This window comes from Paenibacillus lupini (assembly GCF_011761355.1).
GTDB classification, from domain to species: Bacteria; Bacillota; Bacilli; order Paenibacillales; family Paenibacillaceae; genus Pristimantibacillus; species Pristimantibacillus lupini.
Genome location: NZ_JAASRW010000002.1, coordinates 403,700 through 519,042 on the forward strand (window position 1 = coordinate 403,700; position 115,343 = coordinate 519,042).

Sequence of the window (115,343 nt, forward strand, 5' to 3'; positions counted from 1 at the left end):
CCATCATATCACCGTTTCACAAGATTGGGAAAGAAGTACCAAAACATTCGGCTACGGGATAAGCAGCAGGACCTTTGCGGAAAACTAACGGCCTGAAGTCTGATTGACATAAAATATTATTTTAGTTCATAATAATTCGCACGCAAACTATTTATGGAGGAAGCTGCAGTGGAAGAACAGCGGATCGTGGATATTTTTCAAGCTCATCGCGAAATCAATCAAGTCTTTTTCCAAATCTTGTCCAAGGCGGCGAGCAAGCATAACTTGACTGCCCTTCAGCTTTTGGTGCTGCGCGTACTGCACGAAATTCCCGAAATCCGCTTGTCCGAGCTCGCCGAGAAGCTAAATGTGGGCAACAGCACGATGAGCGGCATCGTGGACCGGATGGTGAAGGCAGGTATCTTGGAGCGCAAACGAACGGAAGCGGATCGCAGGGCGATGACGATGAAGCTGACGGAGAAAGGCAAGGCGCTCTGGTGCGAAACGGATGCGACGCGCATGAATATGATGCGTCCGCTGCTGTCGATGACCGAACAAGATCACCGCGAGCTCAGCCGGCTCCAGAACGAAGTATTGCGTTTATTAAAACAATCCAAGGAGGAAGCTTAAGCCATGACAACAATGGTGTCCAATCACTTGCGCAAAGGGCCGATAATGGCCTCCTTGCTCATCGCTGCGTTCGTGGCGCTGCTGAGCCAAACCGTGCTTAACGTTGCGCTGCCGAAAATGATGGCAGATCTTAACGTCGACGAAAGCACGATCCAATGGCTGTCCAACGGCTACATGCTGGTGAACGGCGTGCTCGTCCCGATCAGTGCTTATCTGATCAACCGATTTACGACCCGGAAATTGTTCTTGGTCGCCTCGTCCCTATTTGCGATCGGTACAATCGTATGTGCCCTATCGGGCGACTTCAGCTCCTTGTTAGCCGGCCGTCTCGTTCAGGCATGCGGCGCCGGTATTCTGATGCCGCTGATGACTATCGTCACCTTGACCATCTTCCCCGTCGAAGAGCGCGGCAAAGCGATGGGATTGATGGGCGTTGCGATGATTTTCGCACCGGCCGTCGGACCGACGCTCTCCGGCTGGGTCGTCGAGCACTATGACTGGCATGTGCTGTTCTATATCGTATTACCGCTTGCGATTCTCGCCGTCGTATTTGGCGCCTTCTCAATGAAGGACGTCATCAAGACGTCCCGGCCGAATCTCGATATTTTGAGCGTCGTGCTGTCCACGCTCGGCTTCGGCGGTCTGTTGTACGGCTTCAGCGAAGCAGGTACGGAAGGCTGGGACTCCACCGAAGTTATCACTTGCCTGGCTGTCGGCGCCATTGCGCTCATTCTGTTTATCGTCCGTTCGATAGTCATGAAGGCTCCTCTGCTTGAGATGCGCGTCTTCAAGTATTGGATGTTCTCGCTTACTGCGTTGATCAACGCCATTATCACAATGGCAATGTTCTCCGGCATGATCCTATTGCCGATCTTCCTGCAGAATATCCGCGGCTTCACGCCGCTCGAATCCGGATTGCTGCTGCTGCCGGGAGCCATCCTGATGGGCATCATGTCGCCAATCACCGGTATGGTGTTCGATAAAATCGGCGCGCGCTGGCTGGCCGTCATCGGCCTTGCCATTACAGCCGTTACGACATACGAATTCAGCCATTTGGAAATCGATTCGTCGTACAATCACATGATGCTCTTCTATACGCTGCGGATGTTCGGCATGTCCATGCTGATGATGCCGATCCAGACCGCCGGACTTAACCAGCTGCCGCGCCGTCTGAATGCGCACGGTTCAGCCATGTCCCAGACGCTTCGGAACGTCTCCGGTGCGCTTGGCACCGCGATCCTCGTCACTATCATGACGAACAAAGCCGCGTCGCATGCGAAGGAGCTGATTATCGCCGGCAACATCGATCCGACCGATAAAGCGGCAATGGGCGGAATCACCGTACAATCGACAATTTATGGCATTAACCAATCGTTCGTCGTCGCTACGTGGTTAACAATCGCTGCGCTCGTACTTGCTTTCTTCATCCGTAAGGTTAAGCCTGCCGAGGACGCAATTCAGGTGGTGGATAAAGCTGCAGTAGTGGAGATGGAGGCGGCGCCTGCTGCGGAGCTGACCGTCAAAGAGAAAGAGGATCGTTCCGATCGGCAAAGTGCAGACGGCGAATTCCGCAACGCTATTCGCGGGTTCCTAGCGCCTGAACCGGTGAAGGATAACGACCAATTTAACGATCAGGAATACCGGAAGGCGATTCTTCGGTTGCAGGGGAAACCAGCTCAGGAAGACCATCAGGAAGAAATGAATGATAAGGCGTACCGGGAGTCGCTTAAGAAGCTCAGCAGACCGCTAAAAGAAAAAGAGTGAGGAATCGCGCTTGATTTTAGAGCTAAGAGAGGAGATTAATCGATGAAAATTTACATTGTTTACGATAGCGAAGCAGGCCACACGGAACAACTTGCCCGCTCCATTGCCAAGGGTGCTGAACGCGTTGAAGGAGCAGAGGTCATCATTAATCATGTCAATAAGGCGAGCGTCAAAGACCTCGAACAGATGGATGCGATCATATGGGGTTGTCCTGGACACTTCGGTACAATCAGTTCCGGAATGAAAGAATGGATCGACAAACTCGGCTATTTATGGGCCAACGGGAAGCTGGTCGATAAAGTCGGAGCCGTCTTCTGCACGACGGCAACCATTCACGGCGGGATTGAAGCTACTTTACTGAACCTGATTACGCCGATGCTGCACCAAGGGATGATGATCGTCGGTTTGCCGGCCAATATTCCCGAAAACGCGCTGTACGGCAGTTATTATGGAATAGGCGTCACATCACCCGTCGAGGATACCCATGACGCGCTGAGCCAATCGCTCTTCGCGAAGGGGCTGCTTCTGGGCGAAGCCCTTGGAACGCGCGTAGCTCATGTGGCGGGTACCTATGCGTTGGGCAAGAAAACGCAGGGGACAGTGTAAGCAAGCAACGCTGGCCGCATAACGAGTTAGCGTAGACCGCATGTATGGGAGCGAAGATGCCCCCGGAAATGGACGGAGTTGCGCGGGTTCAGTTTAAAGCGCAGGCACATGCAAGTAACTAAAAACAGGGTCTAGTCCCGGGCAGCAATTCATGCTGTACCTCAGGCTAGACCCTGTTTGGCTTTAAGTAGACAGTGCTTTTTTCTTGCTGGAGGGTAAGGAGCTGAATAAGGACACTTTGTTTTTGCCGGTTGTTTTCGAATGGTACATGGCTTCGTCGGCCAGCTTGATGAGCTGGATGATTTCGTGGCTGTCTTTGGAGGTGCTGACGCCAACGCTGACCGTTACGATCGTTTCTTTCTCGACGCGGCTTCGAATCGATTCGGCAACTCGCTCGGGTTTAACCCGTTCCATCGATATGCAGGCTAGAAGCTCTTCACCGCCATAACGGCCGGCGGCACCAATACCTGCTGATTCTTCCTTCATAATCTCTGCAACTTGCTTCAGAACACCGTCCGCTTTATGATGACCCTGGGTATCGTTAAGTTTCTTGAAGTTGTCGATATCGCAGAAGATAACGGCTAATCCTTTTTGTCTTCGCATCAGCTGTTCAGCCTTCGTTGTAAAATGACGCCGGTTATAAAGACCTGTTAAACCATCTGTTATTGAAGATTGGTAGGTCATCATCAGCCTTTCGATCACCCACTCAAACAGCAAGAGGAATAGCTGCATGAAATAGACGATAGGCAGGAAGTAGCTGAGCAGCACCAGCCAGTCTACGGAGCCGTGGAACACATAACCGTCTGCTATTCTCGACAGATCAAGAACAAAATAGGTAATAAGGCTGGCGGAAAATTTGCCGTTCATTTCGGCCCCTTTTGTGCCAAGCAGAACGAGGAAGGTTACAATTAAAGAATAGAAATCGAGCGCAAGAAACCGGTATTGTCCACCAGGCAGCACGGTTTCTGAAGAAGGCTCCATGAATAGGGACTGCCCTAAGGCGATAACGAATGTCAGGCCAATCAAAATAAGGAACGGCATAACTTTAATCTGTGCTCCACGATGAGTATATAATTTCATGAACACAAAGTTTATAATGATAAAAGAAACAATCTGCAATACAGTCGAGACGATATGAAGCCATGGAGGAAGCTCCTGCTCTGGATAAGCCAGCATAGCGAGTATCGCGTTCTGAATCATGAACAGCGGGATCGTAAGCGTAAGCAGCCGGTAAATTCGTTTGTTCCGGTAGCTGGTGTATAAACGTGTCGACATAAAAAGCATGAGTACCAGGATAATAATGACACATGCAGAAGAAATAATTTGGCCATTCGGGCCGGTCAGCCAGGTTAGAATTGTCATAATTGAGTATCACCATATCCCGTCGAGTGTTGCTTTACAGAAACATATGTTCTAATATATCATGATTTACAAGATGGTAAAAGCATGATGCAGAACCAATCTGCCTTTATAAAGCGTCATATCTAATAATTAATATCGGTTTTTGCCATGGTAAAATGAAAGATGATGTAAGTAAAAATGATCACTACTAGCCAATAAAAGGCCGGCAGTGTGATAATTTTTTGGTTAATGCTTATGAAGTAAAAAAATTTATGCTTACGAAGCAAGAATCATCAGAAGCGGCCTGCATACGGCCACTTGTGTGATAATTCTTTTTAGGAGGAAGGACATTGAATATACTACAGGCATTGTTTTTTCCGCCGGATCAACCGGGCGGCGTGTCCTCCATGGTGCCTTACATTCAAGAACGGTTTTTGAAACTGGGCTGGCAAATGGAATTATTCTCGCTTCCGAAGCGGGTTAGAGGCAAAGGACAAGAAGATTTTGTATTTGAAACTTTTGATATAACACCGTTCCTCGGCGATCCAATCGTCGATAAATATTTGCAGACGATGCGGGACTATATTTGGTGGACGAAGCTTCGCCTTAAAAAGTCTTATGATATTATTCATGCTCATCATCCCATCGCAGCGCTTGTCATGAAACAGCTGTATCCAGATACACCTGTTATGATGACGATTCACTCCAGCTTCGAGCGGGAGCTTGTCCTGAATGGGAAAATTAAAGAGAACAGCACAGCACATCGGTTCCTGACCTCGATCTATGGGGAGCTGGAAGCGAAGCTCGATCGGCTGCTGACCGTATCAGAATCCTTCCGTACTTATCTGTCTCCATATATGAAGGATACTTCTGTCATTAAAGTTATTCCGAACGGCTTTGACGAGAAGCGGTTCAAGCCGATTGCCCATGAGAATGCCGTACCGCAGTTTATTACAGTATGTCGTCTTGTGCCGGCGAAAGGGCTGGATATTCTGCTTCACGCTTGCGCGGAATTAAAGCGGCGCGGCCATCCGTTTGTTCTTCATATTATCGGGGACGGCCCGATTCGGGAAGAACTGGAGCAGCTTGCGGTACAGCTGGACCTATATGATGACATTATTTTTTACGGATATATGCTGCATCCTGAGGAGTTTATGCCGTTCTTTGACGTCTTTGTGCTGCCATCACGTGCGGAAGCCTTTGGTTCGGTATTCGCAGAAGCAGCTTTATGCTGGCTGGCATTGGTTGGTACAAATGTAGGCGGGATCGCCGAGCAAATCGACGACGGTGTGAACGGACTTCTAGTACCACCTGAAAATGCACCTGCACTGGCAGATGCGCTCGAGAAGCTTGTAACAGACCCAACTTACCGTTATAATCTTGCGCGTTCCGGCTGGGATAAAGCGAAGAAGGTCTATTCGCTCCAGCGTGTCATCTCGCAGATGAAGAAAGTTTATCTATCGTTGAAACCGGAGGAATAAGGGTGACGGTTCCTTTTCGATTTATACACGCAGCAGACCTGCATCTGGATAGTCCTTTTCGCGGGATGAGCAAGGTTCCAAATGAACTGAAGGAGAAGCTGATGGCTTCTACCTTCGGGGCATTACGCCGATTGACGGAGACGGCTATCCAGGAGCAGGTAGATTTTATCGTGCTTTCTGGCGATTTGTACGATGAGGCAGACCGCTCGCTTAAGGCGCAGCTGCTTCTTTTGAAGGAATGGGAACGTCTGCAGAAGCATGGAATAGCCGTGTTTGTTATACACGGTAATCATGACCCGCTTAATGGTGCAAGAGCGGATCTTAAGCTTCCATCCAACGTAACGCAATTTGGTTCGGATCAAATGGAATATCGGCCGGCTTACTGCAGAAACGGTGAGCTGGCTGCTTTTGTTTACGGGATGTCCTATGCGCGGCGTCATGTAACTGAAAATTTGGCAGCAGGTTATTTTCCACAGGCGGATGCTCCATTCCATATCGCAATGCTGCACGGCAATGTGAATGGAGATGAGGCTCATGATCCATATGCGCCTTGTTCTCTGGAGGAGCTGATTGGTAAAGGCTTCGATTATTGGGCACTTGGCCATATACATACGAGGAAGGTACTCCATGAATACCCGCATGTTGTTTATCCCGGCAATATTCAGGGACGTAATCCAAGAGAAACGGGGCCAAGAGGCTGTTATATCGTTGAGGTATCAGCAGCTCGTGCTGTACAAATGACGTTTGTGCCGCTTGATGAGGTCCGATGGCTTGAGGCTGTCCTTTCCATTGCCGGACTGGATTCTGAGCAGGAGCTGTTGATCCGGCTCGAAGAAATGGCAGAGCAGCTTTCATTGGAAGGTAACGGACAAACGATTATGGCGTGTTTACAACTGAAGGGTCAGGGACCACTGCATCATAAACTAATTGAGCCGGTTATTATCCGCACTTTGCTTGAGCAGCTGCAGGATAGTCACTTCTCGCATGGAGTATGGATATATGCGATTGAAGCTGGAACAATGGCCAATATAGAACTATCTGTCCTTCAGGAGGAAGATAGCTTTACAGGTGAACTGTATCGATTAACGAAGCGATTAGAGGCAGACCGGGAAGCGTGGAACAAGGAGGCGGCAGCGGCCGTTGCTCCGCTGGCTGGTCATGCGAAGCTGGGCAGACTGCTGCGTGAGCAGTGGGACGAGCTGCCTGAACGCTGGCTGGAGCAAGCAAGGGAGCTGACGCTTGGGATGCTGGCGGCAGATGACAGAGAAAGGAGGAAGGAAGAGTGAGGCTGCTTGAGGCTCGAATTGACGGCTTTGGCCAGCTGCAGGGCCTGAACTGCCGGTTGGATGCGCCTTCTGTTGTATTATATGGGATGAATGAAGCCGGCAAAAGCACGTTGTTTGGGTTTATTCGGACGATCTTGTACGGTTTTGCAAGGCGAAATCAACCAGCAGAGCGGCAGGAACCTATTCATGGAGGCAATCATGGCGGGCAATTGGTGTTCCAGGATGACGATGGTTATACCTATATCGCTGAGCGGTATGCGAATGAGAATGCTGGCCGTCTGAAGCTTAGACGGATGAGCGACGATCAACTGACTGAAGAAAGCTGGCCAACACAAGAGGAATGGGAACGGCGTTTTTTAGGCGGAGCTAGTGAGAAAATGTTTCGTGAGCTGTACGCCATTACTTTAACCGAGCTGCAGGAAGTTGGGGCTTTGTCGCATGACGAGCTGGGACGATATTTGTATCATGCTGGCTGGGAGAATGGCAAAGCGATTATCGCTGCCGAGAAACGGCTGCAGCAGGAAATGGAACAGCTATTCAAACCACGGGGTACGAATCAGCAGATGAATAAGCAGCTGAAGACGCTGGAGCAAACGGAACAGGAGCTGCGAAAGCAAGCGGATGCGATTCAGCTTTACAATGAGTTAAGTGGTCAGCTTGAACAATTCGCGGTAGAACTTAGTCAGTTGGACGAGGAGCTGCCTCTTCAACAGTCGGCTGCGCAGTTGGCAGGAAAAGCTCATACCATTCGGCCAATCTGGCTGAAGAGTCTTGCGCTTAGCCGCGAACGGGAAGGGATTGCAGAGGCGAAGCGGATCTCAGCAGAAGCAGATCTGGAGTGGAATGAGCTGCAGAAGGAGCGAAGCAGCCGGAGCTATGAGCTTGAGCAGCTTGAACAACAGAAGCAACTGACGCAGCAAAAGCGTGAGACTATTCAGGTAGATCATGAGCTTCTAGCCCGAACAGAAGAAGTAGAATCGCTGCTGCTGGAGAGCGAGAGGATGCAGCTGCTGCGGGAGGAGAGAATTGGTCTTCACGCAGAGCTAGAAGCGGATGAGGAAGCGCTGGTCCGATTAATGCGCCGAATAGCTCCAAATTGGGGAGAACAAGAGCTCTTAGATTTGCAGCTTACGGTCTCGGACCGGGAGTATGTACGAGGGACAAAACAGCTTGAAGCAGAAGCAGGCCGAGGTGCAGAGCGGTTAACTGCTGATCTGCACTCGGCAACGCAGCAGGAGCGCGAAGCCGCACAGCTGCTGGCAGAAGCGGAAACGGAGCTTGCGCGTGCTGAAGCTGCAAGCAGTCGTGCAGCAATTGGCGGGGCAGCGTTCCTGCCGCAGACGAGCGAAGCGATGCGCGCGGCATGGAACAATTGCGATGCGGCGCTGCGCGAGTGGGAGATGGAGCGGCTGCAGGTATCAGCCGCTCCTGTTGAGACGGGCCGGGGCCAAGCCGGCCCGTTATGGATTGGCGCCGCGCTGGCAGGCGGCGCAGCAGTGGCTTTGGCCGCCGCCGAGCTAAGCGGCGGCGCTTTCCCTGGCTCAGCAGGCGCCGCTGCTGCGCTAGGCGCGCTTGCGCTCGCGCTGGCTGCGCTGGCGCGAGGCCGCGGCCGCCGCGCGGCTACTGCGCGCAGGCCGCGGCGCACTCGCGGCCTGGCGCCAGCGCCAGCCGCAGCGCTGCAGCCGCGCGAGCAGCGCGTGCGCGCGGCACTCGCGGCGCTCGTCAGCGCGCCCGCGGAAGCTGCCGCGGCGCTGCTGGCGGAGCCGCCGCACGCTGCTGGCGCCCGCGAGCAGCTGCGCGCCGCAGCCGAGGCGCGCGCGTCTGCGCTGCAGCGCAGCGAGCAGCTCGGCGCTGGCCGCCACGAGCTGGCGCGCCGGCATGCGCGGCTTCGCGCTGCCGCCGGCGAACGCCGCGAGGCAGCAGCCGCCGCGGCCGAAGAGCGTGCAGCCGCTGCCCGGCAATGGCGCGGCTGGCTGGATGCTCTGGCGCTGCCGGACATGTCGCCGGATGCAGCGCTCGAAGTATTCGAGCTCGCCGAGCAAGCTTTGCACCGGCTCCAGCAGCGGGACCGCCGCGCGGCGAAGAAAGCCGCCGCGGACAACCAGCTCGCCGCCTTCGAGGCGAGAGCGGCGGAGCTGTGCGCCGGCTTCCCTGACGCGGCGCAAAGACTGCCAGCCGAGCCGGCGCTTGGGCTGCGGCTCCTGCAGGCAGAGCTGCGCCGGCAAGCAGCGGCTCAGGAAGAAGCCGCTCAACTGGATGAGCGGCTTCAGACCATACATATCGCAATTGCTGCAGCACAAGACAAACAGCAGCAGCTCACTATTTCCATCCAGAAGCTCTACGAAGAGGCAGCATTTACGAATGAAACAGAATTTGCTGCTGTCTTAGCTTATCGGACGCGATTAGAAGCTGTCGATGCGGAGCTAGATAAGCTGCAAATCGAAATGACCGCCGGTTTGTCGAGACAGCGGATTGAGGAGCTTGAACAGCTTCTCGATGCCTATGACGGAGAAGAGCTTGAAAAGCTTCATTCGGAGCTTCAGCTTAAGGTACGGCAGATGGAGAAGAGCAAATCGGAATGGCTTGATCGACGGGGGAGAATGCGGCAGCAGCTGGAGGATTTACTTCAAGAGGACAAGCACCGGGAGCTGCTTGCGGTGAAGGAAATGACCATCGCTCAGCTTTCGCAGGATGCGGAGCGTTATGCCGTGCTTGCTATCAGCGCCTCGCTTATCCGGGCTACAAAAAGGATCTATGAGGAAGAACGGCAGCCTGCGCTGCTGAAGCTGTCGAGCAGCTTTGTCCGTCAACTGACTGAAGGAAGATATATCCGGGTTGTAACAACACCTGATTTGCCATCTATACGTCTTGAAACCTCGGATAATAAGCTGGTGGATTCGGTTATGCTCAGCCGAGGAACAGCGGAGTTAGTCTACTTAGCTATGCGTCTTGCGCTGGCTGTAGAAACAGCAACAGCAGCGAACATGCCGCTGCTGTTAGATGATTTATTTGTTAACTTCGACCGTCAGCGCCTGCATGCAGTTGCTGGTCTGCTATGCGAGCTTTCGGAGAGTAGACAGCTCATCCTGTTCACCTGTCATGAACATATCCGGGATGCACTGCAAAATCATATGCCACATGCTATGCTTGTTCAATTGCCTGGCGCTCGCCGGCAGTTAGTGAGCCATCTTGCGCCTGATCACCAGGAATAACCAGCCTAAGCTGATCAGGCCAAAGATCGGATAAAGCGTTGAGAGCAGTGGACCAAAGCCGATTTGGCTGGCCACGAAGCAGAAGGCGAGCACAATCATCGTCAGCACGGAACGAGACCATTTCAGACGTTCCTGCAGCTGTAGGGTTAAGCCGTAAATATCAGCTATGAGTGTAGTGAAAATTTCAGCAAAGATCAAAAAGATATAAATATACTGCACAACAGAGCCAAGTTGTTTGGCGATCCCGCCCATTGGAATGGCATACTGCTGAATGCCGGGCATATGGACAGATAATGCGATATGTCCGGCAAGCAGCATAAAGCCGATACCGATCCCGCCAACCCATGCGCCAAGTACAATCGTTTTACGGTCTTTAATTTCTGCTCCTAGCGGGACAAGCACCGCTTGTGACATCGAAAGGTTAAAGGCCGTATACAGAAATGGCGCAGCCCATGCTGCCCATATCGAGTGATCTGTGACTATCGTTGTAAATCTGTCGGATTCCGGTGTTTGGAACGTGTCGATCATAATAATAGCGGTGAACAGCAGCATGATGGGGACAACGATCGCATTCACCGTCAAGATTGCCTTCATACCCTTGCGCAATAGGAAGTAACATGCAGCAATCGTGATGAGTAATCCGGATTGATACGAGATATTCCAATTTTCATAAAAGATTGTGCCTGCACCAGCGAGCATGACGGCCGTTACACCAAGCAGGACGACCAGCATGAAATGACTAATCCATTTGCCATATCTGTCGCCAAACAATGCAATATTCAGGTCCTCATAGGATTTCGCCCCGATTTCGCTTGCAATAATCATCATTTTACCGCCAAGCCATATAAAGAGCGCCGTCGCGACAGCGATTGTAAGTGTACCCCAATAGCCGAAGCGGGTAAAAAACTGCAAGATCTCTTGTCCAGTCGCGAAACCGGCGCCCACAATTGTGCCCATATAAGTAGAAGCAATTTGCAGTACCTTACCTGTACGCTTTAACATGGCATGTCCTCCCGAAATAACCTTCTATAGTAAAGGTATGTCCGAAAGAGGACGAGCATGACAGCTTGTTAACAACTTAAGTGGTCACAGCCAATAGTTTGATGGAGACGATCTTGTCATGATCCGGATCCAAATCAATCTTTAAAAGTGAGTCTTTTCCTTCATAAGTAATAATGAAGCTATTTTGCGATGACGGCTTCCCAAGCGCTTTGAGAACAGCATCCGAACGATCTTCTACATGAACGCCACTTAATCCGGTTACGATCGATTTATCATAAACCTCTATATATTGGATGGTATGCTTATCGTTAATACCGACGGCGAAACCTTTATATTCATGTACTTCAATGGATTCCGATTCATCCTCCAAGCTGTAAATATCATCTGCCTTGCCAAATCGTTCTGCTACCAGCTTATTAGAATCTCCGATGGACAGGCCAAGCATGATGGGGTGAGAGGCGTTCCAAGCAGAAGCTTGCTTTGTGCTGCTGCCCCCGGTTGAAGCTGCGCTTGTATCTCCGCCTTCATCAAGCGACATAGGTTCTGATCCAGTTTGTCCTTCTTCTTGCCCCTGAAGATACGTTTTCTGTGGAGTATCACCTGATAAATAAGTGCTTGATTGATCATGTGAAGGTTGTACATAGGACTTAGAATTAGGAACTAATTCATTGGAGCAGCCTGTTGCTGCTATGAGTGTGAGGGCAAGGACAGCTGCCCATTTTGCTACATCATATTTCCGCGTTCTCTTGTTCATGCTCTGCGCTCCTTTTGGGTCGCTATTCCATTTGTCTTATCAATATAAACGTCCATAACTGGGAAAAGTTTCTTCCTTAATATATCACTTCTATATAAAATATTCCGCCTTATCTGCTTGCAAAAAATTGAAAAAGCCGGGTTGCGTTGTTTGCCCATCCTATGGTAAGTTATCGAAAAGAGATTTTGGTGGAGGGAAATAAAGATGGATATTTTAAAAGAACGAATTTTAGAGCAAGCATCGGTGCTGTCAAACGATGTACTGCGGCTGGATTCTATACTTAACCACCAGGTCGATCCTGCTCTTACGATGGAAATGGGACATGAATTCGCAAAACGATTTGCTGACGAGAACATTACGAAAGTTGTTACGATTGAATCTTCGGGTATCCCGGTTGCATACGCAACTGCTTATGTACTAGGTGTACCACTTGTATTCGCACGTCGCAAGAAAACCTTAATCGCGGACCCGGATGCTTATTCGGAACGTGTTCCATCCTTCACAAAAGGTATTGTCACTGATATCATGGTGTCTAAGCAGTTCTTAGCGAAGGAAGATAAAGTATTGTTTATCGACGATATTATCGCTAACGGCGATGCTGCTCGTGGACTTATTAAAATCATTGAAAGATCCGGTGCAAGCTTGGTTGGTATGGGCATCGTGCTGGAGAAATCATTCCAGGCGGGTTCCAAAACACTACGTGAGCAAGGTGTTCGTGTAGAATCACTTGTAAATGTTACTTCTTTGAAAAACGGGCAAATTCAATTCGACTAAGTTATAATGAGAGAGTGAAGGAACCGAGGGGAGGCAGCAGCAATGTTATCTACTGAATTTTTGTCTGCGAAACTGGAGGACGCGAAAGTTCACTTCGAACGCGCGCTGGACTGCAAGCATACGGAATTTGATGATTTGTATCCTTATATGATTGAGCATCCGCAATTTTTCTGGTACAAGCGTTATGTTGCATGGTCAGAACTTCTTACGATTGTTAAGCTTTGTGATGAGCTCGAACAGGAATGGAAAAGTCATTTCACAGAACGTCAGGCTGACTATATTGCAAAACGCGTCATGTCCTCAAGAGTGCTCGATGAATGGTATGAAACAGAAACAAATGATTCGAAAGAGCATGTCGGTTAGTTTGTTCGGAGGTTATAGCGGTGATTAGTGAAGAGCAGTTAGACCAATTCCGTGTGAACGGTGAATTAGTCCGCGTTATACGTGATGAAATGGAAGTAAATGATGTGGTTGGGATTCTCGTGGCCTGGGATGATACGTCGGTTGTGATCCGTCGGGCTAACAGACGGGTCGTTAAGCTCAGCCGCGATTATCGTTTTGAGCTAGCTTCAAGCGAACGTGGTTCCACCATTTAATATGAAAGAACTTTTGAAAGCAGAAGCCCTTTTAGTAAAGGGTTTCTGCTTTTTTATTTTAATGAGTAACCTTTTATCTAAAAAGCTCGTCTTCTAGGTTAAACGGTATTTGGGAGGAAACAATGAAACCAATCATTTTACTTACCGTCTTTACTTTATTAATTGCAGGCTGTTCAAATCAAAATGGTCATTTAAGTGGTGGAAGTAAACCTTATTCCTATGAAGAAGCCATAAGTAAAGGTGATGTTGTCTTTTTTAACGACGTACATAATGTCGAGAAATTTAATCAATTCTTAACGGACCTCGGCAATAAGAAAGTGAGCAGTATCCGAGTGACAGGCTATACCGATGAGGGAGATCCGATCTTTAAGGATTTGAAGTATGATGGGGAAGTGATTCATTACACGTACGATAATTCTAATGATAAATTTGGTGGGACTCAAAAGGGTGTACGGACAGATACATGCTCGAAAGTAACAAGTGAGAAGGTGGAAGGAGAAGTGCAGTATACACTTGATGGGTGCACCAATAATGATACTGAAATGAGTTATTTTCTCCTTCGTACGAAGAAGTAATAATGGCTGCCATATAATCCAGCTAACAAAAAAAGGGCTTTGGTTCGTCTATTGCTAGACTTCCCAAAACCCTTGAGTTATTTAAGTTGGTGCGGTCGAGAGGACTCGAACCTCCACGGCTGTTACACCACTAGAACCTGAATCTAGCGCGTCTGCCAATTCCGCCACGACCGCAAATGTTACTGACGAAGGTTATAATAGCATTTTTTCTTAGTTGTAGTCAAGCGTTTATTGTTCTATTCAGAATTGCCGGACAATAGAGCGCCAAGAAGCCAATACATGCTCGCGGTCTTTCTCTGACGAGATATAACCCTGCAGCTTGCGCAGCGTGTTCGAACGGTTCCATTCTGTTCGTTTATTGAAATATTTGCTTGCTAGTCCGTAGAACAGATGAGGAAACAATAGATCAGCATAGATAATCTGACATTCTTCCTCCGACAAAGAATGGACCTCGCGGTAAGCGCGGAGCATGCTGGCAGCTTTGGAGCTGTTCCAGCCGTATTTTTTCATCACTTTATTAAAGATTTTGCGGATATCTCTAGCCGGCAGATCAAATGTAATGGAATCCATGTCAATAATGACAAGCCCTGAACTCGTCTTGATCAGATTAGCTGCAGCGAAGTCCTGATGACAGAGGTTTTTCTGAACGGCCGCTTTATTGACCCAATTGGCGTAATAAGGGCCTTGCACCAAGGACAAGGCTTCTTTGCCTTGGCTGATATAATGGTCAACATGCTGGACGTACAGCTTCTCGAACTCAGAGCTGCTGCTTTTCATCAGGCTCTTGAAGCGGACGAGTTCTTCGAGATGACGTTCGTAGCTTAGCGCCCAGCGGCCTAGATGAGCACGTTCGTTGGTTGTGCTGTTGGATTGAAAGCCCCGTGAGGCGAGGTGAAATCGTCCTAGCTCCTTCATAATTGCAAGTAGATCCCCGTTCGAATAGGACGGCTGAGTGCCAGAGATCGCATCGGATAAAATATAGCAGCTTCCCTCATTATCCTCGGCGTAATCTTTACCTGCAGATGTTGTAACCATAGCAGGAATAGGGGCGCCGTTGTTCTGCAGATGCTTAATCGCTTGGATGAGGAAGAGCAGGCGTTGTTTGGCTGCGGGGGACTTTTTTAATATCTTTGTTCCTGCACCAGTGGATACTGTCCAGGCGGCTTTTTTACCTTTATCACTAATTAGAGAGACATTTTTTATTCGAAGCGGATATTGGGTTAGTACGGCTTGAACGTTATCCGGCATAATCAGTGCCTGCCTTTTTCCCTTGACGAGAGGCTGCTGCTTTTTGGATTAATACCGTTGGCTTGCTATTATAAGCTTCCATATAAATGCTCTCGAGCCGATTGGCTATTTTCTCGAACGTATGATTCTCCTCAACAAACTTCCTTGCTTTTATAGCCATTTGCTTGGATTCATCGGGGTAACTAAGTACATGGTTGATGGAACTGGCGAAGGAGGAAGAGCTCGTATAATCTTTTACCAGATAGCCGTTTTCTTTATGCTTGACGATTTCGGCATTTCCGCCTCGATTGGTTGTTATAACCGGGATCCCTGCAGCCATTGCTTCATAATGAACACGCGCCAGCGGCTCCTGCCACTGCGAGCTGCAGACGAAGACATCGCCCATTGTGAAATAGTCAGGAATGTCGGAAGCCGATATATAACGAGTGAAAATGACACGGTTGCCATAAGGCTCCGCGAGGTCAAGCAGCTTTTCCCCATAACTATCAACGGTATTATCGCTGAACCATTTGCCTCCTACGATAACAAGTACGGCGTCAGGATGCTCCTTCAACACTTCGGAGAGCGCTTGAATAAGGAGATGAGGACCTTTCTTAACGCTTAATCGTCCAACGAACAGAATTACCTTCTTATTCGACACGCCATAACGGCTCCGAAGACGACTGCGGATTCGGCTGCCTTGCTCTGACCAGATCGGCGAGTAGCGGCTTGGGTCATAGCCCGAATAGATAGCTACTGTTTTACTCTCGGCTTCGGCGACCCGTTTTGTAATCGTATTTTTAATGTACTGACTGACTGTAGTTAATTTATGAACATATCGAACGGTGAGGCTGGCTTCTTTGTCCGTAATTTTGCCGGATGCAAACATCTCATTATGAAGACTAACGACAAACCGGCTGGAAGGCGCCGCTTCTTTGTAGAAGGGAATAAGTGCGGGGCGGTTAAAAACATGAACAACGTCATATTGTTGTTCCCCTAAGGAATCAGCTACATCATCTACATAATGATACCGGGAAAAACGAATATATTGAATTCCGCCGCGTTTCTCCTTGTTAGGCAAGCTTTCATCGGTAATGGAATAAATGGTTACCTCATGTTTTTTGGCAAGGAAGGGGGAGATCCCATCCATCATAATTTGAATCGCTCCGCCTCGAATGGCAGGGGAGGGCAGTTTTTCCGTACAGATTAAGGCAAGTCTCATCACGAGACCTCCTCCCGTCACAATCGAAGTATTGGCTTCATTTTATGTGGTGCTTTCCGGTCGACCAATTCCGGTATATTCAAAACCAAGACTTTGAAGCATTGCCCGATCAAGGCGATTGCGAGCATCCACAATCACAGGGCGCCGCATAGCTTGCTTGACGGTGAGCCAATCAGCCTCCATAAATTCCGGCCAGCAGGTTGCGACAATAAGTGCATCTGATTGCTCCACAGCTTCATAAGCACTTTCGCACCAGATAACTGAAGGAAGTGATGGATGGGCAAGGGGATCATAAGCGTATACATGATACCCGAGCTTTGTCAGCTTTTTCATTAAGGCAATGGCTTGTGAAGCACGAATATCGTCCGTATTCTCCTTGAATGTGGCTCCCCATACTGCAATTCGCTGGTTATGGCTACATTCGCCTAGCTTTGATTTCAGTTTATTCACGTATAGAGACAGTTGTGAGCGGTTGATTTTCTTCGCTGCGTTCAGCATCCTCATCTTCAGTTGCTTACTTTCAGCCGCATGAATAAGTGCGTCCACATCCTTGGGCAGGCAAGAGCCCCCATAGCCAAGGCCGGCCTGCAGAAACTGCGGTCCAATTCGTTTGTCGAGACCAATCCCTTCTGCTACTCGGGTAATATCTGCATTAAAGGCTTCACAAACCTTCGAGATCTCATTAATAAACGATACTTTGACAGCGAGAAAGGCATTAGACGCATATTTAATCAATTCAGCTTCCCGATTAGTAGTCAGCAGGAAGGTGGTAGTAATGGTCTTATATAGCTCTTTCACTTGTAGGGCAGCTGATTGTTCGACAGCTCCAATTACAATACGATCGGGATGCAGCGTATCGTAGATAGCGGTTCCTTCCCGCAGAAACTCAGGATTGGAGACGATATGGAATAGGTCCGGACTCACTGAATGCGCGAGGAGCCATTGCTTGATTTGGTCTGCTGTTCCCGGAGGAACCGTACTTTTTATAACTATCGTTTTAGGTGAACGAATCATGTCTGCTATATTCCTTATTACACTGTAAATAGCGCTTAGATCGGCACTTCCATCTTTACTCGGAGGAGTGCCAACTGCAATCATAAGGATTGGACATTGAGAAATATAGGCAGATACACTGGTATCAAAAATAAGCTTTCCCGACTCCATATTACGAAGGAGCATGGCTGATAACCCCGGCTCGTAGACCGGAATGACGCCTTGTTTCAGCTGATCAATCTTCGCTTCATCACGGTCTGTGCAGAAGACTGTATGACCGATGTCTGCCAGAACCGCTGCTGTTGTAAGTCCTACATAACCGGCCCCAATGATACAAATATCCATTCATACACCATCCTCTCGTTAATGTTGCAGTATATGATTTGACTGCAAGGGAAGGTAACGGCGCATGCTCATAATCTAGTAAAGAAAGCGAAATAGAAAAGACTCTCCTCATAAGAAAAGGAGAGTCTTCAAAACGTAAAGATCCTTACTCGACGTCTTCGTCGTCTTGCCAGCGGGAGTCGCCGCAGTGATCTTTATGGTGATCATCTTTGCAGCAAAATTTACGGCGCCATTCTTCATACGCCTCACGATCCCAACGTACATCGTTGTTGGAGAGATTGTCCGAAAAACATTTTGTTTGCACATCTTTTTTCATTCGTATGCCTCCTCACGTATGTGATAGTTCAGCATATGAATATAAGTTTGATAGAGTTATAGATTGTATAGCCGAACAAATAAAAAAGGCTCCAGCTCATGCGCTGAAACCTCTTATGTATGGTGCGGTCGAGAGGACTCGAACCTCCACGGCTGTTACACCACTAGAACCTGAATCTAGCGCGTCTGCCAATTCCGCCACGACCGCATACATGAATATGTCCCTTATGGTAGCATGTTCCCAAATCATTCGTCAACCTATCCAATAAAGTTGCAATATTCAGCATATTTTTCCTCAATTGGACAAACAATGAAGGGGGTAACTGACAGGAGATGCTAAGGGGTGTATATCATGAACAAAAAGATATTAAATATATGGATGTTTGGATTACTGCTCATGCTGCCAATCAGCAGCGGACAAGCGATGGCTGCTGAAGAACCGGATAAGACGGTGAGACAATTTGCGATCGTGATTGATGATTTCGGCAACGGAATGAACGGGACTGCTGAGATGTTGAAGCTGCCCGTCAAGTTTACGGTAGCGGTTATGCCCTTTATGCCAACGACGAAGCAAGATGCGGAAGAAGCACATCGGCTTGGCCATGATGTTATCGTCCATATGCCCATGGAACCCAATAAAGGCCTTAAGAGTTGGCTTGGCCCGGGAGCGATTACGGCTGATCTCAGTGATGCCGAGATTCGAAAGCGGGTAGAGGAAGCAATTGATAATGTGCCTTATGCCGTTGGAATGAATAATCATATGGGCTCCAAAATTACGGCTGATGAGCGGATTATGCGGATCGTATTGACCGTCTGCAAGGAGAGGGGGCTGTTCTTCCTGGACAGCCGTACGACCTTTAAGACCGTTGTTCCTAAGGTGACACAGGAGATTGGTGTACCCGCTTTGGGTAACGACGTATTCCTCGATGATGTATATACGGAGCAGCATGTCGCGAAACAAATGACAATTGCCAGAAAACATCTGGAATCCCATGAAACTTGTATCGTAATTGGTCATGTTGGTCCGTCCGGCTTAAAAACGGCGGCCGTCCTGAAGGCATCGATTCCAACGATGCAATCAGACGGCCAGGTACAATTCGTTAAACTGACTAGTCTGCTGCCTTCTTTATCGGGTGATCCATTTATACTGCCGAATCCCTGAAGCAATTGCGGTTGCAATCTTAAGCTGTTGACGGGGATCAGTGAGCATCGTTCGATCTGCAGAGTTGCTGATAAAACCCATCTCAACAATAACTGCAGGCTGATCGACACGACGAAGCAGATAGAATGGCTTGCCTTCCCTAGGATAAAAAGCGGTCTGCTGCTGCCGATTCAGTGTATCTTGGATGCAAAAAGCGAGTAATGCACTTTCGCCGGAGGATTGATGAAGAACAATTGGACCATGTTTGGAATTGTCCCTCGTCCAGTTCACATGCAAACTGACGAGCATTGTCGTCTCAATCTCCTCCGTTAATTGGCGCCTCTGGGATAAATCACGTTTATGACGGGATCTGCTTAAATGCCATCTGTTATCTTCGCTTAAGGCATAATCTCCCGTACGATTCAGAACGGCAGGGATACCTTGGCTGTTAAGCAGCAGGTACAGCTTCTGGGCAATGGCGAGATTAATGTCCTTCTCCAAGGTGGAACCGGCCGTTGCTCCGCCGTCTATACCTCCGTGTCCAGCATCAATTAAGACAACCGCTGAAGGCATTGTCCAGCCATCTTCGGGAGCCTGTGTGAGCTGCTGCTCGTCCTCGGGTACTGCAGCTGATAATGGTTGTGAACAGCAAATTAATCCGATCAGCAGGACTCGCATTATTTTGAACAACAACTTGATTCCTCCTTCATCATGCCTGGAAGCCGATATCATGCAGCTACCGATAGAGTGGCTTAATGAAGGAAAACTCATGCATGTTTATGATTTGACGAATTCGGGCAAACTTTATGTAACAAATAATTCACCTGAGGTGATCTGTATGGCAAATGGACATGATCTGATTAAATATATGACCGTGGAAATTGTGAACTATATCGATACGCCTAAAGATGAACGTAAGCAAGCCAAAGCGTCAGCCAAGGCAACAAGGGAACATTGGCTGACGCGCTGGTTCGGCTGGGGGCCGACTAGTGTATTGTTATGGTGGAGAGGTCGTTCGGAACGTTAAACGTTAATGGTAAAATGATCCGAGCTCGGCAAGAAGCTTAAGGGGGATATACCTTTTGCTGATGCCGAGCTCGTCTGTTTCCAGCGCGGCGTAGACAGTACCGTTATCATCCCAGCTGTGATAGCCGGTAACGGACCAAACATACAGCATTTCCTTATTGTACCTCTCAGCAACATAACGGAGCGGCTCCTTGGAGCTTAAAGCCTTCAGGACAATACTTATGTTATCCGCCGATGCCACGAGTGGTTTCTCTGTCAGCCATGGCATTCTGCTATAAGGATCAAAGGAACGGCTTCGAACAGCTCTGCCAATGGAATTTCCTTTTTCGTCTTCCAAAGCATACTTGGCGGCAAGTTCTTCTTCTGCATTTGCTGTTTTATTCCACGTTGCTTGCTGAAGCGGCAGCCATTCTCCGCTTGCACCATCCAGATAAGTATCCTCCGCAGCGCCTTTTATATGCCACACAGCAAATAACGGATGGATATACAAAGCTTCATTTGCCTCTGATAAAGAGGAGATAAGTTCAAGCTGCACCAGCGATTGCTGCAGCGTGTTCTGGTCAAACAGATAATCCCCCGTTCCATACTCTCCAAGGGCAAAACCGCCATCTTTTTTCGCTTGAATAACGAGATAACCAAGAGATTTCTCCTTTGATTTCACAATCGCAATCCAGCTATGCGTTCCGGGACCAAGTGGCTGCACGATAAATTCGGCCTTGTCCCAATCATTGAAGTCAGGCTGCTTCGCTAGCTCGTCCATCCAGCCGCGAACAGTGGTTTGGAGCTGTTCTTCCTGAGAGATAGGAGGCGGTAGATCTTCCGCTTGTATAGCTGCAACAGAGAAAAGGAACGTAGACATGATTAAAGCGGCCATAGTTGTATTTCGAATCCACTTACGCATAAGGCACACCCTTTCCTTGAATCTACATAAATTACGTTCTGAATGACATGATCCAATTATATTGGACAAGCCCGCAGAAGGCTGTTGGAACCTGTCGCGGGCATCATCTTATATTACGTTCTAATTTTGGCGTAAACCTGCGAATGCCGTCTGAATGACTCTATTCAATACCTTCCAGGTGGAAAATACCGCAGTTAATGGCGGAAGCCGTCACCCGCGGTTCATATTGCCATTTGATCTCCGTCTGGCGTTGATTGAATTGTTCTTCTACCTTTGCCTTAGTCTCGTCATCAGCTGCATGCTGAACCAAGGGATCATAATAATGGCGAATGCGATCCAGCTCTTCCTCCAGCCTTGCAGCTGCATCAACCGCCCAATTGTAATCATATCCCTTCAGTTTACGTTCGAGGGAAGTCTCGACGATTCCTAATGCTTTGGCATATGACAGTCCGTTCCTTGTTAAATGAACATTGGAAGGGAGCCTTGGTGTCAGCTTCAGGTTTTTCAAACGGTCATAGAAATTCTCGACAACCATGCCTGTTGCGAGGGAGACACCATAGCTGTGTATCTCCTCGCGCTTCCGGTCACAGGCGAATTCGACACGCATGTTAACGCCTAACCATGCTGTGTATGGAGTTGATTGAAAAGGAGTATTGGACCGGCGTTCAGGCTCCTGGAATAGATTGACGTAGCTGCCCGATGATTTGGCTGCTCCAAACAGCTGCTCCAGCTTGCGAGAGCCAAAGTATAGATCTTCTCTTGGCGTGCGTGCACCGCTGGCCAGATTGTTATTAACGAACCCAAAAGAACGGTTTAACGCAGCATCAACCGCAGAGCTGGCCTGCGTTGGCGCCGGAGCTGGCGTTGCCAGAATTTCTTCATATTTCTCCTTATCGGTTACGAACAAATAGGTCATCGTCTCCGGCTCGGTGTCCGTCCGATCAACAAAGCTCCAATAGAAAGGACGGTTCGTCAGCTCGCGATCAGCAGCAGGGGAGAGCTTAACGGTGAAATGAGCTGGTGACTTCTCAATAATGGAGCATTGCGTTGCCTCTAGGAAACGCTGTACGTATTTATGGACCTGCTTTGAATTCACGGTCTCACCTCAACTTTCTGGCCAAGTGCGGTCATCTGGGCTAGAATCGTTGGTCCCTGTGGCTTCTCAGGCGTGTCGGCTTCTTCGCGAAGTTTGGAAATGGTTGAACCAAGATGGTTAAGTTTCTGCTCCAGGTGGGCAGTATCGCCTCCGGACTCAAGGAGTAATTTCGCCAGCTGCTGCTCAATGGAACCTGCATCGGTCTCGATTCGCTCGAGAATATGATCCAATTCTCCAATAACAAGCTCGAACAGATTGATTTTCTCATGCAGCAGGTTCACGATATGTTCTTCGATTGTCCCAAGGGTACACAGATTGTATATCTTCACATCTTCCGTTTGTCCAAGCCGGTGCACCCGGCCGATCCGTTGTTCAACCCGCATTGGGTTCCATGGCAGATCAAAGTTGATCATATGGTGACAGAATTGAAGATTGATTCCTTCACCGCCAGCTTCGGTTGCAATTAAGATTTGGGCACGTCCGCGGAACAAATCCATCATCCAATCCTTCTTGCCTCGGTTCATACCGCCCCGGTATGGTACAGCCAATATATTGTGGGAGCGGAAAAACTGCAGCAAATATTCCTGTGACGCCCGATACTCGGTAAAGATAATCACTTTATCATTAATTTGCTGGACTAGCTCCATCACTTTTTCGGCTTTTGTATTGGCCTTGATCTGTTTGATGAACTCGATCAGCCCCCATATTTTCGGGCGGATGGGAGAATCCTCTGAAGTCTTTTTAAACAAATTAACAAGCGTAATAAACACCGCATCCCGGCTGCTGCACACTTCACGCTGCAGCGTGACGAGCGGAAGCATACTCATCATATCGACGCCATCTTCCTTATAGCGGTCTCTGACGAAGGCTGTGACAGCGTCATATAGAGCTTTTTCATCCGTGGACAGCTCAAGAGGGATATTTTTTACGATACGTTTCGTAAACGAAATACCGCCGTCCCCCCGCCGGTTGCGGATCATAACGGAGGACAAGGCGTCCTGAAGCTGATCCTCGTTCTTCGGAAGCCGCTTGTCGACAACGAAATTCGCGGCGAATTCACTTTGGCCGCCAAGCTGACCGGGCTTCAGCAGCGTAATCAAGTTGTAGAGCTCATCCAGATCGTTCTGAATTGGTGTTGCGGTTAGAAGGAGGCAATATTTTTTACGAAGCTCCAGTGCAAATTGATAGTTTGTTGTCTTCTTGTTTTTCAGCTTATGTGCTTCGTCAATGATGATCAGGTCATAATCCTGGCCGAGAATTATATCGCGATGTGGATCACGCTTGGCCGTATCAATGGAAGCGACTACGACATCATATTGCCACGTATGCTCTTTCTTCTGGGCAACGGCGGAGATGCCAAATTTCGAATTTAGTTCTCTTACCCACTGGAGGACAAGAGAAGCGGGAACAAGAATAAGCGCTCGCCGGACGAGACCGCGTACCATGTATTCTTTTATAACGAGGCCAGCTTCTATGGTTTTGCCTAGGCCAACTTCATCGGCAAGAATCGCCCGCCCGCCCATTTCATGTACGACCTTCCGTGCCGTATCGATCTGATGCGGCATTGGTTCGAAGGAAGGCAATGAACGCAGACATTGCAGCTGCTCGAAGCTTTCGACTCGCTTCGCCTGCTCGGCTTCCATCGATAATTGGTAGAGCGTCCAATCGTCCCAAGGTCCATTTTTGGCAACACGGTTTTGCAGCTCGTCGAACCAGGTACGGTCGCATTGCAGATCAACAAGCGGATGCAGTTTGCGCCTTACTATGGTGTCCTCGGAAGAAGCGGGATTCGCATTTGCCTGATTGTTATTAGTAGAGGTCACGATGGCAGCTCCTTTCGATTTCCAGCAATTAGAGAGAATTGTCACTAGTATGGCCTTTTTCAATCATTCTTAACAAGCAAGTGTCGAACTTTGGAGGAAGCCGCATGCACTTCATGGTGAAATATAAATATTTGATGAAAATGAAGACGTTTCTCTATGCTAAAAAACGAGCTAAATTAGGGAGAAGACAAGCAATAGAAAGAGAATAGGCGATGTAAGCGCAGAATAGCGGTGAAATAGGTGAAAATTGGGGTGTATACCGATATGTAGTATAGTATAATGATCAGTACACACAATATATGGTGCCCGGTTCATACAATAAAAAGGTGTGCAAAGCAGTATAAGGGGACATGGGAGGAAGGACCAATCGTGGTAATGACGCGGAAATTGGAAGGCCTTAGCGAGAAGATATTTTTGGATCGCTATGCTTGGAAAAATGCCGATACAAGTAAAACAGCAGTAGGGGATGTAGTTCTGGTCCTGACGAAGGACGATCCGAAATTTCCGGCCAAAGAGGTTGGAGAAGTGATTGAACGAAATGGATCTGAAGTAACGGTAAAGCTTAGAAGCGGAGATACGATGACAACCAGCGTGGAGAAACTCACGCTTACAATAGAAAAGACACCTGAGGAAATGTGGGACCGTCTCGCAGGTGCGATGTCTGGTGCAGAATCAGGGAAAGAGAAGCAGCAGCTCTGGAAAGAACGCTTCCGTCATATTCTAGATGATTGGAAGCTGGTGCCTGGCGGTCGTATTGCGGCAGGGGCAGGTGCAAGTGAAGAATTGACACTGTTTAACTGCTACGTTATTCCATCGCCAAAGGACAGCCGCGGCGGGATTATGACGACGCTCTCTGAAATGACGGAAATTATGGCTCGTGGAGGCGGGGTTGGCATTAACTTATCTTCGCTTCGTCCTCGCCGCGCAATCGTAGCAGGTGTTAACGGTTCGTCGAGTGGCGCTGTTTCCTGGGGTGGTTTGTTCAGTTATACAACTGGATTGATCGAGCAGGGCGGCAGCCGCAGAGGCGCGTTGATGCTGATGATTAACGACTGGCATCCGGATGTACTTGATTTCATTACAGTGAAACAAACGATGGGTCAAGTGACCAATGCCAACCTGTCGGTCTGTGTCAGCAATGGCTTCATGAAGGCTGTGAAGGAAGATCTGGAGTGGGAGCTTGTGTTCCCAGATACTAAAGATCCTGAATATGATGAGCTTTGGACAGGTGACCTCGACGCATGGAAGAAGCTTGGTAAGCGAGTTGTTCCTTACAAAACAGTTCGTGCACGTGAAGTGTGGCATACGATTATCGAGTCGGCATGGAAATCAGCTGAACCTGGCGTTGTCTTCATGGAATACTACAACCAGATGTCGAACAGCTGGTACTTCAACCCGATTATTTGTACAAATCCATGTGGCGAGCAAGGTCTTCCAGGCTGGGGTGTCTGCAATCTTTCGGCGATTAACTTGTCCAAGTTCTATGATGAAGGCAAGCATGAGGTGGATTGGGATGAGCTGGCGAAGGTTACTCAGTGGTCGGTACGTTTCCTGGATAATGTTATTGATACAACACCTTATCACTTTGAAGAGAACGAGAGGAACCAGAAGCTCGAGCGCCGCGTAGGCCTTGGTTCAATGGGACTTGCTGAGCTGATGATCAAGCTTGGCATCCGTTACGGCAGTCCAGAATCGCTACTGTTCCTCGATAAAATATATGGATTTATGGCACGCGAAGCGTATCTGGCTTCTGCTGAGATTGCAGCAGAGAAAGGTTCGTTCGAAGCCTTTGATGCTGAGAAATTCCTGCAAAGCGGCTTTATGAAAAACATGGTGTCGGAGTTCCCTGAAGTGGGAGAAGCGGTTCTGGCAAAAGGAATCCGTAACGTTACCGTCATCACTCAAGCGCCAACAGGCAGCACGGGTACGATGGTAGGCACTTCTACAGGCATCGAGCCGTACTTCGCTTTCGAATACTTCCGTCAAAGCCGCCTTGGCTTCGACAAGCAGCTCGTGCCAATCGCGCAAGCCTGGAAGGATGCGCATCCGGGTGAGGAGCTGCCGGATTACTTCGTAACGGCAATGGATTTGTCCGCGAAGGATCATATCCGAGCTCAAGCGGCAATTCAGCGCTGGGTAGACAGCTCGATCTCGAAGACGGCGAACTGTCCAAGCGACTTTACGGTCGAAGAAACAAAAGAGCTGTATGAGCTCGCGTTTGATCTTGGCTGTAAAGGTGTAACGATCTACCGAGATGGCAGCCGTGATGTACAGGTGTTGTCGACGAAGAAGGATGACAAGTCGGATGCGTCAGGTGAAGCAGCTGCAGCAGTTGAGACGATAGAGGATCAAGATTCACTCGAGTCTCTTAACACGACTTTGAATGCGAAAGTCACGCCTCAAGCGGAGCAGGACTTTGACAAGCAATACAAACGCCGTCCGCAAATTTTACGCGGCGCAACCTATAAAGTAAATACGCCATTCGGCATGGCTTATATTACGATTAATGATCTGAACGGTATTCCAGGTGAGATCTTCCTGAACGTAGGCAAAGCGGGATCTGACGTGTTTGCGATGGCCGAAGCGCTTGGCCGTGTCTGCTCCTTGTTCCTCCGTTATGGTGATCATGGTAACAAAGTGAAGCTCTTGATCAAGCATCTTAAAGGCATTGGCGGCACAGGCGCTATCGGATTTGGAGCGAATCGTGTTGAATCGATCGCCGACGCGGTTGCGAAGGCACTTGAGATTCATATCGAAAGCACAAATGAGCAGGCGGCAGCTTATGAGCCAGTGAAAGCTGCACCTGCGTTGGCAGCTGCTCCAGCTCCTGCTGCAGTTGATTCGCATAATCATGGCGAGGTAACCTCGCGTGATCTTTGCCCGTCTTGTGGTTCAGCTTCCTTGCTGAACGTAGAGGGATGTAAACAATGCAGCAACTGTGGGTATAGTAAGTGTAACTAGTAATTTGTAAGCTCAAAGGCTTCTGATTCGGTGAAATAATAGTTTAAAAAAGGCCGCAGTCATGCGGCTTTTTTGCTGCGTATTTGTTCGCGGTTGCAGGATAGAGGCAAACAAAAAGCCTGCGTCAATCAGCCGCAGGCAGGAATAGAGAATATAAATAAAGTTTTTATTATCTTATATGTGGGAGTTCCCTCAATTGAGTAGCTGTTCTTGATACGATGTTAAGGTATCTATAGCTTGCCAGCAGACGAACGATTTTGTGGCTGGAAGAAGAGTAGTGAAATCGCTAATTAAAAATTCTCTAAAATCGGAGCGGGTCTTTGACCCGCTCTTCTTTCTGTGCGTATACTCGTCAAAATCGAGAGTTTATAGGGTTTATTATAAACCCGCAATTTACATAGATTAAGCGGTTTTCATATAGCAGGCTTTCTAGTTAGACAAAATGTTTGTCTTTATTGCGAACACGGAAGTTGCTGAAGATCAATCAAATGTTTTGTTAAGTTAGGCTGTCGTTTGCTGAGGGAGACGACGATGTATCTTATAACGCGACGCGATAAACAAGTGAATTTAGTTGATTCACGCGTATTTGAGCCTGTTTTAGAGGATGGAGGAAGTGAGTATGCTTGAAAAATTATCATAACAAAATGTTTATTCTAAATAAAAATCATTGCGCTTCATTCGCGATTTGTTATGATAATAATGTAAGCGCATGCATGGGATTGCGGCACACGAAAGCCAATCATCGCCGCAACTGACTTATGGAGGTGGGGAGATGAACGGGATGGAGAATCCCGCATTGACGCTGCTCGAAGCGCGCAGCGTCACACGGGTATTCGGCAAGGGAGACGGCATGGTATATGCGCTCAAAGGCGCGACGCTCAGCGTTGGTCAGGGCCGGTTGATCGCCTTGAAGGGACGCTCCGGATCAGGCAAGACGACACTGCTCAATATTATGGCCGCGCTTGACTCTCCAACCGAAGGCACCGTATTTTACAGCGGCAGAGACGGCAGCCGGATGACCGATCAACAGAAGAATGAGATGCGTAAGCGTGAAATCGGACTTATCTTCCAATCCTTCGCTCTTGTTCCTCATATGACGGCTTACGAGAATGTCGAGTTCAGCCTTCGCATCGCCGGCGTCCCGTCTACCGAGTGGAAAAAGCTGGCCGAACAGGCACTCTCATTCGTCGGGTTGGCCAGCCGCATGCATCATATGCCTCCAGAGCTCTCAGGCGGCGAGCAGCAGCGGACGGCAATTGCCCGCGCAATCGCACACAAGCCACAACTCATTCTGGCCGACGAACCGACGGCAGAATTGGATTCGAGAATGGGCAAACAGGTTATGGAGGTATTCCGCGAGCTTGTCCGGACTCAGGGAATCGCTATTGTCATGACAACGCACGACCCGCACATTATGGAACTGGTCGACGACGTATATGCATTGGAGGATGGTCGAATTGGAACGGAAAGCAGCAAGGAGGTATAACCGCCGCTTAAGTGTGCTCGTCTTGCTGGTCGCAACCGCCGCCGTGTCTAGTGGCTGCAGCCTGCTGCCGCAGGAGCAATCTCCGCTGAAGCCCCCGCTCGTCAAGCCGGCGCAGACCGAAGCCCGGACGGTTGACGCTAAGCTGGGCAGCATCACAAGGCAGGTTACGGGTTCGGGCACGTTCGTGCCGACCAAGGTGGACTATTATCAATTTAAGGATAGCGGCGTAATCGAAAGCGTCAGCGTAAGGGCGGGAACCGCCGTCAAGAAAGGCGACGTTCTCGTGACATTGGAGAATGAGGGCATCGATATTGAGCTGATGCAGAAGGAACTGGAATACGAACGAAAGCTGCTTGCTCTGGAAGAAGCGGTTAGAAGCGGCAACCAGAGGCAAGCCAAGATCGCGCGGCTCGATTATAAGCTGGCAGAGTTAATGTTCGAGAAGACGAAAGAGAAGGCTTCTGCCTCGGTGATCAAGGCGGACGCAGACGGCATCGTCTCCTATTTCACCGACCTGATGCCGGGCGATCGGACGGAGCCAGGCCGCGTGCTGGCGGCGATCGCTGATCCATCGGGCATGCGGCTGGCATTGACGGCGACCAATAACCCTGTGCTGGCAGACATTAAAGTCGGCATGAAGGCTGAAGCGATGTTCCAAGGCCAGGTGTATGCGGGCAAAGTGACACAAACTCCCGCCTCCGCTCCGCAGACGGATGACGACAGGCTGCGCGAGGAATATTCCCGGACGTTATATGTCGAACTGGAAAGCTTGCCTGAAGGCGCAGCGCTGGGCAAGATGGCCGACGTCACAATCGTCGCCGCGCGGCGGGATAACGTGATCGTCGTACCGAAGGCCGGCGTGCGCACCTATTTCGGCCGTACCTTCGTGCAGGTGCTCGACGGTGAACGCCGCAGGGAGCTCGATATCGAGACCGGCCTTGATACCGCGACCGAGGTTGAGATCGTCCAGGGCGTCGAGGATGGCATGAAGATCATTTTGCAGTAAGTTCACGTAAGGAAACGGGGGAGCGTTAGGCCATGTCCGTTCTCATCATGTTGTTCCGCAAGCTGGCAAGAAACCGCTGGCTAGCTGCCAGTCTGCTCGCGGGCATGCTGTGCTGCATCGCGCTGACATCCAGCATGCCGATTTATAAAAACGCCGTGCTCCGTTATATGCTGGTCCAAGATATGGACCACGGCTACGCGGAAACGGGCAATCATCCTGGCGTCGTCTCCATCGACATTACGATGCGCGACGACGATCCTAAAATTCAAGCTGCTATTATGAATCAGCTGGCCTCGTACTGGGCTTCCCACATTAAGGGCGGGGGTTTGAAGCTTCTGCTCGATCAGCGGATCATGGAAACCGTCCGTTTCGCGCTTACGCCGGCCGACCCTTCGCGCATCAACGCGGAGGAGAAGCGTTCGGCCAAATTTGCCGCCCGTACCGGACTCGAAGACAAGGTGCGGGTCGTAGACGGCGTTCTCCCCAAGAAGGAGCCGGTGAACGGCGTATATGAAGTGATGGTTACGGACAACGCGCTCGTCGAGCTGAAGATGCTGCTAGGCCAGGAGTATATCATCGACGATCCGAGGAAGGACCGGAAAGCCATTCGCGTAAAGCCTGTCGCTGTCATCGCGGAGAGCGATTTGAGCGATGTTTATTGGAGCCGCGCAAGCCTCGGTCCCGAGCGCAATACGCTGTTTCTGCCGGAGGAATTGTTCAGCCGCGATTTCGCGCAAGAAGGTCCGTTCGTCCTCTCGAAGATCGGGTCGCTTGCAGCGGCTGATTATACGAGGTTCGATATCCCAACAGCCGAATTTATGATTGATCTTAAATTAAACATGGCTGCCGACATGATGGGGAACTACAGTTTCTCCGTCAGCTCGTCGGTGTGGGTACCCGGCAGTGAAGCGATGACCGCCTATGCCGACCGGGAACAGACGCTTCGCAATTTGCTTTGGTCGCTCAACGTGCCACTTTTTATTCTGATCGGCTTCTACCTCTATATGGTCATGGGAATGCTGATCGAAAGGCAGAAGTCCGAGATCGCCGTGCTCCGCAGCCGCGGAGCGACAAGGCGGCATATCATGTCCATCTACGCGATGGAGCTTGGACTTATCGCTGTATTCGCGCTTGCAGCCGGCCCCGCCTTGGGGGCGGCGTTTACGCGGATGCTCGGTTCGACCAGCACGTTCCTAAGCTTCGTGGACCGTGGCGCGCTGGAGGTACAGATATCCGCCGAAAGCTGGCTGTACGCCGCTGGAGCTGCGATTGTCTCCTGGATTCTAGGCCTGGTCCCTGTCTTCTTGGCGACTGGCGATTCGATTGTCGACCAGAATCGTGCGAAAGCCCGCGAGGGGAAACGTCCGAAATGGCAGACTTTCGGCCTGGACATCGTTCTGTTGTGCCTCTCGTTCTATGGATACTACGTATACAGTCAGCGAATGCGCGATCTGGTTAAGCTTGGACTGGACGGAAAATCACTATCGGCGGATCCGCTGCTCTATACGGTGCCGACACTCTTCATTCTCGGAGCGAGCCTGCTGCTCATTCGCGCATACCCGCTCATCGTATCATTCCTTTATCGGCTCGGCCGAAAGCGATGGTCGCCGCAGCTGTATTCCACGCTGCTGCTGGTCAGCCGGCGCAATCGCCTTTACCATGGACTGATGGTTTTCCTAGTCCTGACGATTGGTACGGGTATTTATAACGCGAACACGGCGCGCACGATTAACGGCAACATGGAGGACCAGATCTGGTATGCGAAGGGCAGCGACATCGTGCTGCGCCAGCATTGGCAAAGCGACGCCCCGCCGCCACCCGCGCCCGGTCAGGCCGGTCAAGAAAATCAACAGGCTGCAAAGGCTGCCCGGATCAACTATTTGGAGCCGCCGTTCGAATTGATTGAACGGCTTCCCGGCGTCGAGCAGGCGGCGAAAGTGTTCGTCAAGGAGGAATCGGAAGCATGGCTCGGCAACAAGAGCGGCAAGGTTCGGCTGATGGGCATCGATACCGACGCATTTGGCAAAGCCGCTTGGATGAAGGAGGGTCTGCTGCCTAATCACTTCTATGCGTATTTGAACCTTATCGCGCCCGACGCAAATGCGGTGCTGATATCAAAAACGGCGGCCGATTATTACGGGGCGCAGGTCGGCGATGTTATGGACATTGGCTGGGAAGGGCTGCGACCGACGCGGTTCATCGTCTACGGAATCATTGACTATTTTCCGACCTTTAATCCGAATCCCGCCTCTGTCGAGGAAACGCAGGATAACCGGAATCCGATGCTGATCATCGGCCATCTCGAGAAGATTCAAAACGAGCTGGCGATGGAACCCTACGATGCATGGATCAAGCTTGCGCCGGGGGCGGACCGCCAGAAACTACTACAAGCGGTCGAAGAAAATGGCATTGCGCTTGAGAAGTTCGAGGACACGATCGGCGAGATAGCTCAGAGCCGCCTCGATCCGTTCCGAATGGCGATTAACGGTGTCATGAGTCTGGGCTTTATCGTATCGCTCGTTATCAGCTTCATCGGCTTCATGCTCTTCTGGCTCTTGTCGCTGCAAGGACGCATGCTGCAGCTTGGTATCTACCGGGCGATGGGCATTTCGTTCCGGCAGCTTCTCGGCATGCTCGTCTTCGAGCAGTTGTTGACGACGGGGGCGGGTTTCCTGATTGCAATCGCAACGGGCCTTGCCGCATGCCGAATCTTCGTGCCGCTCTATCAGCTTTCTTTCGATGTCGGGAAAATCGTGCCGCCGTTTGACGTGATCACAGGAAGTGCCGACATCGTCCGGCTTGCGGCCGCGACGTGCCTGATGCTCGCCGCAGCGCTGGTCATACTCGCCTGGTTGCTGAAGCGAATGAACATCTATCAAGCGGTCAAATTGGGGGATGATTGATAGCGATGATCACATGCGAGAACCTTGTGAAAATTTACAAGACGGCCGATATCGAAGTCATGGCGCTTCAGGGATTGAATCTGCACGTTAAGCAAGGCGAGCTGATGGCGATCATCGGCAATTCCGGCAGCGGCAAGTCGACGCTTCTTAATATGCTGGGGGGACTGGATCGGCCGTCCGCGGGAAGGCTGACGATCGACGGCATCAACATGCAGAAGCTGACGGATAAAGAGCTTTCGCGCTATAAGCGCGAGACGGTCGGCTTTGTCTGGCAGAATAAAGGCCGGAATCTGATTCCTTACTTAACGGCAAGAGAAAATGTCGAAATTCCGATGCTCCTGCATGACCGGAAGCAAAAGCGCAAGCGCTCCGTCGAATTGCTTGAGGCGGTGGGGCTTGGCCACCGCCTCAATAACCGACTCGAGGAGCTGTCCGGAGGCGAGCAGCAGAGGATCGCGATTGCGATAGCGTTAGCGAACCGTCCGAAGCTGCTGCTGGCCGACGAGCCGACCGGCGCTCTCGACACGCGCACGTCGGCTCAGATGATGGAGCTGCTGCGCCGCCTGAATGCCGATTATGGACTTACGATCGTTATCGTCACGCACGATCTCGATCTCGCGAGGCAAGTCGAACGCGTCGTAGCCATCCGCGACGGTCGAACCTCGTCGGAGATGATCCGCCGAGCGGACGAGGCGCAAGGAAGCGAATGGTCAGGCGGGGAAGGCGAATCGGATAACACACATATTGAGTATGCCGTCATGGACCGTACCGGGCGCATCCAGGTTCCGGAACATTACCTAGAGGCTGTCGGAGCGAAAAACGCGGATAAAGTACTACTGCGGCTGGATGAAGACAAGATTGTGCTTCTTCCGGCATCCCGCGAAAGTCATGGGAAAATGTGAGAGACAGCATTTTCTTCGACAAATTTTCTGCTATTATAGGGAAGAGGAGTTGGCAGAACCTACGAAAATTAGTCGGATTGGATGATTGATCATGAGAGGGAAAGTAACGATTCAAGAAATTGCCGACATGGCGGGTGTATCGAAGTTCGCGGTGTCGCGCGCGCTTACTGGAAAAGCAGGCGTCAGCGCGGCAACGCGGGAGATGATATATAAGGTGGCCGGGCAGCTCGGCTATTTCAAGAATAACGAGCCGAAGCGTTTTGCCGGCGAAATGCAAGAGCATGCCGACCGAAAACGGTCGGGAACCATTGTCATTCTATTTCCTAATATACGCTATCAGAACAAGGAATCCGTCTATTGGGGGCCCGTATTCGACGGCATATCGGCAAGGCTTAATCAGCAGGGCATCGATATCATGACATTGACCGAGCCGTCTCACGATCATGTATTTGCGCTCGTCAAGCCGGAAGCGATCCAGGGCGTCATCACGGTCGGGTCGATATCCACGCCGATTTTACTCGATATCGGTCGTTTGAATATACCCGTCGTCATGGTCGATCATATAGATCCCGCATTCCCATGCGATACGGTGTTCACGGATAACTTCAGCTGCATGCAGAATTTGATGACGAAACTTGTCAGCAAGGGTTACCGCAAATTTCAGTTCGTCGGCAATATATCGGATGCCCAAAGTTATTTTGAGAGATGGCTGGCATTCCGGACAACTCTTGAAAGCTACGGGATTGCGTTAAATCAAGACCCGCTATTGATCGGACCGGATGGAAACGACATGTATAAATTGTTCCCGCAGCTTGAACTGAAGGAGTTGCCTGAGGTGTTTGTCTGCTCCAACGACACGACTGCCCAATACCTGGTCGATGAACTCGGCAAGCGGAATATCAGCGTACCGGGTGATTGTGCGGTGACGGGCTTCGACAATACATTCGATACCCATCCGATCCTCGGAACGGTCAACGTCAATAAAGAGCTGCTGGGAATGCGTGCGGTCGACCAGATGCTATGGCGTATTGCGAATCCAGAATCGGCGGCCGAGAAAAAACTCATTCAAGGCGATCCGATTATTCGCGAGCAATATGCTTATACGCGGGATAGCGTAGCGGCATCTGAATGACGCGCCTTTAAGGAATTCGTATACCAATTACCATAACGAATCGATACTCGGCGAGCCGGTGTGTCGATTTTTTTTGTCCAGTTAAAAGGTATCAAAAGGAGTTGCATCAGGGCTAAATTGTTTCTTGGAAAAAATGGTAATGTTGTTTAGACAGCATAACCAAACAAAATAATAACAAATAGAAAACAAAAATAGGAGTTTTCCTGTTATGGTAATTGACGGTAATAGGTGTCGGTGTTATGATTGTTTTGCAAACATCACAAAATTATGGTGGTGATGAAAGCCTGAATCGGCAAATTGTAAACGGTTACTTCGGGGGATTTGGCCGCTGCGTATAGCTGTGTAAGCTGTAATCGGTGCCAAAAGAAACACGATAACTAAAAATGGGAGGCTTGACAATGAAAAAATTGAAAGGGCTTTCAATCTTGTTTATCGCAATGATCTTTGTTATCACTGCTTGCAGTGGTGGCGGCAACAATACGGGTACCAATACACCTACGAACAGTGCAGGAAACGGAGCGGCGACGAATGAGCCAGCTGCAGAAACGGAGCCGCCTAAGGAAGAAACGCCAGCGGCTGTCGATCTTGGCGGGCGAACGATCAAAGTTGCGGCTTGGTGGGACCAGAAGCCTGCGGGCAACACGGCGGGGGAGAAAGCGCGCCTCGATAAGCTGGCCGAGCTCGAGAAGCAGTACAACTTCAAGTTCGAATTCGTCAATGTGCCGTTTGAACAATACATGGATAAGGTTACGACATCAACGCTGGCCGGCGAGCCTTTCGCGGACATTGCGATCATGGAGCTTAAGCGGGCGATTCCGCTTGTGAAGCAAGGGCTCATTCTTCCGGTCAGCGAATTCACGGCGGCTACGGACGACATCAACAACGAACAGAAGCTCATGCAGAAGCTGCCTGCACTCGGGGGCACAGAATACGCCTTCGGGACACCGGGCGTATCGGTAGTCGGCACGTACTACAACCGCGATCTCGTGAAGAAGCTTGGTTTGGAAGACCCTCAGGAGCTGTTCGCCGCCGGTCAGTGGACTTGGGATAAGTTCCTTGAGCTCGCCAAAGCCGCGACGCGCGACACGGATAACGACGGCAAGAACGACACGTTCGGCTACGCCGGATGGCCGGTTGACGCCGCCCGTCACTTTGGCGTAACGAATAATGCGATGTTCGTGAACGAAGACCTTACGATGGGCATGACGGATCCGAAATTTGCCGAAACGCTGGAATTCGTTAACCGTCTGTACAACGTGGAGAACATCGTCAAAGTCAAGTCGGGCAACAAGATGGATTGGAACGAAACGAACACGTTCAAGGACGGCGACGTCCTCATGTCGATTAATTACGACTGGAACGTTGCGGACCTCACATTCGAGGTTGGTGTCGTACCGAACCCGAGCGGCCCTAACAGCGACAGCAAGTATACGTACGCGAATACGGCTCAGAACGGCTGGTTTATGCTGAAAGGCGTGAAGGATGCTCAAACCGTCTATTCGATCTGGGAGCAAAGCTTCGACGTGCCGCCGACCGAAGAATACTTGGGCCAGGACTGGCTGGAATCACGCTTTAAGAATCAAGCCGACATCGACCTCGCTCTCAAGAGCGTAAACGGCACCGGCCGTCTTGCAATCGAAGAAGGAATCCCGGACTTCCCGATCTACGCGGTCATGGACGAAATCATCCTTCAGAACCAATCGGTTTCCGCAACAATCGAGAAGCATAAGGCGGCTGCTGAAGCAGCGCTTCAAAAAGTAAAATAAGATCAAGCCGTTCGCACAGCAGACGGTAAATAAGGGGAAGGGGTGTGCGGGTTACGTAGCGCATCCCTTTTGTTTTGGCATGGCAAGCAAACAAACCCTAATTCGAATGAATCAATTTTGAAGAAAAAATCAACCGAATCCGACAGAAAAGTCACATAACCTAATTAATTATGACAATATTCGATTGAATATTGTATGAAAAACCTCGATTTTATACTAACAAAACAATAACAACATTAGAAAGTTTTGTTGACTATTGTTAGGTTCGGTGATACCATCTTTTTGAAATGTAAGCGGTTACCTGTGTCATATCATTACTCGTCGCTGAGCTTATTAGGGGGGCTTAAATTGAAGGGGATATCACGGCACAAAAAAATAGCTTTGACGGCACTAAGCGCCGTCTTGGCGCTGAGCTTGCTGACGACCGGAAACCGAATCTCGGCAGAAAGCCTAACCGATGAGACAAAGGACGCACAGGAGCAATTGTCCGCGGACGAGCAGCTATTCTCCATGATTCAAGACAAAGGGAGTTATGCGGCTTATGCTGCGAAATATGAAGACGCAGAAAGGCCGGAGCGCGAAGTCGTTATCGAGGCGGCCGCTTATGCCGCGATCGAGGGAGACAGCTTCGAGAAGGTCTACAACTACGAAGGTCAGAGCGGCCCCTCGCTGAAGACCGGTGAGAAGGGACAGGTCGAGTGGGTGGTCGATGTGCCGGAGACGGGACTGTATCACATCTCGATGCTCTATTATCCGATCGAAGGCAAAAGCTCGAGCATCGAACGGTCGTTCCTGATCGACGGCCAAGCGCCATTCGAAGAAACGGCATATCTGCAGTTCGACCGTATCTGGGCCAATGAATTCGAGGATGTGCAGCAGGACAATCGTGGCAACGATTTGCGGCCGCGCCAATCCGAGAAGCCCGAATGGCGGGAGACGCTGTTCAAGGATTATGAGGGTTATTTCGAGCAGCCTTTCCAATTTTATTTGACGGCCGGCAGCCATAAGCTTACCCTCGTATCGCAGCGTGAGCCGATGGTGATCCGCCAATTGAAGCTGTTTCAGTACAAAGTACCGGCGTCCTATCAAGAAACGCTGGCTGCTTACGAACAAGCAGGAATCCAAAAAACACAAGATATCTTGGTGACGGTTCAGGGAGAAGACGCCGCTTTTAAATCGTCGCCTACGCTATATCCGCAAACGGAACGTTCCAGCCCTGCCGTTAACCCTTACAGCCCTTCAAAAGTACGCGTCAATACAATCGGTGGCAACAACTGGCGCATCCCGGGCCAATGGATCGAATGGGAGGTCGAGGTTCCGGAGACGGGACTTTACAAGCTGGGCTTCAAATCGCAGCAAAATTTCGTACGGGGCATTTATTCCACGCGCAGATTGCTTGTCAACGGCGCCATTCCGTTTAGCGAAGCGGAGCGCGTGCCGTTCCGATACAAGAGCGGATACCGCATTGACGTCTTGGGCGGCGACGAACCGTACCTCGTCAAGCTGAACAAGGGCAAGAACGTTATCCGGCTGGAGAATAACCTCGGTGATTTTGCACCCCTTATTCGTTCCATCGAAGAGAGTTTGTTCAACCTGAACACCGTATACCGCAAAATATTGATGATCACCGGCACAGCGCCTGATCAATACCGGGACTATCGGGTCCATGTGAGGATTCCGGATCTGCTCGATACATTCAAGACGGAAAGAGACCGGCTTAAATTCGTGAGCAAGGAGCTTCGCCGCCTGTCGGGCGGAAGCAGCGACTCCGAGGCTCTGCTGAAGACGATGTATGCGCAGCTCGACGAGATGATCGACGAACCGGACACGATTCCGCGCCGTCTCGCCTCCTTTAAGACGAATACGGGAGGGCTGGGCACGTGGCTGCTGCGAACCCGCGAAATGCCGCTCGAGATCGACGAGATGTACGTCGCATCCCCGGAGAAGAAACTCCCGCGTTCGGGTATGGGATTCTTCTCGGAGTTAAAGCATGAAATCCTCACCTTCGGTTATTCGTTCTTAATCGATTACAATTCAATCGGGAATGTCGCCGCTGACGACGATCAGCGTTCCGTCACGGTCTGGATCGGGTCCGGCCGCGACCAGGCGAACACCTTGAAAGCGATGATCGACGAGACGTTTACGCCTAAGACCGGGATTAACGTCAATCTGAAGCTGGTGCAAATGCAGACGCTTCTGCCCGCGACGCTAGCCGGTCAAGGACCTGACGTCGCGATGCAAATCGGCAACGATATCCCGGTGAACTACGCGATGCGGAGCGCAGCCGCGGATTTGACGCAATTCAGCGACTTTGAAACCGTATCAGACCGGTTCCGTCCAAGCGCTCTCGTGCCTTATACGTACGAGAAGGGTGTGTACGCCCTGCCAGAGACGCAGACGTTCAATATGTTGTTCTACCGCAAGGATGTCATGAATGAACTGGGACTTGCAATCCCGCAAACGTGGGAGGATGTCTCCAATTTGCTGGCGATCCTGAACAAGAATCATATGGAGTTTGGTTTGCCGCTCGTGCTGAATCCGACCTACCCGGGAGAGAACTTGCCGCCGAATTCGATCTACGCTGCCTTGCTCATGCAAAATGGCGGCCAATTCTATCGCAACGACGGCAAGGAATCGGATCTGGATTCCCGTACCGGCATCGAGACGTTCAAGATGTGGACGGAGTTCTACACGGATTATAAGCTTGAACGCGAATTCGACTTTGCGAACCGGTTCCGTAACGGGCAGATGCCGATCGGCATTGCCGATTATACGACCTACAATCTTCTCACCGTCTTTGCGCCGGAAATTCGCGGCATGTGGGGCTTCGTGCCGGTACCCGGGACGAAGAAGGCGGATGGCGCCATCGACCGGTCCGTCCCAAGCGCAGGCAGCGGCACGATCATGCTTCAGGGCGCTGCGGACAAGGAGGCCGCATGGGAATTCATGAAATGGTGGACATCCGCTGATACGCAGACGCAATTCGGGCGCGAGATGGAAGGCCTGCTCGGCGCATCGGCCCGTTACCCGACCGCTAACATCGAGTCGCTGGACAGCTTGCCTTGGCCGGTTGCCGAGTACGAGAACCTGAAGGCGCAGTTTGAATACGTCAAAGGCATACCGGAAGTTCCGGGCGGGTATTTTACGGGACGCCACCTGCTTAATGCCTTTTATAAAACCGTGGTCAACGCCAATACGGAACCGCGTGAAGCGATTGTCGATTACGTGCAGTTCATTCAGGATGAAATCAAAGCCAAACGCAAAGAATTCGGCCTGCCGGAGTAAAAGGGGGAACTGACCGTGTCCAATATCACGATTGAGCATACAAAGCAGAAGCCGGCGGGAAGCGGCAAACCGGCACGTTCCCACACATGGTGGGCCGCCCGGACGCGCGAGATCAAAAAAAGGAAGCATTCTTATATTCTGATGGCGCCGTATATGCTTTTGTTCGCGGCCTTTACGATTCTGCCCGTCATCATGTCCATCATTATCAGCTTTTCGTATTTTAACCTGCTTGAATTCCCGCGCTTTATCGGCTGGCAGAACTATTCGAGGCTGTTTCTGGAAGATGACGTGTTCTTGACGGCAATCAAGAACACGCTCCTCTTCGCGGCCATCACCGGGCCTGTCAGCTACATCGCCTGCTTTGTCTTTGCGTGGATTATCAATGAGCTGGGACCGAAGCTCCGCGCGGTCATGACGCTTATCTTCTATGCGCCATCCATCTCCGGAAACGTGTACTTCATCTGGCAAATCATCTTTTCCGGTGATCGTTACGGCATCGCCAACGGGCTTCTCATCAAGCTTGGGTTCATCTTGGAGCCGATACAGTGGCTGAAGACCGAACAATACATTTTGCCCATCCTTATCCTCGTGCAGCTCTGGCTGTCGCTCGGGACCGGTTTTCTTGCCTTCATTGCCGGTTTGCAGACGGTCGATAGGACGCTTTACGAAGCCGGAGCGGTGGACGGGGTCAAAAACCGCTGGCAGGAGCTGTGGTACATTACGCTGCCGTCGATGAAGCCCCAGCTGATGTTCGGCGCAGTCATCCAGTTGACAACATCGCTCGCCGTCGCAGATGTATCGATTAACCTGGCCGGATTTCCAAGCGTCAACTATGCCGCGCAGACGATCGTAACGCACTTGATCGACTTCGGTACGATCCGCTTCGAGATGGGTTATGCCTCCGCGATCGCGACCGTGCTGTTCGTGATTATGCTTGGCACGAACCTGATCATTCAACGACTTCTCAGGAAGGTAGGGGACTAATCGAATGAATACGATCCTTTCGAGACGCAATAAGCGCGTCAACCGTTCCTTTATGGGGAGTATCTCCTTATTTATACTGCTGGCGATTGTCGGCGCTTTCATGGCGCTTCCGCTCGTGTATGCAATCAACGCGGCCTTCAAGCCGCTTGACGAAATTTTCATGTTTCCGCCGACCCTGTTCGTGCGAAACCCTACGCTTACGAACTTCGTTGATCTCATGACGCTGCTCGGCCAATCGTGGGTGCCGTTCTCAAGGTATATTTTTAATACGTTCTTCATTACCGGGATGGGCGTATTCGGGCACGTCATATTGGCTTCGGCTGCTGCTTTTCCGCTTGCGAAGCATGTGTTCCCCGGCAAAGCGGTTACGTTCCAGACGGTCGTGCTGTCGCTCATGTTCACCGGCGCCGTGACGTCGATTCCGAATTATATGATCATGTCCTGGCTTGGCCTCATTGATACTTATTGGGCGGTCATTGTACCGGCATTCGCCTATCCGCTCGGCCTCTATTTAATGAAGCAATTCATGGAGCAAATGCCGGACTCGCTGCTCGAAGCGGCCAAAATCGACGGCGCAAGCGAGTACCGCATCTTCTGGCAAGTCGTCATGCCCAACGTCAAGCCGGCATGGCTTACGCTGGTCATCCTGTTGTTTCAGCTGCTGTGGGGGACGGACGGCAATGGATTCATCTACAGCGAGCAATTGAAAACGCTTCATTATGCTTCGGGACAAATAATCCAAGGCGGTATTGCCCGTGCTGGCGTCGGTGCAGCCGTTGCGTTGATTTTAATGAGTGTGCCGATTACGCTGTTCGTTTTCTCGCAGAGCCGCATTATCGAGACGATGGCGACATCCGGCATGAAAGATTAGGGGGATCGTCCGTGAAATTAACCAAAGCGCTCGTGCTTGCGGCGATCATCTCGATGCTCGCCGCAGCGGCTCCGGCCGCTTCTGCCGCCACTCCGTATGAAGCCTATACTTACAACTTTTATGAAGAATCGGTGCCGCTGCCTGCGCCATATGTGCCGGAGAAAGCTGTCTCGGGTCAAAGTCTTGGCGTCGGCAGCTTTAATCAACCAAACGACATTTTTGTCACGGAAGACGGATTCATCTACATTCTGGACAGCGGTAACGCGCGGGTCATCGTCCTCGATAACCAGTGGCAGGTGCTCCGGACCATCGATGGCTTTGAGATGGATGGGCAGGAGAATAAGTTCGCCAATCCGTCGGGGATTTTCGTATCGGAGAAAAAGGAAATTTACGTCGCCGACACGGATAAGGGAAGAGTCGTCGTTCTGACAAGCGATGGCCAGCTGATTCGAGTCGTAGATAATCCCCAATCGGAAATTTTGCCGCCCGACTTCAAATTCGTCCCGCTTAAAGTGACCGCGGACAGGGCGGGCAGGGTTTTCGTCGTCAGTCGCGGGATGTATGAAGGCATCATGCAGTTTGACGAGAATGGCAAATTTATCGGCTACGTCGGCACGATCAAGGTGACCGTGAGTCCGGCGGACCGGCTGTGGCGGGCCCTTGCGACCGATGCGCAGCAAGCACAGATGCAGCTGTTCATTCCGACGGAATTCGCGAGCGTCGATATCGACCGCAAAGGCTTCGTGTATGCGACGACCGTAGATATCAATTCAACCGAAACGATCAAACGGCTGAACCCTTCCGGACAGGATGTACTGAAACGATTCGGCCATTTTCCGCCGCGAGGCGATATCCGTTACCGGATTCTGGGCAACAACTCGGGCCCGTCCAAGCTTGTGGACATCAAGGTGCTCGGGGGCGGCATGTATGTCGCGCTTGATTCGCTTCGCGCCCGTCTGTTCACGTACAACGACGAGGGAGAACTGCTGTACGCCTTCGGCGGAAGAGGGACGCAGCTTGGCGTCTTCAATACGCCGGTCGCGGTCGAACGGGTTGCGGATAAGCTTGTCGTGCTCGACCGGGGCAAAAATAATATCGTCGTGTTTGCGCCAACACGGTTCGGCAAATTGGTAAGCGCGGCGACGACCGAGCATTACAATGGCAATACCGACCGTTCCGTCGACATTTGGCGGGAAGTGCTCCGCATGAACTCGAACTTTGATATCGCCTACCGGGGTATTGGGCGCTCGCTGCTCATGCAGAAGAAGAACAAGGAAGCGATGGAATATTTTAAGCTCGGCATGGACCGCAAGTATTATTCGACGGCCTTCAAACGATATCGCCGCGAAGTGATGCAGGAGCAGTTCGGTCATTTTATGACGACCTTGATGGTACTTATCGCCGCTTTCGTTGCTTATCGGATCGTAAGGAAAGTCAGGGTGAGAAGGAGTGAGACACGTGAAGCATGATTTCGTGAAGTTTCCCCTCCATGTCATCGTCCACCCGTTCGACGGGTTCTGGGATATGAAGTATGAACAGAAGGGCAAGATCAGGGTCGCGCTGACGATCCTCGCGATTTTCATCCTGACGTTAATTTTGCAGCGGCAGTTTTCGGGTTTTCTCGTCAACTTCAACGATCCGCGATACTTGAACAGTCTGAACGACATCATTTACACCCTGCTGCCGTTTCTCCTGTTCTGCTTCGCGAACTGGTCCATTACCACCTTGATGGAAGGCGAAGGAAAATTCAAGGAAATCGTCATGGCGACAGGCTATGCGATGCTTCCGCTGATTCTGATCAACCTACCCCTGACGTTCATCAGCCGGATCATGGTGCAGGAGGAAACCGCCTTCTATTATTTGCTGAACAGCTTCGCCGGGATCTGGTTCCTTTATTTGTTGTTCGCCGGCATTATGACCGTGCACCAGTATACGGCCTCGAAGACGGTCATCACTATGGTTCTGACTGTTATCGCCATGGGGATCGTCGTCTTTCTGGGGACTCTTGCGCTCAGCCTGGGAGCCCAGATCTGGTATTTCATCTATGATATCTACCGCGAACTCATTTTCCGTACGTAAAGGGGGCAGCACCAGTGAGCAATAGAAAAAAAATTTATGCGGTGCTGGCAAGTATCGCGGTAGTCGGGATCGGTGCTCTGCTCTACGTCATGCTGACGAAAGGAGCGCCGGCCGTCAGTGTTTCCGCTTATGCGGGGACGGGGTCTCAGCCGTCTGCGGCCTCCGAGCCCAAGTTTCTGACTGGCAGCGCCGTTCCTGGCATGAAGCTTGTGGCGGAGACGGATGCCCTGGCCATGTATTTTCACGAAGAAACGACCGAGCTTGCCGTGGTGGACAAAAAGAGCGGGAAAGTATGGCGGACTAATCCCGAGGCGCGAAACGAAGACGCGAAAGCGTCCCCTGTCGAGAAAGAATTACTCTCCTCTCAGGTGACCGTCAATTACCGCGACCGCATTGGGACGCTCAATACGTTTACCAACTATGCGCATTCGATCGCGAATAAGCAGTTCAAGGCCGAGATGATCGAGAATGGGCTTCGCCTGACGTACACGATCGGAGACATGTCGCTTGGCATCGATGCGCTGCCGAAGTATATCAGCAAGCAGCGGATGGAAGAGAAGGTGCTCAGCCAGCTGGACGACCAGACGAAGATTACCATCAACCGTGCGTATCTTCCGTCGGAAACGAAACCGGACGTCCTGGAGCGGCTGGATACGGCGGTTGAACGTCCGCTCGTGCTGCAGCGCGTTCTGGACGCTTTTGCCAAAGCGGGTTATACCGAGGAAGACCTCGCATTCGACAATGAAGAGAACGGAATCGGGGCCGGGGGCGAGGAAAAGCCCAATTTTACGGTCGTCCTCGAATACCGTCTCGACGGAGATAGCTTCCTCGTGAATGTGCCTGCAGGGCAAATTGCGGAAAGCAAAGGTTTCAAAATCCGAAACCTCGAGCTGTTGAACTTCTTCGGCGCTGCGGGGACGGATGAGCAAGGCTATATGCTGGTACCCGACGGATCCGGCGGTCTCATTTATTTGAACAACGGAAAATCGAACGCCGAAGTTTACGCGCAGCGCATTTACGGCGACGATTACAACGACAACAGCGGCCGGCGCGGTCAGGTATCGGAGAGTGCCCGCCTGCCGGTATTCGGCCTCAAATCCGGCGACAATGCTTGGTTCGCGCAAATCGAGCGGGGCGAATCGATTGCGAATGTGACGGCAGACATCGGCGGACGGCAAAATTCGTTCAACCATATCCACGCCAGCTTCGCGCTTCGCGGCGAGGACGAGCTGGAGCTGTATAAGGGCAATGAGGTTGACGAAATCCAGCTCTTGTCCGAAGCGCGTTATACCGGCGACATTCAGGTCCGGTACAACTTCCTTGACGGTTCGGATGCTTCCTATGCAGGCATGGCCGAGATCTACCGCGAGCGGCTTGCTGCGGAAGGCCTTCTGAAGCCGATCGAAGCCGGGGAGGGCCTGCCGTTCTTCGTGGATGTGCTTGGCGCGATCGACAAGCGCAAATCCTTCCTGGGTGTGCCTTACAAAGGGCTTGTGCCGATGACAACGGTGGATCAGGCAGGCAAAATTGCGGATGCGCTGAGGGAAAAAGGCGTTTCCAACGTTCAAATGCGATATCTCGGCTGGTTTAACGGCGGGATGAAGCATTCCGTTCCAGCAAGCGTCGATATGGAAGGGAAGCTAGGCAGCGGTTCGGAACTGCGCCAGTTGGCTGATAAGCTGGAAGCGGCAGGCGGCATGCTGTATCCGGACACGGCTTTCCAGCATGTGCTGCGCGACAGCTTCGCGTTCAGGCCTGCCTCTGACGCGGCCAGGTTCATTACCCGTGAGCAGGCAGCTCGGACGCCGTACAACCGCGCGCTTAATACAATGGATTACGATCTTGGCACCTATTGGCTGCTGTCGCCTGCCAAGCTTCCATACTTCGTCGACCAATTCATGGCCGGTTACGATGACTATAAGATCGATTCCGTCTCGCTGCGCGATCTCGGGGATTTGCTCCATGCGGACTACCGTGCAGACCGCGTCATTTTCCGCGACACGGCCAAGAACATCGTGACGGAGCAGCTCGGCAAGCTGGAGAAGGAGTTCCCGCATTTGCTGCTGACCGGCGGGAATGCCTACGCGCTTCCGTATGCCGATAAGCTTGTTAACGTGCCGATGGGAGACAGCGGCTTCAACATTGTCGATGAAACCGTGCCTTTCTACCAAATGGTCATTCACGGCTATATCGACTATGCGGGCTCGCCGCTCAATCTGGACGATGAGCAGGACCTCCAGCACCAACTGCTTCGTTCGGTCGAATACGGCGCGGCGCCGCACTTCCTGTGGACAGATGCGCCATCCTCCCAGCTGAAATTTACGGCGTACGACTTGTATTTCTCTACCGAATACACAAGCTGGATCGAGGATGCCGCGAATATGTACGCAAAGGCGAATGAGGCGCTTGGCGGACTGCGAACGCAGCCGATATCGGATCGAATCGTTCATCAGGAAGGGGTCGTCGAGGTTCGCTATGGCAATGGCGCCGCAGTGTACGTCAATTATACCGACAAACCGGTGACAGTGGGCGGCATGACGATCGAAGCGGAGAATTTTGCGGTAAGGAGTGAGGTCAATTGATCAAGAGAAGTTTCACACTGTCACAGAAGCGGTCGCTTCTCGGGATCCTCTTTATCCTGCCGTGGCTGCTCGGATTCCTTTTCCTGTTCCTGTCGCCGTTCCTTCAGTCCATCCAATTCAGCTTCAGTGAATTGAAAGTGGCGCCTAACGGCTATGATCTGAGCTTTATCGGTCTAGACAATTATCATCATGCAATCCGGATCGATCCAAACTTTAACCGGATCTTGACGGAGTCCGTAACCGAGATGGTCTACAACGTACCAATGATCCTTTTCTTCAGCCTTTTTGCGGCAACGCTCCTGAATTCGAAGTTCAAGGGCAGGGCGCTGGCGCGGGCGATCTTCTTCCTGCCCGTTATTCTCGCTTCCGGTGCGATCGAGGAGGCGCAATCGGCCGGCTTGATCCAGCTAACCGGCAGCTCCCAGATCGCGCAGGAGCTTGGTGAACAGCAGAATGGTTTCGACCCGATGATTCTGGTTAGTATTCTCGGCAACAGCGGTATTCCGCTAGGGTTCATTGAATATATCGTGACGGCCGTCAACCGGATCTATGAGATTATCCGCAGCTCCGGCGTTCAGATTCTCATTTTTCTAGCCGCTTTGCAATCGGTTCCTTCCACGATGTATGAAGTCGCGAAAATGGAGGGCGCGACCGCGTACGAGTCGTTCTGGAAAATTACGTTTCCCATGGTCAGTCCGCTCATTCTGACGAACGTCATCTATACGATTATCGACTCATTCGCCGATAGCCAAGTGACGCAGTATATCTATGAAACGGCGTTCACTTCCCAGAACTTCGGACTCAGCGCAGCGATGGCTTGGATGTATACGATCGTTGTCAGTATTATTCTGGTGGTGGTTGGCTTCGTTATTTCCAAAAAGGTGTTCTACTATAACTGATCCTCGGAGAGGAGGAAAGACAATGTCGGCCAAAATACCGGAAAACGAAGCGGTCCTATTGCGGTACCAGCGTGCGCGAAACAAAGGCAGCGAGGTGCTGTGGTCAATATTTCGCTACATTCTGATCCTTGGTATATCGTTTGTCATCCTGCTGCCGGTCTTGAAGCAAATCTCGGTCGCGTTCAAAGATCCGCTAGATATTTATGATCCAACGATCTATATGATTCCCGTCAACTATACGATGGAGAACATTCGGCTGGCGATGAACGTTCTGGACTACTGGCCGCTTATTCAGAACACGATGCTGTTCGTCATTTCGACGACGCTGCTTGCCACCGCCTCTTGTGCGCTCGCGGGTTACGGCTTCGCGCGGTTCACCTTTCCGGGCAGCAATGTGTTGTTTGCTCTCGTCATTATGACGATCCTGATTCCGTCCAGCACGCTTATGGTACCGATGTACCTGCATTTCCGGGAGTTTGACGTACTTGGTCTCGTTAAGCTGTTTACGGGCAAGGACGGCGTCAATCTACTGAACACGTATTGGCCTTCGTTAATCACCTCGGGGCTCGCCATCGGCCTCAAGGCAGGTCTGTTCATCTATATCTTCCGGCAGTTCTTCAGGGGACTGCCGAAGGAAATCGAGGAATCGGCTCTCATCGACGGAGCCGGCGGTTTGCGCACGTTCTTCACAATCATGCTGCCGAATGCGATTCCGCCGATCATTACGGTCCTGCTGTTCTCGTTCGTCTGGCAGTATAACGACACGTTCTACACGTCGCTGTTCATGAGTGATAGCAACCTTATGGCGGTCAAGATCGCATCGTTCCCGGCAGACGTTAATCAATTCCTTCCTCGTCTGCTTGGTATCGAGGGAACAGAGGCTCGTGCAGATCCGAACCATGTATCGATGATCGTCGATACCGGCATTCTGCTGGCCATCGCACCGCTCATTATCTTGTACCTGTTCGTCCAACGCAATTTCGTAGAGAGCGTTGAGCGCACCGGCGTCGTCGGTTAACAGCAAGAATCCAATACGGAAGGGAGAACCCGGCAATGAAGGAGCATTTGCAAGGAAGATTGGCGGTCGAGCCAAAACTTATCCATCCGGCGGCAAGCGATAACGCCATACGGTTGATGGCCTATCTGTGCAGCATATACGGCAAACGGACGCTGACCGGACAGCAGTACGGCGTCGTCTCGACGCCCGAGATGGACGTTATTGTTCAGGCAACCGGCAAATACCCGGCGGTCGGCGGTTTCGACTTCATGAACGATTCGCCGTCCCGCGTTGAACGAGGTGCCGTGCCAACCGATACGCCGCTGGCGATCGACTGGTGGAGACGCGGGGGAATCGTAACGTTCTGCTGGCACTGGAATGCGCCTAAAGATCTGATCGATGAGGCGCCGGACAACGGATGGCACCGGGGCTTCTATACGAGTGCAACGACGTTCGATATCGCGGGAGCCATGAACGACGAGTCATCCGAAGACTTTGACTTGTTGATGCGCGATATCGACGCCATTGCCATCCAGTTGAAGATCCTTCAAAGCGTTGGGATCCCCGTGTTATGGCGGCCGCTGCACGAAGCTTCCGGCGGCTGGTTCTGGTGGGGAGCGAAAGGTCCTCAGCCTTGCGTAAAGCTGTGGAAGATGATGTACGATAGGCTGACGAATCTGCACGGGCTTAACAACCTGATCTGGGTGTGGAACGGTCAGCATCGCGATTGGTATCCCGGCGATGAGTATGTCGACATTATCGGAGAGGACATCTATCCGCCGGAGCGGACGTACATCTCGAGCGTGGAGAGATTTCGCCAAGCGCTTGGTTATACCACGGCAAACAAAATGATTGCCCTCTCTGAGAACGGGCCGCTGCCGGATCCTGACAAGATGATAGGCGATGGTGCGCCATGGCTGTGGAACTGTACCTGGTACGGCGGCTTTGTATGCGTTAAAAGTGCAAACGGGGGATGGGGCGTTGGCGAGCAATATACTGAGCGGGAGATGCTGCTGAAGTATTACGGGCACCCGTTCACGTTGACAATGGATGAATTACCCGATTTAACCGCTTTTCCAATTGAAGGATAAAAACATAGCGTTTGCAGGCAATCGCCTCGAGCGCATGGTCCGAGTGCAATAGTAAGGTTCACCGCCACATACAACGCGCAAGGGAGGAAATGAACGATGACCTATAAAGTGCTGACGGAAGAACAGGTTGAACATTTCATTGAGAGAGGCTGGGTAAAGTTGGAGGGCGCTTTCGCCCGTGAAGACGCATTGGAGGCTCAGGATTTTTTGTGGACAGAGGTGGAGAAGCGAAGCGGCGTGCGTAAGGACGACCGTGCAACATGGACGGAGCCCTTGGTCCAGATCAACGAAAATTACCTGACGCCGGCCTTTGCCCGCTGCAACACGAAGCGGCTCGGCGATGCCATCGAGGATCTGATCGGTCATGGACGCTGGGCGAACCGCACTGTGTACGGAGAGACGGAGCGGCTTGGTGGGTTCGGATGGTGGCCCGTCAATTTCTCCCTGAACGCCGACCAGCCCTGGACGGTTCCGATCAACGGCTGGCATTGGGACGGGATCCACTTCAAACATTTCGTCGACAGCCCGGAGCAAGGGTTATTATGCTTATGTCTGTTCTCCGATATCACGCATCAGGGCGGCGGTACGTTTATCGTGGAGGGCTCGCACAAGGTTGTCGCCCGATTCCTGGAAGGTCACCCGGAGGGATTGGAACTCGGGGAAGCGATTGGGAAGTTGAATCGCGAGCATCCCTATCTGCGCGAACTGACTGGCGCGGACAGGGGGAAGGACAGTGAGGCCGGCGATATCTATGCCAACCAGTACGCCGGGGCACCGGATGCAAAATCGGCCGAGGAAATCGCCAAAGCCCGGCTCGACAAGTTCATGAACAATGACTATATCGATGCGGGCGGCGCTACGCTGCGCGTGCTCGAGACGACTGGCGGGCCTGGCGACGCGATTCTCTGTCATCCATTCTTGTACCATTCGTCCTCCCAGAACCTGATTGGCGTTCCTCGGTTTATGTGCAACCGCACGACGCCGTTAACTGAGAGGCTGAACTTGCAAAGGGAGAACGAGGCGAATTATTCGCCGCTTGAGATCAGCATTCGCAAGGCGCTTGGTCGCCAGTAGAGTACGGGGATATCGAATGCTTTAATGGCGGGAGCGAGTTTTAGTAATAAACCGAAACGAGGGACGGCATGGAACGATTGTTCATCAAGGGAATGACATGGGGATGGAGCGCAAAGCGCGGCGACTACCGGACGGAAGAAGCAGCGGACTCCATGCGCAAGCTGAAAGAAACCGGAAGCGAATGGATTGCGCTCTCTTTCTGGACCTGGCAGGACACGGTACATTCGACGCAAATCCCGTTTGATTACGGCTTTACCGTAACCGATCGCGACATTGAAGCTGCCGTGCGCGAAGCTAGACGGAGCGGGCTGAAAATTTGCCTTAAGCCCGTCGTCAATTCGCGGGATGGCCTCTGGCGGGCGCATATCGGATTTCCGGAGGAGGACAATGGCAGTCCCTCTTACTGGGACCGCTGGTTCGAATCGTATACGAATTTTCTGGTTCATTATGCGGAGCTTGCGGAGGATTTGGGCTGTGAAATGTTCTGCGTCGGGTGCGAGATGGTCAAAACCGAGTCGCAGACGGCTAGATGGAAGCAGACGATTGCCCGCGTGAGAGAGGTTTACTCGGGGCCATTAATCTATAACGCCAACCACGGCAGTGAAGACGGCGTGACGTGGTTCGACCAGGTAGATGTCATTGGCACAAGCGCTTATTACCCGGTCGGCAGTGTGCCAGGTGATACGGAAGAGAATATGATCGCCAAATGGCTGCCGATTCGCGACAAGATGGAACGGCTGCACCGGAAGTTTAACAAGCCGGTCGTATTTATGGAGATCGGTTGTCGCAGCGCGCATGGCTGCGCCACGATGCCATGGGATTACTTGCACAAGGACTTGCCGTTTTCCGAAGAGGAGCAGGCGAACTTTTACAGTTCCGTTATCCAGGTATTCTGGGATCAGCCGTGGTTCGGCGGATTCTTCTGGTGGGATTGGAGCGTGAAGCTGTACCCGCTGTCGGAAGCAAAGACGAACCGCGGGTTCGACGTGTACGGCAAGCGCGCAGGCCAAATTTTAACGGAGTGGTATACTGTCCGGTAATGCGGCATCCCACCGATTTATATCCATGATTAAATGCTTGCCATTGGAATGCAATGGTAAGCATTTTTTGTATGAACTTTCTTGTGGGAGTTAGGTGACACAAAAGTGAGTTCATTGTATCGAAACGACACAAAAATCGTAGCATTCAAGCCGTAGCCTAAAAATATCCGAGTTATTAAGCTCTAACGGAGAACGATAGCATTCCTGTAGAGCGTTAATTAACAGCTTTGCAAAAAACAAGCGCCTCTGTACGATGGGAGTACGCAACGGGTCTAGAGGAACTTCGAGTGTTTCTCTCAAATCGGGACTCAGTCGTAACGTGACTCGTAGGTGCGAAGAATCAAATCCATCGTTGGGTTGACGTGGTGTTCCCAGAACTGCGACAAGTCTTTAAAGGCCTTATGTGTAAGGGTTCATTGGCTGCACTCCGTCTTTTCCCGACACCGAAGAACTGGGGGAATTACAGCCTCACGATGTGGTTGCTCAAATGAGGCCCCAAAGGGGTAACATTTTGAAAAATATCGATAAACAAGCTGCCAGAACGAACGTCTTGTGTGCCGATTTGGATGGGATGGGATACAGTACCAACTTACCTCAACGGAATTTTGGTGTTTAGATCACAACAGAGGTTCGTGTGCGAACTTTAACCAATATACATTTCTGTCAATCCACGATACAGAAATAATATAAATTAATGCGGTAGGTGACATTTTGTACATACAAAAAGCCATTTTAAAGTGCTGAATTGATAACATTTCATGTTACAGTGGACAGTATTTGTTCGCGGTTGCAAGGACAGGAGGCAAACAAAAAGCCTGCGTCAATCAGCCGCAGGCAATAATAGAGAATAAATAAACCGATGAAGAAAGGAATCTGAGCCCAGTATTACAGGTAAGGTACAAATGAAACTGATACGTATTCCCATCAACAGTAGTCTGTCTACAGCTCCATCGTGGTCTGGACAAGGGGTTGCTCATCTGCTTGCTGAAATAGGATAAGCGCCAGTAAAAGAAGAAAAAACAATTTTAGGTGTTTCAGTCTCAATAGTCAGTATAGTGAATGATAAATGGCCGGGATCCGGACAGTTTGCAATGCAGGTTTTTTCCTTACTGTTCATTAATAGGGGGCTTGACCAGGATATTTGTAGACGAAGAAATGGAACAGATCAATTAACCATAGGGTGAAAAATTAGCCGCGGAATCGACTCCGCGGCTTTTATCTTGGGTTACATTTGAATGGATCTATACCTTCCTGGAGAAATTCCGGTTTGTTTAGTAAAGGTACGTATAAAATTTGAGTAATTCTTGAATCCAGAAAGGTAACAGGTTTCAGTCACACTTTTGCCCTCGGTTAAATGCTGTTTGGCAAGGGCTATTCTTTTGTCGACCAGATATTGCTGTAGGGTCAGTCCAGTGTATTCTTTGAATTTTCTGCTGATATAGGTTCCATTTAAGAACAATTTTGCGGAGAGGAGCTGAAGGGTGACGGTATCCGATAAGTGGGCTTCAATCAGCTGGGTGATATCTACCAGTAGCTTCGGCATAATATTGAGCGGGCCTTCGGCTTTCTCACTCTGAAAGGCGATGTTGATCATGATTAAGATTTGTGAAAGATATACGTCTACCAGAAGATCGTCTCCATACTTTTTTGAATCGACAACTTCCTGGAGTTTATGGACCAGCCTGGTCAGTTCGCTCATGGTTGGCTCATTCAGCGAAATAATATGTGTTCGCATATTCAGTGTTCCCTCAAAACAACGGTGTAGATCGCTCTGTGGTGTCGACAATCGTTCGATATACGATTGCTTAATATTGATGACTATTCGTTCATAGAGCGAGGAGTCCAGGCAGACCGCTCGGTGAAATTCATCCGGCCGTATGAAGATCAGATCTCCTTTCTTCAGCTTGTAACAAAATTGTTCAAAATAGAAATTGACATTGCCGTGCAAGAATAGGTAGATCTCATAACCGTCATGCCGATGAAAAACACTCGAAAAATTCCTGCCGCTCTTATGCAGAGTCAGCAGATCTTCGGGTAGCGGGTCATACAAATAGTCCTTCACACTTTCCTCCTCCTGTGTACCTTATCTTGTAAAGATCATTTTATGCAATAAATTATGCGTGATGTGCAATGAATTTGCAAGAAATGATCTGTAAACTGATAGATATATGACATACATAAAGGAGATTTTATTTGATGGACAAATATTTGCCAGTTCCTGTTGTGCTATATGACGGTAAAGAAACGGCACCCATCTTGCTGGATGAAGGTTATTTTGGGAATCCGTATAGCAGTCGCAGCTATAGACAAATCGTCCGGGCGGTTGGGGATTTGCGCCAAGACATCGCCATCGTTACTGGGGCAATCAAGGCAGGCACCGTGCAGCAACAAATGGTCGATGACCCACATAGTCAGGCGGTTCGTTTGGCCACGGCGGACCAGAGTAAGGTCCCCACCTTGATTCATACCGTGGAAGGCGGTAAACGGATAGAGACTGCCGTGATCATAGGGTCGATCTCGGACAGTCCGATCATCCGACAACTGATGGCGGACGGCAAGCTGGAGGAAGCTAGACAAATTGAGGGTAAGTGGGAAGCGTACCTCATTGCAGCGGTGGACCATCCGTTCGAGGGCATCGAACGTGCGCTAGTTATTGCTGGAAGCGATGCGCGTGGTACCATCTTCGGCATCTATACGCTATCCGAGTGGCTCGGTGTGTCCCCATGGTACTGGTACAGCGATGTGCCTGTGCTTGTGCAGGAGCACATTGTTCTGAATGTTTTGGTTGGCGAGCCGATTGTGGAGGAAGGGCCCGATGTAAAGTATCGCGGTATCTTTATAAACGACGAAGAACGCACCATCGACTGGGCGAAGGAAAAATTTGTGACAGAGAATGGCACGCCAAATGTGAATTTTTACCGACACGTCTTTGAGCTACTGCTTAGGTTGAAATGCAATGTACTGTGGCCAGCGATGCATGAGGGAACAACAGCTTTTAACAAGGTTACGGACGAGAACGGCTTTCCAGTAAACGCTAAGGAAGCGGCTGAATACGGCGTGATCATGTCGGCGTCCCATTGCGAGATGCTACTGCGCAACAATGTTGATGAGTGGGAGCCCTGGTATGAAGCACATAGGAACGATTATGACTGGAGCGGCGACAACTACAAGGAAGCATTCGATTATACTCTCAATAAGGAGGCCATACTGGCCTATTGGAAAGAACGCTTATCGGCCAACCGAGAGTTTGAGAGCATCCTTGCGCTCGGCATCCGTGGCGTTCATGACGGAAAATATGCATACAAAAATCTTTCCGAAACCTTTGGAACAGAGATTGCCATAATGGCCGATGTCATTCAAGAGCAACGCAAACTCATCGAAGAGGTGTATGGCCGCGCTGATGCGGCACCTCAGGTTTTCATTCCATATAAAGAAATGGGCAATTTGTATAATGAAGGTCTGAAAGCCTTCCTTCCAGACGACATCATGTTGATGTGGGCGGAGGACAATTATGGTTATTTACGCCAGGTTCCAAACTCGGAGGAACGCAGCCGTTTCGCAGGTAGCGGTATCTATTACCATAGCTCATACTGGGGCAGTCCCAAGAGCTACCTTTGGCTCAATTCCATCCAGCTCTCTCTGATGGTCGAGCAGTTCCGCCGTGCCTATGACACTGGAGCGGGCACCTACTGGATTCTTAATGTAGGAGATATAAAGCCTGGCGAGATAGTCCTAGAATGTTTCACTAAGCTCTCGTGGGATGTTACTGGCCAGGATGACAAGAAGCTGGAATCTGAGTTTTTGAAAAGCTATGCTATGCGGAACTATCATTTGTCTGAGGCTGATGCGACTACAGTGGCAAAGGTTATGGATCAATATTTCCGGTTATGCGGCACGAAACGTCCAGAGTTTTTTGGGACAGAAAACCCTTCTAGCGTTCATACGACTGGTTTTCGGGAGGAGCTAGCATTTCCCTTTAGTGTTACGGGAGACGGAGATGAAGGTCAGTTGCTTGTGGAACAGTGCAACTGGATGTTGGAAACCTTGACCACGATCTATGACAAGCTGGATGAGCAGCATCAAGCTGCTTTGTATCAGCAACTGTTGCATCATGTGACTTCGTATCTCGGCGTTGCGGAGGAGTACGTATACTATTGGAAGAACCGGCTTGCCGCGGCTCAGGGAAGATACACAAGCGCTAAGATTTATGCGGAGCTTTCCCGAAAGGGACGCACCCGGATTCAAGCGGCGCAGGACAAGTTCTGGGAATTGAGCGATGGAAAATGGCGCAAAGCCATCGGATACAGCCATCCTATTACGTATTATGGTGGAGTTAATGAAGGCATTGTACTTTTGGGCGATGACCGCTACTCTAACGTATCTAGTCCGGCGTGGGGGGCAGGCGCGGCGGCTGAAGGACAGAAAACTGCGGGCGTCGGCACGTTGCGCTTCCATTCGCGATTGAAGGATGTGCATTACTTCGATGTCTTCTCAAGAGGCAAGGATAAGGCGGAATGGGTCGCCGAAGCGGAGAGGTGGATCGTTCTGTCTGCAAGCGCCGGAAGTACGACTGCCGAAGAACGTGTAAAGGTTACAATCGACTGGTCCAATCTCAGTATCTCGGCATCAGGCTTGATTCAGGTGTTCAACGCAAATAATGGGAAAAAAGCCGGAGAGCCTATTGCGACCTTTGTCGTGACGGCAACCGTTTCGGAAGTTACTTTTGACGGCCCGTCCTTCATCGAGGCCAACGGCTATATTGCCTTAGAGGCGGAACACTATTCCGAGAACCGCAAAGGCAAGGACGGCAGCGAATGGCGACCAATCAAGTCCAATGGATCGCGCGGCGATACCATGAAAGCATTTCCGGACACCGCGGAGCGCGTCGATAATGAATTCGCCAAAACAGCGCAATTGAGATACCGCATTTATTTTTCCAGCACAGGGATGTTCAAAGGGACCTTTTACCGAATCCCTACGCTGAATGAAGGCTTTGATGATTACGGAATTCCGCGCAGCTGCCGCACGGCGATCGGTCTGGACGAAGTCCTGCCGTCCAGGGCGCAACTAGATGGTCAGTCCTCTTGGGGTGGGAGAAGATGGGAAGAAAATATTATGCGGATGGTCGAGTCGCTAGAGTTCAGTCTTACCGTTCAAACACCGGGCTGGCACGATCTCGTGATATATCGTTCCGACGCTTCTATCGTATTTAGTCGTATCGTCATAGAGACGGAACAAGGAGCCGTGGGCGATTCGCTGCTCGGACCTATAGAGAGTCCCAACAATATAGCCGGAGACGACGAGCCAAGAAACAGGGTGGCGGGATTAACAAGAGCAATATGTGAATAGCATAGGTATATAAGGCAAAATAGTAATTTTAACTTGTAGTACAATAGCCCAAGCTAATTCTGCGTGGGCTATTGTTTGTTATATTATGGGTACATTAATAGTTGTTTTTCATTAACGAATATTGTTTTCCTGCTACATAAGGAACTTTGTCTTTTTTATTCGTTATATTGGATCCAAGTTGAATGCCAGTTGCTTCAACAGGTACTAAGGGCCAATACGTGTAACAATCCATCTCGATATAATCTGAACGGCCTACTCCTTCCATTCCGAAAGAGTAGGCCGTTTTCTCTTTGAAATTTTTGATGTCTGATTGGTTTCCCATACGCTCGCTATCCGTGCTGAATGACAGACTGCGGATACCATTCTAATTAGTCGACATAGTGATAGGAAAGTCGGCTAATTCACATTGTAAGCGCTATCACTTAAAAATAGAATTAAAGTAGTCTGGGACAGGAAGGAGGCGGCTATAGCAGTCGAATTGTAAGTCTGATTATTGTATTACGAGGAACTCGAATCAAAAATCAAATTGAAAAGGGTGAATGTAATGACAGTGATTAATTTACGCAATATTAAGCTAATTCTCATGATGTTGATCATGCTGTTGGTATCGATTCAGGTAGGATATCTTTCTCCTAAACCCGCATATGCTGCCAGTAGTTTAATTCAAAACGACGTTTTCTGGAAAGACACTTCTAATAATAATATTTACTCACAAGGCGGAGGTATTCTTAAGATAGGAAGCACTTATTATTGGTACGGCGTAAAATATAATGGGGCTGTCACCTATGCGAATAGCCCAACCGCGAAAAATTCGGATACTAGTTTTAATGCAATAACAATTTACTCGTCTACTGACTTAGCGACATGGACGTTCAGAGGGAATGCGGTTGTAGCAGGTGCTGCAGGTACAACGTTCGAACCTGCATCTTGGGTTGGACGACTTGGCGCCGTATATAATGCCAATACAGGTAAGTATGTGATCATTGGTCAATATGGTGGTCCTGCTGGAGAAGGAGTCATTTTCTTAACGAGTAGTTCTCCAAGCGGTCCATTTACATTCGATCATGTTGAAAGTAATATTCCGAATGTTGTAACAGCGACTACAGGAGATCAGTCCGTTTTTGTGGATGATAATGGGCAAGCATACCTGATTTTTAGCAATTCAAACGGCAGAACCCATCTGTATGTCGCGCCTATCAGAGCATCGGATTCGCTACATATCGAGGCTGCTACTGAAGTGTATACAAGTGCCAACGGCGGTAGAGAAGGCAATGTCATGTTCAAACACAATGGTTACTACTACATGGTTTCATCAGATCTACATGGATGGAATTCATCTCACACCTACTTTATTAAATCCACTAACATTTTGGGGACATATTCTGCGGAATCAGTTATGTCGGGTACAGATGCTGATTTCTCTCACGTAACGCAAACAGGATTAGCAGTTACTGTCACGGGCACGTCTGGATCCTTCGTCGTGTTCGGCGGCGATAGGTGGAGTGATTTTGCAGGAAACGGGATAGGTTACAATCAATGGGTTCCTATTTCATTCAATGGGAGTACGCCTTACTTTAACTCCTTAAGTCAATGGAATATCGACGTGGCAAACGGTACTTGGAGCGTAGGATCGGGGAATAACTACGTGTTAAATCCGGGATATGAAGCTGACCGGGTTTCACAGAACTTATTAGCTGGCTGGACAAATTGGGATAACCTTTCTTCTGCTGAAGCAAACTCAAATGTAACAGGAGGACAGTCCGGAAGATGGGCAATGACACAATCTTATGCATCAGCTTATAATGCTAGCATGTACCAGAACATTACCGTTCCGAATGGAACCTATACGCTCAAAGCATGGGTGAAGAGCAGCGGTGGCCAAACAACGGCTCAAATTTTTGCTAAAAATTTTGGTGGAACCGAGAAAGACTATGCCATTAATAGCAGTATAAGTAGTTGGACACAAGTCACAATTTCTAATATTCAAGTAACAAATGGTTCCATTCAAATTGGTGTCTTCTCAGTTGCCAATGCTGGTAATTGGATAAGAGTAGATAATTTTTCATTAGTTAAAAATTAACAAATTATGTCCTCTGTAAACATTGTGAAAATATAAGTGAATCAAGCGGCCGATATGTGATGAAACTTTGCATGCATCTCGGGTTCGTAAGAAAACAAAAGACGAATCAATCGCTATTATTCAAATAGAGCCTCAAGCCATGGATTCCTACGGAATGCAAGAAATCATGGAGATGCTCAATAAGTTAAATGATCGTGACCTAAAAAAGCGAAAGTAATCCTTTACGATATCTTCTTTTTTGAGAATTAAAAACGAATTACTATGAAAACTATCTCTATTAGGCAATGAGGAAAACACAAAGGCTGCCCTGGAACTGAGGGACGGCCTTTGTGTTTTTAGAAAGATGAAATGGTCATATGGACTTATGTTTAATAAAAAATGTCAACAGAGTGTAAGCGATGTCAAGCTTTTGATATCGCTTTCAAAGCTTAAGGGCATTAATATTAATTTATGCAGAAACATTAACAAATGGGGGGCTTAGATAAGATGAAGAAGGCGTTTTCAATTATTTGTTTATTAGCGTTAGGTACAAGCTTGCTGGCTGGATGTGGTAATAACAACACAGAAGCTAACAAAAGTTCCACAGAGGCAAGTCAGAATACCTCGAATAAGGCAGAGACGGTCGACCCGAATGCAAAGTATGATCCGCAGTTGAACATTTCAATTGATTTTCAAGTTGCTGACGCCATGGCTAAAGACTTCAAAGAAGCAGATTGGCCTAATAACTTATGGAATCAGACGTATCGGGACAAGTATGGTATTAATCTTAATGCTTCTTGGTTCTGTAAAGGGAATGACTTATGCAGTCAAAAGAAAAGCGTTGCGATTGCGTCCGCTAATATTCCAGATATAATGACCGTTAGCATAGATCAATTGGCTGTTCTTTCGAAGACCAATATGATCCGCACTGATCTTAAAGAGGTATACGACTCATATGCATCCGATTTAACGAAAAGCGTAGTAGGTGAAGCGGGAGCAGCGCCATGGGACTCAGCGACATTTGACGGTAAAGTGCTGGCTATCCCTCAAGTAGACTCGTCAATCGATACAGCCTCGTTCCTGTGGATTCGACAAGATTGGCTGGATAAGCTTGGACTGAAAGTTCCAACGAATATGGAAGATCTGTATACCGTTATGAAAGCCTTTAAAGAACAGGATCCAGATGGAAACGGTAAAGCTGACACTTATGGGTTAATGCTGAACAAAGACTTCTTAAACCCAGGTCTTGCAGAGGCACTTGGTATCTTTAATGGATTCCATGCTTCCCCTGATATTTGGGTAAGAGATAGTTCCGGTAAACTCGCCTTTGGCAGCGTGCAGCCGGAAATGAAAGATGCTCTTACCTACTTGAACAAGATGTATAAAGATGGACTGATCGAAACCGACTTTGGAGCAAAGGATTCGGCTAAAGCATCCGAGCTTGCTGCAAGCGGCAAAGTGGGAATTGAATACGGTGCAATGTGGAACGGCATGTATCCACTTCAACAAACGAAAGACAATTTCAAGGATTCAAACTGGATGGCCTTTGCTCTTGCATCCAACGATGATCAGCCTGCTAAACCTCAAATTAAGCTAAACGTGCGTGGTTATTATGTGGTCAAAAAAGATTTCGATCATCCAGAAGCCCTTATCAAAATGCTGAATCTCTTTACAGAAGCGAATCGTGGTCCGGACAAAGAAATGTATGACAAGTTCTTTGGACCTGATGGTCCAGGCCAACATCCGACGGCATTCCAGGAATGGGCAGCCAAGAAAAATTTAACCGCACATTTGAATGTAACAGAAGCACTCAAATCCGGTGATACTTCTAAACTGAACAGTGAAGAACAAGGCTACTACGATAACATCAAGAAATACCAAGCTGGCGATAATACACAAGCTCAGTTTGAAAAGGTATTTGGCGAAACGGGCTCGTTCCGCATTATGAATGAATATGATCAGAATAATCTGTTCCAGCTTGACCAATTCTACGGTGCACCAACCGATACAATGAAAAGCCGTATGGACACCATCAAGAAAACGGAAATCGAATATTTCACTAAAGTGATCATGGGTGCAGATTCGATTGATAACTTTGACAAATTTGTTTCGAACTTGAATGGCATGGGGCTTACTCAAATTACGAATGAAGTCAATGAATGGGATGCTGCAAAGAAATAAGAGATTCATGTAGCGGGAGGGAGCTATCGCTCCTTCCCCTTCTTTCTCAACACAGACAGGAGAGGATTGTATGGAAGCGTTAAAAAGAAAAAAACGCGGGGTATCACAAACCGCTTTTCATATCATGCTATTGCCTGCCGTCATTATCGTGATCATCTATAGTTATGGACCAATTGCGGGACTTGCTATTGCCTTTCAAGATTTTCTTCCTGCTAACGGATGGTTTGGATCGAAATGGATTGGTTTTGGGAACTTTGAATATTTGTGGCATATGCCAGGTGTCCTGCAAGTTCTTAAGAACACGTTTTTGATAGCAATTATGAAGTTGGTCGTCGGGATGGTTTTTCCGATTTTAATGGCATTGCTGCTAAATGAAGTAAAGTCGATGGTATTCAAAAGATCCGTGCAAACGATCGTGTACCTTCCTTATTTTCTTTCCTGGGTTATTTTATCCGGCATTTTGATCGATATTTTATCGCCATCCGGAGGAATAATTAACGTATTTCTCGGCACTCTGCACATAAAACCAATTTATTTCCTTGGGGATGAGCACTGGTTTCGCTTTATCTTAATTGCATCGCATATTTGGAAAGAAGTTGGTTTTGATACGATTGTTTATCTGGCAGCTATTTTAAGTATTGATAAATCGCTTTATGAAGCGGCGGCGCTTGACGGGGCAGGTCATTTGAAAAAAGTATGGCATGTGACTCTTCCAGGCATGCGCCCGATTATCGTATTGCTGAGCGTGCTTGCTCTTGGCAATATCCTTAACGCAGGGTTTGATCAGATTTTCAATTTGTATAGTCCACAGGTTTATAGCAGTTCGGATATTCTGGATACCTTTGTGTATCGGATTGGTATGCAGCAGATGCAGTATGGTGTAGCTACGGCAGTAGGCCTCTTTAAATCGGTTGTATCCTTGATTCTTATATCAGTCTCTTACTTCATGGCTTACAAAATTGCAGATTATCGGATTTTCTAAAGGAGGCTGGCAGCAGTGATTGAAAGACGATCATTCGGGCGAGTATCATTTCTCGCGCTTAACTATATCGTACTTGCCGTATTTGCATTAACGTGTTTATTTCCAATCTTGCATATGCTCGCGATGTCGTTCAGCTCCAACTCGGCTGTTACGGCCGGCTGGGTTACTATATGGCCTCGAGGGTTTAACTTAAGTTCCTATCAGTATATATTGGATAATCCTGCTTTCAAATCGGCATTCCTTGTATCGGTGGAAAGAGTGGTTCTGGGTGTGGCGATAAGTATGCTTCTGACCATACTTGCGGCTTATCCTTTGTCCAAATCAAACAGCCGTTTTCGTTATCGTACCGCTTATTCTTGGTTCTTTGTAGTCACGATGATCTTTAACGGTGGTCTAATCCCTACATTTATGATGGTAAAACAAACAGGTCTAATGGATTCCATCTGGGCTCTAATTATTCCATCGGCCGTCAACGTATTTAATATCATCCTCATGTTGAACTTTTTCCGGACACTTCCACATGAGTTGGATGAGTCGGCTATGATCGATGGAGCTGGGAACTGGAGAACGCTATGGAGTATTTATTTGCCTATTTCCAAGCCATCCATAGCAACGATCTTGCTTTTCTCTGTCATTTTGCATTGGAATTCGTGGTTTGATGGCCTCATTTATATGAATTCACCAAGCCATTATCCTCTTCAAACCTACCTCCAAACGGTTATTGTATCGAAATCACTGGATAGTATGAGTACTAGTGACTTGTCCGTGCTTAACTCGATTTCGGACCGTACAGTTATGGCTGCGCAGTTATTTGTCTCCATACTGCCGATTCTCTGTATTTACCCGTTCCTTCAGCGATATTTCGTACAGGGCTTAACACTCGGAAGTGTGAAAGGATAATGGGCATGAACTATACGAGTATAAAAAAAATTTTCGAACAGCCGGAGATGGAATATCGTAGCGTTCCGTTCTGGTCATGGAACGATGATCTGCAGCAGGAAGAGCTTGACCGTCAAGTGAAAGGCTTCAAGGAACAGGGGATGGGCGGCTTCATGATGCATGTGCGGGAAGGGTTAGAAACCCCTTATCTGCAGGCCGAGTTCATGGAGCGAATTAAGAAAACCGTTGAGACTGCGAAACAAGAAGGAGTATTTGCCTGGCTTTATGACGAAGACCGCTATTCATCTGGTATGGGAGGCGGACAGGTTCCAAAGCTTGGTGGGGATGATGTACGAGCCAAAGCCCTTACGATCGAAGTGACAACTACGGCAACAGTGGATACAAAAGTTCTGGCGGTATATGAAGCAAGCGTTCATGATGATAGGATTCAAAGCTTTCAATTGTTGGAAAAGGATATGATTGATGGAGGAATTCAGACGAAAGACGGAGTTGTCTATCTTGTTTTCCGTCGTGAGGTTGCCCCAGCTAATGACTGGTGTCACGGTGATACGTATACCGATAATCTGAATCCCCGTTCTACAGAATTATTCATTCAGTCCACTTATGAAGCCTACAAGGAAGCGGTAGGTGAAGAATTCGGCAAGACCGTACCCGGTATATTTACAGACGAGCCAAGCATTCGTGGATTTGCTGAAGTTAATCTTACCGATCGAGCCTGGATGTCTTGGACGGATGCCTTCCCCGCCTATTACAAAGAAAAAAACGGATATGAGATTTGGGATGTACTGCCTTACCTATTCTTTATGGGTGATGGGGCAGAAAAAGCGAGATTCGACTATTGGAAGACGATTACCGAATTGTTCTGTGAAGCTTATACGAAACAAATTGGGGATTGGTGCAGCGTAAATGGCCTACAGTTTACCGGCCATTTCCATTCGGAAAGCAGCATGCTCGGTTCCATTCAGACAACGGGTGCGGTAATGCCACACTATCGTTATCTGGATATCCCAGGTATCGATACATTGTGTGAGCAGACGGATGAGAGTTTAACGATCAAGCAGGCAGCAAGCGTTGCGAGGCAATACGGGAAGAAACGGATCATCACCGAGACCTACGGCGTAACGGGATGGGAATTTACTTTTGAAGGACGAAGGTGGCTTGGTGATTGGCAGTTTGTACTTGGCGTCAATTTCTTAACGCATCATCTTGCCCTTTATTCGTTGAAAGGCTGCCGCAAAAGGGATTATCCGCCTTCTTTCAATTACAATACGAACTGGTGGGAGCATAACCATGTGCTTGAGGACTACTATGCACGACTAGGGGCTGTACTTAGTGAAGGTGAGGCTATTCGTGACGTACTCGTGCTCCACCCTGTTACTAGTGCATGGACAATGCTTGGTGTTGACGTGAAGGGTGATTACGCAAATCAAGCTGGCAGAATAAAAGAGGTTCAAGATTATGATGCCTCTTTCAGCCAATTTATTGATTTGTTATTAGCCTCTCATTACGACTACGACTTAGGTGATGAACTGATTTTAGAGGAATGCGGCAGTGCAGAGAAAGGAAAATTGAATGTTAATTTGGCGTCATACTCCGTCGCTGTGATGCCTAACATGAAAAATTTGCTCCGCACTACGTTTGACTTGCTTCAAGCATTCTTGAGATCCGGCGGAAAAGTAATTGCGGTTGGAGAGTTACCTGCTCTTATTAATGGCCTTCCATCTGAAGATATGAGGCGGCTTGCGGATCTAGAAGGATTCATTCAAGTGGAAGATCAAGGTGATGTTCCAGCTGTACTGGAGCGAATTCTTCCTCGTGAGGTCAGCATTAAGAACAGTAATAGACGTGAAGCGGAAGCCTTCCTCTATATGCTGAGAGATCTAGAAGATAGTCGGGTCCTGTTTGTCGTAAATAAGGATCGGAATTCTGCTTACGACGTTGAGCTCGAGCTCAGCGGCTGCGGGAATGTCGAAGAATGGGATGTTCTAAACGGTACCGTTAAGCCAGTGAAGGCTAGTTATAGAGCTGGGAAAATGAGATTCCGTGCTGCGTTTGGTCATGCAGATTCGAAGCTCTACGTCCTTCGTAAGACTGCAGAAGAAGGCATTTTCGTAGAACCGGAAATGGATCATTCGAACAGCAAACAATTTGTAGCAGCATTAGGCCCAGTTGCTCGATTTACTAGAACAGCACCAAATGTACTAACACTCGATAAATGCCGCTATCGGTTATCCGATGGTTGGTGGTCCGAGGTTATGGATGTATGGTTGGCTCAGCGTGATATTCGAGAGAAGCTTAAGATGAGGCAGGTATATGCCAATGGCGGATTACAAAGACATTTGTGGATTCATGAAGCTCATGAATGCGATGGAACGCCCGTATCTCTTGAATTTGTCTTTGACGTTATTGACGTTCCGGATTCAGAGGTGCGAATTGGTATTGAAGAGGCTGAGCGTTTCGATTTAATCCTGAATGGAGATGTTGTACCTAGTAAGCACGAAGGCTGGTATCTCGACCGTAGTATCGGAACGATTCCCCTGCCAAGGCTTGCGCGTGGCAGCAATACACTAATCTTAAACTGCAATTACTCGCATGATATGGAGATTGAGGATTCATTTCTCATTGGCGATTTCGCTGTCATGTCAGACCGAACCATACGCAAGGAACCGGATAAGCTGCGCTTTGGCGACTGGGGGCTTCAAGGATACCTACATTATTGTGGAAGCATGATCTATCACTTGGAGTATGATTATGTACCAGAGGATACGGAAGGTGCAATGATCCTTGAATTAGGGGATTACAAGGCGGTTACAGTGGATATCAAGGTGAATGGCAAGCATGCCGGACATATTCCTTGGTCCGCTGCGAAGCAATTGGATATTAGCGGACTACTCCTGAATGGTGTAAATCATATCGATATTGAAGTCGCAGGAAGCCCTCGCAATGTGTTGGGGCCGCTGCATCAAGCTGGTACCCATTACAATTGGAAAGAATGGTGGGATTATCGTCGCACTGGAGCCGAATATACACCGGATTATGTAACAGTTCCCTATGGATTGTTGAGTCAAATTCATATCTACAAGCGAGCGGCATTATAAACAGCTTTATTAACCGGGTTTTGCGCTAAAGCGCCCGGTTCTTTCTTTTTCATTCTAATTTGAATACCGCTCACTTGGAAGTGTAAGCTAGGAATTGATACGTTATTAGTGTCAAATTGTCTTCACTCCCAGATGGGAGCGGGGGAAATTGGGAGTGAACTTCGTATTCATGCGACTCATAAAAATGCGACCTAGAAGCACATCGATATATACAAAAATGATTATTGCATTCATCATAGCGACGCTGCCAATCTATCTGTTGGCTGCCTTTCTCTATAATTGGAGTACAACAATTATTAAGAAAGACATTACGGATTCAGCACAGATTCAATCGACCAATTATATGAAGGACTTGGATAATGAGATAAAAAGATTAGCGATGATGCAGAATCAACTGTTTAATAATGATTTTCTTGAGGAACTGGTTAACACATCCGACACCGTGCACGGTTACCGTAAAATCGAATTAATTCTTAACATTAGGGCGCAGCTCTTAACGGTGAAAAACAGCAATGACGATATCAGCGATGTTCGCATTTATCTTCCGACGATGAAATCAGAAATTTCCGCTGTAACTGGATACGGCGAATTAAACCCGGATATTATCACACCGGATAAATTAACCTCAAACTATCAACTGCGTGCAAATAATGGTCTGCTGCTCATGGATGCCTATCCCGAATATAGGGTAGTAAACGGGATGCCTGATCTGATTGTTGAAATAGAATTAGCACCTGACGTATTGAAAAAAACGATGGTAAGTTCCATACAGCGTGATTATACGGGAGCGATTCAACTGCGGCTTAATGGTGAGCCGCTGTTCGATGAGACGATCAATGAAGGACAAAAGGATTGGTTCAAGACGGGCAGCGAGAACAAAACGGGTGAGGTTACCCTTCACGGACAAAAGTTTTTGCTCATTCATGCCAAATCAACTGAATTTGATATCATGCTGGATCATTACATCCGTAAGGACCTCATATTTGAGAAAGTAAACCAAATTGTCAAATGGACAGTTGTTTTCTTCATTCTTACTGTACTTGTCATTGCACTATACCTAATCTATATTAATCGAACGATTAGAAGGCCACTAGTAAAGATTGTCCGCGCGTTTCGACACCTGGAAGAAGGAAACTTCGAAATGAACATCCAGCATGACAAAAACGATGAATTTCAGTATATCTATGGACGATTTAATGAAATGCTTGAGAATCTTAAATCGTTGATTGAGCAAGTCTATAAGCAGGAAATATTAATCAAGAGTGCGGAGCTCAAGCAATTGCAGTCGCAGATCAATCCCCATTTTCTATATAACTGTCTATTTAGCGTGATCAGAATGATTAAATTAGAACGGACAGAACAGTCTGTTCATTTTATGGAACATTTGGCACATTATTTTCAATTCATTACCCGGAATGCTAGGGATACGGTAAGAATCGAAGATGAAATTGCCCATGCGCGTAATTACTCTGTGCTTCAATTAGCTCGATTCTCAGATCGTATTTCCGTAGAGTTCAGTGATGTGCCTGACGATATTCGAGGCGTTGAGGTGCCGAGGCTTATTTTGCAGCCGCTTGTGGAAAATGCGTTCCTACACGGGTTGGAAGACAAGCTGGAGGATGGGTTGTTTAGAGTAAGTGTAACGTCTTGGAATGACAGAATCGTTATCGACGTGGAAGATAACGGAGATAACGGGGAGCTTGAAGTTGCGAAAATGAATCTGTTATTGGAAGCGTCGGATGAAGGTCCGGAAGTGACGGCGATCTTGAATGTTCACCGGCGTTTGAAATTTAAATACGGAGAGACAAGTGGACTGGCGGTATCGCGCAGTGAGCTTGGGGGCGTTAAAGTAAGCATGACTATTCAGCGGGAGGTGAGCTTAGATGAACCGAATGCTCATCGTTGATGACGAGAAGTTGATACTTGAAGGATTGGTTCAATTATTTACACAAGAAAGCACTGGGGATTTGGCTGTTTATCAGGCATCCTCGGCTATTGAGGCTTTATCAGTTCTCGCGCGGAAAAAGATAGACATCTTGCTGACGGATATTCGTATGCCATCGATGACAGGCCTTCAGCTCGCTGAGGAAGTAAGAGAACGCTGGCCGGATTGCAGGATTATCTTTCTAACTGGTTATCATGACTTTGACTATATTTATGAAGCAGTGAAGAGAGGCTCAGTCCGTTATGTGCTGAAAAGCGAAGGTGACGCCAGAATTTTTGAAGTTGTTCAAGATACGATTCAGGAGCTCGAAGAAAGTCTGCGCGTGGAGTCGCTCCTACAGCAAGCCATTCAACTCCAGAAGCGGCAGAGCTCGCATTACCGATCGTTGTTTCTTTCGGATTTGGCAGAGGGTCTGTTGAACGAAGAAGAGTTTGAGCATAGTTCCTTTATGGATCTGAATATTTCACTAGAAAAGGAATTGCCAGTGTATTTTGCCGCCGCTCGATTGGATGAAGGCTCCAAAAGATTGAAAGGAACCGAGAAGGATTACATGTTCGCTGCACTAGACGCACTCTGTCAGCGTTATCTCTGCCCTTCTGTCAAGATTACTGGCTATTCGGATTCACATTGTTATTACTATCTGTTCATACAACCTAAAGATGATACCTTGCTTTCGCGAGAGATGATACATGCCTTTCTTATCGGCTCCTTTGAAACCATTCAACGTTCTGCTGAAGTTACATTACAGCTGCCTGTATCGTTTGCTCTCATGGATCAGCCTATGGGATGGATGGAGACTTCCAGGGCTATTCAAGTTATCAAATTACTTTTCTATCCTTACCATGGCGAAGAACGAATTATTCTAACGGAGAAAAGCATGGCTTCGGTCACTCTTTCTGATGAGAACAGTAATTATCAGGAGCTTGCTGCGCTACAGCAGCAAGCGAGCAAAGTAGAGCTGTATTTGGAGAGTGGTCAAAAAGAAGCGTTGTTACAGCTCATTGAAATGCTGCGGGCGGGCTTGCGGCCCTTTATTATGGAGGATCACAAGGTTTTGGCTGCCTACAGCTCCTATTCGCTTCGTTTCTTGATAGGTTTGAATAAATTTGGGCTTTCGGATAAGCCTCAGATCCAGCCGCTATTGAACATGCTGATGAATCCGATCATTCATCGTACATGGGAGCAAGCGATTGATATTTTGATGGAGCTTGCCCTATTATTCTTTGAATTCCAGAGCTCTCAGATGAGCATGGTCAAAAATGATGTTATTGGCAGACTGAAAAAGTACATTCATCAAAATCTCTCGGGTGATTTGTCTTTAACCAACTTATCTGAACAAGTGTATTTGAACCCGGAGTATATGTCCCGGTTGTTCAAACAAGCCGAAGGCGTGACTTTATCCGATTACATTACGGCTCTCAAATTGGATAAAGCGAAGGAGCAGCTGAATCTACCGAATCTGTACATTCAAGATATAGCCAGCAATCTAGGCTTTTCAACTGCGGGGTATTTTACACGATTCTTCAAAAAAGAGACCGGCTTGACGCCGCAGGAGTTCCGTTCTAAGTCATTGTAGGCCATTATATGGAATGCATTAATAATCATAAAGGGAGTGTGCTTCTCATTAGACCGCATCATCTTCATTTGCAAAATTATTATTCATCGCTTGGTATCGATACTTGTAAGCCATCATTTTCCTGGCAGTTAGAAGGAGACGGAAGGGCAGAACAGCAGACGAATTATCGCATCATTGTTGCGCAAAGTGAAGAAGCGCTTGAAATACCGGATAAGGCAGTCTGGGACACCGGCAAGGTTAAGTCTGATGATCAACTTGGTATTTCCTATGAAGGGAGGCCGCTAAGCAGCACAACGGGGTACTTCTGGAAGGTTGCCGTATGGGACCAAGATGATAAGGCTTCATGGAGTGAAACGCAATTCTTTTATACAGGTTACCTACATGGGGAGAGCTGGGGCGCAGCTTGGATAGGTACCGGTAAAAACAAACCGTTCTATGCCCGTAGCGAATTCAGAATAGACAAGCCCGTAAAGCGGGCAATTGCCTTTGTTTCGGGACTGGGTCATTTTAAGCTTTACATGAATGGCAGTAAGATTGGTAATCACGAGATGGACCCCGGATGGACAAATTATCGGGAGTCTATCCAATATGTAGGCTTCGATTGTACGAAGCAGATTCGTGATGGATTGAATGCGATTGGATTATCTGTCGGTAATGGCTTTTATTCTGGGGATGCGGGTGACAGACATTTCTATACGATGGATAAGGGCTACGAAGCATATGGTACCGAGCTCATGGCGATCGGGGAATGGCATATTGAATACGAGGATGGTACGAAAGCCCATATTTGTACCAGCGATGATGAGTGGACCGTCAAGGATAGCGCAACCACTTTGGCGAACGTATATGGCTCCGAAAATTATGACGCGAGGCTGTATCCAGCAGGCTGGAATGACCTTGGGTTTGATGATTCTAGTTGGGAGCAGGGAACTTGTCTAATCCCTCCAACAGGATCGCTGAGCTGTCAGAATCAACCTCCAATTGTTGTGAAGCATATTTATGATACCGTCTTGATTGAAGAACCTCATGAACAAGTCTATGTCTTCGATCTGGGTCAGAACATGTCAGGGATGTTTGAAATTTACGTGAGCGGCTCTGCGGGAAGCAAGGTAACGATAAAGCCGGGGGAACTGCGTAATGAAGATGGTACAGTCGCAACTCCTTGGGACATCGTTACCTATTCGGAATATACGCTTGCGGGTACTGGTGAAGTAGAAGTCTGGAAACCGGATTTTTCTTGCTATGGGGCAAGATGGGTACAGATTGAAGGCTGCACCAGGGAAATGGAGGATAAAAGCAAACCTTTCATTCACGATGTAAGGGGACATTTCGTCACCTCGGCTTCGCAGGATGTTGGCGAATTAGAGACGGATGATCCGCGGATTACAAAGCTGGCGCAAATTATCCTTAAAGCCATCGAAAGCAACCTTCAAAGCGTCCACTCCGATTGCCCAACCATTGAAAAATTAGGCTGGATTGAGACTGCACATTTAATGGGGCCTTCTGTCATGTATGTAAAGCATGTAGATGAACTGTGGCTGAAGATTACCCGTGACATGATAGAGGCGCAGACGGAGGAAGGACTTATACCGGATATCGCTCCTGAATATTCCAAATTTGAAGGTCCATTCAGGGATTCTATCGCTTGGGGGAGTTCGATTGTCATTGTGCCGGAGCTTTTGCTGGAGACCTATGGCAATCGGACGGCTATCATCGAAGCTTACCCGGCGATGAAGCGATACATGAACTATTTGAAATCAATGGAACTACAGGATGGACTCATTGGTCATGGACTTGGGGACTGGGGAATTATCCCGCAAACAGGTGGGGACTATATTGAGAATGTTGAAACTGCGATCTACTGCTATGACTATGTATTGATGGCAAAGTATGCGGAGATGCTTGGATTTCCAGAGGATGCGGTGCATTATAGCCTTGAGGCTGAACGAATCAAATCAAACTATAACCGTCTATTGTTAAAGTCTATCAATGGGGAGCATCGACGATATGCTTATTGTAAACGGGATGGAACCCATCATCCGGCTAACCAAGTCATGCAAGCGATGCCTTTATACTTTGGTCTTGTGCCGGACCGGCATCGGCAGGATGTTGAGGCTGCTTTGTTACAAGCCGCTTCTTCTAATCAATTGCTGTCCGGTGAAATCGGACTACGGTATTTATTCGGTGCCTTGGCGGGCATGAAACAAAATGAGATTGTCTATCAGATGATGATGCAGCCTGAGCACCCCAGCTATATCCGATTCGTAGAGAAAGGCGAGACAGCGCTGCCAGAATTTTGGACAGACGATGCCCGCTCTCGCAATCATGACATGATGGGCCATATCCTGGAGTGGTTATATAAAGATATGCTCGGCATTTCTTCAAGGAAAGATGCTTATAAAGAAATTAACATCGCACCGATGTATTCGACCTCCGTTCGACACATAAGAGGTAGTTACAAATCGGTAAGAGGTCTTATTGAAGTTGATTTCTCGCATAACAGAGACGGCTCGAGCCTGTACGTAAGTATACCGGCAAATACAACGGCATCCATCAAGCTTCCGCTTACCTCCTCGGACGAGGAACTGTTTGAAAATGGACAGAAAACCGATTTCGAGCGAGTCATCGAAGAAGGAATGCATTATGCCTTAACGTCAGTTCAATCCGGGAAATATAGTTTTAAAACAACAGGCAAGCATTAATCTTACTTTACCTTTCATTTGGGACAACTGAGTATTTTCAGCTGTCCCTTTTGTTGGTGTGCCACGCATAGCGATTAACTAGGCGGTGAAAGTCCGATGTGGGGGCTTGTAGTTGCCAACCACTAGCCAAGAGCAAGGGTGTTCATCGTGAGGTGGAATCTGAAGTGACACCGATCTACGAGAAACAATTCTCGGAGAACAGCTTCTACCAAAGCAGAGGGGAAACGAAGGTCAGAGTCCAATACGAGGAATTCATAATGCCTAATAAAAACGCCGTTTATCAAGTTTATTTTGATAGGCGGCATTTTATTTTTTTTAAGATGAAGTTGTTAAGATAAGTAAGTGGGTGATAATAAAGAAACTAATGTTGATTCTTGCTTTCTTACCTATTAAGGTCTGGACACATTTTGTTGACATCTTCTAGACAAGTTGAACACAACTTCTAGACATTCTCATAACAATTGGACGGTACACTTTGAGTTAGTAGAGAAGTTTTATTTCAATAGACGAGTTATGGTATTATCGACTCATTCACGCAAGCGCGATTTGGACTTGTACAGATTGGAGCCTCATAATGGATAGAACGAAAATACTCATCATCGAAGACGAAGAGGCAATCGCTGATCTGCTCGCCTACGGCCTGGGGCGCGAAGGCTTCGAGACCCGTATAGCGGGCAGCGGTGCAGACGGGCTTCGGGAACTGAAGCAATTCCAGCCTAATCTGCTGGTACTGGATTGGATGCTGCCGGACCAAAGCGGCCTCGATATCTGCAGGCAGGTAACTGCCAAATATAATATCCCTATACTCATGCTTACGGCGAGATCGGATATTACGGACAAAATCCTCGGCCTAGAAGTAGGAGCAGATGATTATATTACGAAGCCGTTTGATCTGCGGGAGGTCGTGGCTCGTATCCGTACGATACTCCGCCGGCTGGCACAAGCCCAACAGGCTGTGGAGGAGGCTGCGCCCTCGGTGATCGGCTTCAGGGACATCATCATTTCTCCAGCCGAGCGGCTTGTGACCAAGCATGGCGAGACGGTTGACCTCACGCCGAAAGAGTTCGATCTGCTTATGACGCTGCTTGGTGCCCGGGGCAAAATTTTCACGCGGGCGGAGCTGCTTCAGTTCGTCTGGGGCTACGATTTCCCCGGTGATATGCGGACGGTTGACACCCACATTCAGCGGCTTCGCAAGAAGCTGGACGCAGCGGATCTGATTACAACCGTGTTCGGCATCGGCTACAAGTTCGAGAAAAGGACGGACTGACAGTATGCTGCGCACACTACGGGCAAAATTCGTCATAGGCTTTTTTCTGATCTTTTGCCTGTCGTTCCTTGTTCTGAACGTCACGCTGAAAGAATATATACGATCCAGCAACCGGGACATGATTACCTCAGACCTTGTCGAGCTAAAAAATAACAGCAACGTTTATGTCCTGCAAGCTTTTCTCATTAATCACTTCACGAACAACGACCTCTATTTCGGTCAAATGGCCGAGGAGATGGTTTGGGACCTTCACCGCGCCACTTCTAGTGACGTCAGCGCCTACACGGTCGATGGCATTTTACTGTATTCGACTGACGTGACAATGTTTGCCGGTCGTTCGAACGAAGACCTCAAGCTGGCACTGGGCGGAAAGACCGCTTATACGATTACGTATGAAGGCAGCACCGGCTCCGTGCTCTATTCTTATCCTGTCGTCATCGACGGGGTAAAGGTAGGTATTCTGAGATTTGCTAAAGACTTCTCGTCTCTCTATGAGCAGACGGAACGAATTCTCAACATCCTCTTTTATCTTGCGCTAGCGATTTTCCTAACAGCGTTCCTGTTCTCGTACATGCTGTCCCGGCATATTACGATTCCTCTCGTCAAGATGACTGACGCTTCCACGGAGGTTATAAGGGGCAATCTGAACATCCGCTTGAAGTTTAGGCGTAAGGACGAAATTGGGCGGTTGGCGGAAAACTTCAATGACATGATTGGGCGGATCGATAGCCAGATTGCAATGATTGCTCGCGACCGCGACAGGTTAAAGGCACTTAACGAGCAGGAAAAACGATTTTTTGATAACGTTACGCACGAGCTGAAGACGCCGCTCACGTCCATTCTTGGGTATGCTGAGATTATCCGGGAGAACGGAGAATCGGACCGCGTTTTCTTCGACAAAGGGATGACACATATCGTGGATGAAAGTCGGCGGCTGCATGGAATGGTACTGAACTTGCTTGAAGTGTCGCACCGCAATGCCGTTATGGATGAAGCTACGCTTGTCGATACAGGGACGCTCCTTCGCGACGTCTGTGATTCGATGGAAATTCGCGCCAAGCGTTACAAGAAGCGTATCGTCCTGGAATTGGAGAACGGACTTGTCGCATTCGGTCAAGCGGACAGGCTGCGGCAGTTGTTTATCAATCTGCTCGACAACGCAATCAAGTACAGCGCACCAATGGCGGAAATCTCGGTTATTGGAGATAGAACCACGAAAGCGGAATCTATCCGGTTCACATTCCGTAATCCGGGCGAGACGTTGTCGCCTGAACAGATCGCGAGCGTGTTCGAGCCCTTCTATTCCGGCGACAGGAAGTTTAAGGAAGAAGGGAGCGTTGGCCTTGGTCTCAGTATTGTAAAATCCATTGTTGACGATCACGGCGGGATGATACGTTTAGAAAGCAACGAAGGGTGTACGACCGTTTGCGTTGAGCTTCCCGGTGACGGAAAGAAGGGGGAGATTAACGATGCGTAATAAGATTAAAAAGTGGAAGCGGCTCCGAGCTATTGCTGCTTCGCTCATGGCTGTCCTGCTGCTTCTAATGACAACCGGCTGCATGGGTAATCCCCGTTCCGAGACGATCGTTATTCCGGAGACAGAAAGCGAGAAGCCGGCAAATGAAGCAAGTCTCGGAAAAGAGTTTCAGGTAAAGACGATTTATCCGCTGCCTGTATCCTCTTCATCCGAGCTTCTCGGCTGGACTAACGGGGAAGCCGTCATCGGCTACTTAGAAGATAACGTCCCTCAAATAGCTCCCTCTAACCGCATGCAGATGTTCGTTCCTCCTTATGAACAGTCCAAGCAGCTTGCAGGTACTACGAACATCGATTTGAAGATACTCAGCCTGTCACCAGACGGGAGGAAGATTGCAGGGCTATCGGAATCCGGGAAGGGTACTTCTTTGACCCTCGTGAACTTGGAGGGAGGTCAGGTTAAGCCGATCGCTGATTCTTCTAATGGTATACAGAGGACGCTGCATTCTCGTATCCTGCTTTGGTCGAACAACAGCAGGTTCATCTCTTACCTTGTGACAGGAAATAGCCAGGGACAATTGAACGTTGTCGTTTACGACGTAGTGGAGGGAACGACAAAACAATTCCCTCTGCCGGGCTTTTCCCTTGAGAATCGCAGCGCCTCTGTCATGCTGTCTAACGATGGAAGCAGCGTTCTCATAGAAGACGGGAACCTGGTTACAATGGCAAAGCGGAACGGAGACGGGAGCTTTGTCGTCCAATATGACCATCCATCGGGTAATGGCGGAAGTACATGGATAGACGATGACCGCTTCATGTTTCTTGGCGCGGATGGTACGTTGTTTCAGTACGATCACCGTAACGGCGAACTGTCCGTTCTGCTGGAGAAGGTTGGCAGCTTCAGCGTGTCACCAGACCGGAAGTTGATCGCATATACACGAAATAATGAAGAGGCGGTGTATGCCGGCAAGCTGCAGGGCAACAACGTGCTGTACCAAACGGCTGTTTACCAGGGCATTGTCCCGTATCAAATGCTGTGGAGTCTTAGCGATGGGGCTCTTCTGGTCGACGGGAGTAAATCACAAGCCGCTACGGCACAAGAGATTGCTCCGGCACCAGCGGCGGACCAGGAACGATTGCGGACATTTGTCATCCAGTTTCAATAATAGCTGTGTGATGGCGTTAAGAAATAGCAAGATATCCCTCATAACAGCAGGTTGGACGAATTATCGTCTATCCTGCTGTTTTTTATTTGAATTTTGGAGACATTTTGTTCACATGACGATGAAGGTTTGGATATATCTCTTTTTTATAATGTGACAAGAGCCCGGTGAGGCGGGCAGAAGGATAGAATGCGATAACAAAAGGAGAATAAGGCCATGAAAAAATACGGATCCGGTATCGTGGCGAGCTGTCTGCTCGCCCTAACATTGACTGCTTGTAATGGTGGCGGAGGGAACAATGGGGTTGAAAACCCCGAGAATGATGCTGCAGCTACAGGATCATCTACCACCACTGTAGATGATGGAGGGGCATCGCATGGCAGTGGCAAGAAGACGATCATTTTCTCAAGCTTCTGGCATGATTCCAAATACGAGGCAGCAATTAAGGAGTACGAGTCGCTCCATCCAGATGTCGAGATTAAGCTGGAAAATGTAGATTACACTGACGCAACTTTGGAATCGGACATGGAAAAGTACGTATCGAGCATGAACGCGGCTATGCTGGCTGGTAAAGGACCTGATTTGCTCGCAATGGATATTTTATCATCGGACAGCTACGTGAAGCACGGTCTATTGGCTGATCTGAGTCCGATGATGGAGCAAGATCATCAATTCAAGCAGGGCGATTATTTCGCAAACGTTCTTGACAATGTCCGAATGGGCGATTCGTTGTACTCCATGCCGCTCTCTTTCTTCCTCATGGGCTTTGCCGGAGACGAAGGTGCCATTGCCAAGACAGGTGTCAAATTTGATGACCATTCTTGGTCGTGGAGTGAGTTCACGAAAACGGCAAAGGAGATGACAGCAAGCGGTGGACTTCCATCTGCGTTGTCCTACGAAGGACCTGAGTATTTACTTGGTGAGATTGTCAGCGACAATTACTCCCTGTTCATTAATCCAGACGAACGCAAAGCGCATTTTGATTCGGCATCCTTTACAGGCCTTATGAAGCAGGTAAAGGCGATGTTTGACGAAGGTCTCGTCTCCAAGACTGGCCGCGGGGCGAACGCTTACTTCCGAAGTGTTCAGATCAATTCGCCGAAGGATTATTTGGAAACGATGAAGGTCTCCGGTCTGGAGATGAAGATGTTCGATAAGGAAGAAGGTGATCACATGAAGTTGTATGCGAAGCCGCATGCGCAGGACACGTCAGCAGGAGGTTACTTCAAGACCTATCGGAGTGTTGCAGTCAATGCTAAATCAAAAGTAAAGCCGGAAGCGTGGGAATTCATGAAATTTATGATGTCTGAAGACATACAGTCGCCGTCAACGACAACGGGTTTTCCAATTAATAAGGCAGCGTATGCCAAGCAGATCGATGAGCTGAAGAAGCAAGGGTCATTTAAGTCGGCCCAAGAAGGGCCTCTTCATGGCGCGATGATTGAAGCGGACGGCACGATGCTGAGCGGACTCGATGCCTATGTCAACGGTGCCGTACACCCTTCACAGGATGACGATTCCGATAAGATGCGGGAGTTGATCGTCACCGAATCTAAAGCCTACTTCGCTGGGCAGAAGTCAGCTGAAGCCGTTGCTAGCCTGGTTCAGAATAAAGCGATGACCTACCTTAACGAATAATTAATAGTAAAGGAATGATAGAGATGAAGAATACGGGACTTATTCTACTTTCCGTTGCCCTTATCGTGCTGACGTTGGCAGCTTGCAGTAGCAATAGAAGCACCTCCGGGAACGGCGACACGGCTGAGGGAACAGGGATGGTGAGTGGTCAACCCGGAACAACAGGCGCAAATTCCGATGAAGAAGCTATGTCTTCCAACGGAAAGAAGACAATTGTCTTCTCTTCTTTCTGGCCGAACGAGCAATACGAGCAGGCCGCTAAAGCGTACGAGGAGGCCCATCCGGACATCACGATCAAGCTTCAATACGGGCTGAGCGATGAATATAGCGATGATGGGGGAGGAGAGCAGACGGATGCGGACATTGAGAAGTTTACTACATCCACGAACGCAGCCATGCTGGCGGGTAAAGGGCCTGACCTGCTAGACCTTCGATATTTGGCCGCTGACGATTATGAAAGACATCATTTGCTGGAGGATCTGCAATCAAGAATGGACGGAGACAAAACGTTTAATAAGACGAACTACTTCGCAAACGTGCTGGACGGAGGAAACTCTGAAACAGGCCAATTCAGCCTCCCATTGTCGTTTAGCCTAAGTGGTATGGTTGGCGACAAAGCTGCTATCGCCGCGACCGGCGTGAAGTTTGATGACCGGGCATGGACATGGGATGATTTCATGACGACAGGTAGGGAACTTGTCGCGGCAAAGGGTAAATACGACGCGGTTATCGTTAGCGGTGAAGGATATCAAGTAGGCGGTAAGGATTATTTTGTGCGCAGCATTGTCGCGGACAATTATGGCAGATTTGTGGATGAAACAAGCCGAAAGGCTAGCTTTGATTCACCTGCCTTCGCCAGCTTGCTGAAGCAAATCAAGAGTATGTACGACGATGGCGTCGCTGGTTCTGCCGGCCGTGGTTATTTTATCAATGCTTCGATCTTATCCCCGGAGGACTATTTGACCAGCTTACACGCTTTTGGCGATGAAACTGCCTTTTACGTGAAGCCGCATGCAGACGAAGAGGCTGCCGGCACTTCCTTCGAAACGCGAGCAGACATCGGGATAAATGCCAATTCCAAAGTGAAGGACGCAGCTTGGGATTTCTTGAAATACTTGATGGATCACACGTCAATAGGTCTTCCAATCAACAAGGAACGCTTCCAAGACGCTATTCAAGTGTTGAAGGAGCAGGGTACAATCACACCTCCATCCATTGATTCGCAGTATAGCAAGCCATTCAAAGTGGACAGTGCTCAGCTTGACCAGCTCGAAGGTTTTGCGGACGCCGCCGCCCGCAAGAGGAACGAATCCGGGAAGGTGCTCGACATTGTAGCCGCCAATACGGATGCCTTCTTCACCGGTCAGAAATCTGCGGAGGACGTTGCGAGGTTGATTCAGAACAAAGCAATGACTGTACTGAATGAGTAGCAGGTGGTTACGGCGGCTGCGGGGTGACGGTGTGGCGGTCTGGCTGTTCCTTGGACCAAGCCTGATCGGATTTTCCTTGTTTTATCTCATTCCATTCGTACTTGGCTTCTACGAGTCGTTCACTGACGGCGCGCTCGGGGGACGGTTTGTCGGTTTGAATAATTATACGGATCTACTCCACAGCGCCTCGTTCCGTAAGGCTGCGGGTAATACCATGCTGTTTACGGCAATCGCTGTACCCCTGCTCATCGCGTTGTCGCTGACGCTTGCCGTCCTGTTGAATCGGCCGCTCTTTCTTCGCAGCTGGCTGCGGACGTCGTTTATGCTGCCACTTGTCGTACCTGTCGCTTCCGTAGTAACCGTATGGCAAATTTTCTTCGACTGGAACGGGACTTTGAACGCATGGCTGCACGAGCTGGGTTTTGCCCGCGTGGATTGGATGCAGTCGAATTGGTCCATGACGATCGTCGTTGTGATGTACATTTGGAAAAACATAGGATACGACATGATTCTGCTGTTGGCTGGTCTTCAGTCGATTCCGAAGGATTATTACGAGACGGCTTCACTTGAAGGAGCTGGCCGCTTTCATCAATTCTGGCATATTACGCTCGTCTATTTGACGCCAACCATGTTCTTCGTATTGCTTATCTCCATTATCAACTCGTTCAAGGTATTTCGGGAAACGTACTTGCTGGCCGGAGATTATCCGTATGACCGGCTGTACATGCTTCAGCATTACATGAACAATATGTTCTTCGAGCTGGATGTCCAGAAGTTAACGGCCGCTGCGACACTAATGGTAGGCTGCATCGTGGTTATGACCTCCGGATTGCTCCGCGCTGAACGTAAATTCAGGGAATATACGGAGTGAAGAAAGGAGGGAAATCATGAACAATTATCTACGCTTGTCAGGCCTTGCACTATCGGTACTGTTCAGTATTTTTGCAGCTGCGATGCTGTTCCCGATCGGCCTCACACTTGTTAGCTCCATGATGTCGGAAGCGGAAATCAGCCAGAATTACGACCTGATCGGAAAAATGGTGGACACTGCAAACGGCGGCAAGGATGCGTTCCTCAACCTGAAGCTGCTGCCGGACTGGCTGACGTTCGAGCAATATTTACAAGTACTGATCCTAAGCCCGAAATTTCTGAACATGTTCTGGAATTCGGCCAGCCTTGTCGTTCCGATCGTTATCGGTCAGACGCTCGTCGGTTCACTGGCGGCTTATGCATTCGCCAAGCTGCGGTTTCCCGGACGGGACAAGCTGTTCTTCGTTTATCTAATGACGATGCTCATGCCGTTCCAGGTCACGCTTGTCCCAAACTATCTTGTCATTGATATGCTGGGTCTTATGAACCGCTCATCTGCGATTGTGCTGCCTGGCATTTTCGGCGCCTTCGGTGTTTTCATGATGCGACAGTTCATGGCTCATATTCCATATGCGCTGACCGAAGCTGCCAAAATCGACGGTGCCGGGCAGTTAACGATATTTATACGGGTTGTTCTTCCTCTGGCCAAGCCGGGACTTGCAGCACTGGCTGTACTGCTATTTGTTGATTATTGGAATATGATCGAGCAGCCGCTTATTTTCCTGCAGGATGCAGTCAAGCAACCGCTATCGCTCTATTTGGCGCAAATTAATCAATCGGCACGTGGTGTCGGCTTTGCCGCTTCCACATTGTATATGACCCCCATGGTGTTGTTGTTCCTATACGCGGAGTCCTACTTCGTGGAAGGCATCCAGCACTCGGGCATTAAGGGATAACTCAGGAGTGATTGTAATGGAAGAACGGAAGTCCGGGTTCAGCAAACGGAAGATACGTCTCTTTGCTGCTCTGTTCCTGGCTCTGCTCGCAATATGCACATTAGCGGGTAATACGCTTCGGGGCTTGTCGTTGCCGAAGGTCTACACGCAGCTTGCGGCAAAAGGATCGGTAACGCACGAATATGAAGGTCATGCGACCGTGCAGCCGGGTCAGACGCAGGATATCACAAATCCGGCAGGCTGGAAGGTGAAAAAGGTGCTTGTCAAACAAGGCGACAAGGTATCCATCCGCCAAAAGTTGATCGAATACGACGTTAGCGAGGCGTTGCTGCAGCTTGAAGACATGCATACGAATCTGAAGAAGCAGCAGCTGTCCATGACCCAGCTGCAGACGAATTATATTGCAGCGGTAACTGACGGTGACGAGGGGACATTAGCCGCCGCGAAACTCGCAATTGAATCAGCCAAGCTTGATATTGCTTTACAGGAGCAGCATATTAAGAGTCTTCAGAAGAGTATTGCCGAAGGTCAGTCGGCCATGGCGCCATTCGCCGGTGTCGTGACCCAGGTTAATGCACTAGGTGGTGCCGTGCCGGGAGGATCGCCGGATATTGTGTTAGCCAATTCCGCAAAAGGCTATGAAATCCGGTTGCAGATTCCGGGAGACGTCGCCGGCTTGCTTAAAGTCGGTGAAACGCTGGATCAAATTACGGTTACCGGCAAGGCAAGTCGTCAGATTTCGGGGACACTCGTGACTATTGAAGATGGGGTGCTTGGAGGAGAAGTGCTTCCGCCGACAGGCGATTCGTCTGGTACGAACGAATCTGCTGGTCAGCCGAGCAGTGTGACCGTTTCTCTCAAGGACGATAAGCTGAAAGGTGGCGAGCGTGTACAGGTGAAGATCGCGAAGACCAGCGAGGAACAGACGGTGACCGTGCCAAATGAAGCCGTTCATCATAATGATCTTGGAGCATATGTATTCACGCTGGAGAGTAAGGAAGGCCCGCTCGGAAATGCCTACTATGCCATCGAGACGCAGATCAAAATTACTGACTCCAACGCATATGTTACATCCGTCGCAGGAGGGTTGTTCGAACAGCAGGAAGTAATCGTGAATAGCACTGGCTTCCTGATCGATGGGACGCGTGTGAGGAGATAAATATAATGAAACGGCAGTCAGCAGTGAAGCAACCCTTTAAAGTTATACAAATACTTTATGTGACTGTTGGGCATGAGCTCGGTATTGAACCGGGCTCATGCCTTTTAATTTTTAATTTGATTGTAGTAATCAATGTATCGTGTTAGTTCTTGATTGAAGTGATCTAAACATTCAAACTCATTATGATAAAGAAACTCTATTTTGTTATTGGTACATAACGTTCTGGATAATTTAACATAGATACAAACGAACCATCGAAAGTAAGCGTAGAGTAAAGTGGACTATTTTTATTTAATGTCAATCTCCAGCTAGTTATAGGCCTGTCACGAATCAAAAAGCCACCTTCCATTGGATCGTTGGAAATTTTAGCTCCAAGTTTATGATAAACTTCTTCTACTTCCGTTAACCACTTTTTATTTGTTTCAAGAAGATCATCATTCCAATTAACCGTGGCCATAACAGGATCACCATTAGCGTCAAAGGAATATTCTCCTTCCCCGCGCTTCTTCGTTACCGCTTTCTGGACGTATGCGATATCTTCTTGTTTGAATGTTGCAACAATATAATACAAAGTGTGATATTCAGAAAAATAGAAGGCAACATCAGCCGTTCGATTATATAGCTCCATTTGTTTATGGAAAATAAAGATTTTTTCCCATTTTGTGATGTCTAATTCGGAAATATGGAGAGCTTCCTTAACCTCTTCTTCATTCATGCCCCACGTAAGTTTTTTTATAGGAATAGGAGTGCCATAAGCAGTTGTTTTACTACAACCGACTATTAATAGTCCAAGCAGCGATAAGGTTAATAGGATAAGGATGTACTTTCGAATACAGATATTCCCCATTCATCGAAAACCTCCTCCGAATTATCTATATGATGTCATTTTAACATAGGTGTTACCAAAATATGTATGTAAGCACAAATGAAAGTCCAGTCTTTTTTCCAATCTTTATCTTGGGACAGAGGCTGGGCTCTTTTGTTCTTTTTAACGACAAAAAAGTAGCTATTACTGATAAAAATTTATTGAAAAACGATAAATCACATGTTAATATCAGGTTGGCGCTAAGAACAACTAGCAAGGGGATATTAAATATAAAGGAGTTAATCTATGAGCAGCGAACCGATCATCAGTTTGCAGAATGTAACGAAGCGGGTAGGGCGGAAAACGATTATTGATGACCTTACTTTTGACGTGCCGCAAGGTGAAATCTTTGGTTTCCTAGGGCCAAACGGGGCAGGTAAAACAACCACAATCCGGATGATTGTTGGATTAATGTCCATTACCAAAGGCCAAATTCTGATCAAAGGGAAAAATATTAAAACCGATTTCGAACAAGCCATCCGCCACGTAGGCGCGATTGTGGAAAATCCGGAAATGTACAAGTATCTTAGTGGTTATCATAACCTTGTTCATTATGCCCGTATGGTGCCGGGAGTGACCAAAGAGCGTATAGATGAAGTCGTTTCTCTGGTGAAGCTGGAAAACCGTATTCATGAAAAAGTCCGTAAATACTCGCTTGGTATGCGCCAGCGTCTAGGGGTTGCACAGGCATTACTGCATCGGCCATCCCTGTTAATTCTTGATGAGCCTACCAATGGTCTTGATCCTGAAGGGATTCGCGAGCTGCGTGACTATTTGCGATTTCTGACCCGGACGGAAGGGATTACGGTTGTTGTTTCCAGCCATCTGTTATCCGAGATGGAGCTGATGTGCGACCGAGTTGCTATCATTCAGCGAGGTAAGCTGATTGACTTGAAGCCCGTACAGTATTTTACCCATGGAAGCGACACCTTCCAGACTTATCAATTCGAAGTGCAAATGCCAGAACAAGCTATAGCAATCATAAGGCGGATTGAAGGAATACAGGAACTTAGCATTTCGGAGGATGGCCTCTTAGAGGTTACTACCGAAAGGGAACAAGTCCCGGCCATATTGGAACTACTCGTGCAGAACCAAATTCGCGTCTATGGTGTTCAAAAGGTTCGCCGGTCACTGGAAGATCAGTTCTTGGAATTAACGGGAGGTGGTCAGATTGGTTAATCTGCTACTCAATGAGAATATGAAGATCTACCGAAGGATGCGAACGTGGATCCTGGTTGGACTTATGGCTGCATTTGTAATCCTAGGGAACTTCGTGATGTGGCATGAAAACAAGAGTGCACAAGGCGATGGATGGCGGACGGAATTAATGCAGGAGAAAGAACGATGGACCGAGCAATTGAAGAAATCCAATCTGGATGAAGGGCTCCGGACGTATTACACAGAGCGAATTCCCGTTATTGATTATCATTTGGAGCATAATATCCGCTCGCCGCAAGGTACGATGTGGAATGGAATTAATGAATCCGCCAGCTTGGGGATTTTGATTACTCTACTTACCATTATTATTGCCGGAGACATTATAGCAGCTGAATTTTCAACAGGAACTATCAAGCTTCTGCTCATCCGCCCATCGAGTCGGATCAAGATACTACTATCTAAATATCTCGCTATGCTATTGTTCAGTATGGTCTTGCTGCTTACTCTGTTTGTTATATCCTTCTTGTTAAATGGAATTTTGTTTGGGTTTAAATATATGGACTTGCCTTTGCTCCATTTCACAGGAGGGCAGGTTGTTGAACAAAATATGATCCTTCATTTATGGAAGACGTATTTGCTAAATGGGATATCTACTGTGATGTATATCACGATTGCCTTTATGATCTCGTCTGCTTTCCGCAGCAGTGCGATGGCGATCGGATTTTCCATTGGTATTGTATTTGCAGGCAATATTCTTCTGGAGGCGCTGCAGCGCTACGAATGGAGCAAGTATCTGTTGTTCGCTAATACGGATCTAACTCAGTATATGGAAGGGAGGCCTTTCCACGACGGGATGACGTTATCCTTCTCCATTGGAGTACTTGCGGTCTATTTCCTATTGTTCAATCTGGTTTCCTGGCTTATGTTCACGCGTAGAGACGTGGCGGGATAATATTAATGGCAATAGAACTGGGGATTGTCCCAGGTTCCGTTGCTTTTTTTTGTTTTTATATGGTTGAATATGGAATTTGAGTGAGTTAAACTTATACCTAGATATACGATGCATCGAATAACTAGGGAGGACGATATGGCGATTAACAAGGAGCTAATGAAAGGAAGCACAGTGATTCTCATCTTGAACATACTCGATAAGAAAACGATGTATGGTTACGAGATCACGAAGGAACTCGAGCAAAGCTCGGGTGGACTTTTTCAATTAAAGGAAGGTACGCTTTATCCTATACTCCATACTTTAGAACAGGACAAGCTTGTTGAAGCTTACTGGGATGAACAGACCGGACGCAAGCGGAAGTATTACCGGATTACGGACAAAGGCCGACTTCAAATGCAGGAGAAAAAACGGGAGTGGGTTCTATTCCGTTCGACAGTTGATCTCGTGCTGGGGGAGGGTCAAGTATGAGTACTTCCTATCGTTTGAGAGTAGCGGAATATTTGGATCAGGTATGTTTGCCGGTCAAAGCAAAAGAGATGCATCCAGAGATTAAGCTGGAAATCGAGGCTCATCTGGAGGCGATTATCGAGGATTTACTAGCTGAGGGGTTGTCAGAAGAAGCTGCGGTGGAACAGGCGATCGTCCAGATGGGGGATCCGGATAAGCTAGGGGTTCAATTCCATAACGTACATAAGCCTCAGACAGACTGGAACCTACTTGTATTGGTAGGGCTGCTTCTCGGAACCGGAATGGTTGCCATGTTTGCAATGAGAAAGGCAGTAACGACAATTGCGGTTCATTTTGTAGAAAATACTTTGTTTTATGGAGTATTAGGTTTACTTGTAATGGCAGCCATCTATTTCTGGGACTATCGCAAGTTGAACCGTTGGTCGCTTATTCTTTATATAGCAACAGCATCAGGTTTATTGCTCACTAAGAGATTTGGTTTGCAGGTAGATGGAATTGAAACTTGGATCAGAGTAGCAACGATGACCATTAATGTGTCGATGGTTTCACTTTATGCCTTTATACTCGCTATAGCAGGCATGATGAAACCAGCTCTTGGTAATCACGTGTCATTACTGAAGAGAATTGTGGTCTATATCATTGAATTGTTTCTCTATGTACTGATACCTGCTTGGATTTATTTAACAGTCAGCCATATTTCAATGCTTGTATTGTACATGATTGGCTTATCAGTGCTGCTCTTGTTCTCTAGAAAATGGAAGACTTGGTTGTCGTATATCACAGTAATGACGGCTTTTGGATCTGTCTTGGTACTGCTGGATGACAAGTTCAGCTATACGGTAGAACGTATATTGCGTCAATTCAATTCTGTTGATTCCAACTATATCGCTGCTCGTTCAATGGAAGCCATTCGATCAGCTGGATTAATTGGGAATGGCTTTGGCGTCAGCATGGATCAAATTCCATTTTACTATAGCAACATGATGTTTACTTATCTGATTTATAGTCTTGGTTGGATAACAGGGATGTTAGTAGTTTCGCTCATTGCTGCGCTAATGGTTAGAGTGTGGATTGTAACGAGAGTCGTAGCGGACCCTTATGGAAGGAATGTTATCGCTGGTTTGTTTGGGATTATCGCTGCCCAATATGTAGTGAGTATGCTTATGACTGCAGGTCTGATGCCTATTATGGATATAACTATGCCAATGATCAGTTATGGCGGATTTAACCTTGTCTTGAACTTAGTCGTAATCGGGTTCATTCTCAGTGTATACCGGAGGAAAAATATGATCCCGTCTGTTATTTACTAAACCATCAAAAAATAGACAGGCATCTAAATAGATGCTTGTCTATTTTTAATACTGAGTAAATTTTACCAAACTTGAAATTAAATAATTCCGTCTTTTCTCTCACTTAAGATAGTACAATAGTTGTGTATATCTAATTGGGAGGATTAAAATGTTTAAGAAAATCAAGGAAATGTTTGCGCTAGATAAGACACTAGAGAAGAAAAAGAGTGAGCTAAAAGAACTAGAATCAAAAATAAGTGATATCGATAAAGTGATTGAAGAAAAAGTTGCTCCATTCACGCTTGCCGCTGAGGAAAAGGGGATTCAGCTGATTCGGGAAGCAAACCTAAAGTCAGATGATATTTTAAATGAAGCGATGCAAAAGGCATCTACGATGGTTGAAACTTCTCAAAAGGGAATTGTAGATCTTTTAGCGAAACAGGAGGAACTGACTTTTACTGTCTCTAAACTAGATGAATCGAAACTAAAACTTACTAAAGAATTTACAAAACAAGAAAAAGCAGCACGAAAATTGAAAGCTGAAGTCCTTGGAGTAAGGCAGTTATTAGAACAATTTCCAGAGGCAATTAATTTCTCTCTTATTGAACCCCATATACGTAATCTGGAGTCTGCTATATCGACTGAAGGTGTACTGAATCCTGTGGTGAACTTGAACCTCCATCATATGGACTCGAAGGCATTGAGATCAGAGATGAATGCCAATAACAAGGATATACGTAATCTACTTGAGAGCTACCGCTCACGATATACAACAAAGGCAAACATGACCATTTATGAGCTTATGGTTATTGGATTACAGGCTGAGCTTCAGAATATCCTATATACACTTAGCTATAGTAATCTCGACAAGGCTATTGAAAATTCCAGAACTCTCATAAACAAATATTTGGCAATATCTGCTGGTGGTAATGCAAATATCCTTCCTACTGTGACACGCTTCTTGTCCGAATTAGGTCCTCTCTTTGAAATGGCTATTCGTATTGAATATAAATATTACATTCAAAAAGAACTTGAAAAAGAAGAGCAACGCAAAATTAAAGAGATCATGCGTCAAGAAGCAGAAGAAAAACGTCAATTGGAAGAGGAACGGAAAAAGATTGAGAAAGAAGAGGAGAAGTACCAACAAGAAATTAATAAGAATAAGGAAATGCTTTTAACAGAGATGGATACAGAGAAAATCGCTGCACTTGAATCTAGGTTATTAGAGCTAGAAGCTGGGGTGAAAAATCTAGAAGACCAGAAGGAAGAAATTGTGAAACGGGCAAATGGTAAAGCTGGTTATGTATATGTAATTTCTAACCTCGGCTCGTTTGGCGATCAAATGTATAAGGTTGGTATGACGAGACGCCTTAATCCAATGGATAGAGTTGATGAACTCGGTGACGCATCTGTGCCGTTTAAATTCGATGTTCATGCATTAGTGTTTAGTAATGATGCTGTTGAGTTGGAACAAAAGCTACACTCGGAACTAGAAAAACAGAGGGTAAATAAAATTAACCTTAGAAAAGAATTTTTCTACTGCTCGGTTGAGGGGCTACAATCCATTGTGCAGGACATAGATCCTACTGTGGAATTTATAACGACTATGGCTGCTGCTGAGTACCGTCAAAGTCAGAGTTTAAATGATGAAGAACTAAATATTGCAATATGATCTGTTTAATTTATCGAGTTACAGGTTCCATTCTAAGAAAAGTAAGCCCTCATCATGAGGGCTTTACCTTTTTAGTTATATTTGCATTCAAACTTCGTGAACTCCGCCAAAGAGCCTTCCCCGCAAGCATATAAACCAATCAACACGCCAGTAAAGCCTCCGGCAATCTCAGAAGATAAGTATTTCGTTTGAGCTGTACCAAGTAGGATGTCTTTGCCGTCAACATGAAGGTAGAAGCTGTAGCGTTCAGGGGTTGCACGTACAACCAGAGTGGCATGATTGTTGCTTCCCAGGTCTACTTCATGTTCAACAGATTTGATATCTCCGATATTCAAGCGCTCGATCACCTTATATCCGTTCTCTACTTGGTGAATAGCAAGATCATAATGATGATTTTCATCCATATAGAGCGTGATGCCGGCTTCACCACTATTAAGAGATATATCGCAAGAGATTACGGCATTAAAGTCTCTTTGGCGTATGCCAATGAAGGTCGGGGATGCAGGTACATCAAGAGTAACTTCAGTGCCTCTCAGCTGCAGCTTATCGTGTTCTAACGAATAATTCTCTTCGGCAGGATGACGGAGAGAACACCAGTCGAGGTTCCAATTCGTGTTCTCGAATGTATAGAGCTTTTTCTCCTGCTGAATGACTGTGCTTGGAATTCGATCGGTATCGAAGCTCATAAGCGTGGTGCCTTTATGTCCGGCAGTAAACCAACCATCCTCGCCAAAGGTAATAGGCGTTAGGAAGACTTCGCGGCCTAGATGATGATAGGTAAGCCACTGCCCGATTTGACGGAAGCCGAGATGGAAGAGCCACCAGTTGCCTTCATTGTCTTGAATAAGGTCGCCATGTCCAACCCCTTGCAGCTCGTAACCTCCCATATTGCGGTTGGTCAGTACGGGATTCATTGGATAGGCTTCGAACGGGCCGGAAGGGGAGTCACCCCGCGCATACGTTTCCATATGGCCATATTCGGTTCCGCCTTCTGCTGCGAGCAGGTAATAACGTCCGTTAATTTTATACAGATGAGGGCTTTCCAAATAACGTCCGCCTGTTCCCTGCCATATGGTACGGCTTGGCGATAGCTTATTCCCCGATTCAATATCAATTTGACACTGAACAATTCCGCCGATTCCTTCATCATCCATCCCATTGCTCATAAAGAAGGTTTTCCCATCCTCAAAATACAAATCCGGATCAATTCCCCCTTGATCAACATAGACCTGGTCGGACCATTCTCCATAAATATCGTCGGTCCATACATAGAAGTTTTGACGTGTAGTGTCGTTTGTTGTGGTCATGTAGAACCGTCCGTTGTTGTAACGAATAGTAGGAGCGAATACACCGCCGGAGCTGTTTACGGTTTCCAGCTGAACCTGGCTTTTGCGGGTTAGGCAATGACCGATTTGTTCCCAATTAAGAAGGTCTTTACTTTGGAAAATCGGGACGCCTGGAAAAAATTGAAAGGAACTGCAAACCAGATAATAGGTGTCTTCCACTTTGCATATGCTTGGATCTGGGTAGAAGCCTTTAATGACGGGATTATTGTATCTCATTACTGCACCTCGTATCTTCTAAATTCATGTATATAAGAATCCAATGCTGACAAGTTCATATACGAATTAAACAATACCATTCAATTCGTTGCAATAGGATAGGGTTGATGAATCGGATTAAATCCATTAAATTAATAGTTATATGAATTTAACTGGTGTCAGGAGATATGTGGTTATGATTAAGGCGAATGGGGATTCGAGATTCTTACCGTTATACGAGGCGCTAGCCAGCGAAGTCAGATGGAGAATGATGGACCTCATTGCTGATAGGGAAATGAATGTGAAGGATATTGCGGCAGCGTTAGAGCTAAGTCCTTCAATTGTCACTATGCATTTGCGTAAACTCGAGCAAGCTGAACTTATCGGTAGCCGTAGGGTGCGTCTAAACGGAGGAACGCATAAATTATGTTTTCTCAAGCAAAAGAGCATCGAGATCGAGCTGCCATCCGCAAGCCGGAATGCAAGGGTCAGAGAGCAGATGATTTCTGTGGGGCACTTTACTGCTTTTGATGTTCATCCTACCTGTGGGCTTGGGACACAGGAGAAAGAAATCGGTGTCTGGGATGACCCGCGTTATTTTCTCGATCCTGAGCGGGTCCACGCCGCCATTCTTTGGTTTGGAAGAGGTTATGTAGAGTACAAAACACCTAACTATCTACTTGCTCATCAAAAAGCTGAAGCTATCGAAATTTCGATGGAAATCGCTTCAGAAGCGCCGGGCTTGAACGATTATTGGCCATCAGATATCCAGTTTGCGTTTAACGGTATCTCACTTGGGACTTGGACAAGTCCTGCAGACTTCGGTAGAGCTGCACGCGGCAAATATACGCCAGAGTGGTGGCACCGTAATGTGAACCAGTATGGGTTATTAAAGACGATTCGTATTGATGCCTTCGGTACGTTTATGGATGGAGAGCGGATATCGGATGTGACTGTCGCGGATATCAAGCTGGAGGAACCGTTCTGGACGCTTCGTTTCACGGTGGATGAGGAGGCCGTTAACGTTGGGGGCTTAACGATCTATGGTGCCGGATTCGGCAACCATGACCAGGATATTGTCATTCGTGTACACCTTTAGATGAAACCTACTCACACTTGTACACGTAAAGAAGGCTGGCGCTATATAATCGTTGTAAATTCATATCATGAAACGTTAGGACGTGTCTGCAAAATGAGAAAATCAGCTAAAACGTGGTTTCGATGGATCAGCTATTTGGAAGGGGCTTCATTCCTCTTTTTATTATGTATCGCAATGCCTCTAAAATATATGTTTGATCGTCCGGAGGCCGTAGCGGTTACAGGCGGCATTCATGGTTTCTTATTTTCACTCTACTTAATAGCCATTGTGGTGATGGCTGTTCTATTCAGATGGAAGATTGTGCGTATAGCAGGAGCTGTGTTGGCTGCCTTCCTGCCATTTGGTCCATTTGTTCTGGAACGTAGACTCAAAGCGGAGGGATAGATCCACTTCATTTAAAAGGCCATCGTTTCTGGGAAACCAGGTTTGATGGCCTTTATGTTTATTAACGTCTTAATCCAATCATGATGCCCGAGGCTTTCGCTGTGCGAGATCGATCAAAGTCATTGAACTTGCGATACAAAGCAGTGCAGAGAAAATAACGGTAACACCTATATTTGAATAACCAACAAAGAGACAGCCCCGCGCGCGCAGGGCTGTCTCTTTGTTGTACTACATGCGTTTATTTCACATTTTTTCGATCGATGTAGGTAAGCTTACTGACAATGTCCTGATAGTAGTTGCCGAAGCCGGAGCCGTAGATGGTCAGTCCGCCTATGTTCTTCGCGTCTTCCCTGACCTCCAGCCTGAGGTCCCACTGCAGCCGTCTAATGTCGACGTTGTGTATCGTGTAGTCTGATACCTTTGTTCCTTCGATGAATGTGCCGTCGTTATTGATACGGATATGGACGAGTAAGCCATACTGATTCATCTCGATATTCCACCACTCCGGTGTATACTTGCCGCGCGTGCCGCCGAAGTCGCCGGGGCTTGTCCATTTGCCGATCGGGAAGCCGTTGAAAGTGAAGGAGATGTCGGATGGCCAATGCTCGTTGGACAGCGGGGCCTCTGAAGCAAGCTCCATCGTAAGCTCAAGCTCTTCAGGCTCTTCCTCGGGCATCAGGAAGTTTGGAATTTTATACGAAATAAAGCCTTTCAAGAACCACAAAATCTTCGCGTCGACACGTTCCGGGTCGAGGAAATAACGCGGGTCGTCGAAGCCGTCGCCGATGATTTTGTACTTGGAAGCCAGGCCGCAAGTAGGCTTGACATCGAAATCGGTGAAATGTCCGATGGAGATGTTGGAAATATGGAAGTTGCGCGGAATCATTCCTTTGCTCGGGAACACGAGCTCGACCCGGTCGGCTACCAGTGTGCAAAGCTTTTGTGATGCGCCCTTGCCAGGAATCATCTCCGTGCGAACCAAGTCAGCCCGTTCAAGCTTCTTGACGTGCATCGTAATGATCGAGTTGCTAAGTCCAAGTGCGGAGGCCAAGTCTTTCATAATCATTGGCTCTTGTCCGAGCAGCTCGATGATCTTAATCCGGACGTTGCTGGCCAAAGCCTCGAATAAGGGGAGATTATTCTCCGATACAATTGTTTCCATGTGACCTCTTTTTATAGTTCATTTTATTATTAAATATACCTCATCCGATTGAGTTCTGACAAGAGTATACAACAATCGTTTAAATTTTTGAATTAAAATACGAAGAACTTAATAAAAATATGAAACACTTCATAGAAAAGCGTTGACAAAACGAATCATGCGTTTTAACATGCTAAATATCACAGTCATCTACGAAATACTTCACATTTATGTAAAGTACTTAAGCGGCAACTGTAAATCATTCGTATCATTTGCAGGAAGCAGCAACGCATTCGGAAGGGAGGATACTTTTTTTCGGAGTGAATATGTAAGCGCTGTTATGGGGGTTATCAATTCGCTTTACTAATCATGAGGAGGTTTTGAAACAAATGAAAAAGAGTTCGATTATGATGCTTACGCTGATCACTGCGCTAACGGTTACAGCGTGCAGCAGCAACAACGGAGGAAACAACGGCACGGCGGGCAATAACGCTGCCCCAGGCGCAGCAGAAAGCAGCAACACTGCCGCGGCAAATAAAGAAAGCGAGCAGCCACCAGCCGAGAAGGTTGAAATCTCCATCTCGTCGTGGGGAGCTCCGGACGAACGCAAGGTGTTCGAAGCGGTACTCGACGAATTCCAGAAAGCGAATCCGAACATCAAAGTTAAATTCATTCACATTCCTAACGATTATACAACGAAAATGAATACGATGATTGCCGGCAACTCAGCACCGGATGTTGTCTTCACAAGCGATGGCGACTTCCCGCGCTGGGTGAAGCAGGGCGCATTCCTTGACATCACGCAGTACGTTGAAGCAAGCGATAAGCTGGACTTGAATGACATGTGGGAAGGCGGTCTGAACCGTTACCGTTACGACGGCAAGATTACGGGAACGGGCAGCTACTATGCACTTCCGAAAGATATCGGCCCTACGGTTATGTACTATAACAAAACGATCTTCGACAAGCTTGGTGTTCCATACCCGAGTGCAGAGACGCCTATGAACTGGGAGCAAGCGCTTGAGATGTGGAAGAAGCTTACCGTCGACGAGAACGGTGACGGCAAGACCGACATCTACGGTGCAGGTCCAATCTGGTGGGAAGGCTTCGTTTGGGGTAACAGTGGAGCAGTACTGAGTGAAGACCGCAAACAATTCACACTGAACGAGACGGCTGCTGCCGATGCGATGCAATTTATTTATGATCTTACGAATACACACAAAGTCGTGCCAGATTCAAGGGCACTGCAATCGATGAACGATGGCCAGATGTTCGAAGCAGGCAAGCTTGCGACGATTACGGGCGGCCGCTGGATGGTGCCTACATACCGCAAGTTGAAGTTCGATTGGGACGTTGCACCGATCCCATCCAACAATGGCAGCTGGACGAACGGCTGGTCAGGATCGGTTGGTCTCGGCGTCAATGCGAAGTCGAAGCACCCGGAAGCAGCCTTCAAGCTGGTTGAATTCTTCTCAGGTATTGAAGGTCAGACGAAGATGACGGAGCTCGGCTTCCAAATTCCGAACTTCAAATCCATGTCCGACGATGAAGTATATACGCAGCCTGGCCAAAAGCCGGAGCATTCGGAAGTGTTCATTAAAGCTGGCGAAGGCCAACAGGCAGGTACGTGGACGTATCTGCCGAACAGCAAATGGCTGGATACCCTTAACCAAAACCTCAGCAAGTTCTGGACCGGAAAAGAATCGGCAGTCGACTTCTTCACGAAGCTGAAGCCGCAGGTTGAAAAAAATCTTAAAGAAGGCAATCCGGAGCTCTTTCAGTAATTTATAATGTGAAGCTGCAACGCATACGCCGCGCGGACACGTTGCAGTTTCATTTTACCGGAACAAATCAAGAAAGGGGGCAGCCCTGATGAGTGCCAATACCGTTAAGCCGGCGAAGAAAAAGTCGCTCTACCGCAGTGAGATGTGGTGGGGTTTCCTGTTTATCGCCCCGCCGTTCATCGGCGTGCTTGTATTTTTACTTTATCCGTTTGTGAATTCACTTTATATGAGCTTTACAACATTTAATTTCGGGCAGCCTGCTGATTTTACGGGGGTTGCTAACTATAAACGGGCGCTCACCAATGATCCGCTCGTATGGAAGACGCTATGGAATACGTTCTACGCGGCACTTGGTGTACCGGTTAGTATGATCGTCTCGCTAATCATCGCGCTGCTGCTTGACCGGAAGCTTCGCGGCAGAAACTTCTTCCGGATGATGTTCTTCCTGCCGACGATTTGCTCCATGGTTGCGCTGGCGATGATATGGCAATGGATCTTTAATGCCGACTTCGGCCTGCTCAACTACTACCTTAGCGAGCTCGGCCTTAACCCGCCGGCATGGCTAGTTGATGAGAAATGGGCGATGTTCGCCATTATCATTCAAGGGGTCTGGGGTGGTATGGGCGTCAGCATCATTTTGTATCTGGCAGCGCTTGGCAATGTCCCGTCTTCCTTATATGAAGCGGCTACGGTCGATGGCGCGGGCGGCTGGAACAAATTCATCCACATTACAGTTCCGGGGATTTCGCCGGTAACGTTTTTTGTCCTGATCACTTCACTCATTGGTGCGCTGCAGGATTTCCCTCGGTTCCAGCTGCTTACAGGCGGCGGCCCGAATTACTCAACAACAACAATTGTGTATTACTTGTACACCATTGCCTTTGAGTACAGTGAAATGGGCTATGCGTCTGCAATTGCCTGGTTCATCGGCATCATTATTATGTTCGTCATTCTGATCAACTTCCTGCTGTCCAAGCGATGGGTCCACTACAACTAAGACTCTATGCTTACGAAGTAAGAATTACCATAAACGGCTTATGATAAGCCAATTAGTGTTGTAATTCTTTAGGCCTATGCTTACGAAGTAAGAATTACCATAAACGGCTTAAGATAAGCCAGTTAGTGTTGCAATTCTTTAGGCCTATGCTTACGAAGTAAGAATTACCATAAACGGCTTAAGATAAGCCAGTTAGTGTTGCAATTCTTTTTAGGAGGGATACAAATTCATGAGTACAACAACGGCAACCGGCCGCAAAGTGAAAACAGGTGCTACGCTCGCCAATACGGTCGTTTACCTGTTAATGATCATCGGCGGTGTCATCATGGCAGTGCCCTTCCTGTGGATGCTGTCTACATCGCTTAAGCCGGACGGCGAAGTGTTCTCGTATCCGCCGCAGTGGATACCTTCAACCTTTGCTTGGGACAACTACAAGCTAATTTTCACTGATGCGCATATGATTCGAGGCTTCTTCAATACGATGTTCGTCGTTATTCCAACGCTTGTGATCGGCCTGTTCGCCTGTGCACTGTCTGCCTACGCATTCGCGAAGCTGCGGTTCCCAGGGCGTGACAAGCTGTTCATGACACTGGTCGGCACGATGGTTATTCCCGGTGCGGTTATGATGATTCCAGCCTTTATTATGTTCAAGACGTTCGGCTGGACGGACAGCTGGAAGCCACTCATTATTCCAGGCATGTTCGGTGCGCCGATGACGATTTTCTTCTTCCGCCAATTCATTAAGCAGCTCCCCGACGAGCTTGAAGATGCAGCGAAGATTGACGGAATGAACCCGTTTGGAATTTTTATGAAAATCATTATTCCGCTTACAAAGCCGGCCTTAATTACACAAGGTATTCTATCCTTCAACGCGGGATACAACGATTACCTTGGACCGCTTATCTATTTGAACACGCCGGAGAAATATACGCTCCAGCTCGAGCTTGCCTCCTTCTCGTCCTACTACGTAACGGAATGGACGCTTATTATGGCGGGCGCAGTTGTTGCGCTCATACCAACGCTTATTTTGTTTGCATTCGCACAGCGTTTCTTCATTGAAGGGATCGCCCTCACGGGTATTAAAGGATAGGCAATAACTTCTACATTTATAAAGGAGATAGACCAACGATGACCACTTTCAAAGTAGTTGTACACACGGACTGGACGGTAGGCACGATCAACCGTCATATCTATGGACATTTCGCGGAGCATTTGGGCCGCTGCATTTATGAAGGATTGTGGGTCGGCGAAGATTCATCGATTCCGAATACGAAAGGCATTCGCAATGACGTGCTTGAAGCACTTCGCAAGCTTAATATTCCGAACCTACGCTGGCCAGGTGGCTGCTTTGCAGACGAATACCATTGGAAGGACGGCGTAGGCCCGAGGGAGCTGCGTAAGCGGATGGTCAACACGCACTGGGGCGGCGTTGTGGAAAATAATCATTTCGGCACGCATGAGTTTTTCGAGCTGTGCGAGCTGCTGGACACCGAGCCGTACATCTGCGGCAATGTTGGCAGCGGCACCGTACAGGAAATGAGCGAATGGGTCGAATATATGACATTCGGCGGTGAATCTCCGATGGCGAATTTGCGCAGGGAGAATGGCCGTGAAGAGCCTTGGAAGCTGAAATATTTCGGCGTTGGCAACGAGAACTGGGGCTGCGGCGGCAACATGCATCCGGAGCATTATGCGGACTTGTACCGTAATTACCAGACTTACGTCAGACAATACGGCAATAATCGTATCTATAAGGTTGCAGGCGGCGCCAACATTGATGATTACCGTTGGACGGAAGTGCTTATGCGCAAGGCTGGCAATGTCATGGACGGTCTAAGCCTTCATTATTATACGATCCCGGGCAGCTGGGAAGAGAAGAAATCGGCACTTGAATTCAATGAGCAGGACTGGTCGGAGACGATGGCCAAGGCGTTCCATATGGACGAATTAATTACACGCCACAGCATCATTATGGATCAGTACGATCCGCAGAAGCATGTCGGCCTTATTGTTGACGAATGGGGCACCTGGTTCCTGACCGAGCCGGGCACAAATCCGGGCTTCCTGTTCCAGCAAAATACGATGCGTGATGCGCTTGTTGCCGCCATTCATCTGCATGTCTTCCACAAGCACTGCAGCCGGGTTCATATGGCGAATCTCGCGCAGATGGTCAACGTGCTTCAAGCAGTCATTATGACAGAAGGGGAGCAAATGCTGCTCACGCCGACGTACCATGTGCTTGAAATGTTCAAGGTGCATCAGGATGCCGAAGCGCTTGCGATCCATGGTTCATTCGGGGAATACGAAGGATTTGGCAAGAAGCTTCCGCAGGTGACGGTATCCGCATCGGTTAAGGATGCCGTTATCAGTGTCAGTCTGGCGAACCTTGATCCGAATCATGAAGCCGAGCTGAACGTTGAGCTCCGCGGCTCATCTTCCGGTTATACGGTAAGCGGCTCACTCCTCGCAGCAGATGATATTCACGCCCATAACACATTTGATCAGCCAAATCGGGTTGCGCAGCAGTCTCTTACCGAAGCGCAATGGGCGGACGGCATTCTGTCCGTGAAGCTGCCTCCGGCATCGGTGGCAGTCGTGCGGCTGACACCTGACGTATGATGGCGCGCACGGCTGGAAGATACTGCGGACTGCGAGCGGGGATCGGAACGGCTTTGACCGCCATGCTGCTGCTCGCCGGTTGCAGCGATGCGGGGAACAGCGGGGCAGGAAAAGTGGAGAATACAATACCGGTGTTTAATGAAGCATCTGTGCATGATCCGTCCGTCATTCGGGCGGAGGACGGTACTTATTATGTATTCGGCTCACATCTGGCGGCGGCAAAGTCAACCGACTTGATGAGCTGGGAGCTCGTTGCATCTGGCGCTGCTGACGGCAATCCTCTCATTCCGAATGTGACGGAGGAATTGCGTGAAACGTTTGAATGGGCACAGACCGATACGCTTTGGGCTGCGGACGTCATCCAGCTTGCAGATGGAAAGTATTACATGTATTACAACGCTTGCCGTGGCGATTCACCGCTCTCGGCAATGGGTGTAGCAGTGGCGGTTGACATCGAAGGCCCGTATAAGGATCTGGGCATTATTCTTAAGTCCGGTATGTGGGGAGAGCCGAGTGAGGATGGCGAGATTTACGACGCCACTATTCATCCGAATGTCGTCGATCCCGATGTCTTTTTCGATAAGGACGGCAAGCTGTGGATGGTGTACGGCTCTTATTCAGGCGGTATATTCATTCTGGAGATGGATGAGAAGACAGGTATGCCGCTGCCCGACCAAGGGTATGGCAAGAAGCTGCTTGGCGGCAACCATAGTCGGATCGAAGGTCCATATATGCTGTACAGCCCGGACACGGACTATTACTACCTGTTCCTGTCGTATGGCGGACTCGATGCCGCAGGCGGCTACAACATGCGGGTTGCACGTTCGAAAAATCCGGACGGTCCGTTCGTCGATGCAGAAGGAAGAGATATGATTGAGGCGAAGGCGGATCCGTCGCTTCCCCTGTTCGATGACCGGTCCGTTGAGCCGTTCGGCACAAAGTTGATGGGCAACCATCTGTGGAAGGATCCGGCGGATGAGGGACGCGAAGCCGGCTACGTATCACCTGGTCATAACTCAGCTTTCTTTAATGAGGAGAACGGAAGCTATTATTTAATCTTCCATTCGCGGTTCCCGTACAGCGGGGAGAAGCACGAGATTCGTGTGCATCAGTTTTTTCTGAACGAGGAAGGCTGGCCCGTTGTTGTACCGTTCCGGTACGCTGGCGAGACACTCGGGAAAGCCGAGAAGGATACAGTTGCGGGAGATTATGAGCTTGTGAACCACGGGAAGGACATTTCGGCTGAGCTGAAGGAATCGGCAGCGATCCGGCTAGAGAAAGACGGTACCGTGACTGGCGCGGTGAGCGGTGAGTGGAAGTTGAACGGGGAAGCCGGTCTACAGCTGGCAATAGACGGCGTTAACTACGACGGCTATTGGCTCCGGTCGTGGGATCAAACCGCGGAGGCATGGACGGAGACGTTCACCGTCCTGTCGAAGGATGGCATTGCTTTGTGGGGTGCAAGACGATAACAGTGCTTAAAATAGAGAGGGAGAGAGCGATGACTGAACAAAAAACGATGCAGGAGACGGAACAACCTATTATATTGCAGCGAGCTGATCCATGGGTATACAAGCATGAAGACGGATTCTACTACTTTACGGCGTCTGTTCCAGAATATGACCGGATCGAAGTGAGACGTGCAGCTACAATTGCGGGACTAGCGGAAGCGGAACCGGTTGTCGCCTGGCGGAAGCATGCATCTGGCATGATGAGTGCGAACATCTGGGCACCGGAAATTCATTTCATAGACGGCAAGTGGTATATCTACTTCGCTGCCGCCCGCACAGCAGAGACGAATGAAGGGCTGTTCGATCACCGCATGTTCGTACTGGAGAACGAATCGGAAAACCCGCTTGAAGGTGAATGGGTTGAGAAAGGTCAGATCAAGACGATGTGGGAATCGTTCGCACTCGATGCGACGACGTTCGAGCACCATGGCATCCGTTATCTGGTTTGGGCGCAGAAAGATCCGGACATCGAGGGCAACTCCAACCTGTATATTGCACCAATGGCCAACCCTTGGACGCTTGCGGCAGATGGCGTTATGCTGACAAAGCCGGAGTACGACTGGGAAGTGATCGGCTTCCTCGTGAACGAGGGTGCGGCTGTTCTTAAGCGTAATGGACTTATCTTCATCACCTATTCAGGAAGCGCGACGAATCATCATTACTGCATGGGACTGCTTGAAGCATCGGAAGAAGCGGATCTGATGGACCCGGCCTCGTGGAAAAAGTCGCCACAACCGGTGCTGAAGACGGATGAGACTCGTGGACTGTTCGGACCTGGACACAACAGCTTCACAAAGTCGGAGGATGGCGAGGACATTATCATTTTCCACGCCCGTACGTACAAGGAAATCGTAGGTGACCCGCTATACGATCCGAACCGTCATGCGTTCGTTCGCAAACTGCAGTGGAGCGCAGACGGAAAACCGATTTTTGAATAAGAGGAAAATGCCGTACTATCGGGGCGACTGTTGGTAGAATGCTATAAAACAAGCAATCATGCAAAGAGCGTAACTTTGATCAGTCAAGGTTACGCTCTTTCTATATATCTCCTATGCGTTCCTCTTAATCTTTCTTTCTGGAAAGATTAAGAGTTATTTAGTCTAACTTCTCAGCGCCCCTATCTACTCGATTTATTAACGCCTGAGTCCTATCATATTGCCGGAAGTGTATCTTCTTAACCCTTTATAGAAGATCAGGATCCCTCCGACGCACAAAGCTGACGCCATGCCAACAGCTCCGAAGAGGAAGTTCAGGTCGATCTCACGGATCAACGAGACAGGCATACTGCTTATAAAACCAGCGGGAATGACCGTAAATAATACAAGCCGGCCAAAGCCCTTGAAGATACCTGTAGGGTAGGTGGCAAAGGTGAGCAGCGCATTATACAATTGAAAACTTAGTCCTTCCGTGTTGCCAAGCCAGAAGGAGAGGCAGCCAGTAATAACACAAAAGAAGATAAAGATCAGTGCGGAGAGCAGCAGAGCTGCCGTAAATTTGATAGTCCCTAGCAGGGTAACGTTCCCAAACGCTAGGAAGATGAATATGGCAAACAGGAGATCACCTATTGCGCTCACCGACATGCGGCTAATCAGCACGTTCAGCAATACCGGCTTTGGTTGGGCGAGATAAACATCTAATTGCCCGGTTACGATCAGACTGGCAAGGCGTGTAGCATTGCCAAAGAAAATCGACATGATCCCAAAGCCACCTGCCGCTGCTGCCCACATCATCATCACATCCTGCATCGTCCAACCGTTAAGCACGGAGAAGCGCTGGAAATACATATCCCAGAAAATAATCCAGACAATGTTGTTCACCATCATGGTTCCGACAGTTAGCAGGAAGCTGAGTCGGAACTCCATCGCTCCTGCGAGATTCAGCCTCCAGCTTGCCGTTGTAAATCTGATCAGGCGGCGAAGCTTGCCTGGCTGATCATGTTCGGATATTCCCACCGTATATCTATTGTTATCCGCCATTGACATTCAGCTTCCGCACCCCCTTTCGATAAGCGAACCATACAACGAGCCCGATAAGAGCTGCCCACAGCCACTGCACGGCAAGCATGCCAGCTATCTCGCCGTGATGCATGCCAACAGCTGTTCGAGCCGGGAAATAGACAATGGTTTGAAAAGGCAGCCAGTGTCCAATCTGCTGCAGCTTATCTGGGAACAGCTCCAGCGGCATCAGCATACCGCCAACCGTAAATAAAATTTTGTTATAGACGAACTCAAGCCCTCTTGTCTCCTCGACCCAAAAGGCACTTAATGCAACAAGCATACCGAGCATAAAATTAACGGTAAAACCGCCAAATGCCATGAGAGGCAGCCATGCGAGACCTGCACCAACAGGCAGAGATCCGACCATCAAGAAGGCAATCGTAGAACCAAGCAGCAGATTGATTACAAATCGGATGGCAACCTCGCTCATATACTCGACATAGTGGAATGCGAGAAAGCTGACTGGTCTAATGAGCTTGAAGGCGACGTCACCACTTTTAACTTCTTCTTCGATTCGTGTACAGAGGCTTGGTGTAGCAAGTACCATCGATTCGGTGAAGACGAGATACCACATCATCTGCTTGAAGGTGTATCCGTTAATAGCTGTTGTACCTTCGCCAGCGAAGGTTGTTTGCCACAGCTGCATGAATATATAAAGGATGAGGAGCAAAAACAAGGAACGTATGACAAAATCGACGACATAAGCTAGTTGGCTGCGCAGGGTGATTTTGCCTATGAAAATATATTTGGCTGGTTTCGAGAAGCTGATCACATGACCGCCTCCTTTGCACGAAACGTCCCGTACATTCGGGAGATAATATCCTCCATCGGCGGGTCCTGTACTGTCATATCGACAATGCGATGGCTCGACATCAAGGCTGACATAACTGATTCAATCGTTGTATGCCCAGTGTCCACGCTGAGTGTGAGACGTGAGCCGCTGCGCGTCAAGACGGCTACGCCATCGAGAGAAAGCTGTCCAGGGTCATTTTCCAGCACAAGCTGTACGGTTTTATGAGTCAGAAATTGCTGCTTCATGAATTCAACCTGCCCATCAAACACGATTCCCCCATGATTAATGACAATGGCACGGTCACACAGCTTCTCCACGTCGCCAGCATCATGGGAAGTCAAGAAGATGGTAGTACCTTCCTCACGGTTCATCTCGACGATCAGCTCCCGAATCCGCTGCTTAACAACTGCATCAAGACCAATCGTTGGCTCATCAAGGAATAAGGCTTGTGGGCGATGGAGCAGGGAAGCGGCGATTTCACATCGCATTCGTTCGCCGAGTGACAGCTTACGCACTGGTGTATGCAAGTACGGACCAAGCTCGAAGCGCTCGATGAGGCTGTCGCGGCGCTCTGTATAATCATTCCGTCGCAGCTCATAGATCCGGCTCATTAATTCGAACGTATCCAGCGGCGGGAGATGGTACCACAGCTGCGACTTCTGCCCGAACACAGAACCGATGCGGTAAGCAAGCTTTGACCGTTCTGTCCAAGGACAACAGCCTAGAACTTCAGCTGTGCCAGAGGACGGATGGAGGATGCCGGTCAGCATCTTAATCGTAGTTGACTTGCCAGCGCCATTTGGTCCAAGGAAAGCAACGGTCTCTCCTTGCTCAACGGAAAATGTAATGCCTTCCACTGCGGCTTTGTCTGTAAATTGCGGCTTAAACAATGCCTTAAGGCTGCCCGTCAGACCGGCTTGCTTCTTTTTAACCTGGAACACCTTTTCCAATTGCTCAACCTGAATGGACCGCACCTTATACACCCCTTTTTGATTTAACCCGCTAAAGGGGAAAAGACCTTCGGTCTGTTTCGCCCAATGAACAGGCGGAACTTTCCGAAGGTCTTTTATTCCTCACGGTGTAGCTTGGCGCCACGCGCACAAGCCGGCTTCGCTTGGTTCGCCATCCTGATGGAGTCGGATCCCTAGAAGCCCTTCCGAAAAACTATTTTCCATATATTAACACGGTGTGTCAGGTGTGGCAACAGCTATTTTTTCAGCTGATTATTTGCAGCTGGCATTGCAACAATTCCTTACTCTGACTAAGATTAGGAGAATGGAAAGGGGATTTCTAGAGTAATGTGGATTTTATTTGCAATATTAGCGGCGTTATGCTTTGGATTAAGAGGAATTTTATATCATTATACCAGCCAGCTGCCGTTAAGCCGGACGGTGCTGCTATGTGGCGCATTTACAATGGGTGCACTTGTCTGCGGTATAATTGCTGTTATATCCGGCCAGCCTTGGATGACATCAGCCCTTGTTGGTATTCAGATGGGTGTGTTCTCCTTTGTTGCGAATGCGAGTATGTTCAAGGGATTTGCTGTCGGAAAAGCCTCACTTGTTGCAATCATTACGGCGCTTCCGGCTGTATTGGTTGTCATGGGGGCATACGTGTTATGGGGAGAAGCACTCAGTTCTATTCAATTGGCTGCTTTCGCTGTGATTGTGGCTGGTATCTTGCTTGTCCGTTATTCCAATGACTTGTCTCTTAAAAATCTGCAGGGAGCACAATGGGGGCTGTTGTCCCTCCTCATGTTCGCCTGCAATGATCTGTCCGGCTCTTGGTCCACAAAGCTGGACGCACCGCTCTTTCCAACCTTGTTCTTTATGTTTGCTTCTGGCTCCACCTGTTATGGTGTATGGTGGCTTAAGGATCGGCTTGCCATGAAGCGGGTCAGTTTGGCAATGGCTGCATCTACAGCTGACGTAACTGTCGCCGCCGCAGTGGAGAGCCAAGTGGCAGCTAAAACTTGGAGCGAGCGTCGGACCTTCTTTACGGGAATGCTGGTGGGAACAACGAATGCGGTGGGCATGATGATGATCGTAACGGCTTTTGATTTCGGTAAAGCTGGACTCGTATCGGCCGTAACGGCGTTAAATGTACTGATTGTGCTGCTGTACACTCGGTTTGTAGTGAAGGAGCAGTTTTCGCGTCTTGAAGTGACGGGGATGGCTTGTGCTTTTGGAGGAATTCTCTTTCTTCGTTTATTCGGAGGTTAAGAGGAGTAGTTAAGAGATCAAAAAAATCGCCCGCATAGGGCGATTTTTTTATTTCTCAGGGATTGGTTCCATGAATACGTTCTTCAGCATGGCTTTCACCTTACCAAGTGGGTTTCCGCTAAATGAGAAATTTATAATCATTGGAAAAACTACCAAACTAAATATTGACAGCATTGTTTGCGAGGTATACATTTGTATACATAAAGTGAAGTGTATACGAATGTATACGTTGTTTGAAGGAGGCATATACCTATGCGTAACGGCCAAGGACACAGAGGGAAGCATTTTAAGGAGGAGTGCAGAAATCGAGATGGTGGAAAGGCACAAACTTTTCGTCGAGGCAGAGCACTTGCTTTTCTAGAAAAGCTTACGGTTACTCGTTCCACGTTGCAACGACAGTTGAATGATCCGGATTTTGAGGCAATTAAACTGGTAGTCAGCGGTGAGCTGAAAGCTACCGAAGCTATTATGGAAGAATTTATTAATGTATTTCAGCTTCACGAGCTGCCACCAGAAGAAGTTTCTTCGGAAGAAGGTCCTGCGGAAGAAGAAATCAATTCTGAATCCAACAATGGAAGTGATGAGTCTTGAAATCTGAAGGAGTTTTAAAGCCGTATTTCAAGCAGACCTGGCATATTTACCTTGGATCTTTTACCCTTCATGCGGCTGCGAGTATCGTATTCGCTTATTTTCCGAAAGTACTTGGGGACTTTACGGATAAGCTGAAGGGCGGAGCACTTGGCTCCAACGATGTCGCTCATTACAGCCTGCTGTTAGTTTTCATTGGAGCGGGATATGCACTGCTGGGAGGATACGGTCAATATCTGGTCATGTACGTCGGACGGTTGTTCGAGTACATGACCCGTCGTCGTCTGTTCACCCATTTCTCAGGTCTTAGCGAGCATTACTATTCAAAGAATGGCGTCGGCAAAATGCTCAACTACTTCATGAACGATGTGACCGGCGTAAGGGAAGCGATCTCAATGGGCATCAACCAGACGGCCATGGCTTCCATGCTGTTGATTTCCTGTGTAGGGGCGATGATTCTAAGCGATATACCGCTCTATCTCATTGCTGCTTCCATAGGACCGCTCATTTTCATTCCTTGGATTGTCATCAAGATTGGTCCGGTTATCCGTAAGCGTTCCCGCAAAGTGCAGGAGGCGCTTGGCACGATGACGGAATCGGCAGAGGAGCAGTTTGGCGGTATTCGCGTGACGAAGAAGTTTGCCGTGGAACCTATTATGATTAATCGTTTTGGTGCCAAGGTGGATCAGATCAAGACTAATCAACTGTCGCTGGTACGGATCAGCTCGCTGTTCCAGGCAACGGTGCCGTTTCTTGGCAACCTGTCGATCATTGTGTCTTTGGCTTATGGCGGATATTTGACAATCAATGGGGACATTACCCTTGGTAATTTCGTTGCGTTAACCCTATACGTGCGGATGCTGATGAACCCGCTGCAGCAAATTGGTAACGTTATCAATACGGTACAGCGTTCGCGGGCATCCTTGCAGCGGCTTAATGAATTGATAGCGGTTCAGCCTGACATTGTGGAGTCTGAGCAGGCTACAGCTGTCAATCTGTCTGAAAATCCAATTCGCATTTCGGATTTGACGTTTACTTATCCCGGTGCTTCACAGCCTTCGCTGCATCATATTGATCTAGTAGTTCGACCGGGAATGACGATTGGCATCGTGGGGCGTACGGGCAGCGGAAAAACAACGCTAGTGAAGCAACTGCTTCGCGTGTATGATCCGCCGGCTAATGCGGTCCGGATCGGTTCTGAAGATATACGGAAGCTCTCGTTCGAAAGCCTTCGCACTCAGATCGCTTACGTGCCGCAGGACGGATTCCTGTTTAGCACAACAATTGGCGAGAATATTGCCTTTGCCAGGCGGCAGGCCGGGCAAAGCGAGATTCATGGGGCTGCCAAGCAGGCGCGGATTTATGATAATATTGTCGAATTCCCGGAAGGCTTCGAGACGAAGCTGGGAGAGAGGGGCGTAACCTTATCCGGCGGACAGCGTCAGCGAACAAGTCTGGCACGAGGCTTTATTATGCAGGCGCCTCTTATGATTCTAGATGACAGCGTCAGCGCCGTTGACGCGGTGACCGAAACCGAGATTATACACACGATTCAACAGGAGCGTCAAGGAAAAACAACGATTATTATCGCGCATCGGCTCAGCGCTTTGAAGCATGCGGATCTCATCATCGTGTTGGATGAAGGGAAAATCGTTCAGCGGGGCAAGCACGAGGAGCTGCTTGCGGAATCTGGACCTTATGCCGAGCTCCATGCGATTCAAGAGGAGGGAAGCCAATATGCCGACGGCCGTTAACAACTGGCAGATGGATCAGAAGGCGGGTAATGGAAAGCAGCCCAAACCGCAATACAAATCAGCTTTTCGTATCTTGAAGTCATATATAACCCCTCACAGGAAGACGTTTACTCTGGTTACCATTTGTACTATTATTGCCATTGCCTCAGAACTGTTCCAGCCGTACCTTGTGAAGATTGCGATTGACGATAACCTGATGGCGGGCAAGAACGATTACAGCAGTTTGATTGTGATTTGCGCGATCTATCTTGGCTTATCCCTCTCAAGCATGTTGTTTACTTATTTGCAAAATAACCTGCTGCAGGATGCCGGTCAAAGCATCGTAGCCCGCATCCGAAAACAGCTGTTCGAACATATTACAAAGCTGTCGATGTCCTATTTCGATAAAACGTCCAGCGGCAGCCTGATCACGCATGTTTCGAGCGATACCGAGGCGGTTAACCAGTTCTTTAACCAGGTATTGCTGACTCTGCTGAGGGATGGTCTTACGCTGGTTTCGATACTGGTGATGATGTTTTATCTGGATACTACGTTAGGCCTTTACTGTCTTCTTCTATTGCCGATTATTGCGCTTATCGCCATTGGTTTCCGGTCCTTCATGCGTACGACGTATCAGATGGCCAGGACGCGCTTGTCCCGTCTTGTCGCGTTTGTTGCGGAAAATCTCGCGGGTATGAGCCTGATTCAAGTCTTCCATCAGCAAAAAGCACAAGGAGAGTTGTACAAGGAGCGGAACGAGGATTATTTTAAGGCAAATGTCCGTGAGATCCGCACCGCAGTAACGTTTAACCGGACCTTTGATTTACTTGGTAACCTGACCATTGCTTTTGTCGTCTGGACCGGAGGCAAGGCTGTACTTGGCGATACGATAGAGTTTGGGGTCTTGTATGCTTTTATAACGTACATCCGTCAGTTCTTCCAGCCGATCAATGCGATTACCCAGCAATGGAATACTCTCCAGTCCGCAACGGTAGCGGTCAACCGGATCTGGGGCGTTCTCGATGTCGAGCCTGAAGTTGAGGATGCGGCCAAGCCGGTTAAAATTAACCATGATGCTGTACAAGGACGCGTGGACTATAACAAAATCTCGTTCAGCTACGGGAACGGGACTCCGATCTTCCGGGGACTTGATCTTCATATCCGTCCGGGCGAGATGGTCGGAATCGTGGGTACAACCGGCGCGGGCAAAAGCTCGCTGATGAGCTTGCTTTGCCGGTTCTATGATGTGCAGGAGGGCAGCGTGCAAATTGACGGGAATGATGTCCGTCATATCCCGCAGGCCGAGCTTCACCGGATTGTGGGTTTGGTTCAGCAGGAGCCATATCTGTATGCGGGAAGTATTATCGATAACGTTCGAATGTTTGACGACTCGATCTCGCGTGAAGACGTTATTCACGCTTGTGAATTCGTAGGGGCGGATCAGTTGATTAATCGTATGGCTGACGGCTACGATACGAAGTTGTCCGAACGAGGCAGCGGTTTATCAGCTGGCGAGCGGCAGTTGATCTCTTTTGCCCGGATTATCGTGTTCCGTCCGAAAATTCTAATTCTCGATGAAGCGACCGCCAACTTGGACTCTCAGACTGAACAGCTGATTCAACGAGCATTGCAGGTCGTGTCTGAGGGCAGGACAACAATTGTGATCGCCCACCGCTTGTCCACCATTATGCATGCGGACCGGATTCTTGTTCTAAGCCACGGCTCGGTTGTCGAGTCTGGAACGCATACGGAGCTTATTGAGCTGCAAGGGGTGTACGAGGAATTGTACCGCCACTCGCAAGGCGAGGTTGCTGCCGCGGCTCCAGAAGTGCAGACGGTTCGATAGAAGTGAAATGGTAAAAAAGTAAAAAAGCTGAAGCCCCTATTAATTAGGGCTTCAGCTTTTTTTATCATGAGCTGTCTATATTGGAAAACATCCAGTGAAAGATCTATATCCGAAATGTCTGGAGGGGCAGGTTGGATTTCGTACAGTGTTTTAGCCATTTTTTGCCGAGAATGCTGCTTAGGAGCTGAATTCTGTTGGATGGAATCCAACGTAGGTGAGGACCGCTATCATAATAGTGTTCCTATGCTGTACGAAATCCAACCTAGCTCAAGAAGGGTAGTAGAGTTACTTAGCCAGCTTCAGCGGCCTGACTCATCTCAACACACATCAGAATAAAGGCGCCTGCACCATGCAAGTCGTTCTCGCTTGTTGGGCGGGCGATGTAGTGGGCATAGTCGCCAATCCCCGTGCCAATGCAGATCTGTCCGATGACTACGTTGCCTTTGTCATCAAACTTCAAAGTATCGATCACACCTTGATAACCTTTCCAAGCATACTCCAAATACTTCGCATCCAGATAGCCAAACCGGACGGCTTTGGCGATAGCATGTACATATAGAGCGGTACAGGAGTTTTCAAGCCAGTTATCCGGCTCATCTCCTTTATCGACAACCTGGTACCATAAGCCAGTTGCAGGATCCTGATAATTGATCAAGGCTATCAGCAGATCTTGCAGAATCTCAACGAGTGCTGCTTTATCCTTGTGATCCTCAGGGAGGTGTTCGAACATTTCGAGCAAAGCGACTGGATACCAGCCGATTGCACGGCCCCAAAATTCTGGTGCTAGACCGGTTTCAGGATCAGCCCACGAAGCTTCCTTTGTCTCATCCCAGCCATGATACAAGAGTCCGGTAACAGGATCCTTCGTATGTTTGGCCATTAAGATCGCCTGATAAGTCATCATGTCAAAATATTCATTTGCATCAAATGCTTTGCCAAACTGCACGGCGATTGGCCCCGCCATATATAGTCCGTCCAGCCACATTTGATTCGGATAATGCTCTTTATGCCAGAAACCTCCGGAAGCGTTCGTTTTCCATGATTTAAGCAGCGGCACAAGGTAGTGCAAAGCATTCTTATATCGTTCATCGCCTGTCTGCTCGTACAAATTATATAACAGTACGCCTGGCTGAATATCGTCCAGTTCATCAGGCTTATGCTTTTTGATGCTGCCGTCCGTAAGAACCTGGCTGTCCACCCAGCGTTTCAGGTAACCGTAATATTTCGAGTTTTGTGTCTCCTTCCAGCATTTCTCCATGCCAGATAGGAAAACCCCTTGATGATAATGAAATCGGTCTGGTGGAAGCAGCTCCGGCTCAAACTTAGCCATTAATGCCTCACAAGCTTTCTCTGCCCACTTAATAGGGGAATATGCAGGTTTCTTGTTATTCTGGATATTTACTGCCTCAGAAGAATTCATTAATTATTCAGCCTCCCTCATCGTCTTAAGGTTATACTAGCACGAGGAAATGTACATTTTTTGCAGAAAAGAATGAATTCTTCTTATATCTTGCTGTAAATGAACGAATGCGTATAATGAGAGATATCCAAATTGGAAGGGGTGAGGCGAGGAATGGGGGATTTCCAATACGATAACGGTGAGGGAACCTACTCGGTATCCTATCGCAAAGCCCGCAGTCATAACATGCCTGTAAGCCATTTTCATAGTACATATGAAATTTTCTGCTTAATGTCCGGGAAGCGGGAATTTTTTATAAAGGATCGGACGATGGTCATTCATGAAGGAGACATTGTGATCATTGCACCCAATATCCTGCACAGGACGACCAATACGGAGACCCCGGAGCATGAACGGCTTATTGTAAATATTCATGAAAAGCATATGGCAGCTGGGAACAGCACTTATATGGATGTTCTGCATCCATTGTTTGAGAAGGAGTACCTCATAGTAAAATGCTCGTTACAGGATCGGTTAGCAATTGAAAGTTTGGCGCAAAATATCATATTGGAAATGCAGGAAAAGAAGCCTGGATTTGAAATGTATACGCAGACTTTAGCATTGCAGGTGTTGATGATCTGCTGCCGCCATGTGAAGCAGAACAGCGTAGAGACGCTCGAGTCTCCAAGCCCGATGCATGAGCGAATATCAGAAGTTGTCCGCTACATAAACAGCCATTATATGCAGGAGCTGTCGCTTCATTTACTGGCGGAGAGGTTCTACGTCAGCCCTTATTATTTGAGCCGTTTTTTCAAGGAAGCTACCGGATTTACGTTCGTCGAATATTTGAATAGTGTCAGAATCAAGGAAGCGAAGAAGCTGCTTGAGCAATCATCCATGAAGGTTAATCTTATCGCGAAGCGGGTTGGCTTCGGCAGTGTGACGCATTTTGGCAGAGTGTTCAAGTCGGTCACAGGATATGTTCCTTTGCATTATCGGAAGGGGAATTAGGTTGTATTTCCATTACCTTTCATCCTCAAATGTTCACAAAATTGTCACTTATGAAGAGGGGGTTCAAATCTCTATAATGACAAAGAGAACAGAAAGGATGATGATTTTGCCGAAGAATAAGCGAGAAGATTTTTATTTTGGATTGATGATGGTGACGGGGATGGCCCTTGTCATGATTACGTATAATTTCATACGTAATGACTTGTTTGGAACGTTGTCATTAGGAGAAATTGTGCTGCAGTATGTGTTAGGCTTTATTGTTGCTTTTGTCATTGAGATGTTTGTGGTAGGGCCAATTGCAAAGAAAGCTGCCTTTTCGCTGCCTTATGATAAATCGAAGAAAGTATATGTGATCTTGTCCCTTGCCTTCTGCATGGTTACGGGTATGGTTCTGTGCATGTCGTTGTATGGTCTGATCAGCTCCTCTTTGGCAGACAGCTTGGGAGAGGGATCGTTACTCAAACATTATTTCTCGATCGTCTTCCATAACTATATTCTGGCCTTCCCGCTTCAATTGATCGTGATGGGGCCGCTGGTACGGTTCTTGTTCATTAAGTTTGTGGCAAACAAAAATGCGGCGAAATTGGCTGCTTAATTGCAATACCTTTGAAATGTCGTGGGCATCTATAATGATGCTCCACGGCATTTTTTATATTTTGTATATTTATGGTAGAGTAGGGGAAAGGTGGTGTGTGTCATTGGATCCTATTAAACGTACTATCAATGAACTTGAACTTTGGGAAACGACATCTATTTTGTATGATTTGTTGAAAGAGGCTGAGAGTTTTCCGGATCAAGATCTGTCGGGCAGACTGTTGAAGCTCTGGGGTGAACAAATAGAGGAAGCACGTCTGCGGCGCGAGGAAGCCGAACGGGTTCAAAGCAATGTACATATTATTTTCAGCCTATCAGACGCTGGTTCCTTAAAAGTCGCGCTTAGTGAGACCGGTAAGAGAGAAGAAAATAAAGTATTGGCTTTTAATGAATCGTTTTCCATCGGACCGATAGTTCAGTTGGATAAAGTGGAAGGCAGACGGTTGAGACAACAATGGATGAGAGAACGCTTCTCTCCTTTCCATTTTCTGAACAATATGAATAGAGAGCATCAAATCGAGCACGTGATAGATGAATTAGATAAACTTACGGAAGATAAGACCATTATCATTTGGTGTGCAAATAACGCACATGATCAGACCGGATTGAGGTTTGTCATGCACTTATTGCGTGAACATAAACAGTCAATAAAGATTGTTAATTTTACAGAGATTCTTCACGACTTGCCTGTTCCTCCCATTGCCCAAGCCTACGTTGAAAGAGATGTACATCGAGAAATGGTGAGAAGCTTCCACAGCGTAAAGCCATTATCTACTCAAGAGCGGCAGCAATACGTCTCATCTTGGGAGGAGCTATCGAACCAGAATCAAACGCTTCGACTATGGCAGGATGGAGATGTTAAAGGGTGTGCAGAAAATGAGTTGGACGAGTTGTTTCTTTCAACCGTTTCTTCGTTACAGGAGGAGTATGACGAAGAAGGGTTTATAAGAGCCGGGAAAGTCGTAGCAGCAATATTCGAAAACTTTAACCAAGTTATTAATGATTCCTTTATTGAGTACAGATTCTGGACCATGATCAGCAGCGGGAAACTACTTTTCAGAGGTCTTCCAGGAGCATTATATCAGTATTCTATTAAGTTAAACGAATAATAGAGAGGATGATTACACTTGTCGAAAACGTTGAGAGAATGGAATGAAGAGCTAGAGTCATTAAGAGAGAGGGCATCTGAACGCGAGTATTTGGAGCGCAGGTCAGATCAGCTTGATCGTATGCTGCGGAATGCTAGGAATAAAATCTCGAAGCTAACGGCTGAACATGACCGGGAGCAGGAGGATGTCACTAGACTGGAGCGGAAATCCTGGGCAAACTTATTCCACAGCATAATGGGAAATAAAGAAGATCGATTGAAGATTGAGCGGAAGGAAGCACTCGCTGTGGCGCTAAAGCTTCAGGAAGCTCAACCGGCAATCATTAAGCTGGAGCAGGAAAATCTGGAAGTATCTACGAAGTTAGCTGCTGTCCATGAGGCCATGAACACCTATAAACAAGTTCTTCTGCAAAAGGAGCAGTTCCTGCGCAGCGGCGATCCGACTGCCTCCGGTCGATTGTCTGAGCTGGATGAAAGCCTATTCCGCGAACAGACGGAAATGAAGGAGTTTCGTGAAGCAGCATCAGCCTGCAGAAAACTGGTCGAAGCATTAAGCAACGCAAGTGTAAAGCTGGACTCTGCTAAAGATTGGGGAACGTATGATATGCTGGGCGGCGGAGCACTCAGCACCTCTATCAAACACTCCCGTATGGATGAAGCACAGGATTATATTCACGAGGCGCAGCATCACCTTCGGCAGCTGCAAATTGAATTAAATGATCTCAAACGTACGGCTGACCTATCGGTTGAACTTGGGACAATGGACAAGTTTGCCGATTATTTCTTTGATAATTTAATTACAGACTGGATTGTACAGAATCAAATCAAGTCATCTATTAGTGATGTTAACTCACAGTTATCGGAAGCGACAGGACTTCTGGTTAAATTAGATAATGAAGTGAGGGCGTCCGAACGACGTCAGGAGGCTATTAGACAGCAGCGAGCGGCATTCATTGAACTTTTTGACTAACTTATTAATTTTCGAAAAATAGAACTACATACGATAGAGCTCCGGACGTCATGTGCCGGGGCTTTTTTTATTCACTCCTTTATTTGAAGTGATTTTTGAGAGTCATCTAAGTAGAGTGTTATGTCGTAATATTATAGTCGAATCTTCTGATTTAGATTGAATAAAGGTGAAGGTAGAGAAATATCTATGAACTATAACCGCATGGAAGCGCTTAACCAAGGGTGGTTGACTAATAGGGAGGGATTCTGATGGCACGCGGTAAAAGACTCTGGTCTATTTCTACTTCGCTCGTATTGTGTACAACCCTGCTTTTTGCCTGTTCAAACAATTCCAACAATACGAACAGTACCAGTACTCCAAGTAATAATGCTGGCACCACTGCAAAACCAACGAATGATGGGGGAACAAAAGAAAATACGGAGAAAAAGGTCATTACCATCACCTATCGCGATGACGGAATCGGCGAGGAAGGTGTGATGTACAAATGGATTCAAGAGATTGCAGCGAATTATCCGGACAAAAATGTAGAGATTAAGGCAACTCCGATTCAGGCGTCAGAAGGCGACTATTTTGCCAAGATTGCATTGGCATTGAAGTCCAAGGATACCGCACCGGATATCGTGACGGAAGATACGTTTATTCTGAATTCGGATGCGAGTGCCGGTTATCTTGAATCGCTGGGTGATAAAGTGAAGGGCTGGGAAGATTGGACGAACGGCTCTTTCATTGAGGCATTGAAAAAAGGGGTAACTGCAAGCGACGGCAAGGTTTACGGGGTCCCTTACAATACAGATTCCAGGGGATTATGGTACAACAAGACACTCTTCAAGCAAGCCGGACTGCCTGAAGAATGGACACCTAAGAACTGGGATGAAGTACTGGACGCAGCTAGAACGATCAAGAGCAAATTGCCTGACGTCGTGCCAATCTGGATGAATATGGGCAAGGCAACCGGTGAAGCAACATCCATGCAGACTTATGAGATGCTGCTCTACGGTACTGGTGAGAGACTTTACGACAACGACACAGGCAAATGGATTACAAAAAGCCAAGGCATCGTTGATGCGTTGACATTTATCCAGACGATTAACAAAGAGAAGCTTGGACCACCATTGTCGAAGGTGCTGAATGGTCAAGCGGGCAATACAGCCACTCGTGAATATTTGCCGCAAGGCAAGCTTGCAATTTCGCTCGACGGTTCGTGGATTACAGGCAACTATCTGGAAGGCGGCGCAGCACCATGGCCGGAATATAAAGACGTTCTTGGCTTCGCTCCAATGCCTACAAGCAAAGGTCAGGCTCCAGGCTCTATCACCCTTGCAGGCGGCTGGGCATTATCCATTCCGGCGAACGCGCAGCACAAAGATGAGGCGTGGGAAGTTATTAAATTCGCACTCAACAAAGAAAACTCGAAAAAGCTTGTTATTGCATCCGGTAATATCACCGTTCGTGCGGACGTAGGAACTGATCCAGAGTATACTCAAATGCCATTTAACCAAATCGCAACAGACTATCTGAAGAATGCCGAGTTCCGTCCTGCGCAGGATAAATATCCGGAGGTATCGACACAAATTCAGACGATGGTCGAGTCCGTTGCATCAGGAACATCAGCACAGGATGCAGCGAATAAATATGCCCAGGACGTTACTCGAACGGTAGGCGAGGATAACATTTTAGAAAAATAATAGAAAATGGCTTGCTCAAGCCCTTCCTATAGACGTGGCTGCTTGAGCAAGTCTTCTTTTCATCTTGCAAGCGGAG

Annotated in this window: 89 protein-coding genes, 2 tRNA genes and 2 pseudogenes; 70 read left to right on the forward strand and 23 right to left on the reverse strand. The window is 48.4% G+C overall.

Features of this window, described 5'->3' with window-relative positions:
- Nucleotides 1–168: 168 nt before the first annotated feature.
- The 3 genes from FHS17_RS07375 to FHS17_RS07385 are packed head-to-tail and all read left to right on the forward strand — an operon-like array spanning nucleotide 169 to nucleotide 2,979.
- Complete coding sequence (locus FHS17_RS07375; RefSeq protein WP_167277418.1) at nucleotides 169–609, forward strand: MarR family transcriptional regulator; 441 nt, start codon at nucleotides 169–171, stop codon at nucleotides 607–609.
- A 3-nt stretch (nucleotides 610–612) separates the two neighbouring features.
- Nucleotides 613–2,373, forward strand: coding sequence for a DHA2 family efflux MFS transporter permease subunit (locus tag FHS17_RS07380; RefSeq protein WP_167277420.1), 1,761 nt, complete (start codon nucleotides 613–615; stop codon nucleotides 2,371–2,373).
- Between the two features lie 42 nt (nucleotides 2,374–2,415).
- Nucleotides 2,416–2,979: an NAD(P)H-dependent oxidoreductase gene (locus FHS17_RS07385; protein WP_167277422.1), complete on the forward strand. Its 564-nt coding sequence runs from the start codon at nucleotides 2,416–2,418 to the stop codon at nucleotides 2,977–2,979.
- 183 nt (nucleotides 2,980–3,162) lie between these two features.
- Here the strand turns inward: FHS17_RS07385 and FHS17_RS07390 are convergent, their stop codons facing one another.
- Nucleotides 3,163–4,341, reverse strand: a complete 1,179-nt coding sequence (locus FHS17_RS07390) for a GGDEF domain-containing protein (protein WP_167277424.1) — start codon at nucleotides 4,339–4,341, stop codon at nucleotides 3,163–3,165.
- 329 nt (nucleotides 4,342–4,670) lie between these two features.
- On the opposite strand from FHS17_RS07390, the gene FHS17_RS07395 reads away from it, so the two are divergent.
- The 3 genes from FHS17_RS07395 to FHS17_RS07405 are packed head-to-tail and all read left to right on the forward strand — an operon-like array spanning nucleotide 4,671 to nucleotide 10,299.
- Complete coding sequence (locus tag FHS17_RS07395) at nucleotides 4,671–5,801, forward strand: glycosyltransferase family 4 protein (RefSeq protein ID WP_167277426.1); 1,131 nt, start codon at nucleotides 4,671–4,673, stop codon at nucleotides 5,799–5,801.
- 2 nt (nucleotides 5,802–5,803) lie between these two features.
- On the forward strand, nucleotides 5,804–7,087 hold the full coding sequence (locus FHS17_RS07400; protein WP_167277428.1) for a metallophosphoesterase: 1,284 nt from the start codon (nucleotides 5,804–5,806) through the stop codon (nucleotides 7,085–7,087).
- Complete coding sequence (locus FHS17_RS07405; RefSeq protein WP_167277430.1) at nucleotides 7,084–10,299, forward strand: AAA family ATPase; 3,216 nt, start codon at nucleotides 7,084–7,086, stop codon at nucleotides 10,297–10,299. The genes FHS17_RS07400 and FHS17_RS07405 overlap by 4 nt, the downstream gene beginning before the upstream one ends.
- Here the strand turns inward: FHS17_RS07405 and FHS17_RS07410 are convergent.
- Nucleotides 10,264–11,301, reverse strand: coding sequence for a YkvI family membrane protein (locus tag FHS17_RS07410; RefSeq protein ID WP_167277432.1), 1,038 nt, complete (start codon nucleotides 11,299–11,301; stop codon nucleotides 10,264–10,266). The genes FHS17_RS07405 and FHS17_RS07410 overlap by 36 nt on opposite strands.
- A 76-nt stretch (nucleotides 11,302–11,377) precedes the next feature.
- Nucleotides 11,378–12,055 (reverse strand): hypothetical protein, encoded by a 678-nt coding sequence (locus tag FHS17_RS07415; RefSeq protein WP_167277434.1) that lies wholly within the window; start codon nucleotides 12,053–12,055, stop codon nucleotides 11,378–11,380.
- A 204-nt stretch (nucleotides 12,056–12,259) separates the two neighbouring features.
- Here FHS17_RS07415 and FHS17_RS07420 point away from each other — a divergent pair, with 204 nt between their 5' ends.
- The 4 genes from FHS17_RS07420 to FHS17_RS07435 all read left to right on the forward strand — a co-directional run bounded on the left by FHS17_RS07420 (nucleotide 12,260) and on the right by FHS17_RS07435 (nucleotide 14,000).
- On the forward strand, nucleotides 12,260–12,829 hold the full coding sequence (locus FHS17_RS07420) for a xanthine phosphoribosyltransferase (RefSeq protein ID WP_167277436.1): 570 nt from the start codon (nucleotides 12,260–12,262) through the stop codon (nucleotides 12,827–12,829).
- A gap of 42 nt (nucleotides 12,830–12,871) precedes the next feature.
- Nucleotides 12,872–13,192, forward strand: a complete 321-nt coding sequence (locus FHS17_RS07425; RefSeq protein ID WP_167277438.1) for a hypothetical protein — start codon at nucleotides 12,872–12,874, stop codon at nucleotides 13,190–13,192.
- 20 nt (nucleotides 13,193–13,212) lie between these two features.
- On the forward strand, nucleotides 13,213–13,425 hold the full coding sequence (locus tag FHS17_RS07430) for a hypothetical protein (protein WP_167277440.1): 213 nt from the start codon (nucleotides 13,213–13,215) through the stop codon (nucleotides 13,423–13,425).
- A gap of 122 nt (nucleotides 13,426–13,547) precedes the next feature.
- The gene (locus FHS17_RS07435) at nucleotides 13,548–14,000 is read left to right on the forward strand and encodes a DUF4362 domain-containing protein (protein WP_167277442.1); all 453 of its coding nucleotides are present in this window, start codon (nucleotides 13,548–13,550) and stop codon (nucleotides 13,998–14,000) included.
- Between the two features lie 87 nt (nucleotides 14,001–14,087).
- Here the strand turns inward: FHS17_RS07435 and FHS17_RS07440 are convergent.
- From FHS17_RS07440 to FHS17_RS07465, 6 genes are all read right to left on the reverse strand, one after another.
- Nucleotides 14,088–14,174, reverse strand: a tRNA-Leu gene (locus FHS17_RS07440).
- Between the two features lie 66 nt (nucleotides 14,175–14,240).
- Nucleotides 14,241–15,248 (reverse strand): CotS family spore coat protein, encoded by a 1,008-nt coding sequence (locus FHS17_RS07445; protein WP_167277444.1) that lies wholly within the window; start codon nucleotides 15,246–15,248, stop codon nucleotides 14,241–14,243.
- Nucleotides 15,238–16,449 carry a glycosyltransferase family 4 protein gene (locus FHS17_RS07450; protein WP_167277446.1) on the reverse strand — a complete coding sequence of 404 codons (1,212 nt, stop codon included), beginning with the start codon at nucleotides 16,447–16,449 and terminating at the stop codon, nucleotides 15,238–15,240. The genes FHS17_RS07445 and FHS17_RS07450 overlap by 11 nt, the downstream gene beginning before the upstream one ends.
- Before the next feature lie 42 nt (nucleotides 16,450–16,491).
- Nucleotides 16,492–17,787 (reverse strand): UDP-glucose dehydrogenase family protein, encoded by a 1,296-nt coding sequence (locus tag FHS17_RS07455; RefSeq protein WP_167277448.1) that lies wholly within the window; start codon nucleotides 17,785–17,787, stop codon nucleotides 16,492–16,494.
- Between the two features lie 145 nt (nucleotides 17,788–17,932).
- Nucleotides 17,933–18,103 (reverse strand): hypothetical protein, encoded by a 171-nt coding sequence (locus tag FHS17_RS07460; RefSeq protein ID WP_167277450.1) that lies wholly within the window; start codon nucleotides 18,101–18,103, stop codon nucleotides 17,933–17,935.
- A 120-nt stretch (nucleotides 18,104–18,223) separates the two neighbouring features.
- Nucleotides 18,224–18,310, reverse strand: a tRNA-Leu gene (locus tag FHS17_RS07465).
- A gap of 144 nt (nucleotides 18,311–18,454) precedes the next feature.
- Between FHS17_RS07465 and FHS17_RS07470 the strand changes: the two genes are divergently transcribed.
- Nucleotides 18,455–19,264: a divergent polysaccharide deacetylase family protein gene (locus FHS17_RS07470; RefSeq protein WP_167277452.1), complete on the forward strand. Its 810-nt coding sequence runs from the start codon at nucleotides 18,455–18,457 to the stop codon at nucleotides 19,262–19,264.
- On the opposite strand, the gene FHS17_RS07475 is transcribed toward FHS17_RS07470, so the two are convergent.
- Complete coding sequence (locus FHS17_RS07475; RefSeq protein WP_167278176.1) at nucleotides 19,229–19,921, reverse strand: N-acetylmuramoyl-L-alanine amidase family protein; 693 nt, start codon at nucleotides 19,919–19,921, stop codon at nucleotides 19,229–19,231. The two genes, FHS17_RS07470 and FHS17_RS07475, sit on opposite strands and share 36 nt — an antisense overlap.
- A 52-nt stretch (nucleotides 19,922–19,973) precedes the next feature.
- Here FHS17_RS07475 and FHS17_RS30465 point away from each other — a divergent pair, with 52 nt between their 5' ends.
- On the forward strand, nucleotides 19,974–20,270 hold the full coding sequence (locus FHS17_RS30465) for a YqzE family protein (protein ID WP_243865234.1): 297 nt from the start codon (nucleotides 19,974–19,976) through the stop codon (nucleotides 20,268–20,270).
- Nucleotides 20,271–20,273: 3 nt separating this feature from the next.
- Here the strand turns inward: FHS17_RS30465 and FHS17_RS07485 are convergent, their stop codons facing one another.
- From FHS17_RS07485 to FHS17_RS07495, 3 genes are all read right to left on the reverse strand, one after another.
- Nucleotides 20,274–21,170 (reverse strand): hypothetical protein, encoded by an 897-nt coding sequence (locus FHS17_RS07485; protein WP_167277454.1) that lies wholly within the window; start codon nucleotides 21,168–21,170, stop codon nucleotides 20,274–20,276.
- 160 nt (nucleotides 21,171–21,330) lie between these two features.
- Nucleotides 21,331–22,266, reverse strand: a complete 936-nt coding sequence (locus FHS17_RS07490) for a YqhG family protein (protein ID WP_167277456.1) — start codon at nucleotides 22,264–22,266, stop codon at nucleotides 21,331–21,333.
- The gene (locus FHS17_RS07495; protein ID WP_167278178.1) at nucleotides 22,263–24,032 is read right to left on the reverse strand and encodes an SNF2-related protein; all 1,770 of its coding nucleotides are present in this window, start codon (nucleotides 24,030–24,032) and stop codon (nucleotides 22,263–22,265) included. Before FHS17_RS07495 ends, FHS17_RS07490 begins: the two co-directional genes overlap by 4 nt.
- A 432-nt stretch (nucleotides 24,033–24,464) precedes the next feature.
- Between FHS17_RS07495 and FHS17_RS07500 the strand changes: the two genes are divergently transcribed.
- From FHS17_RS07500 to FHS17_RS31210, 19 genes and pseudogenes are all read left to right on the forward strand, one after another.
- The gene (locus FHS17_RS07500; RefSeq protein WP_167278179.1) at nucleotides 24,465–27,050 is read left to right on the forward strand and encodes an adenosylcobalamin-dependent ribonucleoside-diphosphate reductase; all 2,586 of its coding nucleotides are present in this window, start codon (nucleotides 24,465–24,467) and stop codon (nucleotides 27,048–27,050) included.
- A gap of 772 nt (nucleotides 27,051–27,822) precedes the next feature.
- The gene (locus FHS17_RS07505) at nucleotides 27,823–28,536 is read left to right on the forward strand and encodes an ABC transporter ATP-binding protein (protein WP_167277458.1); all 714 of its coding nucleotides are present in this window, start codon (nucleotides 27,823–27,825) and stop codon (nucleotides 28,534–28,536) included.
- Complete coding sequence (locus FHS17_RS07510; protein WP_167277460.1) at nucleotides 28,508–29,542, forward strand: efflux RND transporter periplasmic adaptor subunit; 1,035 nt, start codon at nucleotides 28,508–28,510, stop codon at nucleotides 29,540–29,542. Before FHS17_RS07505 ends, FHS17_RS07510 begins: the two co-directional genes overlap by 29 nt.
- A gap of 32 nt (nucleotides 29,543–29,574) precedes the next feature.
- The gene (locus FHS17_RS07515; protein ID WP_167277462.1) at nucleotides 29,575–32,445 is read left to right on the forward strand and encodes an ABC transporter permease; all 2,871 of its coding nucleotides are present in this window, start codon (nucleotides 29,575–29,577) and stop codon (nucleotides 32,443–32,445) included.
- A gap of 5 nt (nucleotides 32,446–32,450) precedes the next feature.
- Nucleotides 32,451–33,347 (forward strand): ABC transporter ATP-binding protein, encoded by an 897-nt coding sequence (locus FHS17_RS07520; RefSeq protein WP_167277464.1) that lies wholly within the window; start codon nucleotides 32,451–32,453, stop codon nucleotides 33,345–33,347.
- 91 nt (nucleotides 33,348–33,438) lie between these two features.
- A complete protein-coding gene (locus FHS17_RS07525) occupies nucleotides 33,439–34,479 on the forward strand; it encodes a substrate-binding domain-containing protein (RefSeq protein ID WP_167278180.1) in 1,041 nt (346 codons plus the stop codon).
- Nucleotides 34,480–34,877: 398 nt separating this feature from the next.
- Nucleotides 34,878–36,245 (forward strand): ABC transporter substrate-binding protein, encoded by a 1,368-nt coding sequence (locus FHS17_RS07530; protein WP_167277466.1) that lies wholly within the window; start codon nucleotides 34,878–34,880, stop codon nucleotides 36,243–36,245.
- A gap of 348 nt (nucleotides 36,246–36,593) precedes the next feature.
- Nucleotides 36,594–39,530 (forward strand): extracellular solute-binding protein, encoded by a 2,937-nt coding sequence (locus FHS17_RS07535; RefSeq protein WP_243865235.1) that lies wholly within the window; start codon nucleotides 36,594–36,596, stop codon nucleotides 39,528–39,530.
- A gap of 111 nt (nucleotides 39,531–39,641) precedes the next feature.
- Nucleotides 39,642–40,514 (forward strand): carbohydrate ABC transporter permease, encoded by an 873-nt coding sequence (locus FHS17_RS07540; RefSeq protein WP_415639862.1) that lies wholly within the window; start codon nucleotides 39,642–39,644, stop codon nucleotides 40,512–40,514.
- Between the two features lie 4 nt (nucleotides 40,515–40,518).
- Nucleotides 40,519–41,385: a carbohydrate ABC transporter permease gene (locus tag FHS17_RS07545; RefSeq protein ID WP_167277470.1), complete on the forward strand. Its 867-nt coding sequence runs from the start codon at nucleotides 40,519–40,521 to the stop codon at nucleotides 41,383–41,385.
- A 131-nt stretch (nucleotides 41,386–41,516) separates the two neighbouring features.
- Entirely contained in the window at nucleotides 41,517–42,854 is a 1,338-nt protein-coding gene (locus FHS17_RS07550; RefSeq protein ID WP_341805788.1) for an NHL repeat-containing protein, read from the forward strand.
- Nucleotides 42,844–43,464, forward strand: coding sequence for a YIP1 family protein (locus FHS17_RS07555; RefSeq protein ID WP_167277474.1), 621 nt, complete (start codon nucleotides 42,844–42,846; stop codon nucleotides 43,462–43,464). The genes FHS17_RS07550 and FHS17_RS07555 overlap by 11 nt, the downstream gene beginning before the upstream one ends.
- Nucleotides 43,465–43,478: 14 nt before the next feature.
- Nucleotides 43,479–46,046: a DUF5696 domain-containing protein gene (locus FHS17_RS07560; protein WP_167277477.1), complete on the forward strand. Its 2,568-nt coding sequence runs from the start codon at nucleotides 43,479–43,481 to the stop codon at nucleotides 46,044–46,046.
- The gene (locus tag FHS17_RS07565) at nucleotides 46,046–46,945 is read left to right on the forward strand and encodes an ABC transporter permease subunit (protein WP_167278182.1); all 900 of its coding nucleotides are present in this window, start codon (nucleotides 46,046–46,048) and stop codon (nucleotides 46,943–46,945) included. Before FHS17_RS07560 ends, FHS17_RS07565 begins: the two co-directional genes overlap by 1 nt.
- Before the next feature lie 22 nt (nucleotides 46,946–46,967).
- Nucleotides 46,968–47,963 (forward strand): carbohydrate ABC transporter permease, encoded by a 996-nt coding sequence (locus FHS17_RS07570; RefSeq protein ID WP_167277479.1) that lies wholly within the window; start codon nucleotides 46,968–46,970, stop codon nucleotides 47,961–47,963.
- Nucleotides 47,964–47,998: 35 nt separating this feature from the next.
- Nucleotides 47,999–49,033 (forward strand): glycosyl hydrolase, encoded by a 1,035-nt coding sequence (locus FHS17_RS07575; protein WP_167277498.1) that lies wholly within the window; start codon nucleotides 47,999–48,001, stop codon nucleotides 49,031–49,033.
- Between the two features lie 96 nt (nucleotides 49,034–49,129).
- Nucleotides 49,130–50,107, forward strand: coding sequence for a phytanoyl-CoA dioxygenase family protein (locus FHS17_RS07580; protein ID WP_167277499.1), 978 nt, complete (start codon nucleotides 49,130–49,132; stop codon nucleotides 50,105–50,107).
- Nucleotides 50,108–50,175: 68 nt separating this feature from the next.
- Complete coding sequence (locus FHS17_RS07585; RefSeq protein WP_208420258.1) at nucleotides 50,176–51,147, forward strand: glycoside hydrolase family 113; 972 nt, start codon at nucleotides 50,176–50,178, stop codon at nucleotides 51,145–51,147.
- 275 nt (nucleotides 51,148–51,422) lie between these two features.
- Nucleotides 51,423–51,628 (forward strand): annotated as a pseudogene (locus FHS17_RS31210) (IS110 family RNA-guided transposase); the annotation flags it as partial.
- A 744-nt stretch (nucleotides 51,629–52,372) separates the two neighbouring features.
- On the opposite strand, the gene FHS17_RS07590 reads toward FHS17_RS31210, so the two are convergent.
- Nucleotides 52,373–53,209, reverse strand: coding sequence for a helix-turn-helix domain-containing protein (locus FHS17_RS07590; protein ID WP_167277500.1), 837 nt, complete (start codon nucleotides 53,207–53,209; stop codon nucleotides 52,373–52,375).
- Nucleotides 53,210–53,604: 395 nt separating this feature from the next.
- Between FHS17_RS07590 and FHS17_RS07595 the strand changes: the two genes are divergently transcribed.
- Nucleotides 53,605–56,496, forward strand: a complete 2,892-nt coding sequence (locus FHS17_RS07595; protein ID WP_167277502.1) for a glycosyl hydrolase 115 family protein — start codon at nucleotides 53,605–53,607, stop codon at nucleotides 56,494–56,496.
- Between the two features lie 94 nt (nucleotides 56,497–56,590).
- On the opposite strand, the gene FHS17_RS07600 is transcribed toward FHS17_RS07595, so the two are convergent.
- Nucleotides 56,591–56,818, reverse strand: a complete 228-nt coding sequence (locus FHS17_RS07600) for a hypothetical protein (protein ID WP_167277503.1) — start codon at nucleotides 56,816–56,818, stop codon at nucleotides 56,591–56,593.
- Between the two features lie 222 nt (nucleotides 56,819–57,040).
- Here FHS17_RS07600 and FHS17_RS07605 point away from each other — a divergent pair, with 222 nt between their 5' ends.
- From FHS17_RS07605 to FHS17_RS07680, 16 genes are all read left to right on the forward strand, one after another.
- Nucleotides 57,041–58,576 (forward strand): family 43 glycosylhydrolase, encoded by a 1,536-nt coding sequence (locus FHS17_RS07605; RefSeq protein WP_243865236.1) that lies wholly within the window; start codon nucleotides 57,041–57,043, stop codon nucleotides 58,574–58,576.
- Between the two features lie 486 nt (nucleotides 58,577–59,062).
- Complete coding sequence (locus tag FHS17_RS07610; protein WP_167277504.1) at nucleotides 59,063–60,736, forward strand: type 2 periplasmic-binding domain-containing protein; 1,674 nt, start codon at nucleotides 59,063–59,065, stop codon at nucleotides 60,734–60,736.
- A 70-nt stretch (nucleotides 60,737–60,806) separates the two neighbouring features.
- A complete protein-coding gene (locus tag FHS17_RS07615; RefSeq protein ID WP_167277505.1) occupies nucleotides 60,807–61,718 on the forward strand; it encodes an ABC transporter permease in 912 nt (303 codons plus the stop codon).
- Between the two features lie 15 nt (nucleotides 61,719–61,733).
- Nucleotides 61,734–62,618, forward strand: a complete 885-nt coding sequence (locus tag FHS17_RS07620) for a carbohydrate ABC transporter permease (RefSeq protein WP_341805789.1) — start codon at nucleotides 61,734–61,736, stop codon at nucleotides 62,616–62,618.
- 5 nt (nucleotides 62,619–62,623) lie between these two features.
- Nucleotides 62,624–65,716 carry a glycosyl hydrolase gene (locus FHS17_RS07625; protein WP_167277506.1) on the forward strand — a complete coding sequence of 1,031 codons (3,093 nt, stop codon included), beginning with the start codon at nucleotides 62,624–62,626 and terminating at the stop codon, nucleotides 65,714–65,716.
- Nucleotides 65,717–65,885: 169 nt separating this feature from the next.
- On the forward strand, nucleotides 65,886–67,622 hold the full coding sequence (locus tag FHS17_RS07630) for a sensor histidine kinase (protein WP_167277509.1): 1,737 nt from the start codon (nucleotides 65,886–65,888) through the stop codon (nucleotides 67,620–67,622).
- Complete coding sequence (locus FHS17_RS07635) at nucleotides 67,600–69,237, forward strand: response regulator transcription factor (protein WP_167277512.1); 1,638 nt, start codon at nucleotides 67,600–67,602, stop codon at nucleotides 69,235–69,237. The genes FHS17_RS07630 and FHS17_RS07635 overlap by 23 nt, the downstream gene beginning before the upstream one ends.
- An 8-nt stretch (nucleotides 69,238–69,245) precedes the next feature.
- Entirely contained in the window at nucleotides 69,246–71,939 is a 2,694-nt protein-coding gene (locus tag FHS17_RS07640; protein ID WP_167277515.1) for an alpha-L-rhamnosidase, read from the forward strand.
- A gap of 574 nt (nucleotides 71,940–72,513) precedes the next feature.
- A complete protein-coding gene (locus FHS17_RS07645) occupies nucleotides 72,514–73,209 on the forward strand; it encodes a response regulator transcription factor (protein ID WP_167277517.1) in 696 nt (231 codons plus the stop codon).
- A 4-nt stretch (nucleotides 73,210–73,213) separates the two neighbouring features.
- Complete coding sequence (locus tag FHS17_RS07650; protein WP_167277519.1) at nucleotides 73,214–74,686, forward strand: sensor histidine kinase; 1,473 nt, start codon at nucleotides 73,214–73,216, stop codon at nucleotides 74,684–74,686.
- Nucleotides 74,679–75,851: a PD40 domain-containing protein gene (locus tag FHS17_RS07655; RefSeq protein WP_167277522.1), complete on the forward strand. Its 1,173-nt coding sequence runs from the start codon at nucleotides 74,679–74,681 to the stop codon at nucleotides 75,849–75,851. The genes FHS17_RS07650 and FHS17_RS07655 overlap by 8 nt, the downstream gene beginning before the upstream one ends.
- Nucleotides 75,852–76,064: 213 nt before the next feature.
- Nucleotides 76,065–77,486 (forward strand): ABC transporter substrate-binding protein, encoded by a 1,422-nt coding sequence (locus FHS17_RS07660; RefSeq protein WP_167277525.1) that lies wholly within the window; start codon nucleotides 76,065–76,067, stop codon nucleotides 77,484–77,486.
- A gap of 23 nt (nucleotides 77,487–77,509) precedes the next feature.
- Nucleotides 77,510–78,916, forward strand: a complete 1,407-nt coding sequence (locus FHS17_RS07665) for an ABC transporter substrate-binding protein (RefSeq protein WP_167277527.1) — start codon at nucleotides 77,510–77,512, stop codon at nucleotides 78,914–78,916.
- A complete protein-coding gene (locus FHS17_RS07670) occupies nucleotides 78,909–79,787 on the forward strand; it encodes a carbohydrate ABC transporter permease (RefSeq protein ID WP_167277529.1) in 879 nt (292 codons plus the stop codon). The genes FHS17_RS07665 and FHS17_RS07670 overlap by 8 nt, the downstream gene beginning before the upstream one ends.
- Before the next feature lie 16 nt (nucleotides 79,788–79,803).
- Entirely contained in the window at nucleotides 79,804–80,682 is an 879-nt protein-coding gene (locus tag FHS17_RS07675) for a carbohydrate ABC transporter permease (RefSeq protein ID WP_167277532.1), read from the forward strand.
- Nucleotides 80,683–80,698: 16 nt separating this feature from the next.
- Nucleotides 80,699–81,841 carry an efflux RND transporter periplasmic adaptor subunit gene (locus FHS17_RS07680; RefSeq protein ID WP_167277535.1) on the forward strand — a complete coding sequence of 381 codons (1,143 nt, stop codon included), beginning with the start codon at nucleotides 80,699–80,701 and terminating at the stop codon, nucleotides 81,839–81,841.
- 42 nt (nucleotides 81,842–81,883) lie between these two features.
- On the opposite strand, the pseudogene FHS17_RS31215 reads toward FHS17_RS07680, so the two are convergent.
- Both FHS17_RS31215 and FHS17_RS07685 read right to left on the reverse strand, forming a co-directional pair.
- Nucleotides 81,884–82,044, reverse strand: a pseudogene (locus FHS17_RS31215) (IS3 family transposase); the annotation flags it as partial.
- A complete protein-coding gene (locus FHS17_RS07685; RefSeq protein ID WP_167277537.1) occupies nucleotides 82,038–82,688 on the reverse strand; it encodes a hypothetical protein in 651 nt (216 codons plus the stop codon). The gene FHS17_RS07685 and the pseudogene FHS17_RS31215, both read right to left, overlap by 7 nt.
- A gap of 264 nt (nucleotides 82,689–82,952) precedes the next feature.
- On the opposite strand from FHS17_RS07685, the gene FHS17_RS07690 reads away from it, so the two are divergent.
- The 5 genes from FHS17_RS07690 (at nucleotide 82,953) to FHS17_RS07710 (ending at nucleotide 88,245) form a co-directional block, all read left to right on the forward strand.
- Complete coding sequence (locus FHS17_RS07690; RefSeq protein ID WP_167277540.1) at nucleotides 82,953–83,885, forward strand: ABC transporter ATP-binding protein; 933 nt, start codon at nucleotides 82,953–82,955, stop codon at nucleotides 83,883–83,885.
- On the forward strand, nucleotides 83,878–84,816 hold the full coding sequence (locus FHS17_RS07695; RefSeq protein WP_167277542.1) for an ABC transporter permease: 939 nt from the start codon (nucleotides 83,878–83,880) through the stop codon (nucleotides 84,814–84,816). The genes FHS17_RS07690 and FHS17_RS07695 overlap by 8 nt, the downstream gene beginning before the upstream one ends.
- A gap of 135 nt (nucleotides 84,817–84,951) precedes the next feature.
- On the forward strand, nucleotides 84,952–85,284 hold the full coding sequence (locus FHS17_RS07700; protein ID WP_167277545.1) for a PadR family transcriptional regulator: 333 nt from the start codon (nucleotides 84,952–84,954) through the stop codon (nucleotides 85,282–85,284).
- Nucleotides 85,281–86,594 carry an FtsW/RodA/SpoVE family cell cycle protein gene (locus tag FHS17_RS07705; RefSeq protein WP_167277547.1) on the forward strand — a complete coding sequence of 438 codons (1,314 nt, stop codon included), beginning with the start codon at nucleotides 85,281–85,283 and terminating at the stop codon, nucleotides 86,592–86,594. Before FHS17_RS07700 ends, FHS17_RS07705 begins: the two co-directional genes overlap by 4 nt.
- Before the next feature lie 148 nt (nucleotides 86,595–86,742).
- The gene (locus tag FHS17_RS07710) at nucleotides 86,743–88,245 is read left to right on the forward strand and encodes a GIY-YIG nuclease family protein (protein WP_167277550.1); all 1,503 of its coding nucleotides are present in this window, start codon (nucleotides 86,743–86,745) and stop codon (nucleotides 88,243–88,245) included.
- 71 nt (nucleotides 88,246–88,316) lie between these two features.
- Here FHS17_RS07710 and FHS17_RS07715 read toward each other — a convergent pair whose 3' ends face one another.
- The gene (locus FHS17_RS07715; RefSeq protein WP_167277552.1) at nucleotides 88,317–89,807 is read right to left on the reverse strand and encodes a glycoside hydrolase family 43 protein; all 1,491 of its coding nucleotides are present in this window, start codon (nucleotides 89,805–89,807) and stop codon (nucleotides 88,317–88,319) included.
- Nucleotides 89,808–89,982: 175 nt separating this feature from the next.
- Here FHS17_RS07715 and FHS17_RS07720 point away from each other — a divergent pair, with 175 nt between their 5' ends.
- Both FHS17_RS07720 and FHS17_RS07725 read left to right on the forward strand, forming a co-directional pair.
- Complete coding sequence (locus FHS17_RS07720) at nucleotides 89,983–90,885, forward strand: ArsR/SmtB family transcription factor (protein WP_167277553.1); 903 nt, start codon at nucleotides 89,983–89,985, stop codon at nucleotides 90,883–90,885.
- A gap of 93 nt (nucleotides 90,886–90,978) precedes the next feature.
- Complete coding sequence (locus FHS17_RS07725) at nucleotides 90,979–91,269, forward strand: DUF3817 domain-containing protein (protein WP_167277554.1); 291 nt, start codon at nucleotides 90,979–90,981, stop codon at nucleotides 91,267–91,269.
- 238 nt (nucleotides 91,270–91,507) lie between these two features.
- Here FHS17_RS07725 and FHS17_RS07730 read toward each other — a convergent pair whose 3' ends face one another.
- Entirely contained in the window at nucleotides 91,508–92,431 is a 924-nt protein-coding gene (locus FHS17_RS07730) for an ArsR/SmtB family transcription factor (protein WP_167277555.1), read from the reverse strand.
- A gap of 368 nt (nucleotides 92,432–92,799) precedes the next feature.
- Between FHS17_RS07730 and FHS17_RS07735 the strand changes: the two genes are divergently transcribed.
- The 6 genes from FHS17_RS07735 to FHS17_RS07760 all read left to right on the forward strand — a co-directional run bounded on the left by FHS17_RS07735 (nucleotide 92,800) and on the right by FHS17_RS07760 (nucleotide 100,259).
- On the forward strand, nucleotides 92,800–94,194 hold the full coding sequence (locus FHS17_RS07735; protein ID WP_167277556.1) for an ABC transporter substrate-binding protein: 1,395 nt from the start codon (nucleotides 92,800–92,802) through the stop codon (nucleotides 94,192–94,194).
- A gap of 88 nt (nucleotides 94,195–94,282) precedes the next feature.
- Entirely contained in the window at nucleotides 94,283–95,191 is a 909-nt protein-coding gene (locus FHS17_RS07740; protein WP_167277559.1) for a carbohydrate ABC transporter permease, read from the forward strand.
- 229 nt (nucleotides 95,192–95,420) lie between these two features.
- Nucleotides 95,421–96,281: a carbohydrate ABC transporter permease gene (locus FHS17_RS07745; protein WP_167277560.1), complete on the forward strand. Its 861-nt coding sequence runs from the start codon at nucleotides 95,421–95,423 to the stop codon at nucleotides 96,279–96,281.
- A 38-nt stretch (nucleotides 96,282–96,319) separates the two neighbouring features.
- Nucleotides 96,320–97,810, forward strand: a complete 1,491-nt coding sequence (locus FHS17_RS07750) for an alpha-N-arabinofuranosidase (RefSeq protein ID WP_167277561.1) — start codon at nucleotides 96,320–96,322, stop codon at nucleotides 97,808–97,810.
- Nucleotides 97,807–99,282 (forward strand): arabinan endo-1,5-alpha-L-arabinosidase AbnB, encoded by a 1,476-nt coding sequence (gene abnB / locus FHS17_RS07755; protein WP_415639859.1) that lies wholly within the window; start codon nucleotides 97,807–97,809, stop codon nucleotides 99,280–99,282. The genes FHS17_RS07750 and abnB overlap by 4 nt, the downstream gene beginning before the upstream one ends.
- 29 nt (nucleotides 99,283–99,311) lie before the next feature.
- On the forward strand, nucleotides 99,312–100,259 hold the full coding sequence (locus FHS17_RS07760) for a glycoside hydrolase family 43 protein (protein WP_243865237.1): 948 nt from the start codon (nucleotides 99,312–99,314) through the stop codon (nucleotides 100,257–100,259).
- A 195-nt stretch (nucleotides 100,260–100,454) separates the two neighbouring features.
- On the opposite strand, the gene FHS17_RS07765 is transcribed toward FHS17_RS07760, so the two are convergent.
- The 3 genes from FHS17_RS07765 to FHS17_RS07775 are packed head-to-tail and all read right to left on the reverse strand — an operon-like array spanning nucleotide 100,455 to nucleotide 103,085.
- On the reverse strand, nucleotides 100,455–101,303 hold the full coding sequence (locus FHS17_RS07765; protein WP_243865238.1) for an ABC transporter permease: 849 nt from the start codon (nucleotides 101,301–101,303) through the stop codon (nucleotides 100,455–100,457).
- A complete protein-coding gene (locus FHS17_RS07770) occupies nucleotides 101,287–102,090 on the reverse strand; it encodes an ABC-2 family transporter protein (RefSeq protein ID WP_167277562.1) in 804 nt (267 codons plus the stop codon). Before FHS17_RS07770 ends, FHS17_RS07765 begins: the two co-directional genes overlap by 17 nt.
- Complete coding sequence (locus FHS17_RS07775; protein ID WP_167277563.1) at nucleotides 102,087–103,085, reverse strand: ATP-binding cassette domain-containing protein; 999 nt, start codon at nucleotides 103,083–103,085, stop codon at nucleotides 102,087–102,089. Before FHS17_RS07775 ends, FHS17_RS07770 begins: the two co-directional genes overlap by 4 nt.
- Before the next feature lie 324 nt (nucleotides 103,086–103,409).
- On the opposite strand from FHS17_RS07775, the gene FHS17_RS07780 reads away from it, so the two are divergent.
- From FHS17_RS07780 to FHS17_RS07795, 4 genes are all read left to right on the forward strand, one after another.
- Nucleotides 103,410–104,333, forward strand: a complete 924-nt coding sequence (locus FHS17_RS07780) for a DMT family transporter (RefSeq protein ID WP_167277566.1) — start codon at nucleotides 103,410–103,412, stop codon at nucleotides 104,331–104,333.
- Nucleotides 104,334–104,585: 252 nt separating this feature from the next.
- Nucleotides 104,586–104,924, forward strand: coding sequence for a hypothetical protein (locus tag FHS17_RS07785; RefSeq protein WP_167277568.1), 339 nt, complete (start codon nucleotides 104,586–104,588; stop codon nucleotides 104,922–104,924).
- A complete protein-coding gene (locus tag FHS17_RS07790; protein ID WP_167277571.1) occupies nucleotides 104,921–106,675 on the forward strand; it encodes an ABC transporter ATP-binding protein in 1,755 nt (584 codons plus the stop codon). The genes FHS17_RS07785 and FHS17_RS07790 overlap by 4 nt, the downstream gene beginning before the upstream one ends.
- On the forward strand, nucleotides 106,659–108,500 hold the full coding sequence (locus FHS17_RS07795) for an ABC transporter ATP-binding protein (RefSeq protein WP_167277573.1): 1,842 nt from the start codon (nucleotides 106,659–106,661) through the stop codon (nucleotides 108,498–108,500). Before FHS17_RS07790 ends, FHS17_RS07795 begins: the two co-directional genes overlap by 17 nt.
- 289 nt (nucleotides 108,501–108,789) lie before the next feature.
- On the opposite strand, the gene FHS17_RS07800 is transcribed toward FHS17_RS07795, so the two are convergent.
- Nucleotides 108,790–109,920, reverse strand: a complete 1,131-nt coding sequence (locus tag FHS17_RS07800) for a glycoside hydrolase family 88/105 protein (RefSeq protein ID WP_167277574.1) — start codon at nucleotides 109,918–109,920, stop codon at nucleotides 108,790–108,792.
- 153 nt (nucleotides 109,921–110,073) lie between these two features.
- On the opposite strand from FHS17_RS07800, the gene FHS17_RS07805 reads away from it, so the two are divergent.
- The 5 genes from FHS17_RS07805 (at nucleotide 110,074) to FHS17_RS07825 (ending at nucleotide 115,267) form a co-directional block, all read left to right on the forward strand.
- The gene (locus tag FHS17_RS07805; protein WP_167277575.1) at nucleotides 110,074–110,910 is read left to right on the forward strand and encodes an AraC family transcriptional regulator; all 837 of its coding nucleotides are present in this window, start codon (nucleotides 110,074–110,076) and stop codon (nucleotides 110,908–110,910) included.
- A 76-nt stretch (nucleotides 110,911–110,986) separates the two neighbouring features.
- Nucleotides 110,987–111,505 (forward strand): DUF2798 domain-containing protein, encoded by a 519-nt coding sequence (locus FHS17_RS07810; RefSeq protein WP_243865239.1) that lies wholly within the window; start codon nucleotides 110,987–110,989, stop codon nucleotides 111,503–111,505.
- A 103-nt stretch (nucleotides 111,506–111,608) separates the two neighbouring features.
- The gene (locus FHS17_RS07815) at nucleotides 111,609–112,613 is read left to right on the forward strand and encodes a DUF1835 domain-containing protein (RefSeq protein ID WP_167277576.1); all 1,005 of its coding nucleotides are present in this window, start codon (nucleotides 111,609–111,611) and stop codon (nucleotides 112,611–112,613) included.
- 18 nt (nucleotides 112,614–112,631) lie between these two features.
- Entirely contained in the window at nucleotides 112,632–113,582 is a 951-nt protein-coding gene (locus FHS17_RS07820) for a coiled-coil domain-containing protein (RefSeq protein WP_167277578.1), read from the forward strand.
- A gap of 248 nt (nucleotides 113,583–113,830) precedes the next feature.
- Nucleotides 113,831–115,267, forward strand: coding sequence for an ABC transporter substrate-binding protein (locus FHS17_RS07825; RefSeq protein ID WP_167277580.1), 1,437 nt, complete (start codon nucleotides 113,831–113,833; stop codon nucleotides 115,265–115,267).
- The last annotated feature ends 76 nt before the right edge of the window (nucleotides 115,268–115,343 follow it).

Coding starts and splice junctions, on each gene's coding strand:
- FHS17_RS07670 (WP_167277529.1), top strand. CDS start 78,909: ATGAGTAGCAGGTGGTTACGGCGGCTGCGGGGTGACGGTGTGGCGGTC.
- FHS17_RS07410 (WP_167277432.1), bottom strand. CDS start 11,301: ATGTTAAAGCGTACAGGTAAGGTACTGCAAATTGCTTCTACTTATATG.
- FHS17_RS07715 (WP_167277552.1), bottom strand. CDS start 89,807: ATGAGATACAATAATCCCGTCATTAAAGGCTTCTACCCAGATCCAAGC.
- FHS17_RS07625 (WP_167277506.1), top strand. CDS start 62,624: ATGAACTATACGAGTATAAAAAAAATTTTCGAACAGCCGGAGATGGAA.
- FHS17_RS07645 (WP_167277517.1), top strand. CDS start 72,514: ATGGATAGAACGAAAATACTCATCATCGAAGACGAAGAGGCAATCGCT.
- FHS17_RS07575 (WP_167277498.1), top strand. CDS start 47,999: ATGAAGGAGCATTTGCAAGGAAGATTGGCGGTCGAGCCAAAACTTATC.
- FHS17_RS07700 (WP_167277545.1), top strand. CDS start 84,952: ATGGCGATTAACAAGGAGCTAATGAAAGGAAGCACAGTGATTCTCATC.
- FHS17_RS07385 (WP_167277422.1), top strand. CDS start 2,416: ATGAAAATTTACATTGTTTACGATAGCGAAGCAGGCCACACGGAACAA.
- FHS17_RS07390 (WP_167277424.1), bottom strand. CDS start 4,341: ATGACAATTCTAACCTGGCTGACCGGCCCGAATGGCCAAATTATTTCT.
- FHS17_RS07610 (WP_167277504.1), top strand. CDS start 59,063: ATGAAGAAGGCGTTTTCAATTATTTGTTTATTAGCGTTAGGTACAAGC.
- FHS17_RS07780 (WP_167277566.1), top strand. CDS start 103,410: ATGTGGATTTTATTTGCAATATTAGCGGCGTTATGCTTTGGATTAAGA.
- FHS17_RS07460 (WP_167277450.1), bottom strand. CDS start 18,103: ATGAAAAAAGATGTGCAAACAAAATGTTTTTCGGACAATCTCTCCAAC.
- FHS17_RS07580 (WP_167277499.1), top strand. CDS start 49,130: ATGACCTATAAAGTGCTGACGGAAGAACAGGTTGAACATTTCATTGAG.
- FHS17_RS07470 (WP_167277452.1), top strand. CDS start 18,455: ATGAACAAAAAGATATTAAATATATGGATGTTTGGATTACTGCTCATG.
- FHS17_RS07605 (WP_243865236.1), top strand. CDS start 57,041: ATGACAGTGATTAATTTACGCAATATTAAGCTAATTCTCATGATGTTG.
- FHS17_RS07420 (WP_167277436.1), top strand. CDS start 12,260: ATGGATATTTTAAAAGAACGAATTTTAGAGCAAGCATCGGTGCTGTCA.
- FHS17_RS07505 (WP_167277458.1), top strand. CDS start 27,823: ATGAACGGGATGGAGAATCCCGCATTGACGCTGCTCGAAGCGCGCAGC.
- FHS17_RS07745 (WP_167277560.1), top strand. CDS start 95,421: ATGAGTACAACAACGGCAACCGGCCGCAAAGTGAAAACAGGTGCTACG.
- FHS17_RS07800 (WP_167277574.1), bottom strand. CDS start 109,920: ATGAATTCTTCTGAGGCAGTAAATATCCAGAATAACAAGAAACCTGCA.
- FHS17_RS07530 (WP_167277466.1), top strand. CDS start 34,878: ATGAAAAAATTGAAAGGGCTTTCAATCTTGTTTATCGCAATGATCTTT.
- FHS17_RS07655 (WP_167277522.1), top strand. CDS start 74,679: ATGCGTAATAAGATTAAAAAGTGGAAGCGGCTCCGAGCTATTGCTGCT.
- abnB (WP_415639859.1), top strand. CDS start 97,807: ATGATGGCGCGCACGGCTGGAAGATACTGCGGACTGCGAGCGGGGATC.
- FHS17_RS07680 (WP_167277535.1), top strand. CDS start 80,699: ATGGAAGAACGGAAGTCCGGGTTCAGCAAACGGAAGATACGTCTCTTT.
- FHS17_RS07545 (WP_167277470.1), top strand. CDS start 40,519: ATGAATACGATCCTTTCGAGACGCAATAAGCGCGTCAACCGTTCCTTT.
- FHS17_RS07785 (WP_167277568.1), top strand. CDS start 104,586: ATGCGTAACGGCCAAGGACACAGAGGGAAGCATTTTAAGGAGGAGTGC.
- FHS17_RS07740 (WP_167277559.1), top strand. CDS start 94,283: ATGAGTGCCAATACCGTTAAGCCGGCGAAGAAAAAGTCGCTCTACCGC.
- FHS17_RS07810 (WP_243865239.1), top strand. CDS start 110,987: ATGACAAAGAGAACAGAAAGGATGATGATTTTGCCGAAGAATAAGCGA.
- FHS17_RS07475 (WP_167278176.1), bottom strand. CDS start 19,921: ATGCGAGTCCTGCTGATCGGATTAATTTGCTGTTCACAACCATTATCA.
- FHS17_RS07525 (WP_167278180.1), top strand. CDS start 33,439: ATGAGAGGGAAAGTAACGATTCAAGAAATTGCCGACATGGCGGGTGTA.
- FHS17_RS07640 (WP_167277515.1), top strand. CDS start 69,246: ATGGAATGCATTAATAATCATAAAGGGAGTGTGCTTCTCATTAGACCG.
- FHS17_RS07415 (WP_167277434.1), bottom strand. CDS start 12,055: ATGAACAAGAGAACGCGGAAATATGATGTAGCAAAATGGGCAGCTGTC.
- FHS17_RS07690 (WP_167277540.1), top strand. CDS start 82,953: ATGAGCAGCGAACCGATCATCAGTTTGCAGAATGTAACGAAGCGGGTA.
- FHS17_RS07765 (WP_243865238.1), bottom strand. CDS start 101,303: ATGTCAATGGCGGATAACAATAGATATACGGTGGGAATATCCGAACAT.
- FHS17_RS07795 (WP_167277573.1), top strand. CDS start 106,659: ATGCCGACGGCCGTTAACAACTGGCAGATGGATCAGAAGGCGGGTAAT.
- FHS17_RS07650 (WP_167277519.1), top strand. CDS start 73,214: ATGCTGCGCACACTACGGGCAAAATTCGTCATAGGCTTTTTTCTGATC.
- FHS17_RS07720 (WP_167277553.1), top strand. CDS start 89,983: ATGATTAAGGCGAATGGGGATTCGAGATTCTTACCGTTATACGAGGCG.
- FHS17_RS07665 (WP_167277527.1), top strand. CDS start 77,510: ATGAAGAATACGGGACTTATTCTACTTTCCGTTGCCCTTATCGTGCTG.
- FHS17_RS07730 (WP_167277555.1), bottom strand. CDS start 92,431: ATGGAAACAATTGTATCGGAGAATAATCTCCCCTTATTCGAGGCTTTG.
- FHS17_RS07520 (WP_167277464.1), top strand. CDS start 32,451: ATGATCACATGCGAGAACCTTGTGAAAATTTACAAGACGGCCGATATC.
- FHS17_RS07675 (WP_167277532.1), top strand. CDS start 79,804: ATGAACAATTATCTACGCTTGTCAGGCCTTGCACTATCGGTACTGTTC.
- FHS17_RS07750 (WP_167277561.1), top strand. CDS start 96,320: ATGACCACTTTCAAAGTAGTTGTACACACGGACTGGACGGTAGGCACG.
- FHS17_RS07660 (WP_167277525.1), top strand. CDS start 76,065: ATGAAAAAATACGGATCCGGTATCGTGGCGAGCTGTCTGCTCGCCCTA.
- FHS17_RS07705 (WP_167277547.1), top strand. CDS start 85,281: ATGAGTACTTCCTATCGTTTGAGAGTAGCGGAATATTTGGATCAGGTA.
- FHS17_RS07600 (WP_167277503.1), bottom strand. CDS start 56,818: ATGGGAAACCAATCAGACATCAAAAATTTCAAAGAGAAAACGGCCTAC.
- FHS17_RS07805 (WP_167277575.1), top strand. CDS start 110,074: ATGGGGGATTTCCAATACGATAACGGTGAGGGAACCTACTCGGTATCC.
- FHS17_RS07630 (WP_167277509.1), top strand. CDS start 65,886: ATGCGACTCATAAAAATGCGACCTAGAAGCACATCGATATATACAAAA.
- FHS17_RS30465 (WP_243865234.1), top strand. CDS start 19,974: ATGCAGCTACCGATAGAGTGGCTTAATGAAGGAAAACTCATGCATGTT.
- FHS17_RS07615 (WP_167277505.1), top strand. CDS start 60,807: ATGGAAGCGTTAAAAAGAAAAAAACGCGGGGTATCACAAACCGCTTTT.
- FHS17_RS07515 (WP_167277462.1), top strand. CDS start 29,575: ATGTCCGTTCTCATCATGTTGTTCCGCAAGCTGGCAAGAAACCGCTGG.
- FHS17_RS07485 (WP_167277454.1), bottom strand. CDS start 21,170: ATGCGTAAGTGGATTCGAAATACAACTATGGCCGCTTTAATCATGTCT.
- FHS17_RS07735 (WP_167277556.1), top strand. CDS start 92,800: ATGAAAAAGAGTTCGATTATGATGCTTACGCTGATCACTGCGCTAACG.
- FHS17_RS07710 (WP_167277550.1), top strand. CDS start 86,743: ATGTTTAAGAAAATCAAGGAAATGTTTGCGCTAGATAAGACACTAGAG.
- FHS17_RS07570 (WP_167277479.1), top strand. CDS start 46,968: ATGTCGGCCAAAATACCGGAAAACGAAGCGGTCCTATTGCGGTACCAG.
- FHS17_RS07435 (WP_167277442.1), top strand. CDS start 13,548: ATGAAACCAATCATTTTACTTACCGTCTTTACTTTATTAATTGCAGGC.
- FHS17_RS07725 (WP_167277554.1), top strand. CDS start 90,979: ATGAGAAAATCAGCTAAAACGTGGTTTCGATGGATCAGCTATTTGGAA.
- FHS17_RS07500 (WP_167278179.1), top strand. CDS start 24,465: ATGACGCGGAAATTGGAAGGCCTTAGCGAGAAGATATTTTTGGATCGC.
- FHS17_RS07450 (WP_167277446.1), bottom strand. CDS start 16,449: ATGAGACTTGCCTTAATCTGTACGGAAAAACTGCCCTCCCCTGCCATT.
- FHS17_RS07760 (WP_243865237.1), top strand. CDS start 99,312: ATGACTGAACAAAAAACGATGCAGGAGACGGAACAACCTATTATATTG.
- FHS17_RS07455 (WP_167277448.1), bottom strand. CDS start 17,787: ATGGATATTTGTATCATTGGGGCCGGTTATGTAGGACTTACAACAGCA.
- FHS17_RS07685 (WP_167277537.1), bottom strand. CDS start 82,688: ATGGGGAATATCTGTATTCGAAAGTACATCCTTATCCTATTAACCTTA.
- FHS17_RS07585 (WP_208420258.1), top strand. CDS start 50,176: ATGGAACGATTGTTCATCAAGGGAATGACATGGGGATGGAGCGCAAAG.
- FHS17_RS07380 (WP_167277420.1), top strand. CDS start 613: ATGACAACAATGGTGTCCAATCACTTGCGCAAAGGGCCGATAATGGCC.
- FHS17_RS07635 (WP_167277512.1), top strand. CDS start 67,600: ATGAACCGAATGCTCATCGTTGATGACGAGAAGTTGATACTTGAAGGA.
- FHS17_RS07825 (WP_167277580.1), top strand. CDS start 113,831: ATGGCACGCGGTAAAAGACTCTGGTCTATTTCTACTTCGCTCGTATTG.
- FHS17_RS07445 (WP_167277444.1), bottom strand. CDS start 15,248: ATGCCGGATAACGTTCAAGCCGTACTAACCCAATATCCGCTTCGAATA.
- FHS17_RS07425 (WP_167277438.1), top strand. CDS start 12,872: ATGTTATCTACTGAATTTTTGTCTGCGAAACTGGAGGACGCGAAAGTT.